General features: G+C 61.6%; 119 protein-coding genes (2 of these 119 running past the window's edge). 60 read left to right on the top strand and 59 right to left on the bottom strand.

The window, feature by feature from the left end; genetic code table 11:
• Window positions 1-359 carry the 5' end (the start) of a GntP family permease gene (locus ACKAMS_RS04010; RefSeq protein WP_019745529.1) on the bottom strand. It extends 1,030 nt beyond the left edge of the window, so the window shows 359 of its 1,389 coding nt (coding positions 1-359); its start codon is at window positions 357-359; the stop codon falls past the left edge of the window.
• Between the two features lie 133 nt (window positions 360-492).
• Here ACKAMS_RS04010 and ACKAMS_RS04005 point away from each other — a divergent pair, with 133 nt between their 5' ends.
• Complete coding sequence (locus tag ACKAMS_RS04005; protein ID WP_019745530.1) at window positions 493-1,221, top strand: FadR/GntR family transcriptional regulator; 729 nt, start codon at window positions 493-495, stop codon at window positions 1,219-1,221.
• 97 nt (window positions 1,222-1,318) lie between these two features.
• Complete coding sequence (locus ACKAMS_RS04000; protein ID WP_019745531.1) at window positions 1,319-2,326, top strand: NAD(P)H-dependent glycerol-3-phosphate dehydrogenase; 1,008 nt, start codon at window positions 1,319-1,321, stop codon at window positions 2,324-2,326.
• Window positions 2,327-2,380: 54 nt separating this feature from the next.
• Here the strand turns inward: ACKAMS_RS04000 and ACKAMS_RS03995 are convergent, their stop codons facing one another.
• The 4 genes from ACKAMS_RS03995 to ACKAMS_RS03980 form a co-directional block, all read right to left on the bottom strand.
• Window positions 2,381-3,217 (bottom strand): NAD(P)-dependent oxidoreductase, encoded by an 837-nt coding sequence (locus ACKAMS_RS03995; RefSeq protein ID WP_355330290.1) that lies wholly within the window; start codon window positions 3,215-3,217, stop codon window positions 2,381-2,383.
• A gap of 173 nt (window positions 3,218-3,390) precedes the next feature.
• Window positions 3,391-4,110 (bottom strand): M50 family metallopeptidase, encoded by a 720-nt coding sequence (locus ACKAMS_RS03990; protein WP_003940327.1) that lies wholly within the window; start codon window positions 4,108-4,110, stop codon window positions 3,391-3,393.
• The gene (locus tag ACKAMS_RS03985) at window positions 4,107-5,294 is read right to left on the bottom strand and encodes an ATP-binding protein (RefSeq protein WP_021331853.1); all 1,188 of its coding nucleotides are present in this window, start codon (window positions 5,292-5,294) and stop codon (window positions 4,107-4,109) included. The genes ACKAMS_RS03990 and ACKAMS_RS03985 overlap by 4 nt, the downstream gene beginning before the upstream one ends.
• 118 nt (window positions 5,295-5,412) lie before the next feature.
• Window positions 5,413-6,474: an NAD(P)/FAD-dependent oxidoreductase gene (locus ACKAMS_RS03980; RefSeq protein WP_408988634.1), complete on the bottom strand. Its 1,062-nt coding sequence runs from the start codon at window positions 6,472-6,474 to the stop codon at window positions 5,413-5,415.
• Window positions 6,475-6,597: 123 nt separating this feature from the next.
• On the opposite strand from ACKAMS_RS03980, the gene ACKAMS_RS03975 reads away from it, so the two are divergent.
• The gene (locus tag ACKAMS_RS03975) at window positions 6,598-7,452 is read left to right on the top strand and encodes a hypothetical protein (RefSeq protein ID WP_408988633.1); all 855 of its coding nucleotides are present in this window, start codon (window positions 6,598-6,600) and stop codon (window positions 7,450-7,452) included.
• A gap of 76 nt (window positions 7,453-7,528) precedes the next feature.
• Here the strand turns inward: ACKAMS_RS03975 and ACKAMS_RS03970 are convergent, their stop codons facing one another.
• Genes ACKAMS_RS03970 through ACKAMS_RS03960 form a run of 3 tightly spaced genes read right to left on the bottom strand, consistent with a single transcriptional unit; the run spans window position 7,529 to window position 9,069 of the window.
• A complete protein-coding gene (locus ACKAMS_RS03970) occupies window positions 7,529-7,969 on the bottom strand; it encodes a MaoC/PaaZ C-terminal domain-containing protein (RefSeq protein WP_021331850.1) in 441 nt (146 codons plus the stop codon).
• Window positions 7,966-8,415, bottom strand: a complete 450-nt coding sequence (locus ACKAMS_RS03965) for a MaoC family dehydratase N-terminal domain-containing protein (RefSeq protein ID WP_019745537.1) — start codon at window positions 8,413-8,415, stop codon at window positions 7,966-7,968. Before ACKAMS_RS03965 ends, ACKAMS_RS03970 begins: the two co-directional genes overlap by 4 nt.
• Before the next feature lie 9 nt (window positions 8,416-8,424).
• Window positions 8,425-9,069, bottom strand: coding sequence for a TetR/AcrR family transcriptional regulator (locus tag ACKAMS_RS03960; RefSeq protein ID WP_020970969.1), 645 nt, complete (start codon window positions 9,067-9,069; stop codon window positions 8,425-8,427).
• A gap of 112 nt (window positions 9,070-9,181) precedes the next feature.
• Here ACKAMS_RS03960 and ACKAMS_RS03955 point away from each other — a divergent pair, with 112 nt between their 5' ends.
• The gene (locus ACKAMS_RS03955; protein ID WP_021331848.1) at window positions 9,182-10,063 is read left to right on the top strand and encodes an alpha/beta fold hydrolase; all 882 of its coding nucleotides are present in this window, start codon (window positions 9,182-9,184) and stop codon (window positions 10,061-10,063) included.
• Between the two features lie 73 nt (window positions 10,064-10,136).
• Window positions 10,137-10,583 (top strand): hypothetical protein, encoded by a 447-nt coding sequence (locus tag ACKAMS_RS03950; RefSeq protein WP_134771703.1) that lies wholly within the window; start codon window positions 10,137-10,139, stop codon window positions 10,581-10,583.
• Between the two features lie 34 nt (window positions 10,584-10,617).
• On the opposite strand, the gene ACKAMS_RS03945 is transcribed toward ACKAMS_RS03950, so the two are convergent.
• Both ACKAMS_RS03945 and ACKAMS_RS03940 read right to left on the bottom strand, forming a co-directional pair.
• Window positions 10,618-11,070, bottom strand: a complete 453-nt coding sequence (locus ACKAMS_RS03945; protein ID WP_408988632.1) for a DUF4259 domain-containing protein — start codon at window positions 11,068-11,070, stop codon at window positions 10,618-10,620.
• A 148-nt stretch (window positions 11,071-11,218) separates the two neighbouring features.
• Entirely contained in the window at window positions 11,219-11,794 is a 576-nt protein-coding gene (locus tag ACKAMS_RS03940) for a TetR/AcrR family transcriptional regulator (RefSeq protein WP_020909315.1), read from the bottom strand.
• A 123-nt stretch (window positions 11,795-11,917) separates the two neighbouring features.
• On the opposite strand from ACKAMS_RS03940, the gene ACKAMS_RS03935 reads away from it, so the two are divergent.
• The 4 genes from ACKAMS_RS03935 to ACKAMS_RS03920 all read left to right on the top strand — a co-directional run bounded on the left by ACKAMS_RS03935 (window position 11,918) and on the right by ACKAMS_RS03920 (window position 16,965).
• Window positions 11,918-12,835 (top strand): alpha/beta fold hydrolase, encoded by a 918-nt coding sequence (locus ACKAMS_RS03935; RefSeq protein ID WP_205906937.1) that lies wholly within the window; start codon window positions 11,918-11,920, stop codon window positions 12,833-12,835.
• Complete coding sequence (locus tag ACKAMS_RS03930; protein WP_020909317.1) at window positions 12,832-13,833, top strand: NADP-dependent oxidoreductase; 1,002 nt, start codon at window positions 12,832-12,834, stop codon at window positions 13,831-13,833. Before ACKAMS_RS03935 ends, ACKAMS_RS03930 begins: the two co-directional genes overlap by 4 nt.
• 22 nt (window positions 13,834-13,855) lie before the next feature.
• The gene (locus tag ACKAMS_RS03925) at window positions 13,856-14,713 is read left to right on the top strand and encodes an alpha/beta fold hydrolase (RefSeq protein ID WP_408988631.1); all 858 of its coding nucleotides are present in this window, start codon (window positions 13,856-13,858) and stop codon (window positions 14,711-14,713) included.
• 296 nt (window positions 14,714-15,009) lie between these two features.
• A complete protein-coding gene (locus ACKAMS_RS03920; protein WP_257207903.1) occupies window positions 15,010-16,965 on the top strand; it encodes an AarF/ABC1/UbiB kinase family protein in 1,956 nt (651 codons plus the stop codon).
• A 14-nt stretch (window positions 16,966-16,979) separates the two neighbouring features.
• Here ACKAMS_RS03920 and ACKAMS_RS03915 read toward each other — a convergent pair whose 3' ends face one another.
• The 4 genes from ACKAMS_RS03915 to ACKAMS_RS03900 form a co-directional block, all read right to left on the bottom strand.
• Window positions 16,980-17,711, bottom strand: a complete 732-nt coding sequence (locus tag ACKAMS_RS03915; protein ID WP_020909320.1) for a hypothetical protein — start codon at window positions 17,709-17,711, stop codon at window positions 16,980-16,982.
• A 38-nt stretch (window positions 17,712-17,749) separates the two neighbouring features.
• Window positions 17,750-18,034 carry a hypothetical protein gene (locus ACKAMS_RS03910; protein WP_003939785.1) on the bottom strand — a complete coding sequence of 95 codons (285 nt, stop codon included), beginning with the start codon at window positions 18,032-18,034 and terminating at the stop codon, window positions 17,750-17,752.
• Window positions 18,035-18,162: 128 nt separating this feature from the next.
• Window positions 18,163-19,770 (bottom strand): AMP-binding protein, encoded by a 1,608-nt coding sequence (locus ACKAMS_RS03905; RefSeq protein WP_355330313.1) that lies wholly within the window; start codon window positions 19,768-19,770, stop codon window positions 18,163-18,165.
• 103 nt (window positions 19,771-19,873) lie between these two features.
• Window positions 19,874-20,065, bottom strand: coding sequence for a hypothetical protein (locus ACKAMS_RS03900; RefSeq protein ID WP_021331840.1), 192 nt, complete (start codon window positions 20,063-20,065; stop codon window positions 19,874-19,876).
• A gap of 25 nt (window positions 20,066-20,090) precedes the next feature.
• Here ACKAMS_RS03900 and ACKAMS_RS03895 point away from each other — a divergent pair, with 25 nt between their 5' ends.
• On the top strand, window positions 20,091-20,606 hold the full coding sequence (locus ACKAMS_RS03895; protein WP_003940315.1) for a CGNR zinc finger domain-containing protein: 516 nt from the start codon (window positions 20,091-20,093) through the stop codon (window positions 20,604-20,606).
• A 10-nt stretch (window positions 20,607-20,616) separates the two neighbouring features.
• Here the strand turns inward: ACKAMS_RS03895 and ACKAMS_RS03890 are convergent, their stop codons facing one another.
• The 3 genes from ACKAMS_RS03890 to ACKAMS_RS03880 form a co-directional block, all read right to left on the bottom strand.
• Window positions 20,617-21,249: a hypothetical protein gene (locus ACKAMS_RS03890; protein ID WP_133727190.1), complete on the bottom strand. Its 633-nt coding sequence runs from the start codon at window positions 21,247-21,249 to the stop codon at window positions 20,617-20,619.
• Window positions 21,250-21,336: 87 nt separating this feature from the next.
• Window positions 21,337-21,873, bottom strand: a complete 537-nt coding sequence (locus ACKAMS_RS03885) for a hypothetical protein (RefSeq protein WP_408988630.1) — start codon at window positions 21,871-21,873, stop codon at window positions 21,337-21,339.
• 150 nt (window positions 21,874-22,023) lie between these two features.
• Window positions 22,024-23,187 carry an LLM class flavin-dependent oxidoreductase gene (locus tag ACKAMS_RS03880; protein WP_003940457.1) on the bottom strand — a complete coding sequence of 388 codons (1,164 nt, stop codon included), beginning with the start codon at window positions 23,185-23,187 and terminating at the stop codon, window positions 22,024-22,026.
• 157 nt (window positions 23,188-23,344) lie between these two features.
• Here ACKAMS_RS03880 and ACKAMS_RS03875 point away from each other — a divergent pair, with 157 nt between their 5' ends.
• From ACKAMS_RS03875 to ACKAMS_RS03865, 3 genes are all read left to right on the top strand, one after another.
• Window positions 23,345-24,676: an MFS transporter gene (locus ACKAMS_RS03875; protein ID WP_408988629.1), complete on the top strand. Its 1,332-nt coding sequence runs from the start codon at window positions 23,345-23,347 to the stop codon at window positions 24,674-24,676.
• A gap of 141 nt (window positions 24,677-24,817) precedes the next feature.
• Window positions 24,818-25,483: a TetR/AcrR family transcriptional regulator gene (locus ACKAMS_RS03870; RefSeq protein WP_317559422.1), complete on the top strand. Its 666-nt coding sequence runs from the start codon at window positions 24,818-24,820 to the stop codon at window positions 25,481-25,483.
• Window positions 25,480-27,135: an FAD-binding dehydrogenase gene (locus ACKAMS_RS03865; RefSeq protein ID WP_408988628.1), complete on the top strand. Its 1,656-nt coding sequence runs from the start codon at window positions 25,480-25,482 to the stop codon at window positions 27,133-27,135. The genes ACKAMS_RS03870 and ACKAMS_RS03865 overlap by 4 nt, the downstream gene beginning before the upstream one ends.
• Window positions 27,136-27,143: 8 nt before the next feature.
• On the opposite strand, the gene ACKAMS_RS03860 is transcribed toward ACKAMS_RS03865, so the two are convergent.
• Together ACKAMS_RS03860 and ACKAMS_RS03855 are read right to left on the bottom strand one after the other, a co-directional pair.
• On the bottom strand, window positions 27,144-27,281 hold the full coding sequence (locus ACKAMS_RS03860) for a hypothetical protein (protein ID WP_153211511.1): 138 nt from the start codon (window positions 27,279-27,281) through the stop codon (window positions 27,144-27,146).
• Between the two features lie 47 nt (window positions 27,282-27,328).
• On the bottom strand, window positions 27,329-29,695 hold the full coding sequence (locus ACKAMS_RS03855) for an arylsulfatase (protein ID WP_283384186.1): 2,367 nt from the start codon (window positions 29,693-29,695) through the stop codon (window positions 27,329-27,331).
• Window positions 29,696-29,812: 117 nt separating this feature from the next.
• On the opposite strand from ACKAMS_RS03855, the gene ACKAMS_RS03850 reads away from it, so the two are divergent.
• Window positions 29,813-31,024 (top strand): DUF2254 family protein, encoded by a 1,212-nt coding sequence (locus ACKAMS_RS03850; protein ID WP_408988627.1) that lies wholly within the window; start codon window positions 29,813-29,815, stop codon window positions 31,022-31,024.
• 94 nt (window positions 31,025-31,118) lie between these two features.
• Complete coding sequence (locus ACKAMS_RS03845; RefSeq protein WP_408988669.1) at window positions 31,119-32,951, top strand: APC family permease; 1,833 nt, start codon at window positions 31,119-31,121, stop codon at window positions 32,949-32,951.
• A 365-nt stretch (window positions 32,952-33,316) separates the two neighbouring features.
• Here the strand turns inward: ACKAMS_RS03845 and ACKAMS_RS03840 are convergent, their stop codons facing one another.
• On the bottom strand, window positions 33,317-34,960 hold the full coding sequence (locus ACKAMS_RS03840; protein ID WP_408988626.1) for an ABC-F family ATP-binding cassette domain-containing protein: 1,644 nt from the start codon (window positions 34,958-34,960) through the stop codon (window positions 33,317-33,319).
• A gap of 333 nt (window positions 34,961-35,293) precedes the next feature.
• Window positions 35,294-35,596 carry a hypothetical protein gene (locus tag ACKAMS_RS03835; protein WP_070385206.1) on the bottom strand — a complete coding sequence of 101 codons (303 nt, stop codon included), beginning with the start codon at window positions 35,594-35,596 and terminating at the stop codon, window positions 35,294-35,296.
• 436 nt (window positions 35,597-36,032) lie between these two features.
• On the opposite strand from ACKAMS_RS03835, the gene ACKAMS_RS03830 reads away from it, so the two are divergent.
• Complete coding sequence (locus ACKAMS_RS03830; protein ID WP_019745562.1) at window positions 36,033-36,266, top strand: hypothetical protein; 234 nt, start codon at window positions 36,033-36,035, stop codon at window positions 36,264-36,266.
• An 870-nt stretch (window positions 36,267-37,136) separates the two neighbouring features.
• Here the strand turns inward: ACKAMS_RS03830 and ACKAMS_RS03825 are convergent.
• Both ACKAMS_RS03825 and ACKAMS_RS03820 read right to left on the bottom strand, forming a co-directional pair.
• Entirely contained in the window at window positions 37,137-38,210 is a 1,074-nt protein-coding gene (locus ACKAMS_RS03825) for a VIT1/CCC1 transporter family protein (RefSeq protein ID WP_408988625.1), read from the bottom strand.
• Window positions 38,211-38,234: 24 nt separating this feature from the next.
• Window positions 38,235-39,080: an alpha/beta hydrolase gene (locus tag ACKAMS_RS03820; protein ID WP_003939910.1), complete on the bottom strand. Its 846-nt coding sequence runs from the start codon at window positions 39,078-39,080 to the stop codon at window positions 38,235-38,237.
• Between the two features lie 191 nt (window positions 39,081-39,271).
• On the opposite strand from ACKAMS_RS03820, the gene ACKAMS_RS03815 reads away from it, so the two are divergent.
• A complete protein-coding gene (locus ACKAMS_RS03815; protein ID WP_047889050.1) occupies window positions 39,272-39,913 on the top strand; it encodes a DUF4232 domain-containing protein in 642 nt (213 codons plus the stop codon).
• A gap of 1 nt (window position 39,914) precedes the next feature.
• Here ACKAMS_RS03815 and ACKAMS_RS03810 read toward each other — a convergent pair whose 3' ends face one another.
• The 3 genes from ACKAMS_RS03810 to ACKAMS_RS03800 are packed head-to-tail and all read right to left on the bottom strand — an operon-like array spanning window position 39,915 to window position 42,264.
• The gene (locus ACKAMS_RS03810; protein WP_408988624.1) at window positions 39,915-40,985 is read right to left on the bottom strand and encodes an ABC transporter permease; all 1,071 of its coding nucleotides are present in this window, start codon (window positions 40,983-40,985) and stop codon (window positions 39,915-39,917) included.
• Complete coding sequence (locus ACKAMS_RS03805) at window positions 40,982-41,851, bottom strand: ABC transporter ATP-binding protein (RefSeq protein WP_408988623.1); 870 nt, start codon at window positions 41,849-41,851, stop codon at window positions 40,982-40,984. Before ACKAMS_RS03805 ends, ACKAMS_RS03810 begins: the two co-directional genes overlap by 4 nt.
• The gene (locus ACKAMS_RS03800) at window positions 41,848-42,264 is read right to left on the bottom strand and encodes a GntR family transcriptional regulator (protein ID WP_007729675.1); all 417 of its coding nucleotides are present in this window, start codon (window positions 42,262-42,264) and stop codon (window positions 41,848-41,850) included. The genes ACKAMS_RS03805 and ACKAMS_RS03800 overlap by 4 nt, the downstream gene beginning before the upstream one ends.
• A 308-nt stretch (window positions 42,265-42,572) precedes the next feature.
• Here ACKAMS_RS03800 and ACKAMS_RS03795 point away from each other — a divergent pair, with 308 nt between their 5' ends.
• Genes ACKAMS_RS03795 through cobU form a run of 4 tightly spaced genes read left to right on the top strand, consistent with a single transcriptional unit; the run spans window position 42,573 to window position 46,681 of the window.
• On the top strand, window positions 42,573-43,532 hold the full coding sequence (locus ACKAMS_RS03795; RefSeq protein ID WP_020970983.1) for an ABC transporter substrate-binding protein: 960 nt from the start codon (window positions 42,573-42,575) through the stop codon (window positions 43,530-43,532).
• A 7-nt stretch (window positions 43,533-43,539) separates the two neighbouring features.
• Window positions 43,540-44,574, top strand: a complete 1,035-nt coding sequence (locus ACKAMS_RS03790; protein WP_408988622.1) for a FecCD family ABC transporter permease — start codon at window positions 43,540-43,542, stop codon at window positions 44,572-44,574.
• A complete protein-coding gene (locus tag ACKAMS_RS03785; protein ID WP_020970985.1) occupies window positions 44,571-45,359 on the top strand; it encodes an ABC transporter ATP-binding protein in 789 nt (262 codons plus the stop codon). The genes ACKAMS_RS03790 and ACKAMS_RS03785 overlap by 4 nt, the downstream gene beginning before the upstream one ends.
• Window positions 45,359-46,681, top strand: coding sequence for a bifunctional adenosylcobinamide kinase/adenosylcobinamide-phosphate guanylyltransferase (cobU, locus tag ACKAMS_RS03780; protein WP_408988621.1), 1,323 nt, complete (start codon window positions 45,359-45,361; stop codon window positions 46,679-46,681). The genes ACKAMS_RS03785 and cobU overlap by 1 nt, the downstream gene beginning before the upstream one ends.
• A 2-nt stretch (window positions 46,682-46,683) precedes the next feature.
• Here the strand turns inward: cobU and ACKAMS_RS03775 are convergent, their stop codons facing one another.
• The gene (locus ACKAMS_RS03775) at window positions 46,684-47,469 is read right to left on the bottom strand and encodes an IclR family transcriptional regulator (RefSeq protein ID WP_020909339.1); all 786 of its coding nucleotides are present in this window, start codon (window positions 47,467-47,469) and stop codon (window positions 46,684-46,686) included.
• A complete protein-coding gene (locus ACKAMS_RS03770; RefSeq protein WP_020909340.1) occupies window positions 47,466-49,004 on the bottom strand; it encodes an APC family permease in 1,539 nt (512 codons plus the stop codon). The genes ACKAMS_RS03775 and ACKAMS_RS03770 overlap by 4 nt, the downstream gene beginning before the upstream one ends.
• A 348-nt stretch (window positions 49,005-49,352) precedes the next feature.
• Between ACKAMS_RS03770 and ACKAMS_RS03765 the strand changes: the two genes are divergently transcribed.
• The 8 genes from ACKAMS_RS03765 (at window position 49,353) to ACKAMS_RS03730 (ending at window position 55,853) form a co-directional block, all read left to right on the top strand.
• Entirely contained in the window at window positions 49,353-49,943 is a 591-nt protein-coding gene (locus tag ACKAMS_RS03765; RefSeq protein ID WP_029537106.1) for a MauE/DoxX family redox-associated membrane protein, read from the top strand.
• 43 nt (window positions 49,944-49,986) lie between these two features.
• Window positions 49,987-50,595 (top strand): redoxin domain-containing protein, encoded by a 609-nt coding sequence (locus tag ACKAMS_RS03760; protein ID WP_408988620.1) that lies wholly within the window; start codon window positions 49,987-49,989, stop codon window positions 50,593-50,595.
• A gap of 75 nt (window positions 50,596-50,670) precedes the next feature.
• The gene (locus ACKAMS_RS03755; protein WP_408988668.1) at window positions 50,671-51,342 is read left to right on the top strand and encodes a methylamine dehydrogenase light chain; all 672 of its coding nucleotides are present in this window, start codon (window positions 50,671-50,673) and stop codon (window positions 51,340-51,342) included.
• Window positions 51,339-52,658 carry a hypothetical protein gene (locus tag ACKAMS_RS03750; protein WP_408988619.1) on the top strand — a complete coding sequence of 440 codons (1,320 nt, stop codon included), beginning with the start codon at window positions 51,339-51,341 and terminating at the stop codon, window positions 52,656-52,658. The genes ACKAMS_RS03755 and ACKAMS_RS03750 overlap by 4 nt, the downstream gene beginning before the upstream one ends.
• Window positions 52,655-54,244, top strand: a complete 1,590-nt coding sequence (locus ACKAMS_RS03745; RefSeq protein ID WP_020970990.1) for a multicopper oxidase family protein — start codon at window positions 52,655-52,657, stop codon at window positions 54,242-54,244. Before ACKAMS_RS03750 ends, ACKAMS_RS03745 begins: the two co-directional genes overlap by 4 nt.
• 27 nt (window positions 54,245-54,271) lie before the next feature.
• Window positions 54,272-54,619 carry a plastocyanin/azurin family copper-binding protein gene (locus ACKAMS_RS03740; protein ID WP_003940240.1) on the top strand — a complete coding sequence of 116 codons (348 nt, stop codon included), beginning with the start codon at window positions 54,272-54,274 and terminating at the stop codon, window positions 54,617-54,619.
• Window positions 54,619-54,942: a biphenyl 2,3-dioxygenase gene (locus tag ACKAMS_RS03735; protein WP_408988618.1), complete on the top strand. Its 324-nt coding sequence runs from the start codon at window positions 54,619-54,621 to the stop codon at window positions 54,940-54,942. The genes ACKAMS_RS03740 and ACKAMS_RS03735 overlap by 1 nt, the downstream gene beginning before the upstream one ends.
• 74 nt (window positions 54,943-55,016) lie before the next feature.
• Window positions 55,017-55,853 (top strand): methylamine utilization protein, encoded by an 837-nt coding sequence (locus tag ACKAMS_RS03730; RefSeq protein ID WP_084325414.1) that lies wholly within the window; start codon window positions 55,017-55,019, stop codon window positions 55,851-55,853.
• A gap of 95 nt (window positions 55,854-55,948) precedes the next feature.
• On the opposite strand, the gene ACKAMS_RS03725 is transcribed toward ACKAMS_RS03730, so the two are convergent.
• From ACKAMS_RS03725 to ACKAMS_RS03700, 6 genes are read right to left on the bottom strand one after another with little or no spacing between them, the layout of a single operon-like run.
• Window positions 55,949-56,638, bottom strand: coding sequence for a vancomycin high temperature exclusion protein (locus ACKAMS_RS03725; RefSeq protein WP_019745580.1), 690 nt, complete (start codon window positions 56,636-56,638; stop codon window positions 55,949-55,951).
• Between the two features lie 25 nt (window positions 56,639-56,663).
• Window positions 56,664-58,397 (bottom strand): ABC transporter ATP-binding protein, encoded by a 1,734-nt coding sequence (locus ACKAMS_RS03720; protein ID WP_408988617.1) that lies wholly within the window; start codon window positions 58,395-58,397, stop codon window positions 56,664-56,666.
• Complete coding sequence (locus ACKAMS_RS03715) at window positions 58,394-60,208, bottom strand: ABC transporter ATP-binding protein (protein WP_259116586.1); 1,815 nt, start codon at window positions 60,206-60,208, stop codon at window positions 58,394-58,396. Before ACKAMS_RS03715 ends, ACKAMS_RS03720 begins: the two co-directional genes overlap by 4 nt.
• Complete coding sequence (locus tag ACKAMS_RS03710) at window positions 60,205-60,552, bottom strand: plastocyanin/azurin family copper-binding protein (RefSeq protein WP_021331818.1); 348 nt, start codon at window positions 60,550-60,552, stop codon at window positions 60,205-60,207. The genes ACKAMS_RS03715 and ACKAMS_RS03710 overlap by 4 nt, the downstream gene beginning before the upstream one ends.
• 10 nt (window positions 60,553-60,562) lie before the next feature.
• Window positions 60,563-62,125, bottom strand: a complete 1,563-nt coding sequence (locus ACKAMS_RS03705; RefSeq protein ID WP_408988616.1) for a multicopper oxidase family protein — start codon at window positions 62,123-62,125, stop codon at window positions 60,563-60,565.
• Window positions 62,122-63,006 (bottom strand): ABC transporter substrate-binding protein, encoded by an 885-nt coding sequence (locus ACKAMS_RS03700; RefSeq protein WP_225989551.1) that lies wholly within the window; start codon window positions 63,004-63,006, stop codon window positions 62,122-62,124. The genes ACKAMS_RS03705 and ACKAMS_RS03700 overlap by 4 nt, the downstream gene beginning before the upstream one ends.
• A 284-nt stretch (window positions 63,007-63,290) precedes the next feature.
• Here ACKAMS_RS03700 and ACKAMS_RS03695 point away from each other — a divergent pair, with 284 nt between their 5' ends.
• Entirely contained in the window at window positions 63,291-64,022 is a 732-nt protein-coding gene (locus ACKAMS_RS03695; protein ID WP_019745586.1) for a TetR/AcrR family transcriptional regulator, read from the top strand.
• Between the two features lie 64 nt (window positions 64,023-64,086).
• On the opposite strand, the gene ACKAMS_RS03690 is transcribed toward ACKAMS_RS03695, so the two are convergent.
• The gene (locus tag ACKAMS_RS03690; RefSeq protein WP_283567737.1) at window positions 64,087-65,250 is read right to left on the bottom strand and encodes a S9 family peptidase; all 1,164 of its coding nucleotides are present in this window, start codon (window positions 65,248-65,250) and stop codon (window positions 64,087-64,089) included.
• Window positions 65,251-65,425: 175 nt separating this feature from the next.
• On the opposite strand from ACKAMS_RS03690, the gene ACKAMS_RS03685 reads away from it, so the two are divergent.
• Complete coding sequence (locus ACKAMS_RS03685) at window positions 65,426-65,866, top strand: VOC family protein (RefSeq protein WP_019745587.1); 441 nt, start codon at window positions 65,426-65,428, stop codon at window positions 65,864-65,866.
• Window positions 65,867-65,887: 21 nt separating this feature from the next.
• Here ACKAMS_RS03685 and ACKAMS_RS03680 read toward each other — a convergent pair whose 3' ends face one another.
• The gene (locus tag ACKAMS_RS03680) at window positions 65,888-66,487 is read right to left on the bottom strand and encodes a TetR/AcrR family transcriptional regulator (RefSeq protein WP_031333823.1); all 600 of its coding nucleotides are present in this window, start codon (window positions 66,485-66,487) and stop codon (window positions 65,888-65,890) included.
• 75 nt (window positions 66,488-66,562) lie between these two features.
• The gene (locus ACKAMS_RS03675; RefSeq protein ID WP_051636510.1) at window positions 66,563-67,996 is read right to left on the bottom strand and encodes an FUSC family protein; all 1,434 of its coding nucleotides are present in this window, start codon (window positions 67,994-67,996) and stop codon (window positions 66,563-66,565) included.
• Between the two features lie 58 nt (window positions 67,997-68,054).
• On the opposite strand from ACKAMS_RS03675, the gene ACKAMS_RS03670 reads away from it, so the two are divergent.
• Complete coding sequence (locus ACKAMS_RS03670) at window positions 68,055-68,570, top strand: MarR family winged helix-turn-helix transcriptional regulator (RefSeq protein WP_019745590.1); 516 nt, start codon at window positions 68,055-68,057, stop codon at window positions 68,568-68,570.
• 1 nt (window position 68,571) lies between these two features.
• Here the strand turns inward: ACKAMS_RS03670 and ACKAMS_RS03665 are convergent, their stop codons facing one another.
• Window positions 68,572-68,976, bottom strand: a complete 405-nt coding sequence (locus tag ACKAMS_RS03665) for a PaaI family thioesterase (protein WP_019745591.1) — start codon at window positions 68,974-68,976, stop codon at window positions 68,572-68,574.
• A 118-nt stretch (window positions 68,977-69,094) separates the two neighbouring features.
• Here ACKAMS_RS03665 and ACKAMS_RS03660 point away from each other — a divergent pair, with 118 nt between their 5' ends.
• Window positions 69,095-69,538, top strand: coding sequence for a helix-turn-helix domain-containing protein (locus ACKAMS_RS03660; RefSeq protein WP_019745592.1), 444 nt, complete (start codon window positions 69,095-69,097; stop codon window positions 69,536-69,538).
• Window positions 69,539-69,540: 2 nt separating this feature from the next.
• Here ACKAMS_RS03660 and ACKAMS_RS03655 read toward each other — a convergent pair whose 3' ends face one another.
• From ACKAMS_RS03655 to ACKAMS_RS03640, 4 genes are all read right to left on the bottom strand, one after another.
• Complete coding sequence (locus tag ACKAMS_RS03655; protein ID WP_007729721.1) at window positions 69,541-69,996, bottom strand: PPOX class F420-dependent oxidoreductase; 456 nt, start codon at window positions 69,994-69,996, stop codon at window positions 69,541-69,543.
• 33 nt (window positions 69,997-70,029) lie between these two features.
• Window positions 70,030-70,554, bottom strand: coding sequence for a hypothetical protein (locus tag ACKAMS_RS03650; RefSeq protein WP_408988615.1), 525 nt, complete (start codon window positions 70,552-70,554; stop codon window positions 70,030-70,032).
• Window positions 70,555-70,624: 70 nt separating this feature from the next.
• On the bottom strand, window positions 70,625-71,440 hold the full coding sequence (locus tag ACKAMS_RS03645) for a DUF72 domain-containing protein (protein WP_019745594.1): 816 nt from the start codon (window positions 71,438-71,440) through the stop codon (window positions 70,625-70,627).
• 44 nt (window positions 71,441-71,484) lie between these two features.
• A complete protein-coding gene (locus ACKAMS_RS03640) occupies window positions 71,485-71,667 on the bottom strand; it encodes a hypothetical protein (RefSeq protein WP_007729726.1) in 183 nt (60 codons plus the stop codon).
• 81 nt (window positions 71,668-71,748) lie between these two features.
• Here ACKAMS_RS03640 and ACKAMS_RS03635 point away from each other — a divergent pair, with 81 nt between their 5' ends.
• The 5 genes from ACKAMS_RS03635 to ACKAMS_RS03615 all read left to right on the top strand — a co-directional run bounded on the left by ACKAMS_RS03635 (window position 71,749) and on the right by ACKAMS_RS03615 (window position 75,575).
• Window positions 71,749-72,069 (top strand): GYD domain-containing protein, encoded by a 321-nt coding sequence (locus ACKAMS_RS03635; RefSeq protein WP_007729728.1) that lies wholly within the window; start codon window positions 71,749-71,751, stop codon window positions 72,067-72,069.
• 44 nt (window positions 72,070-72,113) lie between these two features.
• Window positions 72,114-72,962 (top strand): LLM class F420-dependent oxidoreductase, encoded by an 849-nt coding sequence (locus ACKAMS_RS03630; RefSeq protein WP_031333826.1) that lies wholly within the window; start codon window positions 72,114-72,116, stop codon window positions 72,960-72,962.
• 75 nt (window positions 72,963-73,037) lie between these two features.
• Window positions 73,038-73,787 (top strand): SDR family oxidoreductase, encoded by a 750-nt coding sequence (locus ACKAMS_RS03625; protein ID WP_408988614.1) that lies wholly within the window; start codon window positions 73,038-73,040, stop codon window positions 73,785-73,787.
• A gap of 62 nt (window positions 73,788-73,849) precedes the next feature.
• Window positions 73,850-74,314 (top strand): Rrf2 family transcriptional regulator, encoded by a 465-nt coding sequence (locus ACKAMS_RS03620; protein WP_020909359.1) that lies wholly within the window; start codon window positions 73,850-73,852, stop codon window positions 74,312-74,314.
• Between the two features lie 118 nt (window positions 74,315-74,432).
• A complete protein-coding gene (locus tag ACKAMS_RS03615) occupies window positions 74,433-75,575 on the top strand; it encodes a diguanylate cyclase (protein WP_408988613.1) in 1,143 nt (380 codons plus the stop codon).
• Between the two features lie 26 nt (window positions 75,576-75,601).
• On the opposite strand, the gene ACKAMS_RS03610 is transcribed toward ACKAMS_RS03615, so the two are convergent.
• Window positions 75,602-76,486, bottom strand: coding sequence for a helix-turn-helix domain-containing protein (locus ACKAMS_RS03610; protein WP_408988612.1), 885 nt, complete (start codon window positions 76,484-76,486; stop codon window positions 75,602-75,604).
• Between the two features lie 167 nt (window positions 76,487-76,653).
• Between ACKAMS_RS03610 and ACKAMS_RS03605 the strand changes: the two genes are divergently transcribed.
• The 4 genes from ACKAMS_RS03605 to ACKAMS_RS03590 are packed head-to-tail and all read left to right on the top strand — an operon-like array spanning window position 76,654 to window position 80,010.
• Window positions 76,654-77,691, top strand: coding sequence for a zinc-dependent alcohol dehydrogenase family protein (locus ACKAMS_RS03605; RefSeq protein ID WP_046379407.1), 1,038 nt, complete (start codon window positions 76,654-76,656; stop codon window positions 77,689-77,691).
• Between the two features lie 42 nt (window positions 77,692-77,733).
• On the top strand, window positions 77,734-79,206 hold the full coding sequence (locus ACKAMS_RS03600; RefSeq protein WP_084325425.1) for an MFS transporter: 1,473 nt from the start codon (window positions 77,734-77,736) through the stop codon (window positions 79,204-79,206).
• The gene (locus ACKAMS_RS03595; RefSeq protein WP_408988611.1) at window positions 79,181-79,567 is read left to right on the top strand and encodes a DUF2255 family protein; all 387 of its coding nucleotides are present in this window, start codon (window positions 79,181-79,183) and stop codon (window positions 79,565-79,567) included. The genes ACKAMS_RS03600 and ACKAMS_RS03595 overlap by 26 nt, the downstream gene beginning before the upstream one ends.
• 29 nt (window positions 79,568-79,596) lie before the next feature.
• Window positions 79,597-80,010 carry a cupin domain-containing protein gene (locus tag ACKAMS_RS03590; protein WP_020971009.1) on the top strand — a complete coding sequence of 138 codons (414 nt, stop codon included), beginning with the start codon at window positions 79,597-79,599 and terminating at the stop codon, window positions 80,008-80,010.
• A 13-nt stretch (window positions 80,011-80,023) separates the two neighbouring features.
• Here ACKAMS_RS03590 and lexA read toward each other — a convergent pair whose 3' ends face one another.
• Complete coding sequence (gene lexA, locus ACKAMS_RS03585; RefSeq protein WP_020909365.1) at window positions 80,024-80,713, bottom strand: transcriptional repressor LexA; 690 nt, start codon at window positions 80,711-80,713, stop codon at window positions 80,024-80,026.
• A 77-nt stretch (window positions 80,714-80,790) separates the two neighbouring features.
• On the opposite strand from lexA, the gene ACKAMS_RS03580 reads away from it, so the two are divergent.
• Window positions 80,791-81,261: a hypothetical protein gene (locus ACKAMS_RS03580; protein WP_408988610.1), complete on the top strand. Its 471-nt coding sequence runs from the start codon at window positions 80,791-80,793 to the stop codon at window positions 81,259-81,261.
• Window positions 81,262-81,344: 83 nt separating this feature from the next.
• On the opposite strand, the gene ACKAMS_RS03575 is transcribed toward ACKAMS_RS03580, so the two are convergent.
• Window positions 81,345-82,844 (bottom strand): NAD(P)/FAD-dependent oxidoreductase, encoded by a 1,500-nt coding sequence (locus ACKAMS_RS03575; protein ID WP_182262919.1) that lies wholly within the window; start codon window positions 82,842-82,844, stop codon window positions 81,345-81,347.
• Between the two features lie 633 nt (window positions 82,845-83,477).
• Between ACKAMS_RS03575 and ACKAMS_RS03570 the strand changes: the two genes are divergently transcribed.
• Window positions 83,478-84,023 (top strand): LuxR C-terminal-related transcriptional regulator, encoded by a 546-nt coding sequence (locus ACKAMS_RS03570; protein WP_259349350.1) that lies wholly within the window; start codon window positions 83,478-83,480, stop codon window positions 84,021-84,023.
• A 167-nt stretch (window positions 84,024-84,190) separates the two neighbouring features.
• On the top strand, window positions 84,191-85,078 hold the full coding sequence (locus tag ACKAMS_RS03565; protein WP_021345753.1) for a ScbA/BarX family gamma-butyrolactone biosynthesis protein: 888 nt from the start codon (window positions 84,191-84,193) through the stop codon (window positions 85,076-85,078).
• A gap of 38 nt (window positions 85,079-85,116) precedes the next feature.
• Here ACKAMS_RS03565 and ACKAMS_RS03560 read toward each other — a convergent pair whose 3' ends face one another.
• The gene (locus ACKAMS_RS03560) at window positions 85,117-85,761 is read right to left on the bottom strand and encodes a ScbR family autoregulator-binding transcription factor (protein WP_003940238.1); all 645 of its coding nucleotides are present in this window, start codon (window positions 85,759-85,761) and stop codon (window positions 85,117-85,119) included.
• An 86-nt stretch (window positions 85,762-85,847) separates the two neighbouring features.
• On the opposite strand from ACKAMS_RS03560, the gene ACKAMS_RS03555 reads away from it, so the two are divergent.
• Window positions 85,848-86,690, top strand: coding sequence for an NAD-dependent epimerase/dehydratase family protein (locus ACKAMS_RS03555; protein ID WP_408988609.1), 843 nt, complete (start codon window positions 85,848-85,850; stop codon window positions 86,688-86,690).
• A 218-nt stretch (window positions 86,691-86,908) separates the two neighbouring features.
• On the opposite strand, the gene ACKAMS_RS03550 is transcribed toward ACKAMS_RS03555, so the two are convergent.
• Window positions 86,909-87,415 carry a hypothetical protein gene (locus ACKAMS_RS03550; RefSeq protein WP_021331800.1) on the bottom strand — a complete coding sequence of 169 codons (507 nt, stop codon included), beginning with the start codon at window positions 87,413-87,415 and terminating at the stop codon, window positions 86,909-86,911.
• A gap of 218 nt (window positions 87,416-87,633) precedes the next feature.
• Window positions 87,634-88,290: an alpha-ketoglutarate-dependent dioxygenase AlkB gene (locus tag ACKAMS_RS03545; protein WP_141488279.1), complete on the bottom strand. Its 657-nt coding sequence runs from the start codon at window positions 88,288-88,290 to the stop codon at window positions 87,634-87,636.
• 94 nt (window positions 88,291-88,384) lie between these two features.
• Between ACKAMS_RS03545 and ACKAMS_RS03540 the strand changes: the two genes are divergently transcribed.
• From ACKAMS_RS03540 to ACKAMS_RS03530, 3 genes are read left to right on the top strand one after another with little or no spacing between them, the layout of a single operon-like run.
• The gene (locus tag ACKAMS_RS03540) at window positions 88,385-88,729 is read left to right on the top strand and encodes a helix-turn-helix transcriptional regulator (RefSeq protein ID WP_141488278.1); all 345 of its coding nucleotides are present in this window, start codon (window positions 88,385-88,387) and stop codon (window positions 88,727-88,729) included.
• A 2-nt stretch (window positions 88,730-88,731) separates the two neighbouring features.
• Window positions 88,732-89,214, top strand: coding sequence for an SRPBCC family protein (locus tag ACKAMS_RS03535; RefSeq protein WP_029256428.1), 483 nt, complete (start codon window positions 88,732-88,734; stop codon window positions 89,212-89,214).
• Between the two features lie 40 nt (window positions 89,215-89,254).
• Complete coding sequence (locus ACKAMS_RS03530) at window positions 89,255-89,683, top strand: VOC family protein (protein WP_019745616.1); 429 nt, start codon at window positions 89,255-89,257, stop codon at window positions 89,681-89,683.
• Here the strand turns inward: ACKAMS_RS03530 and ACKAMS_RS03525 are convergent.
• From ACKAMS_RS03525 to ACKAMS_RS03505, 5 genes are read right to left on the bottom strand one after another with little or no spacing between them, the layout of a single operon-like run.
• Window positions 89,646-89,939: an Ada metal-binding domain-containing protein gene (locus ACKAMS_RS03525; RefSeq protein WP_020971022.1), complete on the bottom strand. Its 294-nt coding sequence runs from the start codon at window positions 89,937-89,939 to the stop codon at window positions 89,646-89,648. The two genes, ACKAMS_RS03530 and ACKAMS_RS03525, sit on opposite strands and share 38 nt — an antisense overlap.
• Window positions 89,929-90,648 carry a 2OG-Fe(II) oxygenase gene (locus tag ACKAMS_RS03520; protein ID WP_141488277.1) on the bottom strand — a complete coding sequence of 240 codons (720 nt, stop codon included), beginning with the start codon at window positions 90,646-90,648 and terminating at the stop codon, window positions 89,929-89,931. The genes ACKAMS_RS03525 and ACKAMS_RS03520 overlap by 11 nt, the downstream gene beginning before the upstream one ends.
• Window positions 90,649-90,669: 21 nt before the next feature.
• On the bottom strand, window positions 90,670-91,689 hold the full coding sequence (locus ACKAMS_RS03515; protein ID WP_408988608.1) for an ABC transporter substrate-binding protein: 1,020 nt from the start codon (window positions 91,687-91,689) through the stop codon (window positions 90,670-90,672).
• The gene (locus tag ACKAMS_RS03510) at window positions 91,686-93,074 is read right to left on the bottom strand and encodes an MFS transporter (protein ID WP_408988607.1); all 1,389 of its coding nucleotides are present in this window, start codon (window positions 93,072-93,074) and stop codon (window positions 91,686-91,688) included. The genes ACKAMS_RS03515 and ACKAMS_RS03510 overlap by 4 nt, the downstream gene beginning before the upstream one ends.
• 46 nt (window positions 93,075-93,120) lie before the next feature.
• Window positions 93,121-93,540, bottom strand: coding sequence for a MerR family transcriptional regulator (locus tag ACKAMS_RS03505; protein WP_007729752.1), 420 nt, complete (start codon window positions 93,538-93,540; stop codon window positions 93,121-93,123).
• A gap of 132 nt (window positions 93,541-93,672) precedes the next feature.
• Here ACKAMS_RS03505 and ACKAMS_RS03500 point away from each other — a divergent pair, with 132 nt between their 5' ends.
• The 3 genes from ACKAMS_RS03500 (at window position 93,673) to ACKAMS_RS03490 (ending at window position 98,082) form a co-directional block, all read left to right on the top strand.
• Entirely contained in the window at window positions 93,673-95,082 is a 1,410-nt protein-coding gene (locus tag ACKAMS_RS03500; protein WP_408988606.1) for an ABC1 kinase family protein, read from the top strand.
• Between the two features lie 77 nt (window positions 95,083-95,159).
• Entirely contained in the window at window positions 95,160-96,887 is a 1,728-nt protein-coding gene (locus tag ACKAMS_RS03495; RefSeq protein WP_408988605.1) for a PucR family transcriptional regulator, read from the top strand.
• Window positions 96,888-96,966: 79 nt separating this feature from the next.
• On the top strand, window positions 96,967-98,082 hold the full coding sequence (locus ACKAMS_RS03490; RefSeq protein ID WP_408988604.1) for an NDMA-dependent alcohol dehydrogenase: 1,116 nt from the start codon (window positions 96,967-96,969) through the stop codon (window positions 98,080-98,082).
• Between the two features lie 57 nt (window positions 98,083-98,139).
• On the opposite strand, the gene ACKAMS_RS03485 is transcribed toward ACKAMS_RS03490, so the two are convergent.
• Both ACKAMS_RS03485 and ACKAMS_RS03480 read right to left on the bottom strand, forming a co-directional pair.
• Window positions 98,140-99,135, bottom strand: coding sequence for an alpha/beta hydrolase family protein (locus ACKAMS_RS03485; RefSeq protein ID WP_020971029.1), 996 nt, complete (start codon window positions 99,133-99,135; stop codon window positions 98,140-98,142).
• Between the two features lie 201 nt (window positions 99,136-99,336).
• A complete protein-coding gene (locus ACKAMS_RS03480) occupies window positions 99,337-99,927 on the bottom strand; it encodes a heme-binding protein (RefSeq protein WP_042953101.1) in 591 nt (196 codons plus the stop codon).
• Window positions 99,928-100,111: 184 nt separating this feature from the next.
• Between ACKAMS_RS03480 and ACKAMS_RS03475 the strand changes: the two genes are divergently transcribed.
• Window positions 100,112-101,281: a sensor histidine kinase gene (locus tag ACKAMS_RS03475; RefSeq protein WP_020971031.1), complete on the top strand. Its 1,170-nt coding sequence runs from the start codon at window positions 100,112-100,114 to the stop codon at window positions 101,279-101,281.
• Complete coding sequence (locus tag ACKAMS_RS03470; RefSeq protein WP_019745626.1) at window positions 101,278-101,907, top strand: response regulator transcription factor; 630 nt, start codon at window positions 101,278-101,280, stop codon at window positions 101,905-101,907. The genes ACKAMS_RS03475 and ACKAMS_RS03470 overlap by 4 nt, the downstream gene beginning before the upstream one ends.
• A gap of 20 nt (window positions 101,908-101,927) precedes the next feature.
• Here the strand turns inward: ACKAMS_RS03470 and catC are convergent, their stop codons facing one another.
• Genes catC through catA form a run of 3 tightly spaced genes read right to left on the bottom strand, consistent with a single transcriptional unit; the run spans window position 101,928 to window position 104,211 of the window.
• A complete protein-coding gene (gene catC / locus ACKAMS_RS03465) occupies window positions 101,928-102,209 on the bottom strand; it encodes a muconolactone Delta-isomerase (protein ID WP_021331788.1) in 282 nt (93 codons plus the stop codon).
• Between the two features lie 11 nt (window positions 102,210-102,220).
• Window positions 102,221-103,342, bottom strand: coding sequence for a muconate/chloromuconate family cycloisomerase (locus ACKAMS_RS03460; RefSeq protein ID WP_408988603.1), 1,122 nt, complete (start codon window positions 103,340-103,342; stop codon window positions 102,221-102,223).
• Between the two features lie 29 nt (window positions 103,343-103,371).
• Window positions 103,372-104,211 carry a catechol 1,2-dioxygenase gene (gene catA, locus ACKAMS_RS03455; protein WP_019745628.1) on the bottom strand — a complete coding sequence of 280 codons (840 nt, stop codon included), beginning with the start codon at window positions 104,209-104,211 and terminating at the stop codon, window positions 103,372-103,374.
• A gap of 198 nt (window positions 104,212-104,409) precedes the next feature.
• Between catA and ACKAMS_RS03450 the strand changes: the two genes are divergently transcribed.
• The gene (locus ACKAMS_RS03450; protein ID WP_020909385.1) at window positions 104,410-105,180 is read left to right on the top strand and encodes an IclR family transcriptional regulator; all 771 of its coding nucleotides are present in this window, start codon (window positions 104,410-104,412) and stop codon (window positions 105,178-105,180) included.
• On the opposite strand, the gene ACKAMS_RS03445 is transcribed toward ACKAMS_RS03450, so the two are convergent.
• Entirely contained in the window at window positions 105,177-106,115 is a 939-nt protein-coding gene (locus tag ACKAMS_RS03445) for an AraC family transcriptional regulator (RefSeq protein ID WP_020909386.1), read from the bottom strand. The two genes, ACKAMS_RS03450 and ACKAMS_RS03445, sit on opposite strands and share 4 nt — an antisense overlap.
• 275 nt (window positions 106,116-106,390) lie before the next feature.
• Between ACKAMS_RS03445 and ACKAMS_RS03440 the strand changes: the two genes are divergently transcribed.
• The 5 genes from ACKAMS_RS03440 to benC form a co-directional block, all read left to right on the top strand.
• Window positions 106,391-106,960 carry a flavin reductase family protein gene (locus ACKAMS_RS03440; protein WP_019745631.1) on the top strand — a complete coding sequence of 190 codons (570 nt, stop codon included), beginning with the start codon at window positions 106,391-106,393 and terminating at the stop codon, window positions 106,958-106,960.
• Between the two features lie 11 nt (window positions 106,961-106,971).
• The gene (locus tag ACKAMS_RS03435; protein ID WP_020909387.1) at window positions 106,972-108,600 is read left to right on the top strand and encodes a 4-hydroxyphenylacetate 3-hydroxylase family protein; all 1,629 of its coding nucleotides are present in this window, start codon (window positions 106,972-106,974) and stop codon (window positions 108,598-108,600) included.
• Window positions 108,601-108,861: 261 nt separating this feature from the next.
• Window positions 108,862-110,259, top strand: a complete 1,398-nt coding sequence (gene benA, locus ACKAMS_RS03430) for a benzoate 1,2-dioxygenase large subunit (RefSeq protein WP_003940124.1) — start codon at window positions 108,862-108,864, stop codon at window positions 110,257-110,259.
• Window positions 110,260-110,270: 11 nt separating this feature from the next.
• Entirely contained in the window at window positions 110,271-110,780 is a 510-nt protein-coding gene (gene benB, locus ACKAMS_RS03425; RefSeq protein ID WP_080909839.1) for a benzoate 1,2-dioxygenase small subunit, read from the top strand.
• 30 nt (window positions 110,781-110,810) lie between these two features.
• Window positions 110,811-111,713, top strand: partial view of a benzoate 1,2-dioxygenase electron transfer component BenC gene (gene benC / locus ACKAMS_RS03420; protein WP_408988602.1) — the 5' portion only. The gene runs 651 nt beyond the window's last position; the window shows 903 of its 1,554 coding nt (coding positions 1-903); its start codon is at window positions 110,811-110,813; its stop codon lies off the right edge, out of view.

Genomic DNA, 111,713 nt, shown 5'->3' with positions numbered 1-111,713 from the left:
GCCATGGTCCACGGGAGTGCCTTGGTGCTGGAGCGGCCGACCAGTGTGTCGACGATTCGGTCGGCACCACCGGAATCGGCGAGGAGTTTGCCGAACATCGCGCCGAAACCGATCAGGATTCCGACGCTTCCCATGGTCGATCCGAAACCGGTGGCGAATGCTGCAACCGACTCTGCCGAACCGAGGCCGGCCGCCAGACCGACACCTACCGCGCCGATGGACAGCGCGAGGAAGGGATGCAGGTCGAGCCAGGTGATCAGCGCGATGATGACCGCGACGCCGGCGACTGCAGCGATGATCAATCGTGCGTCGCTACCAGCGGGGACGACCTCGGCCGCCAGCAATGCTGTGGTGTTCATAGGGACTCCCAGTCCGATGAGTGATTGAGGTCACTGTTCCTTAATTAACCTACAATTTCAAGAGCAGACACTAATTTGTAGTATTTATTCGCCTTGCACCGGGCTTACTCCATACGCATGGGACGATCTACGTATGCCTTCTGTCCCGTTTCAGCAGTTACACGACTCGATGCTGGAACAGCTCGGCCAAGACATAGTCGGTGGTGTGCTCCCCCCGGGAACCACGATCTCCGCCGACGAGGTGGCAACGCGCTACGACGTGTCGCGAACCGTCATCCGCGAAGTTGTCCGCGTTCTCGAATCTCTCGGATTGGCTTCGGTTCGTCGACGCGTCGGAATCACCATCCTGGGCTCCGAACACTGGAACTCGCTCGACCCCAATGTCATCCGCTGGCAACTGGCCGGTCCTGATCGGTTCGAGCAGCTTTCGATCCTGAGTGAACTCCGTTCCGGTATCGAGCCCCTGGCGGCGCGACTGGCCGCAACTCGCGCAACACCCGAGCAGTGCGGCGCTCTGACCGCAGCCGTCATCGGCATGTCAGCTACCTCTCGCGCTGCCGATACCGGTGCCTATCTCGGCCATGACTCCGACTTCCACCGCACCCTGCTCGCCGCCTCCGGTAACCCGATGCTGCGGGCGATGTCGCAGATCGTCGTCGAGATACTCGAAGGCCGCACACGCCACTCCTTGATGCCCCACGAAGCCGACCCCGAAGCGATTCACCTGCACGGAGTGGTCGCATCAGCCATTCAGTCCGGCGACGCCGACGCTGCAGAAACCGCGATGCGCTCGATCGTCGCGGAATCCGCAGAAGCGGTCGAAACAATGCGCGAAAGCCCCGAACCGCCGCCTCATCTGTAAGTCGAGCCACAGACTCGCCGGAATTGGCCCGCAACTGCTCCGCAAGTGGAACGCTTGGCGCCATGACAGCACTCGCTACCCAGAACAGCGCACTCTGATGGCCCGCCCGGTACGCGTCGTCGTCCTCGGTGCCGGATCGTGGGGAACCACGGTGGCCGGCCTCGCTGCCCGCAACACTCCCACCCTGCTGTGGGCACGAAATTCCGAAGCGGCCGACGAGATCAATTCGCAACGGACCAACTCCAAATACCTTGGTGAGCGCAAACTTCCCAAGGGACTCAAGGCAACCTCGGATCTGGTCGAAGCCGCTCGTGAAGCGGACGTACTCGTATGTGGGGTGCCTTCGCACGCCGTTCGCGCCACCCTCGCCGAGATCGCCAACGAGGTTCGGGCGTGGGTCCCGGTGTTGTCACTGTCCAAGGGCCTCGAGCCCGGCACCCGGCAGCGCCCCACCGAAGTGATCGCCGAGTGCCTGCCCGGCCATCCCGTCGGACTGCTCGCGGGCCCCAACATCGCCAAAGAGATCGTCGACGGCATGGCCGCGGCATCGGTCGTGGCCACCCAGGACGATCGCGTCGCCGCCGCGCTGCAACCCCTGTTCGCGTCGTCGGTCTTCCGTGTCTACCGCAACACCGACGTGCTCGGCTGTGAACTCGGCGGCATCCTCAAGAACATCGTTGCCATCGCCTCGGGCATGGCCGACGGCCTGGGAGTCGGGGACAACACTCGTGCGATGGTGCTCGCGCGCGGTCTCGCCGAAATGACCCGACTCGGTGAAGCGATGGGCGCCAACCCGCGCACCTTTGCCGGCTTGACGGGCGTCGGCGATTTGATCGCCACCTGCATGGCTCCGACTTCTCGCAACCGTCGCGTCGGCGAAGCTCTGGCGCAGGGATTGACCGTCGAGGAGGCGGTCGCCAAGCTCGGCCAGGTCGCCGAGGGAGTAAAAACTGCCCCTACCGTCATGGATCTGGCTCGCGAATACGGAGTCGACATGCCGATTGCCGCGGAGGTCGAGGCCGTCATCGGTGGTCGCCAAAGTGCCAGCGACGCATATCGCGGACTTCAGAAGGTTGCCCCGGGCGGCGAGCACGAGGTGGCGTGAGGAAGATCTACAGGTATCTAGCGATTTGGCTAGATACCTGTAGATCGCCCGAGATCACGGAATTGGAGCGTCGACGAAAATGTCGATAGCCAACGGTGACTGACCGCCGTACTGCGAGAAGTCCGAAATCCCCGCCTCGCGCAGGACATCGACGTCGAGCACCGTCCGACCGGTATCCGTGCCGGCGGGACGTCCGAGAATCTCGACAGCCGCATCAGCCATGATCTCGGGTGAACGCGAGTGATCGATACTTTCGTCTCCCCCGAGCAGGTTTCCGACGGCCGCCGTGGCGATCATGGTCTCCGGCCACAGACAATTACTCGAAATCGGTGCACCTGAATACTCCGCGGCGATACCCAAGGCCGCCAATGTCATTCCGTATTTGGCCAGCATGTAGCCCGGATGAGCACCCAACCAGTGCGGCGAAAAGTTGAGCGGTGGCGACAGCGTCAATACGTGCGCGTTGGCCGAAACCCGAAGGTACGGAAGGCACGCTCGGGTGAGCGCGAAAGTGCCACGGACGTTGACCTGCTGCATCAGATCGAATCGCTTCATCGCGAGGTCTTCGGTTTTCGAAATGTCGAGGACGCTCGCGTTGTTGACCACGATGTCGATACCACCGAAGTGCTCTACCGCTGCATCGACGGCGTGCGCGATGTCGTCGTCGTTCCTCACGTCACCGACGACGGGAACGGCATGACCCCCAAGCTCGTTCAACTCGTCCACAGCCGTGTGGATTGTTCCGGGCAACCGGGGGTCAGGCGTATCGGTCTTGGCGAGCAACACGACGTTTCCGCCGCGGCGCGCTATCGCACGGGCGATGGCAAGTCCGATGCCACGGCTTCCCCCGGACATGATCGCGGTTCGTCCGCGGAAGTTCTTGTCGTCCAAAACGAATCCTTGTCATCGTCGACGGTCTTCGTCGCTGCGGTTGTGGCCGCGGGAAGTCCCGGCACGACCACTCGTCGACTTCCACGATATGAGCGCCTTCACGCGATGACTACGGCCGCGGAGCATCAATAATCCTTGATCAGTTGTCCCGTCAGGACAACTGATCAATGCGGTCAGCCACCCACCGGGCGCAGGATCCACCATCCGCCGAGCACGAGCACCGCGACGTTCACGAGCAGAAACAAACCGACCCAGACGATCGCGGGTATCGGTGAGAGCCTGGCCAATTGGTCGGCGTCCGAGTCCGGTGCCCCGCCTCGTCGCATTCGCTGCCGTTGAAGCTCCACGACCGGGCGTGGTCCGGCGAAAAGCAGGAAGAGCGTCAAGAAGTAGGCAGCAGCCACCTGCTGCTCCTGGGTCCCCCACCAGACGAGTCCGAACAACACGGCTCCCACCACGGCAAGTGAGAAGACTCCGTAGAGGTTTCGGATCAGAACCATCATCACCGCGATCACGAATACGCCGATCCACAACACCGAGACCGCACGCTGCGCGCCCAACAACCCGGCCGCGCCGAGTCCGAGAATCGACGGTCCGACGTACCCCGCGAACGTCATCAGAATGACGCCGAAGCCGGTCGGTTTGCCCGACGAAATAGCGACACCCGACGTATCCGAATGCAGGCGAAGACCTTTCAACCGTCGACCGACCAGGACGGCGACAATCAGATGAGCGCCCTCGTGTGCGATGGTGACGACGTTACGGGCGATCCGCCACAGGTGTGGTTCGAGAACAATGATCACGGCGATCAACGCGGCCAGTTGAACTACCCACGCCGGTGGGTTGGGACTGAGCGCCGCCACCCGATCCCACGCGGTTTCGAGCGCGTTCACTCCGCTTGTCCGCGCAGGTATCGGCCGAAGTGAGGGACCGTGAATCCGATGGACCCACGTTCTGCCGAATAGATCAGTCCCTTCTTGATCAGTCCATCGCGTGCCGGCGAAAGGGAAGCCGGCTTGCGCCCCAACTCGACGGCGATCTTCGCGGTTGCGACGGGTCCGTCGTCACCGGCGAGATCGGCCATGGCGCGCATGTACTCACGCTCCGCGGGCGTTGCTCGCTCGTACCGTGATCCGAAGAAGCCGACAGCGAGTTCTTCCTCAGCCGTCGGCGCGCCGACGCGCACGTCTTCCGACGTGATCGGACTCGACGCCGCCACATCCCACGTGGCCTTTCCGTAGGCCTGAACGAAGTACGGGTACCCGTCAGCCGCTTCGTACAGAGCGTCGAGCGCAGATTCGGTGAACTCGACGTCCTCACGCTCAGCAGGCGCAATCAGTGCCTGATCTGCAGCTTCCCGCTCGAGCCGATCGATCCGGTGGTAGCTGAACAGGCGCTCCGAGTAGCTTTTCGACGCCGACAGCACAGCAGGCAGATGCGGAAGCCCCGCCCCGACGACGATCAACGGTGCCGCGTCCTGACTCAACTCGTGGCAGGCCCCGCAGATCGCCGAGACATCCGCGGCACCGAGGTCCTGCATCTCGTCGATGAAGATGGCGATCCCGACGCCGACATCCCTGGCCAGCGACGACGCGTCGAGCAGCAACTCGACGAGGTCGATCTCGATGTCGCCGCTGTCTGCCCGACCCTTGATCGCGGGTGCATCGATGCCTGGCTGCCAGCGCTCGCGCATTCCCTTGTCCGCAGTGGCGCGTAGGGCAAACGATTTGAGGACTCCGAGGAACTGCTCGACCCGCTCGGGATCGCGATGGGAGACCGCGATCTCTCGGACTGCCATGTGCAGCGCCGACGAGAGTGGGCGTCGTAAATCCTGATCGGGGCGCGCCTCGATCTTGCCGGTCCCCCAACTTCGGGAGATCGCGGCCGAACGCAACTGATTGAGCAGGACGGTCTTGCCGACGCCACGCAAGCCGGTGAGGACAACACTTCGTTCCGGGCGGCCACGCGCAATTCGCTCGAGAACGACGTCGAAGGCGTCGATCTGCTTGTCGCGCCCGGCGAGTTCCGGCGGGCGTTGACCGGCACCGGGGGCATACGGATTGCGCACGGGGTCCATGCCCATCGACGGTACAAGCCGAGTAGACGAATATCCCGCTCTCTAGCGCGTGTCCTAGAGAGAACTAGGAACCGCAATATCGGCTCGACCTTGTCGAACCGGGCTCCGGCATCGTCGTCTAACCGTCCAGGCTCGACGCTCGGGCGAAGTCCCCGGCCACGTGGGCTCCAATTGCTCCGGCCAGAATGATCGCCGGATGCGTCGCGGCCAGATAGAGCCCCGACACGCCTTCGGCGAAGCCCAGCAGCGGGCGGCCACCACGCGGGATGGGACGGTCAGCGACTACCGCCTCGATCAGTTCCACTTGGTCACCGTCCACGAGCTGACTGCGGATCGCGTGCAGCGTCGGCCCCGCAAGCTCACGAGCATCTCCGGAGAACCCGGCCGGAACATCTTCAGCCGCAATCAGTGTCGTGTCGTCCAATTGCCGGATCTCGAAATCCGGAGAGGACAGTATTCCGTTCACCAATGGGTGGGGCGTCGAGAATCTGATGAGGCAACACGGGGAGGCGTCGACCTCGACGTCGACTCCCGCCGACGCCGCGAGTCCAGGGATCGCGGTACCCGCAGCGAGCACGGTGGCCGATCCGTAGACGGGACCGTCGGCAGTCATTACTCCGTACACTCTCATGCCCTCCGTGAGCACCCCGCGCGCACTGACATCGGAATACACTGTGGCACCGCACTCTTCGGCACCTCGCAGGAGCGATCGAGCGAACGCAACCGGGTCAACGCCACCGTCATCAGGCGCGTACGCTGCGACCGAGGGGGCCGTCCGCAATCCCGGCTCACGAGCAAGGATTTCCTCTTTACCGATGAGGTCGACGGGATGGCCGAGTGCTCGATGAGCATCTACGAACGCTCGAGTCTCCGCTTCCGTCTCTTCCCAGGTGATCGCGCCTCTGCGGCGCAAACCGATTGGCTCGACGAGTTCGCGCTCCAGGCGGTCGAATTCGACTGCAGCGCCTTGCCGGAACGGATCTGAGTAAGTTTCTGCGGCACTCTTCGAGAGGCCGACCCAGGCAAAGGAGTTGCCGGTCACCCCTCCTGCCACCGAGCCGTGGTCCAGCACCGTGACTCGGAGACCAATGCGCGCCAGGTGATACGCGATCGACGCGCCGACGACACCGGCACCAATCACCAGGATCGGACTGTCGTTTCGGCCATTCGGATGCGTCACCAGTGGACCATATCTGCGAGCCGCAACCTGGATCCACTCAATTTGGATGCGAGGACTTCGGCGGTTAACGGAGGACTAGGCCTGTTCCCGCTCGGCGTACATCGGGAACGATACGGTGTGCTCATGCTCTGGCGTTGGTTCGCAGTCGTGATCGTCATCCTCGCTGTTGCCGGCATTTGGCACGTGACCATCCCCGATCGACCAGTTGCCGTAATAGTCGACGCCGAGACGCTGGGGTGCGCGACCCCGTATCCGATCGGCCCGCTCCAGACGACATCAACGGCGACGGTTCCAGACGATTTCGTACCCGTCGCCGCAGTCACGTGCGACCCGTTTGTCAGCGACAACGTGGCAGCCGACCGAACCGTCAGCTTCTCTGCTCATCGTTGGGAGGGCGATTTCAGTCGGGCGGTGGAAATGCTGAACCGCTCGTCCGCGCACAAGACTTGGTTCCCCGAAGGCTGCGGTGACAACTACAGCCTGGCTGTCCTGGACCAATTCTGGTTGGTCGACGATCGAGGCCGAGCAACTCGGCCGGGGTATCCCTCCGATTCGTGTGGACTGCCGAAACCCGGTGGCCTGGCCGCCATCAAGGAACTGACACCGGTCGGCAGTACCGAACATCGAATAGCGTTGTCCGACGACCAGATCTACGAACTGTCGCATTGTCGGCCGGCCTACCGACCAGCCACAACAGGTACCACGGCGCTGACGTCGCTGTCGGCGGGCAGCGTTTTCTGCCGATTCTCCGCCACCGAATTCGTAGGCACATCGTCTACGACGAAAACCTTCGACGGACTTTCACCCGCTCCCGACTGTGACGCGGTGGCCACCGAGGTGGCGTCGACGATCTACGTGGACCGTCCTACGAACGAGGAACGATTACTCACCGTCGAACTCGACGGCTGTCGGCGCGTCATCGCCGACGGATACGCACCGATGCAAGCGTCGGACGAGCTGTTGGTGTCTTTCCGGTAGTGCTGCGCCACAATGCAGTTGATCTCCCGCCCGGATGCGTAGGTCCCGATGTGACCAGTGACAGCCCGCAATCCTGTCAGGCGCCCGGGAACTGAAGGTGCGCCTGGGTCTTTCCCAGAACCGTCTGGCCCTTATGCATGACGGTGACATCGATACGCACAGTCCGCGTTGTGGAGTCGATCCGCGCGATCTTCGCAGCGATGGAGAGATCAGCACCATCGACGGCATCGACTACGACGGGCCGAGTAAAGCGAGTTTCATACGAGATCACACCGCTCGGGTCACCAACCCAGTCGACGATGGCCTGCAAAGCAATTCCGGCAGTGAGCATTCCGTGCGCCAGAACTCCCGGTAGCCCAGCCGCAGTAGCGATTGCGTCGTTGAAATGGATCGGGTTCATGTCGCCGGAGGCACCGGCGTAGCGAACTAGGTCATCACGAGTGAGGACCAGATCAACCTTCGCGACGATGTCACCAAGGACGAGGTTTTCGAAAACCGGCACGACGGGTACGGTCATGCGCCTTCTCCTCGCGCCAGCAGGGTCGAGGTGACCGTTGCGACCAAAGCGTCGGTCACGTCGTGGATCTCGGAAACTGTCGACAGGATCGCACTGCCTGCTCGCACTGTCACCCCTGTAATCGTCAGTGTCGTAGACAGGTCATCGCCGGCGACTATCGGACGCTGATGCTCGATCTTCTCGGAAGTATGGACCACACGAGTCGGATCGAGCCCAGTATCCGGCGTGCGCAGCAGTGCCATGATCGCTCGCTGCTGGACAACGGTTGTGAATGTTGTCGGCGCGATGACATCGACGAACCCGGCCTCCCTGGCGACACCGACATCATGGTGCAAGGGATTGCTCGAACGCACCGCCAGAGCGAACTCGCGAATCTTTTCGCGCCCGACAAGGTACGAAGACGAGGGAAACACCCGGCCGGCGAGCGCTGGGTTCACAGGAGACATCCCGGAATACTAACGGCGGCCGACTTCGGGTTCATTCGTGGCCTGAGGTCTCGTCGGCCCGAGAATGCGATCGAGGAGACGCTCAACCAACTGGGCCGCCAATTCTGCTGTGGCGTAGCCGGGAAGCATCCCCTGGGCGAGCCCGGCGACAGCCGCCAGAATGAGCTCGGCGTCGAGGTCGGGATCCATTGACGGCGCAACCGCGTCCCGATTGGTCACTCGTTGAAGCTGGCCGGAAATGAGCGCTGTCAACTCTCTTGGGGCAGTGAGGGTTTCCTCGGCGGCGATTCCTTGTCCGGTCAGTGCGGCAGCGTGGAAGGCACCGAGAACAATCGCTTCCTCCCGACGTTGTCGATCGAGTGGCAGCATGCCGACAAGGAACGCTGAAATAACCTCGCGGGGTGTCGCTTCCGCGCCAAGAACAGACAACTCCTGCATCAAGCGAGCACCCGCATCCTGACGCACAGCTTGATGCGTCGCGAGAAGGAATTCCCGCTTCGTGCCGAAGTAGTACTGCACAAGTCGCACCGAAATCCCAGCCTCGGCAGCAACGGACTGAAATGTCACCGCCGCGAGCCCACCGTCGACAATCACTCGCCGCACCGCATCGGTGATCTCCCGTTGCCTCACTTCATGGTCGACCAGTCGCGGCATGAGGCTGTCCTTCCCCTTTCGAATGGATGACTTTGACTCGTTAATGATACGCACGTACCGCATTAGTGATACGGTCATACCATCAAAATTGAATGCAGCGAGAGGGAGGCTCATGCCGAAGATCGGACGATTCAAGAACGAAGCATCAAAGCAGGCGTACGAGAGCATCTACCGAGAACTGGAGGGCACCTGGCCGGTTCCGTCGACACAACTCGACGTGCCGACATCGTTCGGAACCACCCATGTCCGTAGGTCGGGGACCGGCACGGAGACGCCGATCGTCCTGCTGCACGCAGTCGGCGCCAATTGTCTGCAATGGCACATCGTCATCGAGGACCTGTGCCGGGACCGAGTCGTTTATGCGCTGGACACGATCGGTACTGCAGGCCGCAGTGTGCAGACCGCTCCATTGACCGGGGAATCCGACTTCGCCACCTGGGTGGGCGAGGTATTGAACGAACTCGGGGTCGATCGCGTCCACCTGGTCGGCTACTCGCATGGTGCGTGGCACGCCGTTCTCGTAGCACTTCACGCCCCTGAACGACTGGCGAGTGTGACCCTAATCGAACCGGGCGGAGTCTTCGACAAGCCCTCGTGGCGTGTGCTGCTGAAGATGGTCCGCGCCGGTATGCGCCGCACCGACAAAAATATTCGCAAGCTCAACGATTGGCTGTCCCCCGGGTACGTCATCGGCGATCGCGAGTTCGCTTTGGTTACAGAGGCATTGAACTACCGGCCCGGTGTCGGGTGGGCACGAATGCTCAAAGATGCAGAAGTGCAGTCGATCTCGGTTCCAATGCTCGTAATCTCCGGCGCTGAGACGGTGGTCTCCAGCCCCGAGCGGGTGGCCGCGAGGTTAGCTGATCTTGTACCTGAAGCCGAAGTGGAGATTTATGCCGGAACCGGCCACGGAATCCTGGGACACATACCTGATCGGGTAATTCCCCGACTCATGAAGTTCGTCCGCAATCATGACGACGCGAAGCGGACGTGATCTCGCGGACCAGCCGCCGACAAGGTAGTGATGAAGCCGGTCAATCAGCCGGCCAAGGCGGTACAACTGACAGATGAGAACATTCCTCTCCGACCGCCGCGGTCAGGTAATGGTGGCCGTTGCCGCCGCCATTTTGGTCGTAGCGGGAGGTCTGTGGTGGACGAAGACCATCTCCTTCACCGAAACTGCAGTAGTTCAGTTCAGTAGTAATCGAACCGGACTCTACGACGGGTCCCCGCGCGATGCGTACATCGGTGATCGGGAAGCCTCCAACGGCATGTCTGTTCCTGCTGAAAAACTCGCGCAGATACTCGGTGGCAGTGCTTCCGACTACGAGTCCGATCTGACGATCACAGATGCGGACGTACCTGGGCTCGCGGTGACTGCCCGAGGTCGAACCCCTAGCGCTGCCCGAGCATTGGCGACCGACGCCGCCGAAGCTCTCTGTTCGATGTTCGAAGAAGCCAACGCAATGACTTCCGGAGGGTTCACGTTCACCGTCGTTCCACCGGGGAACTGACGGATCTATGGTCAGTAGCGCGGCCGCACCAGGTTTATGCCTGTTCGCGCTCGGCTGCGAGGGCGACCGCCTGTTCAAAGGTATGGACGAGCACTGCACGTCGAGCGACCTTGTGATCCTCGTCCGGTTCGAGTTCGTCAATGTAGCCATCCCACACGCGCAGATATCGATCGCGCCAGTCGATCAGCACTTGCGTCGATGGAAAGGTCACACCGACTCGTTTCGTCTGGGCAATATCGGTGAGGATCTCGAGCCACGCCGGCACCATCTCCCCGCCCCATTCATCCGGCTCCAGACTCGAATCGTCTTCGAACTCGGCAGTGATGTCGTCCACGATTCGACCGGTCAGGGCCCCCAGCCCATCCGCGACGGTGTCACTGTCAAAGTTTCCCGGACCCCAGACTCCCACAAGCCCTCCCATATCGATTGCGGATAAATTCAGGTCGACAGTCGCGTTCCCGTCGCAGCAGGCCGTGAGCGTGCTCACAGGGCACGGCCTGTCTGCGAACTGATGCTCGCGAGACAAAAACAGGGTTGACCACCGTCATGTCCCCTGTGAGTATTCTCCGGACCGGCTCTGCAGACCGACCGACGCGACTTACGCCCGACTGAACGGTGCGAAGTCTCGCCACACGTCATGCCTGGAGCAAGAGGCTGGCATTCACGAGACCAGAAGAGAGAATTTCGTCGGAGAGTCCCGGATCCGACACTGACCGCGACAGTTGAAGTGCCCCAATAAGTATGGACATCACCCCGATAGCAACTGATCGCGCAGCAACGCGCCCCTTGATTCGAGTTCGATCGGCGACGACACTGATCATTGCCTCCAAACCATCTGTATATGATTGCTGCACAATGCTATTCGAGCGACTGATCTCACCGAGTAGCGCAGCCGATGGGCATCCGACTTCTGGTTGATCACGATGACTCGCCGACAGATAGCTCTCGATGAAAGTCCGCAATGCCTGACCGTCGTCGGGTAGTCCCCGAAGAGTGTCGAGTTGCGTCGCCAACTGATCAGCCAGCACCACCGCGACGAGTTCGTCCTTGGACGAGAAGTGCGCATAGAACGCACCGTTGGTCAGTCCGGCATCGGACATCAAGGCGCTCACGCCAGACCCGTCGATCCCATCCTTTTTGAGGCGTCGCCCCGCCGCGTCCACCACGCGAGCGCGGGTCTGCGCTTTGTGTTCAGTGTCGTATCTCGCCATGTCAGGATCCCTCCATGCCCTTGCCTCACCCGATTGTATCCGATAGCCTTATGATCATAATAGTATGATCATAATATAAAGGCTTCTCTCGCGGGCCACGCTCACCACTTCGGAAGGACAGACATGGCGACACACCACGACGCACCGTCCAACACGCCCACCTGGAAAACCGTCCGGACGAAAACCGTGCACGCGAACGGCGTGAACTATGCATACCGCGAACTCGGCACCCCGGGAGGCGTGCCCGTGGTGTTCCTGCACCACTTCGCCGCCGTCCTCGACGACTGGGATCCGCGCATCATCGACGGAATCGCCGAGAATCACCACGTCATCGCGTTCGACAACCGAGGCGTAGGAGCAACCGACACCGCGGTACCTGCAGACCTCGAAAAGATGGGCCAGGATGCGGCTGCGTTCATTCGCGCCCTCGGCCATGGCACCGTCGACCTGATCGGGTTCTCCCTCGGCGGTGCAGTCGCCCAGATGATCGCCCTGCACGACCCGACTCTGGTCCGGCGAATGGTGCTGGCCGGCACCGGACCTCGCGGTGCCGGCGGGGTCGACCAGATGGGCAAGATCGTCGGGTTCGCCTACCTCAAAGCCGCCCTCGCTCGTAAAGACGCCCGACACTTCTTGTTCTTCCCACGCACCGACGAGGGAAAAAGCGCCGCCGATGACTATTTCGCGCGACTCGCCGAACGAACAGTCGATCGTGACACGCGCATTTCGATGCAGGCACGAGTCGCCCAACTCAAAGCAATCGTGGGCGGTGGCAAGGCGGCACCCGACGACCTGGCTCGCATTACCCAACCCGTCTTCGTAGCGAACGGCGACAACGATCTGATGGTCGCGAGTGATCACTCCGCTGACCTCGCGCGGCGCATCCCGAATTCGAAGCTGACGATTTATCCGCGTTCAGGGCACGGCGGGATATTCCAACACCACCAGGATTTCGTCCCGGCAGTTCTCGACTTCCTTGCCGCCGGAGGCAGTACTCCCGTCCCGACACCATCTACAAGCGCTACAGGAGATCAGCCATGAGAGCACTCACATTCACCGGATACAAACGACCTCTGCAGGAAACGACGGCGCCGGAACCCGCTGTCGGCGATCATGACGTGCTTGTGAAGGTGCAGGCGGCCGGCTTGAACCAGCTCGACGAGAAGATTCGCACGGGTGAGTTCAAACAGTTGCTGCACTATTCGTTTCCGCTCACGCTCGGACACGACATGGCAGGCACAGTCATTCAGATCGGTGCCCTCGTTCGTCAATTCTCAATCGGCGACGAGGTCTACGCCCGTCCCCGGGACGGGCGCATCGGAACCTTCGCCGAGCGCATCTCGGTGCACGAGGACGACGTGGCGTTGCGGCCGACATCGATCAACATTGTCGAAGCTGGTTCGCTACCGCTCGTCGCACTCACTGCATGGCAGGCACTCGTCGAGAGAGCCAATGTTCAACCGGGACAGAAGGTTCTCATCCACGCCGGTGCCGGCGGGGTCGGGTCGATCGCCATTCAGCTCGCAAAACACCTCGGGGCGACGGTCGCCACGACCGCGAGCAGTTCGAACTCGGACTTCGTTCGTGGACTCGGCGCCGATGTCGTCATCGACTACCGCAACCAGGATTTCGAGCAACTGCTCGACGGTTACGACGTGGTTCTCGACAGCCTGGGTGGCGACAACCTCGAGAAGTCTCTTCGCGTGCTCAGGCGGGGTGGACTGGCAATCGGCATTGCAGGCCCCCCGGACTCAGCCTTCGCCCGCTCCGCCGGCTTGAATCCCATCATGCGTCTTGCGATAGCGGCGCTGAGTCGCAAGATCCGCAAACAGGCCGCAAAGGCAGGGGTGAGCTACGAATTTCTGTTCATGCGCGCAAGCGGTGACCAACTTCGCCGCATCGCCACACTCGTCGACGACGGCGTCATCCGGCCGATCGTCGGGAGAATTCACCCATTCGACGAAGCACCGGAAGCGCTTGCAGCACTAGCCAAGGGCGGTATCCGCGGCAAAGCCGTCATCACCCTGCCCGCACACTGACCCACCCCCGGAGATCATTCGAATGAGCACCTCGAACCACCCCGTCGGCGCCACCTACGCGTCAGCGCCGACGAAGACCGTCACGTCAGGCGGAACGACGTACGCCTACCGCGAACTTGGACCAAAAGGGGGCATCCCCGTCGTCTTCCTCGTTCACCTCGCCGCCAACCTCGACAACTGGGACCCCCGCATCATCGACGCGATCGCCCGGAACCGTCACGTCATCACGTTCGACAATGTCGGCGTCGGCGCATCATCCGGGAAGGTTCCCGACACGATCGAAGCGATGGCAGCGGACGCCTACACCTTCATTTCGGCATTCGATTTCGACACCGTCGATCTCTTCACGTTCTCGATGGGGGGCTTCATCGCCCAGGATCTAGTTCTCGCGCACCCCGGCCTGGTCCGCAAGCTCGTGCTTACCGGCACCGGCCCACGTGGAGGCAAAGACATCGACAAGGTTGCCGGACTGACATATCGGGATATTCTGCGCGCGACGTTGGTCAGAGCGGACCCGAAGGAATTTCTGTTCTTCAACCGCAACGCCGCGGGTAAGACCGCCGCGAAAGAATTCATACAGCGCTTGCACGAACGCACCGTCGACCGCGACAAGACCGTCGGAATCGGGATATTGCGAACACAACTCGACGCCATCAAGAAATACGGCCGTTCCGCCCCTTCCGATCTGTCACGAATCACCGCCACGACGCTCATCGTCAACGGCGACCACGATCGAATGGTCCCCACCCCACTTTCGGAAGATATACGACGACGCATCCCCGGCTCCGAACTGATCATCTACCCCGACTCCGGGCACGGCGGAATCTTCCAGTACCACAACATATTCACCCCGATAGTAGGCGACTTCCTCGGACACTGACCGCCGAGATTCGTACGTCGGTTCTCGAGAGCCCGGACACCCCGCCACACGGGAGGCACCGTCGCGGTCATGAATGAGACAAGGCATGCACAAGTACCTGTGATTGTTTCCTCACGGCGGCCTCGATATCTTCTTCTGGACAGCCGATCAGGACGAGTCGCCATCGGAGCGAATGAACACCGAAGTGCCCAAGCATGTTCGACGCTTGGACACTGTCGGGCTTGTTACCCGTCAGTCGGGGTGGGCTCGGGGTTTTCCTGGATGTATCGCAGATTGCGAACCCGTACGCTATCGCAATGGACTTGATGGTCTGGATCGTCACGACGCCATTTCTTGCAGCAGCACTGGCGGGCGTGATGCGACGAACGCTGGGGACGAGAGTCGGATGGCCGCGAACCCTTGCGGTCGCGGTGATAGCACTCTCGGTGGGGGTTCCACTGTCGGGATACGTTGCAACACTTGCAGGAATTGCCGGCCCGGACGATCAACTTCTGGTGAGCGTGGGAACAGCACTCATCTTCTTCGGAGTTGTCGCGCTATGGGTGTTCGCAGCATGCCTGGCCGCATTGGTTTTCCTCGAAGTCGTCGTTCCTACAGGATCCCTACCAGGTCCGTCGGAAGCATTGCGGCGCAGCCGAAAATCGTGGCGCCGAACGAAGCGGTACGTCCAGATCACGGGCATCGTCGTGCGAGCGGGAGGCGGGTCAGCTCTCCGTGCTGGGCCGTCAGCGCCTCAGTTCGGGGACGCACTGGTGGAAGTAATCAACCGGTGCGGTGTCACTTTCGTCAAGTTGGGACAGATCCTCGGCACGCGAGACGACCTCATACCACCCGAGTTGGCTCGCACCCTTTCTTCTCTGCAAAGTTCGGCACGCCCGGCTGATCCCGACCGTATCGCGGAGCTACTGGCATCGGAACTCGGCGACGCACCAGAGTCGGTGTTCGCGCGGTTCGATGTGGAGCCGTTCGCCGCCGCCTCTGTCGCACAGGTACATTCCGCGCGCACCGTTGAAGGCGTCGACGTTGTGGTGAAGGTTCAACGCCCCGAGGCGAGCACACAAGTGAGCGTGGATTGCGATATCTTCCTTCGCGTGTCATCCCGCGCGGAGACCCGTTTTCCCTGGGCACGCGATATCGGCGTTCACCGACTCGCCGGCGGTCTCGTCACGTCACTGCTCGAGGAACTCGACTATCGCACCGAAGCAGCGAATACCGGCGCGATTGCTTCCACCATGTCGAACCGCCCGGATATCGTCGTTCCGCATATCTACCCCAACCTCAGTAGCGGACGGGTGCTCGTGATGGAACGTCTTCACGGCACACCGCTCTCCGACGGTGATTCGGCGCTCACCGGCATCGACCGCCACACCCGCAGCAGCGTCGCCAACGAACTTCTTGCGTCGTTGCTCGACGGGATCTTTGTCCACGGGGTGTTTCACGCGGACCTGCACCCCGGCAACATCATGATCCTCGATGACGGCCGGGTCGGGCTCCTCGACTTCGGCGCAGTAGGGGTTCTGGACGGCGAGACACGGGTCTTGTTCGCCGTGCTCCTCAACGCTGCCCTCGCAGGTGATCCGGTGGCGACAGTCGACGCGATGCTGATGGCATTCGACGTACCGCCCGAAGTTGATCGCGGAGCGCTACGTCACCAGGTGGGCCGAGAGATCACCCTGCTCAGTGTCCAACCCAATGTTTCCATGGCATCGTTCGCGCGAATGTTCACCGTGCTTCGAGAACACCGAATCGGAGTGCCGGGAGACGTCGCCGCCGCTTTCCGTTCGCTCGCGTCTTTGGAGCGCGCCCTCCGGCTCCTGGATCCGCAGATCGACCTCGTCGCTGCTGTTCGGGCCGAAGTACCCCGACTGTTGACCCAGGTTGCCAGCCCGACTGCAGCCGCGCAGGCAATCCTGTCGACGACGGCGGTCACAACCGCGGTGGTCAGGCGCCTGCCTGGTCAGCTCGACCAGATCGCGACCTCGATCGCGTCGGGAAGCTTCACACTTCGCACTCGCTCGGTCGCACACCCCGACGACAGGCTATGGCTACGACGGTCGGCGAACAACGCCCTGGGTATGGCGGCGGGAGTGACCGCGCTGATTGTCGCGGCGATCCTGCTGTTCGTACCTGGCGGACCACAACTCACACCTCAGCTGTCGGGCTATGCACTCGTGAGTGCGGTACTGGGCTTCGTCGGCGTCGTTCTGTGCATGCGGACCGTATTCCGTTTGTTCACACTCGACAACAGGTAACCGAGAACCGATTTTCATCGCTTGATCTCGATGTCGTCGAAGTCGAGCGCCAGGAGCGTCGGCCGCGAGAGAACGCGGCCGCCTGGGCCCCTCGGGAGCACCCGTCGTCGAGTGGGAAAGGTGAGACCGTCGAACTCGCGATGCTGGTCGCAGTAGAGAGCAGCTTTCGCCCAGCTGCCTACCGGTTCGGCGACGAAGTCGTGACGGCGGATGAGGCCACCGTTGTCGACATAGAAGGTCTGCTGCCGGCAATGGGTATCGATCGCCGGCGCGAACGTTGCCTGAAGTCGTCGCCATTGCTGCCCGGATTCCTGCCAAGGTTCGGCTTCGGTGACAGTGATGTCGTCGCGGGCGAGCAGCAGCGGTGCCGTCAGATAGTTCCAAAAGGCGTAGCCGGCGAAGTAAGCGGTGTCGAGTGCGTCCCAGTGGAGGTTGCGCCGGACTCCACTCAACCCGAAAAACGCTGAACGTGGGTCGGTTCGACTCCCGAGTTCTTCGCCGTCACGAGTTTCGATCCGCACGACGCCCTTGTCGAACACAGCGCACTCGCCGACACGCGGAAAGTCTTGGAGGACAGTGCGTTGCTCGGCGACTTCAACCTCGACCGTGAACTTCGCCAGCTTGTTGCCTGGGAAGCGCTGGGGCAGCAGACCGCCCAAACGTCCCCGTGCCGTGATCGCTGAAACGGACTGCCAATGTTCGACTCCGCCATGTGCGGTGAGGACTTCATCGAGTAGTTCGTTCATATGTCGACGCTCTCCGTCCCCTGACTGAACTGTGGAAATCAGCGATCAGACGGACGCGTAGTTGTAGTTGCGTTCCTGCCGCGGTACCACTGCCACCCCGCGGTGATGATGACAGCGCCGGCAAGGGACCCGAGGATGCCGCTCGGGCGCAATGATAATCCGTCGCCTGCAATCAAACTCACGAGCAATCCGCCGACCAGCGAACCACCGATTCCCGCGATGAACGCGAAGGTCCAGTCCACTCGTGCGGTCGTTTTCCCCAGAATCAGCTGGGCTCCCGCTCCGATGACGATCCCGAACAGGAGTATTCCGATGATGAGCATGAGACAAGGCCCTTTCGTGGACGTGACGACGCAAGGCGCGAACGACTTACTCTGCACCATCTTTCCGGTATGTCTCTTATGTCGTGGTGAAATCCGTGTGAAAGATCGTCGTCGCCCACTCCACGCCGCTAGGACGACGCCAGTGTCGTCGCCCAGCGGTAGTCCGCCTTACCGGCCGGGGTTCGCTTGACTTCATCGACAAGCACGATCGTGCGCGGCACCTTGTATCCGGCCAACGTCTTGCGGCAATGTTCCTGTACCGCTTCGAGAGTCAGCTCGTCGGATCCGGGGTAGGTCGCGATCACCGCTGCGACCTGCTGCCCCATGCGCGCATCGGGTGCGGGAACAACGAGCGCGTCGGAGATCGCCGGATGTGCGTGAAGGGCAGCCTCGACCTCTTCGGCGAAGACCTTCTCGCCACCGGTGTTGATGCACTGCGAGCCACGCCCCAGGAAGACAATGGTGCCGTCTGCTTCCACCTTGCCCATGTCGCCGAGCACCGAAAGGCGGGTGCCGTCGGCGCGGGTCGGGAACGTGCGGGCGGTCTTCTCTTCGTCCTTGTAGTACCCGAGCGGGACGTTTCCGATGCGCGCGATGTAGCCCACGTCGTCGGAGCCCGCTGGAATCTCTTCGAGGCGCTCGTCGACCAGAATCATGTTCGGCGAGGGCGGCATTCGCAGATTGCCCGCCTCGTCGATGGAGAAGGCGCCGTCGTTACCGGACTCGGAGGCTCCGAAGTTGTCCCGCAGCAGCAGGTCCGGCTTCACCGCCAGCATGCGATCCCGCACACTGGTGGACCAGATCGCGCCACCCGAGGTGATCGAGAACAGGGTGCTGAAATCGACCTCGTCTTTGCGTCGTTCCATCTCGTCGACCAACGGCAGTCCCATGCCGTCGCCGACGATCAAGATCACCTGTACCGAATCCTTCTCGATCGCTTCGACGACCTTCTCCGCGTCGAACTCGCGTCGTAAAACAACTCGCGCACCGAGGGTGAGGAAGGTGAACAGCGAGTACAACGCGGCGCCATGCATCAGCGGGGCAGCAATGAGGAACGAGAGTTCCGGAAATTCCTTTGCAGCACTGGCAATCTCGGCGAGGTCCTGTCGCGCTCCCTCACCGTACGGATTACCGCCGGAGAGCGGCTTACGGAAGAAGTCGTCATGACGCCACATGACGCCCTTCGGGTATCCGGTGGTCCCGCCGGTGTAGAGGAGGTACACGTCGTCGCCAGAACGAGCGTCGAACTCCCCCACTGGCGACTGTTCACGAGCGTCGTCGAACGAAACCACAGAAACTTCATGCGCTTTTGCTGCTGCGACCAGTTCGGCGTCGATCTCGCCGATCACGATCACCGTCTTCACCTTCGGGCATGCACCGAAGAGGGAAGCAAGGACACGCTGATGCTCGGGGAGTTCCACGACCACTGCGACCGAGTCGGAGTTGGTGAAGATGTACTCGAGCTCGGCGGGTGTGTACCGGTAATTCACATTGATCGGGACCGCACGGATCTTGATCAACCCGAGGATCGACGTGACATGTTCGACGCTGTTCTTCAGGAACAGGGCTACATGATCGCCGCGCGAGATGCCGGCTTGCGCGAACAGGTTGGCCGTTCGGTTAGCCTCCGCATCCAACTGAGAGTAGGAGAAATTCTCTCCCTCGTAAGTCAATGCAACGCGATCAGGGACTGAGCCGGCAACGGTCTCGAATATGTCAGCAAGATTGAACTGCATTGTCTTTCCTTTCAGAGTCCGCGCCGCGACATCGAGGCAGATAACCCTGAATCTAGAACACGTTCCATGTCGCCGGAGGTAAAACGGAACGATTAGCTGATCATTACCTGGACCTGACCTTTATCGGTGCGGCGACGGCCGAGGCTGCCCCACCCGACATCCACTCGGCGAGCAAGGTCTGCCACGACCCGCAATGGCAGCGCAGGTAGGTGACCGTCCCCTCGCTGGTTCGGTGCCGGGATTCGACCTCCCAGCGATGGATGCAACCGATCGGCGTGATCTCTGTTTTCTTCATGCAATGAGCATGATGTAATGGCATTGTGCATCTCAACCCTTACGGCGAATATGCGGTGACGCTGGCCGCCGACCTGGCCAATCGAAACCCCGAGACCTTGGCCGAACTCGTCGAACGCTGCGTCGATGCAGGCATCATTCTCGATTTCCCCATCGCCGAGAAGGACCTCGACGAGACCCTCGACCTTCTGATCGAGTGGTCGAAAATCGTCGACGTCACGGAGGAGGCAGCCCGCGCCGAACTGGTGAACGTCATGCTCGAGCAAGCGTCGGCGTATCCGCGCATGACCAACCACGCGAACGACGGCTGGCATCTGCACTACCGCGATCCCCAACAGTCGCTCGCCGAGGTCCTCAAGGCACTCTTCTCGGTAGGCACGGCGCTACACCTCGTCGGCCGCGGCATGCACCGATTAGGTCGATGCACCCTGGACGAGTGCACCAACATCTACGCGGACACCTCCCGCAACGGCAATCAGCGGTACTGCTCCCCCACGTGCGCGAATCGCGACGCGGTGCGGCGTCATCGTGCACGCAAGTGAGTTGCACCTACTACGACGTGGGACCCACTACCTCGAAATCCGAGCCACCTTGGTACTCGAACTGAAAGCTACCGGCGCTGCTTCCCGAGCTGATCCGATTCCACGCGTCGATCAAGTCCTGAACCGTGTTGTATCCCAGATCCTCCAAAGATCCTGAGAGACTTCCGGTTCCCGCGCCCTCGAACCAGCCGCCGACCACGACTGCCTGCGGAATCGCAATAGTGGGGTTGGTCGGATCGAGCAGTCGAACGCACGCTCCCGCAACGGCGTAAACCCCGGCCGGCAGATTACCGACGGTCCGCGTGATCGTCTGCCCAGGCGAAACGGCAAACAGATCGAGGATGTTACTGACGGTCGGGTACACCAACACGCCAGGCTGGAGCAGCTTTGCCGGATCACGAATCACGTCGGGGACATCCCTGGCATTGAGGATCGCCACCGTGCAGTTGATGAAGCTGAACCGCGGGTTCGGGTTGGTGATGGTGAAGGTGATCGCATTGTCCGCTGCGCTCACCGATACCGGAGGCGGAAGAATCGCCGGTGCTGCCGACGCCGTCGCCGGAGTCATGACAACCAGTCCCACGACGGCGGCCGACGCCGCGACAATGCTTCCGAGAGCGCGTTTGAATCCACGACTTCGCATTTCCGAACCTCCAGGCAAGTCGGTCAGATCACCAGATGCATGAAGAATAGACCGCTCAGTCGGAAAATTGGGGAGACAGACAGTGAGCTACCCGAAAAGTCCTTCGAGGCTGCCGCTACCGAACAGGTCGCTCAGGCTTCCGGTATTGATGCCGCTGAACGGTCCACCGATGACAACGAGGCTCGGCACGCCAGGAACGGGCTTACCCAACGTCTCGAGATCGAGAAGATCGGAGCAGGCACCGAGCACGGCGTAGGTTCCGTCCGGAACATCGGTCACGGTATCGGTGACCGTCTGCCCCTTGCCCACGTCGAACAGCGAGGCCGGATCGGTGATCTTGGGGTACACCACAAGGTTCGGATCAAGCAGTTTCAGCGGATCATCAAGCACAGCAGTAGAATCCGCGGCATTGACGACAAACGCCTGGCACAACGGGGCAATTCCCGTGTTGTTGTTCGTGATCGTCAGCGCCAGATCGTTTCCGGTCACCTTGTACGAGACGACCGGCGGGACCACCTCGGCCGACGCAGTCGCAGGATTGACCATCGCGACGCCTGCCGCGGTTGCAGCGGCGACTGCCACGGTTCCCACTACGCGACGTACTCCACTCGTGCCCAGCTTCATCGAGGATCCTTTCGTACTGCGCCTTGAGTTCGGCAACAGTGCGCAGCCTAGATCGGATCTAGCGCCCGAAATGGCCCAATTGCCCCGCCGGGAGGGCATGCCCGAAAGATCGGGACAAACGTCCCCTTCTCGAAGAGCTAGCTTTTCGACTCAGTTCCCACTGGAGACGAAGGGCGTTCGCACCGGTCCGCCGACCGAACCGTGCGGTGCTACCAATCCACGCTTTTCGAGGATCGGACGCACACCCTCACCGAACTGATACGCCTCTTCGAGATGCGGATAGCCCGACAATACGAAGTGATCCAGTCCGATCGCCGCGTACTCGGCAATCCGATCAGCCACTTCTTGGTGCGAACCGACCAATGCAGTACCTGCTCCCCCTCGCACCAATCCGACGCCGGTCCACAGGTTCGGCGCAATCTCCAGCGACCGCGCTCCGACGCCCTCCTTGTAAGCCGAACCGCCGCCGTGCAATTCGAGCATCCGACGCTGACCTTCGGAGCCGGATCGCGCAAGACTCGCCTGAGCCTGCTCGACGGTCGCCGGGTCGAGCGCACTGAGCAGTCGATCCGCTTCTGCCCATGCCTGTTCCGAGGTGTCCCGACTGATGACGTGCAAACGGATTCCGTAGTCGAGGTGACGACCTTGGACTTCCGCGAGGTCGCGGATCCAGGCGATCTTGGCGGCAACAGCGGACGGCGTCTCACCCCAGGTGAGGTAGGTATCCGCGTAGCGCGATGCGACGGTGCCGGCCGCCGGGGAGGATCCGCCGAAGAAGATGGGCGGTACCGGATCCGGAATACGCTGCAGCGTAGCTTTTTCCACGTTGACGTACTCGCCGGAGAAATCAACCGGACCGTTACCGGACCACAACTGGCGGATCACGTCGAGGAACTCGCCGCATCGTGCGTACCGTTGGTTCTTGTCGAGGAAGTCACCGAACGTGCGCTGCTCGTGGTCCTCCCCGCCGGTCACGACGTTGAGCAGCAGACGACCGCCAGACTGCCATTGGAAGGTTGCGGCCATCTGGGCGGCCAGCGTGGGGCTGAGCAATCCCGGTCGCAGAGCAACCAGAAACTTGAGTGTCTCGGTGGTCTCGAGCATCATCGCCGTCGTCAGCCATGCGTCTTCGCACCACGCGCCGGTGGGCGTGAGGACGGCCTCGAAGCCGTTCGTCTCGGCGGCCGCGCCGATCTGATTGAGGTATTTCAGCGTCGCCGGACGATCACCGGACATCGAGCTGCCGTGCCCACCCGCCATCAGATTCCGGGAATCACCGTAAGTAGGCAAGAACCAGTGGAAGCGCAGTGACACGGTGATTCCTTTCGTCGACGAACAGGCAGAACTCTTCTGTCATTACAACCACAGTCCACCTCGAAGAACAGGGTTGAAATCACCCTGATCGCTAGGGGTGCCCACTTTCGGCGCCGGCGATACCTTCGTGAATTTGCACCGCGACCCGGGGGCTCCGATGACCACGTTTGCCGAAGTCGAGCACAATTCACCGTTCTCGAACGAGACCGACGACGAGCGGCGATCCAGATTGAGAACCGTCGTCGCCGCGAGCCTGCTCGGCACGACGGTCGAGTGGTACGACTTCTTCCTCTACGCAACGGCAGCGAGTCTGGTCTTCAACCAACTGTTCTTCCCGAACCAGAGTTCGTTCGTCGGGACCATGCTCTCTTTTGCGACCTTCGCAGTCGGCTTTCTCGTTCGCCCCATCGGTGGAGTGGTGTTCGGTCACATCGGCGATCGCATCGGGCGCAAGAAGACGCTAGCTCTCACGATGTTCATCATGGGTATCGCGACGGCGCTCATGGGTGTTCTTCCGACCGCCGCTCAGATCGGAGTCGTTGCGCCGATTCTGCTTCTGCTGCTTCGCATCCTGCAGGGATTTGCTCTCGGTGGCGAGTGGGCCGGAGCTGTTCTCTTGGCGGTCGAACACAGTCCGGAGAAGAAGCGTGGACTGTTCGGCAGCATCCCGCAGATCGGATTGGCTCTCGGGTTGGCATTGGGCACAGGAATGTTCGCGCTGCTTCAAACAGTCTTCGACGACGACCAGTTTCTCCGTTTCGGCTGGCGCATCGCCTTCGTCCTCAGCTTGGTGCTCGTGATCGTGGGGTTGGTGGTCCGCTTGAAGGTCGACGAGACGCCCGCCTTTCAGGCCGTTCGTGACCTCGAACAGCGCTCGTCCGCCCCGCTCAGGGAAGTCTTTCAAGGAAAAGCCGCGCGAAACACCGTACTGGGCATGTTGTCTCGCTGGGGCGAGGGCGCCGCGTTCAACACCTGGGGCGTCTTCGCAATCACGTATGCAACCAAGACTCTGCATTTCGAAAAGGTTCCCGTACTTCTTGTGGTCACCGTGGCCGCAGTAGTGATGGCGATCTTGCTGCCGTTTTCCGGTTTACTCACTGATCGGTTCGGCCCGCAACGGGTCTACATCGTGGGCATCGCCGCGTACGGCCTCGCGATCTTCCCCGCCTTCGCACTGTTCGGTACCGAGAATCTCCTGCTCTTCGGAGTCGCGATGGTCGTGGTCTTCGGAGTGATTCATGCCTTGTTCTACGGCGCCCAGGGAACGCTGTATGCGAGCCTCTACCCCACAGAAATCCGGTACACCGGGTTGTCGGTCGTCTACCAGTTCTCGGGTATCTACGCCTCCGGCGTCACACCTCTGATTCTGACGGCACTGATCGGCGCCAGCGGCGGTTCACCGCGGCTGGCTTGTGGATATCTGGTGGCCACCTCGGCGATCAGCGTCGTCGCCACTGCGGCGATCAGGAAGCGTGATCTGCACTTGTAGCTGTCGTCATACAAATATCTCCCCATCTTGCATATTTGCTAGATATTGATAGAAATACCTGCCAAGAAGATCTAATCGAGATACGTCTTCGCATCGGATACATCGGTGTATCGTTTGGGTTCCACCCCGACGGAGGCGCCGATGACGACTGGAACGGACAACTCGCCGGCCAAACGTGTCACCAAACGCCGTGGTCAAACCAGGCAGCGCCTGCTCGACGCGGCTGCGGACGCCTTCTCGGAATCAGGGTTCGGGCACGCCACGGTCGAGCAGATCTGCGAACGCGGCGGATACTCCCGAGGCGCGTTCTACTCCAACTTCGATTCACTCGACGAACTGTTCTTCGCGATGTGGGAGCAGCGATCTGCAGCAATGCTCGCTGATCTGCGGTTGGCGACGGAGTCGATCACCGCCGGTAACGCCGTCGACATCCATGCCGCTGTCGCTCGGATCGTGGCGGTGGTTCCGGTCGACCCGCAGTGGTACCGGATCAACGCGGAATTCACAGCCCACGCGCTCCGCAACCCGGCACTTCGCAAAGCCCTTGCCGACCGTGAAGACGCGATCCTTCGCACCCTGTTGCCCATTGTGGAGTCCGCACTCAGCGACGTCGGGCGAACAATCGTCGGCGACCCGACTGCGTTGGGACGGGCATTGGTCGCAGTGCACGACGGCACCAGCGTGCAGTGTCTCGTCGACACCGACACCAACGCCGCCTTCGCACTGCGCCGCGATATCTTCACTCGAATCCTGCTGTCCTACAGCGAAATAATCCAGAACAACCAATCGAAAGAGGAGCTGTCGTGAGCGAACAAGCTGACGTCATCGTTGTCGGGGCAGGGCTGGCGGGACTGGTCGCCACCTACGAACTGACACGCGCCGGCCGCAAAGTCCTTGTCGTGGAACAGGAGAACGCAGCCAACCTCGGCGCGCAGGCATTCTGGTCGCTCGGCGGACTCTTCCTCGTGAACAGCCCCGAGCAACGCCGACTCGGTATCAAGGACTCTCTCGAGTTGGCAATGCAGGACTGGATGGGCACTGCCGGATTCGACCGTGAGCGCGAAGATCACTGGCCTCGCCAGTGGGCCAAGGCGTACGTCGAGTTCGCGGCCGGCGACAAGCGTCAGTACCTGCACGACCTGGGGCTTCGTCTGATGCCGAATGTCGGTTGGGCCGAACGCGGCCGCGGAATGGCTCTTGGACACGGCAATTCGGTACCGCGATTCCACCTCACCTGGGGAACCGGCCCCGGCGTGGTCGATGTCTTCCTGACCAAGGTGATCGCCGCCCAGAAGCGCGGACTGGTCACGTTCAAGCACCGCCACCAAGTCGATCAACTCGTCGTCACCGATGGTGCGGTCACCGGTGTACGCGGAACCGTCCTCGAACCTTCCAGTGATCTACGCGGCGTGAAGAGTTCGCGCACCCCCATCGGCGAATTCGAGTTCGCCGCACAGGCAGTCGTGGTCACCTCCGGTGGAATCGGCGGCAACTACGAACTGGTGAAGAAGAACTGGCCCGAGCGACTCGGCAAGGCACCGAAGCACATGCTGACGGGAGTACCTGCACACGTCGACGGACGGATGCTCGAAATCACCGAATCCGCGGGCGGAAACATCGTGAACCGCGACCGCATGTGGCACTACACCGAAGGCATCCAGAACTGGAATCCCATCTGGCCCAACCACGGAATCCGAATCATCCCCGGACCCTCCTCGATGTGGTTCGACGCCACCGGCAAGCGTCTGCCGGTCCCCAACTTCCCCGGCTTCGACACGATGGGAACCTTCAAGTACATCCTCGACAGCGGCCACGAGTACACGTGGTTCATCCTCGATCAGAAGATCATCGAGAAGGAGTTCGCACTCTCGGGATCGGAACAGAACCCGGACTTCACCAACCGCGACTTCAAGCTCCTCCTCGAACGAATCAAGAAGGGCGCGCCGGGACCGGTCGAGGCATTCAAGCAGAAGGGCGCAGACTTCGTGGTGCGCAACAACCTTCGTGATCTGGTCGACGGCATGAACGCCCTCACCGACGAACCGCTCCTCGAGTACGAGGACATCGAGCGCGAGATGATCGCCCGCGACCGCGAAGTCGACAACAAGTACAGCAAGGACTTCCAGGTCACCGCCATCCACGGTGCTCGTAATCTGTTGGCAGACAAGATCGTGCGCGTCGTTGCACCGCACAAGATCCTGGACCCCAAGAACGGCCCAATGATCGCGGTCCGGTTGCACCTGCTCACCCGCAAGACCCTCGGCGGCTTGGAAACCAACCTGGATTCACAGGTCATCAAGGCCGACGGCAGTGTCTTCGACGGCCTGTACGCAGCCGGTGAGGTCGCGGGCTTCGGCGGCGGCGGAGTCCACGGTTACAGCGCGCTCGAAGGGACCTTCCTCGGTGGCTGCATCTTCTCCGGCCGCGCAGCCGGACGAGCACTGGCGCGCGACCTGTAGCCCCGAAATCAGGCGAGCGAATGCGTGACCAGTATGTGGTGGGCGCGCATTCGCCGTGCCTCGTGCACGGATTGATGGTGGTGATGGTGCGTCGGCCCGCGCGCGTGGCGGACCAGATCGTGAACAGTACGGATGACGGTCGGCATTGCGACCCTCCCTCAGGAGATTGTGACTGCTGCTCTTGTCAGTGGAATCACTGCCTGGACAACGCCACTCGCGCCACCTCCTCCGGGTCGATCAGGTGGGTATGGTCATCGTCGCCGACGTCGATCTGCACTACCTCGATACGGCCGTTGAATGTGGTTGCGCCACTGTAGTCGACACTGACAGGCATGCCGTAATCGTCACCGATGTCGGTGGTCTCGTCCGCCGAGAAGACCATCGGTTGGGTCTGCTCGACGCGACCCGAACCCACTTCGTGACCGTCGTGATAGATCGTGACACCGCCGCCCCTCGCGAGACCACCGCCGTCGTAGGCGAACTCAACTCTGATCTGATGTGATCCTGCCGGAATGTCAACGTCGGACCCGACGACGAACTCGGTCATGCCGAGCAGGTTGTAGACGAATTTGGCGCGACCTTCCCGCGCGTAAAGTGCCCAGCCGCCGAACCTGCCGCCCTGCGCGATCATCACACCGTTGGCAGTAATGCCATCCGCGATGTCGACTGCTGCTGTGACACTGAACGATCGATTCTTGATACTCAGCACGCTGTGCTCGCTCAGCCGTTTCATTCCGGGAAACAGAACCTGTCGGTTCCCGGACACCAACTGCGGACGCCCCGCGATGTGAGGGTTGAACCTCTCGAATCTTCGGTCGTCGATCGGAAGCACGTTGTACTTGACTGCTTCGATCAACCACAAGCGTTGCAGTGCAGCAAGTTTCTCCGGCAACTCGGCCGCCAAATCCTTGGACTGCGTCCAATCCTGCGACCCGTCGTAGAGCTCCCACACGTCGTCGTCGAGAGCGGGGAGTGCCTCCGCGAACAGCCACGGAGTGCTGTGTCTGGTGACCGCACTCCAACCCTTGTAATAGATACCGCGATTGCCGGCCATCTCGAAGTACTGCAGATCGTGACGTTCGGCGGCTTCGGCGTCGTCGAAGGTGTAGACCATGCTGGTCCCCTCGATCGGTGATTGTTGGACGCCGTTGACGAAGGTCGGTTCCGGCAGTTTCGCGACCTCGAGGATCGTTGGTGCGACGTCGATGACGTGGGTGAATTGCGACCGCGTCTCACCCTTGGTCCGAATCCCCGCCGGCCAGTGCACGATCGTTCCGTTGCGAGTGCCACCCCAATGCGAGGCAACCTGTTTCGTCCACTGGTACGGCGTGCACATTGCCCATGCCCACCCCACGGAGTAGTGGTTGTACGCGTCCTTGGTACCGAACTTGTCTTTCACTTCCGCCATGAACTCGGGTGTTTCGATGGCGGCGAGTCCGTTGAAGTTGGCCATCTCGTTGAAGGCTCCGTTGATCGTCCCCTCTGCGGACGCTCCGTTGTCGCCGATGATGTAGTACACGAGGGTGTTGTCGAGAGCTCCGAGTTCCTCGATCGCATCGACAAGCCGGCCGACATGGAAATCGGTGTGTTCGAGAAACCCTGCATAGACTTCCATTTGGCGTTCGAGGACAGGCTTCATCTCCTCACTCATGTCCTCCCACGCCGGAATGGCCTCGGGGCGCGGGGTGAGGACCGCATCCGCGGGGACGACTCCCCGCTGCTTCTGCTGCTCGAGAATCGATTCGCGTTGCGCGTCCCAACCTCCTGCGAACCGGCCCTCGTACTTGTCTGCCCACTCCTTCGGAACATGGTGCGGTGCATGTGTGGCGCCGGGTGCAAAGTAGACGAAGAACGGCTTGTCCGGAGCCAATGACTTCTGCATCCGAACCCAGTCGATGGCGTGATCGGCCAGGTCCTCGGTGAGGTGGTAACCCTCCTCCGGTGTCTTGTCCGCCTCCACGGGCGCGACACCCTCGTACAGCGCCGGGTAGTACTGGTTGTTCTCCCCGCCGATGAATCCGTAGAAGTGCTCGAATCCGCCTTCTCCCGTCGGCCACGATGTGAACGGCCCCACCGGGGATGTCTGCCACGGCGGTACCTCGTGGCACTTGCCGAACTGCGCCGTCGAGTATCCGTTCAGTTTCAACGTCATCGGCAGTGCGGCTTTGGTATTCGGGCGCAGACCGGAAAGTCCAGGAGCCGAGGTCGCGGTTTCGGTGACCGAGCCCATTCCGACCGAATGGTGGTTGCGCCCACTCAGCAGTGCGGCGCGGGTCGGTGCGCACAGCGCAGTCGTGTGAAACCGCGTGTACGTGAGCCCATTACTTTGCAATCGCTCAGCAGTCGGTGTGTCCGCTGGTCCGCCGAAGGCACTGCTCGCGCCATATCCCACGTCGTCCAACAGGACCACCAGAACGTTGGGTGCCCCGGCCGGCGGCAGTAGCGGAGTGATCGGCGGAAACTCCGTGTCCGGATCCTTCGCGTCGTACGTCACCAGACCAAGATGTTGTCGATCCGGAATCGGTAGTACAGCGCGGCTCTGGCCTGTCGGATCCGTCATGACGTCTCGCCTTCTGTCTCTCACATGGCTCTTTCAAGCGTTTCAGGATCACGACGGCGTCGACATCATCCGTTTCGGGTGAAGGCGCACCATTGCCGCAGCGTGGAGGCTTGAAGGGTGGATCAGCCCGGACGTTTCGCTCCCACCCCGATCGGGCATGCCTTCCTCGTCCCCCGGCGCCGTGTGCGTGCCGGCCTGACCCAGATCCTGTGCGTCGTCGTAGGACTGGCTGCCGGACTGGCGATGCCATATTTACGTAGCGGCCCAATGATTCCCGCCCGTCAGGTCAGCGAGATGCTCGTTGCACTCGGGCTGGGGTTACTGGGTGTAGTCGCAGTGATCTTCTCGCTACTGTTCCTTGTCGTCCAGTGGGCCGCGACCACCTTCACTCCTCGCTTGTTGTTGTTCCGCGACGACCCCATCGTGTGGCGGACGTTTGCCTTCGCCATAGGCCAGTCGGTTTTCGACATCACGGCAGCGCTCGCCATCAGCAACGAAACGGATGTGTCCGTGGTTGTGCCAAGTCTCGCAGTGCTGGCGCTCTTGGCCACGCTGACGCTGATCAGGCTGCTCCAGCTGCGCGCATTCTCGGCCATCCAGTTGGCTCCTGTACTGACCTCGATCTCGAGTCGTGGCCGAGCAGTCTTCGCCGCCGTGTACCCCACCACCGATCGGGAGTTGCCTCCTCTACCAACACTTCCGGTGATCACGACTATCGAGTGGCATCGACCGCCGGCCGTTCTGCAACAGATCCTCGTCGAAGATCTCCTGCAGAGCACTCGGAACTGCCGATCCATGGTGGTCCTCCGAGTGTCGCCGGGTAGCACGCTGCGAGACGGATTGCCGCTCGCCGACGTCTACGGCGGACCCATGCCCGCCAACACGATCCTTGACGCCTTGGTCAGTGGGAGTGAGCGGACCTTCACCCAGGACCCCCTACTCGCGATTCGGTTGTTGGCTGACATCGCGCTCAGAGCGCTCTCACCCGCTATCAACGATCCTGCGACGGCCGTGCAGGCTCTGGACGAGATCGAAGACCTCCTCACTCTGGTGGCCTCCGTGCGCGCAGATTCGATCCGGGTCGTCGACGAGCGTGGTGATCTGCGTGTGGTGATTCCGCTACCCGACTTCACGACCTTCGTCAGAACCGGACTGGACGACGTCATAGCCTCGGCATCGAACTCACCACTCGTTCTGGGCCGACTTCGCGACCTACTTTCGCACGTCGCCGCCCAATCGGAGTCTCGGAACCGCGATATTCTCGCCATGCGCGCCCGCTGGATTGATCAGCTGTCACAAGGCTTCCCGCGACTCGAACCGCCGTTGTGAACCCGTACAGATTTGTTGGTGATCGCGTCAAGGCATCGTCAAGATCGGTCTCAGCTCAACGGGAAGTATCGATACTGACTCGGTGAGACATGCAGTGATACTCGGACACCGTGGAGTCATATCGTCGACCACCCGCGCCGGCGGCGCACCTGAGAAGCAAAAGCTCTCCGTCGCAACCGGACTGGCGGGTCTGTCGCTCGACGCGATGGCCTCGGTGTCGTACGGTCCAGAGGCCATCGTGTTGGTGTTGGCCCTCGCCGGCGGCGCGGGGATCGGCTTCACCGTGCCGGTGACGATCGCCATCGCCGTGCTGCTTGTGGTCCTGGTGGCGTCGTATCGCCAGGTGATCGCCGCATTTCCCGAAGGCGGTGGCGCGTACGCCGTCGCAAAGAAGCATCTGAGTCCTCGCGCAAGCCTGACTGCCGCCGCATCGTTGATCGTCGACTACACCCTCAACGTCGCGGTGTCGATCGCAGCCGGTGTCGCGGCTCTGACCTCCGCCTTCCCTGCGCTTCTTCCCTATACGGTCTGGATCGCACTGGCGATACTCGGCGGCATCACGGCACTGAATCTGCGGGGCATCGCAGATTCCGCGCGGGTATTCATGTTGCCCACCGTGGTTTTTGTCGTCAGCATCTTCACGGTGATCGGTGCCGGACTGCTTCGGGAAAACCCTGCCGCCGCCACGGCTCCCTTCCTCGCCGACAACGCACACACGATCGGCATTCTCCTTCTGCTCAAGGCATTTTCGAGTGGTTGCGCCGCATTGACCGGTGTCGAAGCCATCGCCAACGCGGTACCCAGTTTCAAGAAGCCTCGCGTGCGTAGCGCTCAGCGTGCCGAAGTAGCTCTGGGAATCCTGTTGGGCACCATGCTGATCGGCCTTGCCGTGTTGATCGAGAAGTTCTCACTGGCCCCGGTCCCTGGAACAACGGTCCTGTCGCAACTCACTTCCGCTGCCCTCGGAAATGGTGTGGGCTACTACGTCGTCCAATTCTCCACCGTGATTCTGTTGGCGTTGGCCGCGAACACCTCGTACGGCGGACTTCCCAACCTGATGCGGATCCTCGCCGACGACAACGTGCTCCCGCACCGCTTCAGCCGGAAGTCGACGCGCGACGTCTTCACGTACGGCGTCTTGTCGCTCGGTGGCGTCGGTGCTCTCCTGCTCATCGGATCCGGCGGAAACATGAACACCTTGGTGCCGCTGTTCGCCATCGGTGTGTTCATCGGATTCACGCTCGCGCAGTTCGGCATGGTGCGCCACTGGCTCGCCGAACGGACACCGGGCTGGAAGTGGCGATCGGCGCTCAACGGTTTCGGGGCTGCGTTGACTTCGATCGCAGCAGTGGTGACTACCGCCATGAAGTTCACCGAGGGCGCCTGGCTGATCGCTCTCGCGCTCCCTGCGCTCGTCCTCGGCATGGAACGCATCCGCGGTGCGTACACACATATCGGTACGCGGTTAACCGTTCAGGGTGAGAACGATTCTCTGTCTATCGGATACAAACCAGCGGTCTTAGTACCCGTGTCCGAAATTACGTCGCTCTCCACCCGCGCGATGGCCGCGGCAACGGCAATGTCTTCGCAGCCCATCGCAATTCGAGTCTGCCTTGCCCACGAATCGACGACGGACTTCACCCGCCGATGGCAAGCCCGACACCCGAATTCGCGTTTGATCGTCATCGAGGACACCGAGAATTCCGTGGGGAATACCCTCGCTCGATACATCCGCACACACTTCCCCCACCGAGAAACCTTTGTTGTCGTCGCCACCATCGACCCGGCGACCAGATGGCATCGGATACTCCCGAGCCAACGGACCGATGAGATCGCTCATGCACTGCGCAAACACACCGAGGCCGTGGTGTGCCAAATTCCGGTCCGGATCGATCCGGCTCACCGCGATCCCGCCCTACGCGCATGAGCCGACGCTCACAGCGAGGTCCCGAACAACATGCCAGTGCCACCAGGACTAGCCCATATGCCGAGATCCCGATCAACGCCATGGTCGACCGACCACCAGTCGCCTGATCGGACCGCGTGTGCTTTGACCTTCATCTCTTGCCCTTTCCCTGACGTGGCTCGGCCATTCCGAGCTGGTTGCGGATCGCCTTGGCGGTCAACTCGGGAATTTCCGAGTCCCGGACAACGACTGTTCGTCGTGATCAGAAAAGCGTCAGTACTGAGAGCTCGAGCGGGCTCTCGTCGATCTGGACAGAAGTATCCGGTAGTCACGATTGTGAAGCGGCCGTAGCGTTCGCCATCGCATGAGTCGCTCCACCCTCATGCCTACACCTCGCACTCGACGCCCGACAGCCTCAGGTTCGGCCACCCGTCCGTATCCCGCAGGATCTGTCGATCGTGAGTGGAAACCACCACGGCTGCCTCAGTAGCGCTGAGCGCCTCGGTCAACTCATCTACGAGAGCAATGGACAGGTGATTGGTCGGCTCGTCCAAGAGCAGCACGTGCGGGCGGCACGCGAGCGCAAGGGCGAGATCGAGTCGGCGTTGCTGGCCCATCGACAGCTCGCCGATCCGCTTGCTCATCTCATATGCGCGCAGGAGCCCCAACGATGACAGCGAGACTGCAGAACCCGTCTGAATCGTCCCAACCGCCACGAGTTCGTCGACCCGTGAAGAGTAAAACTCGCCCACCCGCTGTTCTGGAGGCAGCGACGATTCCTGTTGGAGCAGTACCACCCGCGCACAGTGCGCTGTATGAGAGCGCCCTGCCGTCGGATCCAATTTGCCTGCCAGCACCGATAGGAGTGTGGATTTTCCGGAACCGTTCGGTCCCGTCACCACATGCTTGGACCGCCCGTCGACGCGCAGCGATGTCGGTACGACTAGGCGACCAGCTACGGTTACCCCGCTTGCAACCAGCAGGGAAACTCCAGACCGAGTCGGCAAGTCGGGAAACCTCAGCCTTTGAGGAGGCTCGGGAACGGGAAGGCGCTGCGATTCCAGGGTCTCGCGGCGACGGTGCACGCTTTGCACGAGGCCGGCGGCCCGAGTTGCGCGCTGATGTTTCCCTGCCCCTTTGCCTGGACGCCATCCACTGACGAGACGATTCTGTGCAGTAGTGAGATCCTCACGCAGTCGTGCCGTCTCCACCTTTTGCCGCTCGTAGTCTTGCTCCCATCGCGCGCGCTCACCTTCGCGGCCCGCCCGGTAGCCCGCGTATCCGTCGCCGTACACGCGGGGGCGGCCATCCGGTGTCGGGTCGAGCGCGAAGACGTTCTGCGCGACGTCGGCGAGAAATGCGCGGTCGTGGCTGACCACAACCACCCCTCCGGCTCGGGCACGGAGCCTCTCGGTGAGGTAGTCGAGTCCTACGCAGTCGAGGTGGTTGGTGGGCTCATCGAGCAGCAGGAAGTCATCGCTCGCCCCGAGCAGGCATGCCAGACGCACCCGATAGCGTTGTCCGACAGAGAGTTCGGTCAAGCGACGGGAGTGGTCGGTTTCGGCGCTGAGGGCGGCGAGTGCGATGCGCACCCGCCGCTCGGCGTTCCAAGCATCCAGTCTCTCCGCTTGTTCGAGCGCGGTAGCGAACCGCTCATCGGCCTTGATCTCCCCTGAGGCAAGACCGAGAGATGCGGCATCGAGTTCCGCCAGAGCGCACAGCGAATCGGCTATCGCATCTGCTACGACCCGGCCGACGGTGCGTGTGTCGGTTGTGAGCATCTCCTGCTGCGCGAGACCAAGTGTGCCGACACGTGTAACTGTGCCGCTATCCGGTTGAAGTGTTCCGGCGAGGACGTGTAGAAAAGTTGACTTTCCGCGGCCGTTCTCGCCCACAACCGCCCAGCGCGAGGAACACGTTACCGCGAGGTCGACCCCGCTCAGGACAGGTACGCCGCCGAATGAAACGGCGACGTTGGACACGACAAGTTGCGCATGCGAGCGCGCAGGAGTGATCGTTGAATCAGGCATTTGAATCCCTAAAAAGGGCGCGCTACAGAGACATTCCGATGCTCGACCGAGCGCGCAGAAGTTGACGGAGACCCACAAGGGTCAGAGGTTCACGATCGACTGCCCGGCTCGGATTGCTCGACGAGCTCGGGGAACCAAATGAAATCCGTCACTCAAAGATCAAATGCATGTCGTCACGATAGCAGGAACCGGATGGACCATGCCCGGCAATAACCCACTGGCGGCACGTCGACCAATCGATCAAATCCAGCCATTGCCAACGTGGCATTCCCGCTGTGGGGCTTTGGATCAGGTCTCGTGTGTGTGCAGGCGTCACCATTTACTCACCTGCCGTTATTGTGAATGTTCTCGGATCATCCCGCGCAAGCTGTTGTGTGCCCCCATCAGTTCATCGTCGGTTTCCCGAACTTGATTGACACGCTCCGCGACTTGGTTTGTGAGCCTGGCGTTTTCATCCTGGCATCGCACATTCGCTGCTGCCAGCTCGTCTACCCGTTGACGCAAAGTTTCGTTCGATTCGAATTCCAGTTGTTTGCCGAGGTTTTCGCGCAGGATCGTCTTCAATCGGTCGATTGATGGACACGCTTCGCTCCCCTCCTCAAATTGCTCGAGGCAATAGTCGCGCAGATCGAGCACTTGGTAATCAGACGTTCGAAACCGACCGCGAACGCTCTACTCAGATTGCTGCATCGACTGCGGGCAGTCTTCTGCAACACTGTGGAGATGACGTAGCTCAATGGACGATGGCGGCACCCAGCGAATGAGGACAATTGGGTTTCCGGAATACTCTCAGCAGGGTCCGACGAAGCGCCTTGTTAGAGCTGATAGGCACACTCGCCGACAGCGCCGGCACGCAAGAATGGCCAAATAATACAGGTGGGTTTCTCTCAAAGAGAATTACAACAAAAAGCTGCACGGTCTGGCGCCTTCGAATCTGCTGCGAAAATCTATCTAGACGCGGCGCGGGAGCATCGTTGAGTACGCTGACAACTTTCGACACAGGGTGTTGCGAAGTATCAAACGGGTCATAACTCGAATTGCCGGTCAATGGCAGGGACGTTAAAGGGGTGCGATGTCGAGATTCGTGCAGTTCATCGACAGTGAAGTCGTTCAGCGTTGGGCGTCTACGATCGCCACCATCTTGTTTCCTGTGCTTGTTTTACCTTCTGCAGTCGACGCCGCAGTCGAGGACGCCTCCGCATTGAACTGGACACTCCTCCTGATCGTGATCGGTGGATCTGTCGCCTTCCTTGCGACCGCCATTACGAAGTGGCGCAAGCACTATTCCCGACGGAAAGATGCCTGACCTCCGGCAGTCGCCGTTCCTACTTGATTCCAGCTGTATCAAGGACCGATCGATGAACACCGACTTCGTCTAACTGTCCGATGATCGAAACACCACTTCGGCTCTAATCACATGCTCAGAGTTGAGCGGGTCAAAACAGGATCTAGTCAAAGCCGATCGTGTGTTCTCGCCGTACGAGATTCCACCCTGTCGTCAAAACGAGCGCCCCGACGGCAGTTCCAAAAAGGGGTCCGCCAATGAGCAGTCCAGTTATGAATCGGTAAACCGAGACCTTCTCGATCTGGGTCGATTCGAGGTCGTGCGGCTGGTAGCTGAATGTGTAGATCGTGAAGGGTTGGGAGGCGTACCACCACAACACGGCAGCACTTACGAGTCCGCACACTAAGCCGAAACCGGCGAAGGCCAGCACAGTAACGGTCGCCGAGCGGCGTTGCCCCTTCAAAACTTCTCTTCCATCGCCACAAACGCACGCTACCCAATCAGAAACCGCACACGAACGGCGGAAGGGTGTGAGCAGAACACCGCCACCTAGTGGGCCCCACCTCACCGGGATCAGGCAGGTGGCCGATGCAGTTTCACCGAATACCCATTCGGGCAGCGGATGGAAATGTCGACGCCAACGAGTACCCAAAGCGCATCTAGTGGTTACATTGATGCGATTCGCCTACATGTTGTGATCGAGGCCTTCAGGTTTCCGAGATGCGCGTCTACAGCAAAGCCCCGACCGGAGGGGTGAGCCGACAGACGGGGCCTGTGCAAGATTGGAGCCGTGGTGGATGGCTTCGCACTGGCACACAACGCAGCGGGCAAAATTCCGGTCCGGATCGATCCGGCTCACCGCGATCCCGCCCTACGCGCGTGAGCAGACGCTCAGAGCGAGGTCCCGAACAACATGCCGAGCAGATACGTCGCGCCGGCAGCGCCATAGCCGATCGCAAGTTGGCGTAGGGCCCTCTTGAACGGCGGCCCGCCCGACAGCAACCCGACCACAACGCCGGTGGTCAGCAACGCGATCCCCACGAGAACAGATGCGACGATCAGGGCCGTCATGCCTTCCAGGCCGAACAGATACGGCAACACCGGAATGATTGCGCCCGAGGCGAAGAAGCAGAAACTTGCCGCCGCTGCGCCCAATCCGGTTCCGACGGCTTCATGGTCGTCGACAACGTCAGCGGCGCCGAAGGTGCTGTTCGCGAGGACCTCGGCGGCGCGCTGGTCCGCTTCCTCGGCGGACATGCCGCGGGCCCGGTAGACCAGGGACAATTCGTTGGCGTCGACGTCGAGCAGTCCGACGGCTTCGCTGGCCGCGGGACCAGGATTGGACGCTTCCAACAACTCTCGCTGCGAGCGGACGGAAACGTACTCGCCGGCTCCCATCGACAGGGCGCCGGCCAGAAGCCCGGCCATGCCGGTGATCAGAACGATCTGGTTGGAGACGCCGCTACCGCTGATGCCGAGCACGAGAGCGAGATTGCTGACGAGGCCGTCGTTGGCTCCGAAGACGGCGGCACGAAACGTCCCCGAAAGTCTGTTCCGACCCCGAGTGGCCAAGGCCCGCACCACTTCTTCGTGGATCTTCTCGTCCGCGCCCATCGATGCGGTCGCGTCGGCATCGTTCGGATAGGGGGATCGTGTTTCCGCGCGCTGGGCAAGAGCGAGCAGGAAGACGGAGCCGAAGCGTCTGGCCAGAAAGCCCAGTATCCGAGTGCGGATATCACCGCGAAGTGGTTTGCCGACGTGATCGCCGAGTAGCGCTCGCCAGTGCGCCTCGTGTCGACCCTCCGCGTCGGCCAGTGCGAGAAGGATTTCGCGCTCCTCGCCGCTGCGCCTACCCGCGAGGTCGCGGTAGACGGCGGCCTCGGCTTGTTCGTCGGCGAGGTATCGTCTCCAGCGCTTGACATCTCGCGGGTCTGGATCGGGTCGTGCGGCCGGAACTGTGGACATCGTGTTCCCCTTCCGGTGAGGCGGTCACGCTTCGAGTACGCGGTCCATCCACGTCGTCAGATCATTGATGACGTCGTCGCGGTTGGTCTCGTTGAAGATCTCGTGCCTGGCGCCCGGATAGGTGTAATAGGTGACGTCTTCGATCCCCGCCGAGTTGTACCGTTCGACTGCGACGTCGGTACGGCTCAGCGCGGCGTTGAGAGGATCCGAGGTGCCGACGAAGACCAGGATCGGAAGGTCTTGTCGCACACCCTCGACGTCGACGAACCTCGGTCCCGCTGCGATAAGTCCGCCCATGCCTGCGTCGTCCAGGCTGAAACCGCACAGCGGATCGTTGATGTACAAATCCACCTGCGCTTCGTCACGGCTGAGCCAGTCGTGCGGAGTGCGGGCCGGTTCGAATTCGGCGTTGAACTGGGCGAGGACGTCCGGGCCGTCGTTGACGAGGCTCTCGATCAGTTGATCGACCGCGGTAGTCCCCGACAGTGCGACGGCGTCGATCAGGTGCGAATGATCGAGGATGTACTGCTGCGAAGCGAACGAACCGAGGCTGTGGCTGAGCAGTACGACGGGCAGGCCGGGGTGTTTGTCGCGGATGATGCCCGTGAGGGTCACCATGTCTGCCACCAAGCGGTTCCAGCCGTCGTCGCCGATGTTGCCTGGGCCGGCGTGCATGCTCTCACCGTGGCCGCGATGGTCCGCCGCGTAGACGTGGAAACCGCGAGCATTCAGGGCTTCGGCAACGTGTGCGTAGCGTTTTGCGTGCTCACCCATACCGTGCGCGAGTTGAACAACCCCTCGAGGTTCCTGCTCGGTGGGCCATTCGTGGACATGAATGACCACTCCGTCGTCGCTGGTGAAGGTGAACATGCGCTACTCCCGGTGGTCGCGATCCGGACAGGTCATTTCTCATGCTAGATCCGCAGCGGCAATCCATCCGGGAAGTAGGTCCTGATCACCGGCGAGCCTGATTCGTTTCTGCACATCCGGCCTCGGATTCGGATATACCGGACACGGATGTTCCGGAGCCAGTTGTCGACCAGCTTGAGGAGTACAGAGCGATGAATCCCAACCGCATGCGCAACGTCGGCTTGTTGGCGGCTCCTCTTGCTGCTCTCGCCCTTCTCAGCGGTTGCGGCTCGGATGAAACGGGAACGGCCGAGAGTTCACCAGCACCCGCCTCAACCACGACCGCCTCTGCGCCGACGACCCAGACCGGTACTGCCGCACCTTCGACGACCCATACCGATCACACCCAAACCACAACCTCGACGGCACCCAATCCCGAAGGCTGCGCGATCGGGGAACTGAACGTCACCCTCGGCGAGTCGAGTGGCGCCGCCGGTTCTGTGGAGCTTCCGGTGGTCTTCACCAACACGGGCGGCCGCACGTGCACGCTCGACGGTTTCCCCGGCGTCTCCTATGTCACGGGAGCGTCCGGAAGCGAAGTGGGTGCTGCAGCCGGCCGCTCCGGATCCGGTTCACTCGTCTCCCTTGCCCCTGGCTCTGCCGCAACGTCTTTGGTGCGCGCCACGAACGTCGAGAACTACCCGGCAGATCAGTGCGGCGTGACCGACGTTGCGGGACTGAGGGTTTACCCGCCCAACAGCTACGACTCGGTCTTCCTTGCCTACCCCACCAAGGGTTGCTCGATGACCGGCGCGAACATCAACCAGCTGACGGTCGCGCCGGTCGCCCGCTGAATCACGGTTTGAGGCGTCGTAGGCCCCAGAGCGCCGGCAGGAGGAACAATCCCGAAAGGATCAGGACGAGTGCAGCTTCCGTGAACTGGAAACGCCAGAACCGATCAGCTGAGTGGTAGCGAACTTCGTAGTGGTCGACGCCGTGTTCCCGCAAACAGATCTCCATCTCTCTGTTCTGCTGCGCTGAGAGCACATCCATGCGGAGGCTGTACTCGGCGCCGGTCTCCTCCGGGCGCTGGTCGTACGGGTTCTCGCCGCCTGATCCACCCCACGTGCACTCGTCGTATTTGATGTCGACCCAGTTACCTCGGAGGTCGACATATCCCTGCGCGAGTTCCCAATTGACCGCGGGAATACTGGTATCGCTCGAATAGTAGGAACTGAATCCGGCGACGGGTGACGTTCGGACACTCGGCTCGGCGTAATCGGGTCGTGCAACCAACTGAAATGCTGCCAGGATCGCAACAACACCGACCATCGTGATCGCCATTGCGCCGATCGAACTACGCACCAGCAAAGCCAGAGCTGCTCCGAGCATGAGTGCCATGAATGTGTATGCACCCAAGACCAGTCCGCTGGATTGAAAGAGCGGATACGACAGGTTCGATATCTCGACGAAAGTCGAACGCCCGGCAACAAATGCATACCGGGAGTTGTCCGGGAGAGATCGAGCCCATTGTAGTGCAAATCCGAGCAATGCCGAAGCCACAGAAATCGGCAGGACGACGATCAACACCCGGGTCCAGAACCAACGAGTCCGACTGACCGATTGAGTAAGCCCCAATACGTGCGTTCCCTGTTCGATATCCCGCGAAAACACGGTGACACCGATCAACACGCCGAGGAACACCGGCAGAGCCGTCGCAACCACTGTCGTCAGGGTGAGAGCAGTCTCTGCCGTGCAGATAGCGGTGATGTCATCCATGCAACTGAGAGGCGATCCGAAGAGTTGGGCTTGTCCACCGCTCTTGATGATCGCACCACTCGACAAGACAATGACTGCTAATGCCGCGAGGAATCCCAACGACACAACGAGCGATGTCCGGTGGTGCCGCCACGTAACCCAGATCATGCCGCCACCATCGTTTCTGCGCTCAGGTGCCCGAGCACCACGTCGTCGAGAGTTGCGTCGTCGATCACCCAGCCGGCCCGAGGGCTCGGACGAACTCCCTCCACCACATGAGAATTCGACCGCATCCCCTTGTCGGTATGAATGACCGCACCGGCACCGACCACGCCCGAAGGATCGCCGTCCCCGATCAATACGTAATGGGCAGCGATCAATTCATCCAACGAACCGGACAATCTCGCGTTTCCACCGCCCAGTAGAAGTAGTCGATCCGAGACATCCGCCAATTCGGAGACGATGTGTGACGACAACAGAACCGTGGTGCCGTACTCGGCAACGTCTTCGAGCAGAGTGGTCGCGACGGACCGCCGCGCCACGGGATCAAGATCCGCCAAGGGTTCGTCGAGTAGAAGCAACTGCGGTCTGCGCCCGAGCGCCAAAGCCAGTGCAACCCTGGTTCGTTGACCTGGTGACAGAGTCTTCGCCTTTGCATCGAGAGCAATCCCAGCGCGCTCCACCAGATCCAGAGCGTACTTCGCATCCCACTTGTCGTTGGTATACGCACCGAATCGAAGAAGTTCCGCAACAGTGAATTTGGGGTACAGCGGCTTGTGCTGAGCGAGGTACGACAGGCCTGGGCAGATGCCGTCCTGATCCGGCGTGCTGCCCAGTACCGAGATCGAACCGTGGTCAGGCATCGTCAACCCGACAGCCAAGGACATCAGTGTGGACTTACCGGCGCCGTTCACCCCGACCAGGGCAGTGATGCTTCCCGTTGCGACCTCGAAAGTGCAGGCGTCGAGCACCTTCTTCTTGCCGAAGCGCTTGTCCACGTCCTGCATCGTCAGTGCCGATTCTTGCGCAGTCATGATGTCTCCCCCTGCTTTCCGGACGGATCCGATTCGATGAACGTCTTCTCGAGCTCCAAACTCACCAATGCTTCGATGTCCGTGCGCTCGAGTCCGGCGGCCACGGCATCTGCAACCCAACGCGCCAACTCACGACGTAGCGCAGAGCTTTCCGCCATACCGGGCTTGGCCAGGGACTTCACGACGAACGTGCCCAATCCGGGCCTCGGGGCGACAAGTCCGTCGCGCTCGAGTTCCTTGTAGGCCTTCAGGACTGTGTTCGGGTTGATCGCGAGCGCTCCCACGACGTCCTTGGCTGTGGGCAGCCGATCCCCGACTTGGAGATCACCGAGCCTGAGCGCCTGCTTCACCTGAAGGACCAATTGCACGTAAGTGGGAATGCCGGATCGGCGGTCGATACGGAAGTCGATCATCCGAACCCTTTCACTAGTTCATTAGTGGAATAGATATTTACCCTGCCTTGACCTCCCGGGTCAAGCCAGACGACCCCTGTAAAGTGCAGATGCCCCGGTTCACCGGGGTGCCACGCTGCTCGTGTGAAGTTCGGTGAAACCCCGGCACTGTCGACGCAACTGTGAATTCGCCCGTCACTACTCGAGGCGAACGAGTCAGGTCACCGGCCTCGTGGCGACACGATGGTTCTCGGACGAAGGACCGCTCGTGGCGCTTCGCCTCGCGGCCGCGCTGCTCGCGACCCTTCACCACTAGCGGAGGGGTGGCTGTGAGTACTCGGCCGACACGTAGATTCAGATCTGTACTTGCAGCACTGACGGTGAGCACCGCACTGCTTGCCGGTGCCTGCAGTAGCTCGACGTCCGATGCACCCGCAACCACAGCCGCCTCGGACGGCTCGTTCCCGGTGACTGTTGTTTCCGGTCCCACGGATTCCGGCACGGACATCACCATCGAGTCACGTCCGCAGTCGATCGTGTCACTCAGTCCCAGCGCCACCGAGACCCTGTGGGCCGTCGGCGCGGGCGATCAGGTGAAGGCCGTCGACAATCAGTCCGACTACCCGGCCGGTATCCCGGTCACCGATCTCTCGGGCTTTCAACCGAACGTCGAAGCCATCCTCGGCTACGCACCGGATCTGGTGATCGCATCGGATGACATGAACGATCTTGTCTCCGGACTGCAAAAGGCGAAGGTGCCGACACTCCTGCTACCGGCAGCCACAAGCATCGACGACGTCTACGCCCAGATCGAGCGCGTCGCGAAGGCCACCGGCCACGAGGACAAGGGCACCGAAGTTGTCGACACCATGCGCTCGGACATCGACGCCGCTGTCGCCAGTGTTCCTGCGCGCCAACAACCGCTGACGTACTTCCACGAACTCGACTCCTCGCTCTACACCGTCACGAGTTCGAGCTTCGTCGGGCAGATCTACTCGCTGTTCGGAATGAAGAGCATCGCCGACGCCGCGGGGCAGGGCGACTATCCGCAGCTGTCCGCCGAATTCGTGGTGCAGGCCAATCCCGATCTCATCTTTCTCGCAGACTCCCAATGCTGTGGAGTGACAGCAGAATCCGTCGCCGCTCGGCCCGGGTGGAGCGGCATGAAAGCGGTTACCGGCAACCAGATCCATGTGCTCGACGAAGACCTCTCCAGCCGCTGGGGACCTCGTGTCGCCGATCAGGTGAAGGCCGTCGCGGCCATCGTTGCCCAAGTTCCCGCGGCCTGAGCACTCGATGATCAAAGCCGGTATCTCCCATCATCGGACGGCCGTTCTGCTCGGCGCCGCGCTGATTCTGTGCGCTGCCTTGCTGATCGGTGTTCTGGTGGGGCCCGCCGGTTTGACGCCTGATCGGACCATTCTCGAACTTCTGGACGGAATACCCGGCATCCACCTCGATTCCGGTCTCACCGCGACACAGCAGGCGATTCTCTGGCAGATCCGGCTTCCGCGAGTAGTACTGGGCGCGTTGGTCGGAGCAATGTTGGCCGTTGCCGGTGCCGCCTACCAGGGCGTGTTTCGAAATCCCTTGGCAGATCCGTATCTCCTCGGCGTTTCCAGCGGAGCCGGACTGGGCGCAACCCTCGCCATCGTTTCGGGTGGAGCGCTGGGCATGTTCGGAATTCCCATGGCCGCCTTCGTCGGTGGTGTGCTGGCCGTGTTCGCAACTTATTCGCTCGGCCGAAGCATAGGCGGGCCGCAGAACGCGGTAGTCATCATCCTCGCCGGTGTCGCAGTCGCGGCGTTCACGAATGCAGCGCAGACTTTTGTCCAGCAGCGGTTCGACGATTCACTTCGCGAGGTCTATTCCTGGCTGCTCGGCGGATTGTCCACCGAAGGTTGGTCGGAAGTTCTGGTTGTCCTGCCGTACGTTGCGCTGGCATCTGCCGTCATCCTGGTACACCGACGCGTACTCGACGTGATGGCCGTAGGTGACGTCGAAGCCGCCAGCCTCGGCGTCGACCCGGCCAGATCACGCCTGGTACTGGTGCTCGCCGCAACTCTGGGAACGGCGGCGGTCGTGAGTGCAAGTGGACTCATCGGCTTTGTCGGAATCGTTGTTCCCCATGCGGTTCGACTGGTCGTCGGCCCGTCGCATCGACTGCTTCTCCCCCTGTCACTCATGCTCGGAGCGGCGTTTCTCGTCCTCACCGACGTTGCCGCCCGCACGGTCATGGCACCGGCCGAACTCCCCATCGGGGTTGTAACCGCGATGATCGGCGCTCCGTTCTTCCTTCTGGTTCTGCGCCGCAGCCGGGTCTCGGCATGACCGACAGCGCAGTGCGGTGCCGCGACCTCCGAGTCAACCTCGGCGGCAAAGACGTCGTCGACGGCATCGATCTCGATGTGACACCCGGCGATTGGGTTGCCGTGGTCGGGCCGAACGGCGCCGGCAAGACAACCTTGATGCATGCCCTCGCTGGATTGATTCCGTCTACCGGTGAGCTCTCGGTCGGGGGACTGAGTCCTCGCAATTCCAGCCGCAAGGCGATGTCCGCCGTCGTCGCGTTGATGCCTCAGCGTCCGGTAGTACCCGAGGGCTCAACGGTTAAGGAACTGGTTGCGCTCGGCCGCACTCCCTATCTACGACGCTTCGGAACCGAAACCGCCACTGACCGTTCGGTGATCTCTTCGGTGATCGAGAGGCTCGACCTCACCGAGTTCGCAGATCGACGAGCCACCGAACTTTCCGGTGGCGAATTGCAACGCGTGGTCCTGGCTCGGGCACTGGCCCAAGAACCGCAGGTACTGCTCTTGGACGAACCCACCAGCGCCCTCGACATCGGTCACCAGCAGCAGGTTCTCGACTTGGTGGAGGAACTGCGTGAAGCCGACAACATCACGGTCATCGCCGCGATGCACGACCTCACTCTCGCGGGTCAGTACGGTCGACGAATCGTGCTGCTGGACAAGGGCAGCGTGGTTGCCGACGGCACACCCTCAGCGGTGCTGGAGGCAGACCTCCTCGGCCGCGTGTACGGCGCCCGGGTCGAAATCCTGGACCGGCCCAGCGGTCCCATAGTTGTTCCGATTCGGCAGGAAGGCACCCGCTGATGGAATTGGTGATGCTCGGCACCGGCGCTGCCGACGGTTGGCCGAACCCGTTCTGCACTTGCCCTTCCTGCCTGGCCGCCCTGTCGAGTGAAACCATTCGCGGGCACACTGCTGCCCTGGTGGACAACAGAATCCTGTTGGACTGTGGACCCGAAATACCGCGTGCCGCGTCGCGATTCGGTTGTACGCTGGCACACGTCGAACACATCCTGCTGACGCATTCTCATCCCGATCACCTCGGCCCGATGGCATTGCTGTTCCGGTCCTGGGCATCGCGCAGCGAACCACTCGAGGTTCTCGGACCACCCGACGCGCTCGCTCTCTGCCGAGACTGGGTGGGCCCGGATGACCCGGTGACCTTCACACCGCTCGAGACCGGCCAGTCGATCATGTTGGGCACCTATCGTGTTCGCGCACTCGAAGCCGCGCACGAAGTATCCACCCTTCTCTACGACATCACCGACGCATCCGGAACCCGAATCTTCTGGGCCACCGACACCGGGCCTCTGCCCGAATCCACTGTCGACGCACTTGCCGACGCCCGTTTCGACGCCGTCTTTCTCGAAGAGACCTTCGGCTACAAAACTGACCACGGCACCGGGCACCATGATCTGCCGAGTTTCGCGGAGACGGTGACCCGACTACGCAATTGCACCGCGATCACCGATCGAACCGATGTGGTCGCCGTACACCTCGGACACCACAACCCAGTCGAAAACGAACTCTCGGAAGCACTTCGCGTGTCCGGGGCGCGAGCGGTTCCGGATGGAGCTGTGCTCGAGATCGGGGTAGGACAGAGCCATCGAACTCTGGTCACCGGTGGCGCCCGCTCGGGCAAGTCCACTTACGCGGAGGGCCTGCTTGCCGGCTACCGGAACGTCACGTACATCGCCACGGGGGATCCGCAGGACGACGATCCCGACTGGATCGAACGAATTGCGTCGCATCGCGCGCGGAGGCCGTCGACGTGGACGACGGTAGAGACCTCCGAAGTGACCGAAATTCTCGCGGCCGCAACAACACCGATCCTGCTCGATTGCCTCGGCACGTGGTTGACCGCACGTCTGGACCGACATCAGGCGTGGGCGACAAAAGATCTCAGCGCCGTCCACGCAGATATCGACCGGTTGGCCGACGCCTGGACCGCCTGTCCGGTTCCGATTGTCGCCGTCACGAACGAAGTGGGAAGCGGCGTCGTCCCGGACACGAAGTCCGGGAGGCTGTTCCGCGATCTACTCGGTCTGGTGAACAGCCGAATCGCCAGTGAATCGGAGTCCGTGGTCCTGATGACCGCCGGGCTCCCACTGAGCCTGCGCGTGTGACGTCAGAGCAATCCGGTGAGCTGACGCGCACAATCGAGTAGAAAACCGACCAACTCTCGATCCTCATCCGTCACTCGCCCGCTCGCTCCTTGAACACACAACCCGCCTGCCACCTGGTCTGCGTGATCTCGAACCGGTACTGCCACCGCGGATCGACCCAGGCGGCATTCCTGGTTCTCGAATGCAAAACCCTGCAGGCGAACAGACCTCAGCTGCTCATACAACGCATCGAAATCACCGAGGGTGAACTCCGTGACCCGGCGAAGTTCCAAACCCGAAAGCAACCGCTCGTCGTGCGCCAACAGAACCTTCCCCAGCGCATTCGCGTGAAGGTTCTTGGCCAGTGCCGCTATTCCGATGATCTCGTGATCCGGATCCTTGTCGACGAACCGCAAGCGCCCACCGGCGAATGACGCGACGTGCAATCCGAACCTCGTGTGTGTCCGCATGTCCTCGACGCGCTCGTGCAGCGTCGGCGCCGGACCACTCGACGACGCCGCATGCGAGAGCTCGGCAGTCCGACGCCCCAACGCGAACCCTGACAGGTCCGGCACCCGCACGAGAAAGCCCTCCGCCACCAGCAGATTCAGCATCCGGTACGCCGTGGCCGATGGAACGCCTGCAAAAGTGGCAATCTCCTTCGCGGTTGTTCCCGGTCCCAGATGAGCCACCGCCTCGAGCATCCCCAGCGCCTTCTGAACCGCACGCGGTTGTTGTCCACTGAAGTGGGTCTCGTCGCCGATCTGTTTGCCTGATCGTGGACCAGCGGTTGCACGGTCCGCGGTCACCGCCCATGCTCCGGCGAGTCACCCTCGGCGGTCCCACGATCCGGAACGAGTCGCCTTCGCCCGTCACCGTCGATCAGCAGAGTGCCAGCACCGGGCAACAGGTCCGCCGTCTCGACGCTGTCGAAAGCGCCGACCATCAGAAGGCTTTCCGGTCTGGCTCTTCGAAGCAATGAACTCCACACTGTCCCCGACACCGCAACAGCAAGAGCAGCGATCGGCAGTGCCCACATCCCGTGAACCGCACCATCGAGAACGATGTAGACCAGTAGACCAGCACCGGCGGTACTCACGGACAGGGTGCATATCCGGGTCAGCGACGTATGTTCCCCGATTCGGCGCAAGAACTTCCACGAAGCAAAGGCCACCAGCGTGTAAGCGCAGACCAACGCGGTCTCCACCACGCCGTCGAAGGATCCCGAATCGTCGCGAACCGTATCCGAATAGATGAATACGCCTGCCGCACTTACCGCGACGAACGCAAGTACCGCAACGTACGGGGTGCGGAACCGTCTGTGCACGCGAGCGAGCGGCGCAGGCAGTACCCGTTCGATCCCCATCGAGTACAACAACCGCGAACCCGCCTGCGCACAACCGAGAGTGGATGCGAACCAGGAACACGTCATTCCGATCTTGACTGCCAGAACCACCTCCGCGCTGGCCCCCGATGCCGTTCCCTCGAAGTACGCTCCGACGATCGTCGCGCCGTGGCCGGTCATCGCCGCCCAGGCCGCAAAAACGAAGAGGACCCCGCAGATGATCGGCGAAATGAGAACCGTGCGTGTGACGCTGATGAGTGGTCGCTTCGCTTCCGGACCGAAGAAGGCCGAACTTTCGAAGCCCGCCATGCTGAGCACCGTCAGCATCGCGAGAAACGGAACTGCACTCAGCGACGGATTCGGCAGGGCAACAGCAGTTGTCGTGTCACTGTGCGTCGCCAGCATGACCACGACGATGAGAATCAACGAGCACGCTTCGACGACCAGGATCGCTCGGGTGGCGAACCGGACGCCGCGCACTGCAATCCACGCTACGGCCAGGGCAATCGCCACCGTCGTGATCACTGTCGCGGCAGTTCCTCGCACGTCGGGGCCGACAATGGCGATGGTATCGAGCAGACTCGGAACCGCCTGCGAGAAAACCGAAACCGAGATTCCGAGATACCCGAGTACCAGTGCGGCGCCCGCCGTCAGTGTCGCCCGGATACCGGAGCCTTGGAAGACGAAGCTGTACAACGATCCTGCTGCGGCCAGTCTCCGCGTGAATTGAGTGATGCAGAACGCAACGAGAAACACCGCCGAAGTTGTCGCAGCAATCGCAGCCAACCCGACGTAGCCGGGACTGTAGGTGATCATCCACAGGGCGATGAACACCATTCCCGTTGCCGGAGCGATCGTGGAGAGTGATTGCCCCAACAGGTCGATCGGGGTCAAACGTCCTCGTCCGAGACCACGGAGCGGGGAGAACACGGGCTCACTGTGTTGATCCGCATTCTGCGCTCGCGTGATCGCTGCACGCAGTGCCGCACTCACGGCCATGTGTCACCGTCCGTCGCGTCCAGGCCCGAACCTACGAGCGAATTGTCAGAATTCGGTCAAGTTAGTCCGCTTATGTTTCCGCGCAGTTTCCACGATGGCGCGCACAGAACTTTCAAGTGAGAATCCGACTCTGTTTCCCACCCAGCGTCATGCCGGATCAAGGGCAGCCGACGGTATCCGTCCCCTCCGGGAGCACCTTGACCTGCTAGTTCTCCGATTCTCACACGACAACTGCTCTCTCAGTTGCACCTCGTCCAGGCGTAGCGCGGTCGACGCGGGTTCGCAGCATCGCCCGTACAGGATGTGTCCCACACACCACCGGCACTACCCGAGAGGAACGGAGGAAGCATGGACTTGGTCAGCGCCACCACTTCGGCGATCATCGGATTTGTTCTCCTGCTCGCCGGCATTCCCAAGCTGAACGACCACGACGGGGTCCTTCGTTCGGTGCGCGGATACAAAGTGTTGCCGGTGCGACTCGAAGTACCGATCGCTCGCATCCTTCCCGTCGCGGAAACCGTCGTAGGCATCCTTCTGGTTCTCGGCGTGGCCCATCGCCTCGCCGCCTTGGTTGCTGCCATCATGTTCGCGTCGTTCTTCACGGGCCTCACGATCAACCTCCTGCGTGGGCGACGCGATCTGGACTGCGGATGTTTTGCATTCGGAGTCGGCGAGATTCCGCGTATCGGATGGTTCCACGCCGTTCGCGCCGGAACACTCGCGGTGATCGCTGTGGCACTGTCGGTCACCGCCGGACAGGCTGAGATCGGCGTCCAGGTCGTGGCGGCGACCTTCGGATTCCTCCTCGTTCTGGCGGGAGTTGCTCTCGCACAGATTCGTTCGGTGGTCCACCTCGGACGACGCCCGGTCGACGACTACCTGTCGAGCGCCTCCATCCGCCTCCGAACCGCCGAAACCGCGTCCCGGTACGGCTCGTGACTCACATCCCCACCACTGAAAACTCGAAGGCAGGACTACCACGATGACCACTTTCCTCCTTGTCGCGACAGTGATCCTGGTGATCGCCGTAGCCGTACTGTTCTTGATGGTTCTTGCTCTGGCTCGTGAAATCGGCCGCGTACAAGTACGTCTCGGACCTCTCGGTGCCCGGATGATGGATACCGGCCCCAAGGTCGAACAGGCCGGCCCGTCGTTTGCCGGTCTCATCGATCAGGAAGGACGGACCGTCGGAGTCGGTGGTCACCGCGACAAACCTCAACTCCTGCTGTTCACAGCACCGAGTTGCTCGACGTGCAAGAGCCTTCTTCCCGGCGTAAGGGCAATGGCCCGAGCCGAATCGGATCTCGACGTGTCCATCATCTCCGACGGAACACCCGAAGAGCATCGCGAGTTCCTGGCCGGCAGCGGGATCGGTTCCGAGCTCAGTTACATCGACGCTCGAGACGTCGGTATCGCATACCAGGTGGGCACCACTCCGTACGGCGTGATTCTCGACGAGCACGGCAAGATCCGAGGAAAGGGCCTGTGCAATCACATGGCTCAGGTGGAAAGCCTGCTCAATGCGCTCGAATCCGGCACCCCCTCACTCCAGCACCTTCATGCCCAGGCGAAATCCGGCAGCGCGGCCTGATCTTCCTGCACAGTTCGATCCTCTTCACGAATCAGGAGAAAATCGTTGGACGACAATGAATTCCCGCAGCACAACATGACGGAGAATCGATATCCCGTCGACGAGGCGACAGTTCAGGCCCAGGCCGAATGGATGGCGGGCCAGGGCGGTTCGCTCACCAGTCGAACCGGACGTAAACTCTCCGAACGAGTTTCGCGGCGATCCATGATCAGTCGGATCGGCAAGTGGACCATGGGTGTGTCAGGAGTGGCGCTGATCAGCACACTTCCTGTGACACGTAGTGCCTTCGCCCAAGAGCCCGAGGTTCCTGCGCCGGCACCTGGCCCCGAACCTCTTGTCCCTGTCTACGACGGTAAAGATCCGGCCGAGTGCGAGTACTGGCGCTGGTGCAACATGGACGGAACGTCCTGTGCCGCATGCAACGGCGGCGGTGTCACCACCTGCGCCCCCGGCAGCAAGCCCGGCGCAGAGTTCTGGGTCGGATGCTGCACCAACCCTGATACCGGCAAGACCTATCTGATCGCCTACTACGACTGCTGCGGTGCACCTTCGTGTTCCAACGCATTCTGCGGCGAACCGGACATACAGGCCGTGATGTACAACCCGGTCTCCGGAAGCTACGACCAGGAAATCATCTGGTGTGTCTCCGACGAGTCTCAGGCATACACCTGCACGATGGCGCCCATCATCGGTGAGGACTGCCAGACTCGACCGGCCGAGCGCCCCAAGGTCGGTGCCGGATCATGAGCAGTTCGCGAACCCGAAAACTGGCGCGCCCCGCCGTTGCCGTCATCCCACTCACCGTCGTACTCGCGCTGGCCGGTTGCAGTTCGTCCGACAACGACGAACCTTCCAGCGCAGGCGATGTCACCTATCCGACAGTTCCGTTCACTGCTCCGGGCGAGGGGATCTCCCTCGGTCACGACGACCAGGAAATCGGCGATACCATTCCCGAGCCATTGCACGTCGGTTCGATCACCCCGATCGCAGCTGACCGCTTGCTGGGCGTCGAAGGTGGATTCGGCCAGCTCGAGCTCAGCGTCAACGTCATCGATCCGAAAACCGGTGTGGCCGAGAGCCGAATCACCGTCGGCCCGGGTATCTGGGATCCGGTCATTCACGGATTCGTCGGGGATTCCGCCGAGGATCCTGCGGTGCTCGCTGCCGAGGTATGGCGCCCCCGAGGTTCCCGCGGCGCAGCAGATTTCACGGTCAGCACCTACTCCGGAAACCTGCTGGAACCAGCCGAGGTCGTGCTTCCGGACGTCGCACGCGTACATTCCCGTCCCGGCTCGAACGCCGTGACGTCCGACGGCAAGTTCTTCGTCACGTGGGACGACGGTTTGTACGGAATCAGAGTGGTCGACCTCGAGAAGAAGGAAGCGACCGGTGCACTCCAGATAGTCGGCTGCGGTCCGTTCACGTGGATGGTCGATCACGAGCTGTACAGCGTCTGCGAGGACACCCGGGAACTGCTGCACGTCACGATCGGTGACGACGGTGTTCCGAAGGAAACCGCCCGAAGCAAGGTCCTACCCGAGGATTTTGTCTCCACCCGCAAGGTCACGTGGGCATCGAAAGCACAAAAAGCCTTGCTGGTCAGTGAGAACGGCGATGTGTACGTCTTCGACTTCTCCAACGGACTGCCTCAGGAAGGTGTCAAGCCGATCGGAAACGCCGGGCAGGACTCCGGTCGATTCTCGGAGAACGTCATCAATGCCGACGCAACCCGGCTCGCAATCGCGTACACGGACACGGCTATTCATCCGGACTCTGCTCGGGGAGGCTCACTGGTCAAGATCGACTTGTCCGACGCAACGACCTTCGCCCCGGTGAAGAGCTTGACGCTGGCAGACCTCGGCTTGACAGACATCAAGAGCATGACCTTTTCCGTCGACGGCGCCACGTTCTACGTGCTCGGTTCGGGACCTGAGGTCGAAGGCTCCGCTCCGCAGAAGATCTTGGGTTACAACGCGAGCACCGGCGAGCAGGTCAGTTCCGTCGATGTCTCGGGCAACGTCGGTGATGTCAGCGGGTTGATCACACCAGAAGTACTCCGATGAGTCGTCCCGGATCCGGTGTGGTGATGGGCCGGCGCCGCTTCCTGAGTTTGGGAGCACTCGGCGCCGGAGCACTCGGGCTCGGCGCAATGGGGACGATTGCCGGATGCAGTTCCACTGCAGCATCTCCGACGCCCACGACCGATCTCGACTACATCCTGCCCACCGACCCCGAAGTTGCCGCCGCAGAATCGGCGCGAGCCTGGAACGGGACCACCGCTGCGTTTGCCCTTGCCGCCGGATTCTCGACGGTAGATCTTGGCGGACGCCTCGTGGACACGTGGACGTACGGAGGCGCTGCGGTGGCTCCGGAACTTCGACTGAAGTCCGGTGACCGGGTGAACGTCAGCGTCCAGAACGGCCTCGATGCCGAAACAACACTGCACTGGCACGGAATTCGAATCCGCAACGACATGGACGGCGCGGCACCCACCACGCAGGCCCCCATCGGCGCCGGTTCGAGTTTCGAGTACAACTTCATCGCACCGGATCCGGGAACGTACTGGTACCACTCGCACAGCGGATTACAAGCCGATCGGGGGCTCTTCGGCGCCATGATCGTCGAGGATCCGAACGACATCACCGGGGCCGACGCCGATGCCGTTCTGGTGCTCGACGACTGGCTCGACGGATTGGGTACCACACCGGATTCCGTCCTGATGGCCCTGAACCCGGCAATTTCGGGCGGGCACGGCGGACACGGCGGTGGGGCAACGACTCCGGCGGAACACTCGGAAGCCGACATGTCCGTCGCGCAACAGTTGGTGAGCGGTGGACACGGTTCTTCCGAACCACTCGGCGGGATGACTCAACACATCGCGTATCCACTGCACTTGATCAACGGGCGGCCACCCAACGATCCTGCTGTCGTCACTGCAGCGCCCGGTTCGACCCTTCGACTGCGAATCATCAACGCAGCCGCCGAAACTCCGTACCGGTTTGCTGTGGCCGGTCACGAGATGACAATCGTCGCTACCGATGGCTACGACGTGGAACCAACTCCCGCCGACACCATCATCGTCGGAATGGCCCAACGCTACGACGTACTGGTGACGGTGAAGTCGGGAACATGGCCGGTGGTGGCGAAGGTCGAGGGCCGAGATGGTTATGCGTCGACCGTCCTACGCAGCACCGACGCGTTGGCGCTGGCGAATCCGGATGTGGGCGGAAACCTCTCGGAACTGGCCGGCCGACTGGTCATCGAAAGCGAACTCCGGCCCACGGAATCCGCACGGCTCGAGACGAAGTCGCCTGATCGCGACTACCACATCGAATTGATCCAGGCCGGCGATCGGTACGTCTGGGGAATGGCGGGAGCCGATGCGGGCAAGCTCGTCATGAAACAGGGCGAACGGGTCCGGATCACGATGAAGAACACGTCCACGATGTGGCACCCCATGCACACCCACGGCCACACGTTTGCGGTACCGGATTACGGCGGACTTCGCCGCGACACCGTCAACGTCCTACCCGGCACCGAGCTTGCCATCGAGTTCGACGCCGACAATCCCGGCGAGTGGATGTTCCACTGCCACAACGCCTACCACTTCGAGGCCGGCATGACGGCAAATCTGCGTTACGTCCGCTGACAAGTCGAAGAATGGAGAGAACACCTCATGAAGAAACTCGTTCCCGCTTTCCTGGCCGCGTGCGCTGCCCTGAGCCTCACCGCCTGCAGTAGTGATGCCGGTGCGTCGTCGGACGAACCTGCAGTCGTGATCGAGGTGAAGAACATGGCGTACACACCGGCATCGGTCACCATCGAGAAGGGACAGACCGTCGAATGGAAGTTCGACGACAGCGGACTCCCCCACGACGTGGTCGGCAACGGTGATCTCGACGGGAAACTGAAGAGCGAGTTGCTCACCGAGGGAACCTTCTCGTACACGTTCGACGACGCCGGAACCTTCACCTACCACTGCACGCCCCACCCGATGATGGTGGGCACCGTGATCGTTCAATAGTGAGGAGGTGGATCGTCGGCTTCGGCCTCGCTGTCGCGGCGACGTGTGTCGCAGCTTGCGGCACAGAAGATCCCGTCCCCGACGTGGTGGTCGAGATCAGCAATGTTCAGTTCAGCCCGATGGACGTCACCGTGGAACACGGCGGCACCGTCGAGTGGCGCTTCGACGACGGTGGACTCCTGCATCACGTGGAATCACCCGGCCTGTTCGACAGCGGTATCACCAGAGACGGAACGTTCCGGCACACGTTCGAAAGTGTCGGAGTCTACGAATATTCGTGCTCCGTCCACCCGTACATGATCGGCGTCATCACAGTGCTGTGAACTCTGGCTCATCACTTTTCGCTGCGACTTCGGCTCAACACTTTTCCTGAACCACAAACACTTCGGAGGATCTGATGACTACTGTTCTCTCACACGGCCCACTGCAGACCGATGTCCCTGACATCCGGCCGACCCTTCAAGGCTCGGTCGGCACCGCGACCCGTGTCAGCCTCGTCGCGGCGGGCGCTGCTGCGGGTGCCGGCCTCGCACTCGTGGCCACGCCATCTGCGACAACAGCTTTGACCACAGCTGTTATCGGCGCCGGACTGGTTACGTCGCTGGCTGCGAACTGGTCGACCTGCGGAATGTCCGTCGCCGGAGTTGTTGCCGCGCCGAAGCAGGTAGATCGGAAGGGATCCTCGACCCCCGTCCGCCGACTCGGCTGGCACGCTCTGGGTTCAGTCACGACGGGAGCCGTCACTGGGGCATTGATCGGCGCTCTCGGTGCGGCGATGTCCGGGTACGTCCCGATCAGCTGGGCACTGGGTATCTGGGCCGTCGTCGCGGTTGCGTACGGGCTGCACGAGTTGGGTGCAGTGAGGATGCCGACTCCGATGCGGCGCCAACAGCTTCCGCGCCATCTGCGCCGCACAATGGCGCCCTGGAAGGTCTCGCTGATCTTCGGCGCGATCATCGGTCCGGGATTTCTGATCTTCATCCGCTCGAGTGCGTACTACCTCCTGGCACTCGGCGTCATGGCTTCGGGTTCACCGGCTCTCGGGGCGGCGCTGTTCACGGTCGTATCCCTTGGCCGCTGCATGCCCAGCCTCGCGGCAATCGTGCACACCAAGCGTGGTGGCTCGATGCCGGGATTCCTCTCGATCATGTGCGTCGTGGACCGTCGCGTGCAGAGCGTCACCGGCGCGGCATTGATCGCGCTGGGTGCATTTGCCGCCGCAGCACTGATCTGACTGTCGAGCTAGCACCCTTCACCTCGAGTGAACACACGCTCCGACTCTCCGGAGCGTGTGTTCACTCGACAGAAACCGTGCGCACTCACCCCGCGTCAGGGAATCGACAGCGCCACCTGGACCGAGTCCTCCGACGGCGACGTCACCTTTGCGTCCCGACTCCAGAGCATGTCCAGCGCTGCCTTGGGCTTGGCAAGAACCCACTCCCGCGCGGCGTTCTTGATCAGCGTCGGAGTTGCGCACCCGCAATCGCTGTTCACACCGTCTGCGTCGATGCCGACGTCTCGGCACAACGCAACAGCGCGGGGCACGTGATACCCCTGAGTGACGATCAACGCCTTGGTTACCCCATACGTATGTATGGCCCGAAAGCAGGTGTCATAGGTGTCGAGGCCGTACGGATCCCCAACGATGCGACGCTCATCTATTCCCTGCTCCACCAGGTAGTTCGTCATCGCCGCGATCTCGTCACCCGAGCCGCCGTTCGCGTCGCCGGAGACCAGGACCGCTTTAGCCTTTCCCGCTTCCACCAGTTCGACTGCTGCGTCCAGCCGCCCTTTCAGGAAAGCCATCGGCTTACCGTCCTTGATCTGCGCGCCCAGCACGATCACAACCGGAGCGTCGGGAGCATCGGCGGCGTCTGACGTATGTCCGGCCGACGCCACGGAGATCCACACGATCGAGCCCGCGTAGACAACTGCTCCGAGCACCGCAATGCCTGCGACCCAACGAGGCCACCTGCGCTTGCGCGGCGGTTTCACTGGATCTGCAGCAGCTTCGTCCATTCGTCGATCAAACCACACGGTTTGCTCATGGCTCGAGTGCTCGGTCGATCCTCCATCCCTCCGCGCCACTGCGCTCGGCCCACAGACCCGAGTACTTTCCACCTCGCGCGATCAGGTCTTCGTGGGAACCGACCTCCTCCACCCCTCCGGCTTCGAGGTAGACGATGCGATCTGCTCCCTGAATAGTCGACAGGCGATGAGCGATGATCACCACCGTTCGACCACGGGCCAATCGGTGAATTGCCTCGGTGATGGCGACTTCGTTCTCTCCGTCGAGGGCGGAGGTCGCTTCATCGAGAAGAACAATCGGAGTGTCCTTGAGGAATGCCCGCGCAATCGAGACCCGCTGACGTTCACCGCCGGACAGCAGTGATCCGCCTTCACCTACCCTGGTCTCCTCACCGCTCGGCAAACGGTCGATCACTTCGCCTAGCCTGGAATCCACCACTGCTTGACGGACCTCCGACTCGGTGGCATCCGGTCTCGCCAACCGAACGTTCTCCAGGATGGTTCCGTCGAACAGGTAAACCTGCTGTGAGACAGTCGATATCCGAGACATCAATGCTCTCGTTCCGATGTCGCGAACATCGGCGCCCCCGATGGATACCGCACCTTCGTCGACGTCCCAGAATCTGGAGATCAGCCGAACGAGAGTTGTCTTTCCGGAACCGGAAGGACCGACCAGAGCAGTGACCGAGCAGTCCGGGAATTCGAGGCTCACGTTACGAATCACGCGATCCGGGCCGTAGCCGAAGGAAACCGAATCGAACCGAATATCATACGAGGTAGGCTCTTTCGGCACCTCGGGCTCCGCCAGCACCGGTACATCGATCATCTCTCGGACAGATCCGAGCGACACCCGGGCCAGTGAGATACCTTCACCGAATCCTGCAAGCATTTGCATCGGCTCCACGAACCTCACGGCCAACACGAGAACAACGATCACGCCTGCTGTGTCGATGGACCCGGTGGTGACCAGCAGTGCCGCCAGAACCAGCACGGCGAGAAAGGCAACCTGAACGACGATCATGAACCGCAGCAGATACTTGTCGACCGATCCGATTTCCCGCAGGTGTGCGTCCCGGTTGGACACAAGAGCTTCGTCCAACCGAGCCCAGCCTTCGCCACTCTTACCGGCCGAACGTAGAACTTGCTGCGCCTGTGCATATTCGACGACGCGCGATGCCAACTCGGATTCGCTCTTGCCGATCGCCTCGTATTCGGGAACAACCGCCCGTTGCACGTTGCGGTAAGCCCGAATCCCCAGTGGAACGAAGACGACCATCGCGAGAGACAGTCGCCAGTCCACAAACAAGACAGCGATCGCCACTGTCGCTGGAGTCACCGTGACGGTGACGAGTTGCGCGATGATCATTCCCGGGATGCTCATCAAGATAGCCGTGCCCTCGGTGACCAGGCGAGTGAACGCTCCACGGTTTGCCTTGCTGAACCACCCGAGCGGAACCTGCACCAAGTGCTCACCGAGGCGATGCATGATTCCACCGGCAAAACCCTCGATTCCGATGCGGTACGCCCGATTCTCGGCGATCCACCGTACGGCGCCACAGGCCACTGCCACGAGAGCAGCCGTGACAACCCACGGAACTGCGGCGTCGTAATCGCCGCGAACCACCGCTTTCAGGATCGGAATCATCAGTGCAAAGACGACACCCTCGAGTATCCCGGCGAGCGTGAAACCTGCTATCTGACCTCGCATCCCATTGTCGCGCCCGAGGATTTCGTCCAGGTCTCGAATCATTGCAGCGCCTTTCGCGGAGATATGTCTTCGACGAGAGGGTTCTGGAGCGCCCACATCCGCGCGTAGGTTCCGCCGAGCGCCGACAACTGTTCGTGCGTACCCTTTTCCACGATCCGTCCGGCGTCGAGAACGAGTATCTGATCTGCATATCGGACGGTGTGCAGTCGATGAGCGATCACCATCAGGGTGCCGCCGTCTGCACTGATCTCGCCCAGTGCGCGTTGAACGGCCGATTCACTGTGGGGATCGGCCTGCGAAGTCGCCTCGTCCAGGATGACGATCGGCGGGTTCTGAAGGATGGCGCGGGCGATCGTCAGGCGTTGCTTCTCCCCACCCGACAGCTCACCGCCCGAACCACCACCGATCTCGGTGTCATACCCGTCCGGCAGTCGCATGATCACGTCGTGAATCTGCGCCCGCCTCGCCGCTGTCTCCACTTCCAGATCTGTTGCATCCGGTCGACCGAGCCGAATATTCTCGCGCACGCTGTCCCACAGGAGCACAACATCTTGGAAGACGATGGCCATCGATCTCAAGACTTCACGGCTGGACTGATCTCGTAAATCGCTTCCGCCCAGCCGAATAGACCCGTCCGTCACGTCCCAGAACCGCGGAAGTAGACGCGCCAAAGTGGTCTTTCCGGAGCCGGAAGGGCCAACGATCGCGGTCACGGTGCCCGGTTGCATCTCGAAGGAGATGTTCTCGAGGACGCGCTGCCCAGTGGTGTATTCGAAGCCGACGCTGTCGAATTCGACCAAAGTGCTGCGAGCAGGCACTGCATCCTGAGGTTCGGCCAGCTCTGGTTCGCCGAGGATGCTCTCGACGTGAGTCGCTCCCAGTTGGCCTTCGCGGTAGAGGTTGGCCATCGTTCCCATGTGCAGAACCGACGACGGAACACCGATTCCGACGACCAGAAAGGCAACAAGAGCTACCGGGGTAATCCAACCCCCGGACAACATTGCAGTTCCCGTCGCCGTGATGACCACGATGAGTACCGCCGGTGAGAGGAGGATCGACATAGCGACCACCGGCCTTCCCATCCCCGACATCCATCGCACGCACACCGCAACCATCGAATCGACAGCGCTCGAGTAGCGCGCGAATGCGCGACTCCCACTCCCGTACGTCTTGACAACCTCGATACCGTCGCCCAGTTCTACTGTCGCAGAGGTCAATGTCGACATTGCAAGATTCCAGGAGTCGACGTTCGTTCGATAGGCTCTGCGCATCGACGGCGCGGCAAGAGCGAGACACACTCCGATGTAGCCGACCAGGACCAGGCTGAACTTCCAGTCCATCGCCACCAGATAGATCAGGGCCACTATCGGCGACAGGATCGCGGGTACCACGTCGGCGGGAAGGTGAGCGACGAGAAGATGCATCCGCTTCACATCGTCGGTCATCGCCTGCTTCACTTCACCGGTGCCACCATTTGCAAACCACCCCAGAGGAACTCGGGACAGATGCCGAGCGATACGCGAGCGGATCGAGTATTTGAAATGCGCGTCGGCGGTGTGGCACACGGTCAGGGCTGCGTTGTAGACGACAAAACCGAGAATTGTGCCCGCTGCACCGATTGCGGCCCACAGCCAGACCAGGTTCAACGACGAGTCGGTCAGGAGCACCCGCGCGATCTCGACCACCGAAACGTAGGGCAGGAATCGTAGCGGCACCGACAGCGCCGACAAACCCGCACCCAGGAGCAGGCGATTTCTCACGGGAGCGATCATGCGACCCAAAGCGTCTCGGTCGACCAGACCAGGCGAGTCTTCGAAGGCCACAGTCTCCTTCACTGTCATCGAGTTACTCACTCTTCGACGATGATCGTGCCGGTCATGTTCGGATGTGGTGTGCACGTGTAGGTGAACGTTCCGGCTTTGTCGAAGGTCTGACTGTAGGTTCCGCTTCCTTGGAGATCGCTCTTGATCCCCAGCTCGGCGAACACGACATCGTGCGGCATTCCCTGGTCCTCGAAAATCCACGTGACCGTCTGTCCTGTGTGCACAGTGACGGAGTTCGGTGAGTACGCAAGGTTCTTCACCGAGATCTCGACCGGCGCTTGCTCGGTGGAACCCTGTGATTCACCTCCGCACGACGTCAGCGTGAACACCGCTGCAACAGCGATCAATGTGGTCAACCCGGTGCGAACTGACATTCTGCTCTCCTCATCGAACGTAGTGGAGGTCGGCAGTCATCCCGGCCTCGAAGTGGTACGCGTTGTGACAGTGGAACATCCACCGTCCTGGATTGTCGGCGTCGAAGTCGATCGCCAATTGTGCACGCGGAAGTACGATCACGGTGTCTCGGCGAAGCCCGCCGTACGAGGGAACCGAGAAGGTGTGCCCGTGGGTGTGCATCGGATGCCACATATCGGTGTTGTTGTTCATGACGATTCGTATTCGCTCGCCCTGCTTCATGATCAACCGACCCACATCGGTGCCCGCCATTCCCCAGACGTATCGATCCCCGGCCTGGATGAGATCAACCGAATACTCACGATCCGGTACCCGCTGTTCCCACGCGCCCGACGGTCGAAGCGTCGGTTCCAGAACGAGTCGGCCGCCGGACCCTGACAGCACTGCAGGAGAAGTCAGGTCGACGCTCGCAACCGAATCCGGTGTCCGAAGCAGGCACGCGGCGCCACCTGGCTTTCCTTCCACCTTCGCGGCGACAGGCCACGAACCGGACTGCACCGTCACCAATACGTCGTATCGCTGCGCGGGTGCGATCAGAATCTCGTCTCCGGCTGTGTAGGCGATGTCCTGCCCGTCAGCACTGACAACGGTCAACTCGTGCCCGGCGACCGAGAAACGGTACGGAGTCTCCGCCCCGGCATTGATCACCCGCAATCGAAGCCGTGTTCCGGCCGCTGCACTGACGACGAAGGGATCTTCCACAGGCCGTCCGTTGATCAGGTGCAGTGGATACGTGATGTGCGTTGCCATTCCACCGAGCGCCTCGGAATTTCCGTGACCGCTGGCGAGAAGTTCTGCGGCAGAATCAATCTCTGCATCATCGACTTCCGGTGGAGCTCCGCCGTGCCCGTGGTGTCCTCCCTGCACGTCCGGTGACAATGCGCGAAGCACTGCATCCGGGGTTGTTCCCAGCCCGTCGAGCCAGTCGTCGATCACGATGACGACGTCCTCGTCGGCTCCGGTCCGGTCGTTCGGGTCCTCGACCACGAGTGCACCGAATAGCCCTCGATCGGCCTGCAATCCTGAATGGGAGTGGTACCAATATGTTCCGTGATCCGGGGCCACGAAGTCGTAGGTGAACTCTGCACCTGGTCGGATTCGTTCCTGGGTGACCGGTGGGACACCGTCCATGTCGTTGCGGATCGCAATGCCGTGCCAGTGCACCGAGGTCTCCGTCGGAAGGTCGTTCTGCAACCGAACGTTGAGCCGGTCTCCCTTGGAGATTCGAATCTCCGGACCCACCGCTTCTGCACCGTACGACCATGTGTCCACCCCTCTGGCGCCCAGACTCACCCGAGCGGGTGCAGCTGTCAGATTCCGTTGGACTGTGTGCCCGCTACGAAATCTCGCCTGTTCGGCAGCACGTACTTCGTCGTCGAACGGTGAAATCTCAGAACTGGTTTCGTTCGCCGAGCCACGGCTGCACGCACTCAGTGCCACAGAACCCAAAGCCGCAGAACCCACAGCCGCAGAGCCGAGAGTCACCGCTCCCCATCGCAGAGCCAGGCGCCGACTCAACGCACTCGAACTCATGCCGTCAGCGCCGTGAATTCCTGATAGCGCGTCGCGGCAACAGCTTCGGTTCCGGTGCCGGTCAGATTGCCGGCAGCCATGGCATCCATGTCCTCGATCATCCAGAAAGTGGCGAAGGGATGAGTGGCGAGCCACATGTCTCCGTTGACCTTGGCCACTCGGTTCTCCTGCACCGCTGAAAGACTCGAGAACCCGGGAACACCGGCAACCTTGCCGAACTCGTACACGCCCTCGTCGAACACGGCTACGATCCGAGCATCCTGCGCCGGGATCGCCTCGTCGGACAGGGGCGCATACGGCAGTCCTCCAGCGGCATTCGCTCGCTGGGATTCCGGACGCCCGAAGCCGCTCTCCGCCAACAGCAACGACGGCGGCGCCTGCTCGGTGGTGGTGGCAAGGATTCCAGAACTGCTCATCAACACCGACACGGTGTTCGCTTCACCACCGGACCGAGCAGAGACGTCAGCGATCTTGCCTTCCAAAGCGACAGTCAACTTGTCGGCGACCGACTGACGATCAAAAGCGCGTCCGAAGAAGGCAAGATTCTCACGCCACGGAGTTGTGACGGCCGGGACCGGCACTGTGGGGACGGTCGACGCGAGGGAGTCGTAGTAGCTCCGATCGCCCATCGACGTGAAGATGACCAGTCCAGGATCCTGGGCGAGGACCTGCTCGATCGGGGGTGCACCGAGCGGCGGCACCGTGACCACCTCGGTACCCGCTGACGCCAAGATGTCCTGGCCGATCTCCGATCCCCACGACGTGAAGACCACGTCAGGGGTGATGCCGACGGCAAGGAGACCGAGTGCGGCGTATTCGTCGAGGGAAACAATTCGCCCGAGGTCGCCTGGAACCGACGTCTCACCGAATTCGTGGGACACAACACGCGTTCCCTCGGCAGGTTCCGTCGTCGGTCCCGCCTCACTCGAGCTACAGGCGGCCGCAGTCAGGGCAACGACACTGACCAGCAGCGAAGCTCCCAGCCTCGATAGGTAACCGGGTCGCGTTTTCAACTTCATAATGTCCTTCAGCTTCGAAAAATCGGGGGTTCGATACAAATCGGAGCACTGCTCGGATTTGGCAAGTAAACCTCACCTAAGTTCATCCGTCAATCGGTTGCGTCGACTACGCGACCCGATCCGACGCCGCTAAGCTCGGTCGGACCATGACTGCGCCATCACCTGACAAGAAGTCCGCCGCGAAATCACAGCGCCGCCGGAGTTACAACACCGGGATAACTGCGGACGCCGTGCTGACCGTGGCGCTCGGGCTCAGTCGCGAGCACGGAGTCGAGGGCTGGTCGCTGCGGCAGCTGCTCAGCGAACTCGATACGTCGTTCTCCGTCGTCTATCGACTCGTCGGAGATCGGGACGCACTCTCGGCTGCGGTGGTCGACAGTGCGGTGTCGGCCGTGAACGTGCCATCCGCACAAGAAGATTGGCGTCAATGGCTGACGCATCTGCTCTTGCAGATGCGAGAGGCCTTGATCGAGTGTCCAGGCGCGGCACAGTGGCTGCTGATGAACGGAGTTGCCACCCAGCGCAGCCGGGAACTCATGGAGGCCGGATTGGCTTCACTGACCGCCGCCGGGTTCGGGGAAGAAGCCGCTCAGGCTTACACCGTCGCCTTCACTTCGACAACCACACTGATTGCCATGAACGACGCCAGGCGCATTCCCAGCGGACAGCCTTCACCCGATCACAGCGCGATGCTGGAACGCCTGAGCAACGACGGACCCTCAGATCCCCGTTCATCGATGGAGACACTGATCGGGAAATTTGCCGGTCCACCGGATGCTGCGGAAGCAACACGGGCAGAACACTATCGCTACACACTCGACCGTGTCCTCGACGGTCTAGAGGCGAGGCTGGACGCAATCAAAGAGTCACAGAAATGACCGCGGGGTCGCTGTCGCACTTGTGCGACAGCGACCCCGCGGATGATCTGGATTCTCGGTATGCCTAGCGGAACAGGTTCGCGACGAACGGAATCGTGTCGGCCTGCGATTCGACCAAAGCGCCGCTGTGATCGGTGTTGTAGGTCTTGAACGTGACCGGTTCACCGTTGGCGACCAACGCTGCAACCAGCGAAAGTGCAGACGGTGCAGGGACATCCACGTCAAGCAGGCCCTGGCCGATAAAGATAGGGCGGTCGTATCCACTGGTCGGCACACCCATGTAATCGTTCAGCAGACCCTGGAAGTTCGGGATCTGACTGAGCGGGCGGGAGAAGATGTCACCGAGGACCAGATCCTTGGATGCCTCGTCCAGGTCTGCGGCGCAGAGCTTTTCGGCCGAGTCGACCTTTTCCCTTCCCAAGTCGTTCAGGTAGGAATTCAAGTCGATCTCGGGGTGCGCTTCCCGCAAGCCCGCGAGGATGTAGAGCGCGTACGACGTCAACCCGCCGCCGAGGGCGATGGGAGGGAAGCCCGGACCGGCAGGCAGGAGGGTCAACTCGATGTTGGCCGGCACTCCGGTACCCACGCCACCGCGGTAGTCGAGCGAATCCCCTCCGTACTCGGTTGCGTAGCGGGCCGTCGTGATGGCCGCACCGCCGCCCTGCGACTGTCCGACCACTGCCCAACGATTCGAGATGGAGGAGTCGATGACCCGGGCCGCCTTGACCGAGTCGACTACGCTGTGCGCCTCCACCTTTCCGTCGAGGTACGGCATCAGCCCTGGTGTACCCAGACCGACGTAGTCGGTGGCGACGACGGCGTAGCCCTCCGAGAGCCAGCGCCCCAGGTACGGGTAGTCACGTTCGGGCAGGCCGGGACCGACCAGCGAAGGGGCACAGGAATCGTCGAGTCCGGTGGTGCCGTGCGCCCAGGCGATGACGGGCCAACCACCTTCCGGTGCCGGGCCGGCCGGGACGTAGTACGCGCCACTGCTCAGCGCGGGCCCGGCGTTGGAACCGATGGTCCAGTACGTGAATCGCTTGGCGTCGGCGGTACCCGGAATCCACAGATCCTTCGGTAGCGGCTCACTCGACACCACAGTGCCGGTGGCTTGCGACGCGCTCGGCGCCTGCGCGGACGCGATGGGCGCAGCAACGGCGGAGCCAATCGTTGCAGCACAGAGGGCTGCGATGGATATGCGGGCAAACGACTTCGACTGGAATTTCACGTCTGACGACTCCGGTTCGTGCGGTGGGCGACCTCGTTGGACGTTATCGTAGATTTTGTTTAACCGATCGGTCAAGCAAAATCTTGCAGCTTTGCGACACGTACATGTCGAGATCCCGGCCCCGACTCCGACCCAGTATCGAACCGGCACGAAGAAACAGTAGGAGGATGTGTCCATGGCACACGTACAGCGTTTCGACCACATCGGCATCACCGTCGCGGACCTCGAATCAGCGACGGCGTTCTTCGTCGTTCTGGGTCTCGAGGTGGAGGGCACCGGATCCGTGGAGGGCGAGTTCGTGGAAACCGTCTGCGGTATCCCTGGAGCCAAGTGTGAAATCGCCATGCTGCGCCCTCCGGGCGAAGGGTCACGGCTCGAGCTCTCGTCCTTCGTCACGCCCGACCACGTACCCGGATCGCCTGCTCCGATGGCCAACGAGATCGGTCTGCGCAACGTGTCTTTCGAGGTGGGCGATCTCCAGGCGGCGGTCGACGCGGTGGCAGCGGACGGTTACGGGCTCATCGGCGGGATCGGCGAGTACGAGAACAGCGTGCGCATGGCCTACGTGCGTGGGCCGGAAGGGATCATCGTGTCCCTGTTCGAGCAGATCGCCTGAAGCGTCACGGCAATCGGACCGTCAGATCGCCTTCCACGAGCTGACCAGAGCGCCCATCGCGGCCGCGAATTCGGCAAACGCCGCGTCGATTCTGACGCGGTCACCGGTCGTCACGAGATCGAGCGTCAACCCCCGAATCTGCGCCAACACGATCGTCGCGTAGCGATCAGCGCGATCGGGCGGACATCCATGCGCGAGCGCAGCTTCCGTCAAACCACCCAACCAGTCCCCCACCACATGATCGAGAAACTCGCGATACCGCTCCGGATGCAACAACGCCTGTCCGTAGATCTCGAACATCAAGCGAAAGTTCGGCAACGATTCCGCTGATGTGCGCCTATTCCAGTAACTCGTCAACATCTCGACGATGTCGGTCCCGGAAGAGATGTCGAGAGAAGAGCTGTCTCGCAGGGTTGCGACTACTTCAGTGAGTAGTTGTTCCTTCGAACCGAAATGGTGGATGAGTGTCGCATGGCTGATCCCCAGGTCCTTGGCCAACGGCCGCATGGACAGTTCACCGACGCCGTTCGCCGTGACATACGCGGTTACCTGCTCGAGCAATTCGGCACGGCGATGCTGGTAACGCAGTTTTCGGCCGTCGATCGGCGTGCTGTCCTCCACCTGCAGGAGCCTACGCAGTACCGGAAACACAGCAGTACCGGAAACACAGCAGTACCGGAAACACAGCAGTACCGGTTACACGGTGACGTGGTGGCGATCCGATCGACTGATCGTGACAGCGGCGACGACGATACCGATCACCACGCCGATGAGAGTGTCCGCGACGCGAGCCACTGCCGCTTCGGTCCCGATCGGAGCACTGAAACCGATGAGAAGCAGTGCCATCGGAGTGACGGCCAGTGACGTCAGCGCATAGTTCTTGATCACGAGCAGCTCCGCAGCAGTCTGCAGAATCACGATCACGGCAACGGCTTGCCAGTAGCCCAGTGTCAATGCGATGAGCCCAGCGGCCACGACGGCGCCGCCGACATTTCCCACCAACCGCTGGATCCCGCGCTGGACGGTCTGCTTGTAGTTCAGTCCCTGCATCGCGGCGATGGCACCCATCGACGCCCACAGCGGATGCTCCAACCCGGCTCCTGCCGCGAGCCAACCGGCCAGAGCCGAGGCCGCCACGATGCGGAGAGCATTCATCCGCACCGGGCGTGAATACAGTCGGCGCAATCCTTCGAGAAAATAGCCCTCGGGGGCGGCAAGCGTGGGCGCCGGCGCGAGGTCGTGTTCGATCATGCTGGAGCGCTTGAGCTTCCGAAGCTCCTTCTCGTGCTGAGCAATACTCCGGATCAAAGTCGCATCGCCGTGCAACTGCCATTGCTGTACTGCCGCTTCTGCTTCGTCGAGCACCGCGACCAGTTCGCGTCCGTGATCGACGGTCGACTTGATCCGACCGCTCGACGCAATGACCAAGCGGGCGTTGGCAATCGATCCGAGCGCCGGTTCCACTGCGTCTGTGCCGGACTGTTCGAGACGCCCCACCGCGGAGACTGCACGAGCAACTGCCAGACGGGCAGGCCCCATCGGCAGTACGAGCGCTGGGAGCATCGCGGCCACCCAACCGACCACAACTCCGAGCGCACCGGCAGTCACCAGCCTCGCCAGATCATCGACACTGGAGGCATATCCGGCTGCACCGGTCGCCGCGAAGACGAGGATGACGGGCCCTGGTCCGGTGATCCGGAAGCCCGACATGAAGCAGTACGACGCACCGGCCAGCAACGACAGGATGCCGATCTGCAACCACATCGGAACGCCCACAACACCCATTGCGCTGCCGAAAGCGATGGAAACCACCAATGCGGCACCGACCATCGCCAGCTTGCCCGCCAACCGGGGATACGGCTCGTACCTACCGAACGCGGCGCACAGCGCACCCAAGGCCGCGAAGCCGGCCAACTCCCGATGCCCGAGCAGTCCGCCGACCACGAGGACTACGGCGGTGGCGAGCCCGACCCTGATCGCGGGGGCGATGGTCGCGTCGGCGGATCCGACGCGAAAAGCCGCTCGCCACGTCGCCCCGGAGACCGTATGTGCAATGGCCTCACTCGAATGAGTGAGACGGCTGGGCGTCCTGGCTGCGGTTTCGGTTCGGGTCACGGACTCAGCATACATTTATTTCACCAGTAAATTACTTGTGAAGTAATGTGAATTCTGTCGCTAAGATGGGGCCATGGGTGCGACTGACAGATCCGAAGACGACTTCATCGACAAAGTCCGTCGCGAATGGAAGCGCGCCTACCCGGAGTTCGACACCGCCCCCGTCGAAGTGATGGGCCGGATCGCCCGCATCAACGCTCAGTCTCTTCACCAGCTCGACCGCGCCCTGGCGTCCAGCGGGGTCTCTCGCGCCGAATTCGACGTGATGAGTGCACTCGCTCGCAGTGACCGTCCCCTGCGAGCGAGCGAAGTCACCGCCGTCACGATGGTCAGCGGCGCCGCCACCACAAAACACGCGGACCGTCTGGCCAAGCTGGGCTTTGTCGAGCGTCAGCGTTTCGAACACGACGGACGGGTGGTTCTGCTTCAACTCACCGATGCCGGTCGCGCATTGGTCGAGGCAGAGTTTCCCCGACGCGTCGAGCGAGACCGTCAAGTACTGACCGGACTCGACGAGGACGAACGTGCCCAGTTGACGGCACTGCTCAAACGAATCTCACGCAACATCGACTCTGGAATCTGGGACTGATCTACTTCGGCAGCGGTACGTTCTGCAATCGCACCTGACCGCGCGCCACCTCTTTGCCCGATTCCGGATCGGTGATGACCACCGACCACAACTGCTGAACGCGTCCCTGCTGAATCGGCACAGCCACGACGTCCACCCGCCCACCCGTACGCGCCCGCAGGAAATCCGTTCCGTTGTGGACGCCGACGGCGAATTCGCCACGATCCGCCACTGCAGTGCTGGCTCCGATGCTCGCGGCCGACTCGACGGCGGTCGTGTAGACACCGCCGTGGACTACACCCCACGGAGTGTGATGCGCCTCGGACAGATCGATGTGCCCGACGACCTTCGTGCCGGACACCTCGTCCAGTTGCAATCCGGCAGCGCTGACAAATCCGCTTGCTGCCTCGAGATTCAATTCCGTCATGACGACCCCTCATCTGCTCCGTTGGATTTCTCGACCTACCTTCCGCCCTCGAATACATACCGTCAAGTGCTAAGTTGGAATTCCCAACTAACTTTTCCAACTAACAGGGGCCCCAGAGATGACGGCGACAAAAGGACGCAACTGCTCCATCGCCAACGCCTTGGAGGTCGTCGGCGAGAAGTGGTCACTGTTGGTGCTCCGAGAAATCGTCCTCGGGCAACGACGGTTCGACGAGATCGCCGCGGGCACGGGTGCGAGCCGCGACATCCTCGCCGCGCGTCTGCGCACCCTCGTCGAGGCCGACGTCCTCACGAAGCGTCGCTACGAAGACCATCCACCGCGCTACGAATACGTCGCCACCGAATCAGGGAAGGCGCTCTACCCGATCCTGATGGCACTCATGGAATGGGGAGATACCTTTGCGACGACGGGTCCGCCGCCTACCGTCGTCGAGCATCGTTGCGGTGAGATCCTGCACGCCCAAGTTGTCTGCGCACACTGCAAAGAACCGCTGGCCGCCAGAGATGCGCACGTAGTCGAACTCTCGCCACCCGCTCGATAGCGTCAGCGTCCGGGCGGAAACCCACCTGTTGCGATCGGACCCCAGGAGTCGACGGTGACGCGGATCAGGCTCTTGCCCTGCTTGCGCATGGCTTCGCGGTACTCGTCCCAGTCGGGATGATCACCGGCGATGGATCGGTAGTAGTCGACCAACGGTTCCACCGAGTCCGGGAGGTCGATCAACTCCGCGGTTCCGTTCACCTGGACGTACGGGCCGTTCCACTCGTCGGAGTGGATACACAGAGACACCGCCGGGGTGCGGCGAACATTCGCGGCCTTGGCCCGTTCCGGGTACGTGGAGATGACGATCCGGCCCTCGTCGTCGACCCCGCACGTCACCGGAGAGATCTGCAACTCGCCGGATTTCTTCACCGTGACGAACGTGGCCCGATGACGCGGCCTGATGAACTCGAGGAGTTCGGCAAACGAAACACGATCTGCGCTGGCGATCTTGGACATGACCTCAGCCTAATTCGATTTACGAGCTGACGCTCAGGGCATCTCGATGGTCTGAGCACGTGCGATTTCGTCGATTGCACGAATGACGTACGCGCTCTGAGCTTTCTTCACTCCGGTCGACAGACTTCCGATGACCAGAACCGCCGAACGCAGGTACGCGCCGTGCCCGATGCGGAACGAATCGTCCTCCAAATCCGAAATCCCGAGCGCCCCGGTGTAGACCGCAGCGAGCGCCTGCACGTCCAGATCCGGCAGCCACACGATTGTGGACTTGGCGCAGGCAGTCAGCGCATCCTGCACGTCCTCGCTGGACAAGCCGTCCGGATGCGTGTCCTCGAGCAATTCGCGCACGATCGCCGCGTGAACCGAGCTGACCTGCTCGAACGAGAGCCCGCGCAGTTCCTCGACAGCCACGAGCAGTCCGTCACGATTTGCCGCCCGCACCGCCGCGAGTGCGTCGGCCGTGGCATCGGCGATGTCACGGGCGACCTTCGGCCAATGCGTCGGCCAGCTCTGTTCTGGCGTCCGCTGTTCCGGCGTCCGCTGGTCTGGCGTCATCGTGGTATCTCCTCGGTCCTCGCGTTCATGCGGAAGCCTTCCACATCCCACCGACAGGCCAGGCGATCCGTCAGCGCAGCCGCTCCAACAAGGACATTGCGTTGTGCGGCGCAAAGCCTTTCATGTCGTTGTCGAAGTAGACGTACACGTCGAGGCCTTCGTCCATCCAATCCCGAAAGCGCTTGGACCACTTGTCCAGAGCTTCGTCGGTGTACCCACTCGCATACAGTTCCTTGTCCCCGTGCATCCGCACGTAGACAAAATCGGTAGTCGGAGTGGTGATGCGGGGATATCTGCCGGCGGTGTCTGCGACGACAAAACCGATGGAGTGCTCGCGCATCAGGTCCACGGCTTCGTCGGTCTCGAAGCTGGCGTGCCGCGCTTCCACCGCGTAGCGAATCGGCACGTCCCTCTCGGTCTGGGCGAACACTCGGTCTTCGGTGAGTTTGTCGTCGTGCTGTGCTGCCAGATCGGCTGCAGCCTGCGTGGTGCGGGGAAGACCGTCGAAGAAGTCGGTCAACCGCTGCGGTTCGAACTGCAGCGTCGGAGGTAGTTGCCACAGGATCGGTCCGAGTTTGGGGCCGAGGGCGAGTGTTCCGGCGGCGAAGAAGTTGGCGAGTCCGTCACGGGCGTCGAGCAGTCGTTTCATGTGCGTGATGTACCGGCCGCCCTTGATCGCGAACACAAAATCTTCGGGAGTTTCACTGCGCCATTTGGTGTAGCTTTCCGGCTTCTGCAGGGCATAGAACGAGCCATTGATCTCGATCGACGTCAATCTCTCTGCGGCATAAGATAATTCTTTGCGGTGAGCAAGACCTTTCGGATAGAAATCTCCGCGCCACGCGGGATACGTCCACCCGGAGATACCTACCCGAATATCTGCCATCGATTCAGACTAAGCGGCACTCGAGCGTTTTGACACTCCGTGTTTCAAACTCCGGCACTGAGCGCGACGGATACCGGTACGACGGTCAGGCACACCACCGCGCCGACGAACAACGCGATCACGAGGCGACGGTCCCACTTTCCGCGTGCACCACTGGCAGCCAGCATGAAGATCACAAAACCCACACACACGGACACGATAGTCACGATCACCGGAGTTCCAACCATGCCGTGATTGTCCCCTACCCATTGCCACCGAGCGCCCTACGGGTACACGATCGAAGTACCCATCCCGAGCAAGGAGTGGAAATGCCGAAATACCTCTGGCAAGTGACGTACTCACCTTCCGGCGCCGCCGGCCTACAGCAGGAGGGAGGCACTGCGCGGCGCGACGCGATAACCCGAATGGTCGAAAGCATCGGCGGCACAGTCGAATCCTGCCACTTCGCACTGGGCGGTCACGACATGTTCGTCATCGGCAACCTACCGGACGACGTCGCGGCAGCCGCATTGAGCATTCGCACGGCTGCGGCAGGTGCAGCACGCTCGGAGTCGATCACGCTGCTCACGCCGGAGCAGATCGACGAGGCAGTCAAGCGACCGACCGACTACCGCGCGCCGGGCAAATGACGACGGAAGGAATAGATCCCGGCAGCAGCCGAGTTGCACCCGCTGTGACGGAGACTACGAAAACACCTGACCTGGGCACCTACGGAATCTGGCGAGGAGCGGCTGGTTTGCCGCCGGGACTGGGAACAGCGATCGAGAAACTCGGTTTCGGCACCATCTGGATCGGCGGCTCACCACGCGCCGATCTACGGATCGCCGAGAAACTTCTCGACGCGACCGAGCACATCACCGTGGCAACCGGAATCGTCAACATCTGGTCCTCACCTGCGGCCGAGGTGGCGGAGTCCTATCACCGACTCGAAGCCGCACATCCGGGGCGATTCCTGCTCGGCGTAGGCGTCGGACATCCGGAGGCGACCGGCGACTACACCAAGCCGTACGCCTCGCTCGTGTCGTACCTCGACGAACTCGACGAGGCCCAGGTCCCGGAATCGCGGCGCGTCCTCGCCGCACTGGGACCGAAAGTGTTGAAACTGTCCGCAGATCGCGCTGCCGGCGCGCATCCGTACCTGACCATCCCCGAACACACCGCCGAAGCTCGTGAAATCCTCGGCCCTTCGAAGATTCTTGCCCCCGAGCACAAGGTTGTTCTGGAAACCGATCCGGAGAAGGCCAGAGCAATCGGTCGCCCCGCCGTCGCCAACCCGTATCTGTATCTGCGCAACTACACGAGCAATCTCGAGCGCCTCGGTTTTGCGCCCGAAGAGTTGGCGAACGAAGGAAACGATCGTGTCATCGACGCTCTGGTTGCGCGCGGTACCGCGAAGTCCATCGCGGATCGACTTCGGGAGCATGTCGCGGCAGGTGCCGATCACGTTGCGATCCAAGCACTTCCCGCCGAGGGTGATCCGCTCGCGACCTACGAAGCACTGGCAGCCGAACTCTTCGACTGATCAGACAACCCTTGACTTGGATAAGTTGTGTCCGAGTATACTTGGACACGACTTATCCGAGTAAAGGAGAAAATCGTGAAGATCGTCATTTTCGGAAGCGGACTGATCGGAAGCCAGGTCGCCGCCAAGCTCGCTGACGCCGGGCACGACGTGAAGGCGCTCGGCCGGGCAGACGGGATCGACATCACCACCGGCGCAGGAATCGCCGAAGCAGTCGATGGTGCCGACGTCGTCGTGGATCTGACCAATTCCCCGTCGTGGTCGGACGAAGACGTCTTGGCCTTCTTCCATGACGGAACCAGCCATATCCTCGCCGCAGAAGAGAAGGCGGGCGTCGGTCACCACGTCATCCTGTCCATCGTCGGCGCCGATCGACTGCCCGATTCCGGGTACATGCGAGCCAAAATCGCCCAGGAAGACCTGGTCAAAGCCGGCCCGACCCCATACACGATCGTCCGATCGACCCAGTTCTTCGAGTTCGTCGCCGGAATCGCCGACGCCGGAACCACCGACGGCACGGTCCATGCAACACAGGCACATCTGCAGCCCATCGCATCACGGGACGTCGTTTCTCACGTCGCCGAGGTAGTGACCGGTGCGCCGCGTGACGGCACGGTCGAAATCGCCGGGCCCGAACCACTGGGCATCGACGAACTGGTCCGGCGCCTGTTCGTCGTCACCGGCGACAAGCGCTCGGTGATCTCCGACCCCGAGGCCGGGTACTTCGGTGCGAAACTCGACAACTCGGCACTCACCCCGACACCCGGCGCCGACGCATGGATCGCGCGGACAACGTACGACGCGTGGCTTGCCGAGAAGGCCTGACGTCGACCACTCGAGCGACGTCCGGCCCGCATCACGTTCCACCACGTCGATAGAGTTCAACCATGAAGCTTTCCGGAGGCGTGGAGTGGTCACTCCACTGCTGTGTGGTTCTCAGCCAGGCCGAGGGGCCGGTACCCACAGCCAGACTCGCCGAACTTCACGGGGTGTCGAAGACATACCTGGCGAAGCATCTGCGAGCGCTCGCGCACGCCGGTCTGGTCAATCCGACCGAGGGCCGAGACGGTGGGTACGTCCTCACCCGGGCTCCCGAGAAAATCACCGTTCTCGACGTCGTCCAGGCGGTTGACGGCACTGAACCTGCGTTCCGGTGCACGGAGATTCGACAGCAAGGAATCCTCGCCGCTCCACCGGAGCAATGCCGTTCCGCCTGCGGAATTGCCAAAGTCATGGCCGACGCCGAAAAAGCCTGGCGCGCATCGCTGTCGGGAGTCACGATTGCAGATCTTGCTGCAACCCTGGATCTTCCGGCACTCAGAAAGATCCTGACCACACCGATCGCACCTTAGAGCGGCCCACACCTCACGAGGCATCAATCCATCGTTCAACTATCGGGTACCTTGTTCGGGGATCAAATCTTGACGAAGAATCTTCCGGGAATTTTCGCAAGATCTCGGAGGGGGTTTCATGGGAGTCAGTGGCGCTGCGGGGTTGGGGCAGAACATTCGTCAAACAACTGGACTGTTGCGTCGCTGGTGGTCTCTTGCCTACGACGGTGAATGGTTCCCTCGGTTTCTGGCTGCTCGATCGATGTTGGGGACAGCCAGAGTGGTCGTCACCTTTTGGTGCGCCGTGTTCGTGGCACTCGCCGTACTGGCTCAATTCGTGAAGGGTGGCGCAACCGACCTCCCTGAACGGCTCGCGGCGGGCGCAGCATGCATGATCGCGCTCTACTGCATGATTCGCTGGTCACTCGGACGGTCCTGGCCGAGCCACCACCAATCCGTTCGTTTCATTTCGCTCACCAATATCTGCTTGTCCTTGATACTTCTCGCCGGAATCCATTCGAGCTTCCTGGCGTTGACCGGCGCCGTTCTGTTCGTGGTCGTCGCGAACTATTCGTCGGTATTCCACAGCCCTCGAATAGTCACGGCACAGATCGTCGGCGCGCTGTTCGTCGTTGCCCTACTGACAATTCGCGCTGTAACCGATCCGGATACCGATTCTTCGCTGTCGGTGTCCACTGGATTCGTCATCGGGTGTGTTATCGCGTCCGCCGCGATGACCGTGCATTTCCTCGTCTTGTACCTGACCGACGATGCACGACACTCTTGGCGCGATCCACTCACCGCTGCTCTGAACCGACGTGGGCTGCACAACGTCTGGCAACAGCTGTTCGGTGTCGGCGAACTCCAAGGACACGTTGTCCTCGCGGTGGTGATCGATGTCGATTCGTTCAAGAGCGTGAACGACAAACTGGGTCACGCAGAAGGTGATCGGATGCTGGTGACAGTCGGTCGGCGTCTGAACTCAGCGGTCGGAGAGGTCGGGTTGGTTGCCCGGACAGGCGGCGACGAGTTCGTGATTCTCATGCCCGTGGAGCCACGTCGCATCGAACAAACCGTGGTCGACATTCACAATTCGATATCGCGGCCCGCCGGTCGGCAGTCGATTTCCGTGAGCGTAGGAGCCAGCGTGTGGCTGTCCTCGACAATCCCGGACGCTTCAGGAACCATCGATCGGATACTTGCCGACGCCGACAACGCGATGTATCGAGCCAAGCGACGGAGTGGAGACCAGGTGGCCTGGGCGGTAACGCATCTGAGCTGATCGACAGGTCTACTTGCCGACCGAACTCAGAGCGCCGCTTCGCTGTCGTTCGCCGGATCCAACTGATCCTGGGTTGCCGCCCAACTCGCCAAGAGTTTGAGTGCGTCAGCCGTGGGCGTCCCCGGCGCCGCTGTGTAGACCAGCAGCGTCAGCCCGGGATTGGACGGCAGTTCCATCGCCTCGAAGTTCAGCTCCAGGTCGCCGACGACGGGGTGACGAACCTTCTTGAATCCCGTCCGATGAAAGCGCACATTGTGCTTCGCCCACCGGGTGCGGAATACCTCACTGCGAGTGGCAAGTTCACCGATGAGCTCGGTCAGCGCCTTGTCATGGGGATTGCGTCCCGCTTCCGAGCGGAGCATCGCGGCGATGTCGTCTGCCGCGCGCTCCCAATCTACGAAGAAGTCCTGCGACGCCGGGTCCAGGTACACGAAGCGGGCGTTGTTCGCCGGCCTACGCGGATCAGCCAAGACTGGCGAATACAACGCGCGCGCCATGCGATTGGCCGCCAGCATGTCGTGCCTGGCATTGCGTACCCACGCCGGCGCGTCGGTGATGGCGTCGAGTATCTGCTGAATCGCCGGGCTCACGCCCTTGGGGGCGGGCCGCTTTCTACTCGGTGCGCCTGCACTGGCGGCCTTCGCGAGGTCGTACAAATGGGTAGTTTCGGCTTCGTCGAGTTGCAGTGCTCGGGAAAGACTTTCGAGCACCGAGTCCGACGCTCCCGCCAAATTTCCGCGTTCCATGCGCACGTAGTAGTCGATGCTCACACCGGCGAGCAGAGCGACTTCCTCACGGCGCAACCCCTTGACGCGACGGTTTCCGCCGTAAGCCGGGAGCCCTGCCTGCTCGGGTGTGATGCGAGCACGACGGGAGCTGAGGAATTCGCGGATCTCGGCTCGGTTGTCCATGCAGTTCACGTTACTCGAGCGGCGAAGACCGAGGGAGGTACTGCCGTTACCTGGAACAACAGACACTCCCGCGCTCGCGAGGCGCCGCGTTGACTGATTGCAGTCGACCGGTTCACGCAGAAACGTCGACTTCCAAGCACGCGACACCAGAAGCAAGAGGGGACACCATGCGAGCAACCATCATGTACGGCGCCGGAGACGTTCGGGTCGAGACCGTGCCCGATCCGGTACTGCAGCAGCCGACGGACGCGATCGTGCGGGTCGTCAGGGCCTGCGTTTGCGGCTCTGACCTGCACCCTTACCACAACATGCCGGCAACACCCGGTGGTTCCCCGATGGGCCACGAATTTGTCGGAGTAGTTGAAGAGACCGGTCGCGAGGTGTCCACGTTGAAGAAGGGCGACTTCGTCATCGCCCCCTTCGCCTGGTCCGACGGGACCTGCGACTTCTGCCGCGAAGGCTTGCAGACGTCCTGCCGACACGGCGGCTTCTGGGCCGGAAACGGGATCGGAGGCGGGCAGGCGGAGGCCATCCGAGTGCCGTTGGCAGACGGCACCCTGGTCAAGGCGCCGGTCGGTCAGGACTCCGAACTCCTGCCGTCACTGCTCACGCTCTCCGACGTCTTCGGCACCGGCTATCACGCGGCGGTCAAGGGTGGCGTCAACCAACGCACGACGGTCACGGTCATCGGCGATGGAGCCGTGGGGCTGATGGCAGTGCTCTCCGCCAAACGCCTCGGCGCCGAGCGCATCATCCTCATGGGGCGCCACAAGACCCGCACGGATCTCGGTCTCGAGTTCGGAGCCACCGATGTAGTTGCCGAACGTGGGGACGAGGGCATCGAGAAAGTCCGCGAACTGACCGGAGGCGACGGCACTCATGTCGTCCTCGAAGCGGTAGGTCACATGCCTGCCTACGAGCAGTCACTCGGAGTTGTCCGACCGGGCGGCGTCATCAGTCGAGTCGGAGTACCCCAATACGAAGAAGCCCCAATCGGATTCGGGACGCTCTTCGGACCCAACATCACGCTCACCGGTGGACCGGCTCCGGTGCGCGCGTACATCGAAGAGCTGATGCCGGATGTTCTCGACGGAAAGATCGAGCCGGGCAAGGTCTTCGACCACACCGTCGGGCTCGACGACGTAGCGGAAGGCTATCGAGCCATGGACTCCCGTGAATCGTTGAAGGTCCTCGTCCGCCCGTAATCCACCACTTGCGAACGTCCACCACTTGCGAAGAAGAAGCGCGTGACCCACACTGCCAACCGTCCCGTTGCCGGTCGCATCAATTCCACCGCGATCCTGGCGATCATTCTGATCAGCTATTTCATGATCCTGCTAGACAATTCGATCATCTTCACCGGGCTACCCAGCATCCAAAGCAGCTTGGGTTACTCGGCAACCGGGCTGTCCTGGGTCCAGGACGCCTACACCCTGGTGTTCGGCGGCCTTCTCCTGCTGGGCGCTCGTCTCGGGGATATCTTCGGCCGTCGTCGCGTATTCGTCTCCGGTCTCGCAATTTTCGCGATTGCGTCGTTTCTCGTCGGGGTCGCGCCGAACGGTTGGTGGCTCATCGCGGCGCGCGCTCTCCAAGGCGTCGGAGCCGCAGTGGTGGCCCCGGCGTCGCTGTCACTGCTGACCGCCAGTTTCCCGCCCGGGCCGGAGCGAACGCGCGCTGTTGCCTGGTACGGCGCTGCCGCAGGAATAGGCGCCAGCCTCGGACTCGTGATCGGCGGCGCCCTTGCCGACTGGGTGTCTTGGCGCGCAGGCTTTTTCATCAACGTTCCGATCGGAATCGCGATGATCGCGCTCGCGCCCCGGTTCATTCCGGAAACCGAACCCAACTCCGGACGTTTCGATGTGGCGGGCGCTGTTCTCGCCACACTCGGCATGACCGCACTCGTCTTCGGCACCGTCAACTCGGCCGAAGCGGGGTGGACCTCACGGATCACTGTTGCGACACTGGCGGCCGGGGCGATACTACTGACCTTGCTCTTCCTCAACGAAGCGAGAGCGGAGCAGCCGATCATGCCACTGCGGTTGTTCCGCAGCCGGGAGCGATCCGGGGCGTACGCCGCCCGAATGCTCTATCTGGGCGCCATGATCGGATTTTTCTACTTCACGACTCAGCTACTCCAAGGCGTCATGGGCTTCAGCGCGTTCCAAGCTGGCATCGCCTTCTTCCCGATGACGATCGTCAATTTTGCTGTGGCGATGCTGATTCCGCGACTGACACCACGATTCGGAAATTCCGCAATTCTGTCGGTTGGCATTGCCGTCACCCTCGCCGGGATGGCGTGGCTCAGTCTGGTCCATCCCGGTAGCACGTATCTCACTGCGATAGCACTTCCGATGATATTGATCGGCGCCGGGCAGGGGTTGGCTTTCGCTCCGCTGACTTCTGCCGGTATCTCCGGGGTAGAGGCCGAGGATGCCGGTGCCGCATCAGGATTGGTCAACACTGCACACCAACTGGGCAGTGCTCTCGGACTCGGCATCCTCGTCGCAGTTTCCGCGGGCGCCGGAGCCTCTGCCGACGACGCTACAACGGCACTCACCGATCACGTATCAACGGCTCTCACCGCAGGCACCGCCCTGCTGGCCGCTTGTCTCGTCATCGTCCTCGCACTGATCGTCCCGGCTACGAGAACGCGAAGTACCACAAAGCAATTCGAACAGGAGAAAGGAAGCCGAGATGTCGCACTCGTGGACCGAGGCTGAACTGACCAAGATCGGTGGTGCCGAGGAATTGCAGATCTCCTCTAACCGCCGCGACGGCACCGCAAGGCCGTGCGTCACGATTTGGGTCGTCCGTGCCGACAACCAACTGCACGTGCGCTCGGCATACGGAACCGACAACCCGTGGTTCGTCCGAGCAACGGCAAGTGGAAGGGGCCGAATCCGCGCAGGAGGAATTGAGCGGGACGTGGTGTTCGAGTCCGCCGCACCGGATGCGCACTCGGCGATCGACTCCGCCTACCACACCAAGTACGACCGCTACGGCCCGCAGATCGTCGGCTCCGTCACCGGCCGCGCCGCCGCACCCAACACCATTCGACTTGTTCCGCTGACGCAGAACTGAACCGCCCCTTTCGATTCCGAGGAGACCTCATGGAACTCTTGAAGCCCCAGCCCACCAGCAAAGCACCCAGCGACTGGTTCACCGGCGACGTCTGGTGGGACGTCATCTACGCCGGCCAGGAGCCGTCGAGGATGCGCGCCAACATGGTTCGCTTTGCACCTTGTGCGCGAACCGACTGGCATTCCCATGTCCTCGGGCAGACCCTCCACATCGTCTCCGGGACCGCGCTGGTTCAAGCTCGCGGCGGCGAGATCGTCGAAGTTCACCCGGGCGAGACCATCTATACCCCGGCAGGAGAGGAACACTGGCACGGCGCGGCACCCGACCGTTTCATGACCCACCTTGCGCTGTGGGAAGGACCCGGCGACGGAAGCACCGAAACGACATGGGGCGACAAAGTCACCGATGAGGAATACAACGGTCCCCGCGCCAACCATCGCTGAGACCGGACACCACTCAGATACGTCGCATCACCGAAACAACCTTGCCCAAGATGGCCGCGCGATCGCCGTCGATGACGCTGTATGCGGGATTACGAGGCTCGAGGTACACGTGACCGTCGCGGCGTCGGAGCACCTTCACGGTGGCCTCGCCGTCGATCATCGCGGCGACGATCTCGCCGGAATGCGCCTCGTCCTGGCGCCGCACCACGACGACGTCGCCGTCGCAGATTGCTGCGTCGACCATCGACTCACCGCGCACCCGAAGTCCGAACACCGTGCCGGAGCCGACGAGCTCGCGGGGAAGCGCCAGCACCTCGTCGGCGTGCTCCTCCGCGAGGATCGGCGCGCCGGCCGCAATGTCACCGACGACCGGAACCGTCACGGTGTTCGACGACGACTGTTCCTTCGCTCCCACGAGGAACGGCCGCACGTCCAACTGCCGAGCCATGGCCGCTCCCCTACGGAGGAAGCCCTTCTCTTCGAGGCTCTTGAGGTGCTTGGATACCGTCGACGTCGAGCGCAGACCAACCGCGTCTCCAATCTGCCGTGTGCTCGGCGTGCACCCGTTGGCAGCCACGAGATCCCGGATGGTCATCAGAATCTGCTGCTGGCGGAGCGGCAGGGAGGAGGCGTCGAGGCCACCGAACATGTCGAGATCGTCGTAATCGGTCACGACGAGAATCGTAGTGAGGGGTCCCGACATCCAATCCAGGCAGCCGCAGCCTGCCAGAAACGGCACAGGCAGTTTGTTTCCCGAGTGGCGCATGGCACGCTGAGCTCATGGAGCCTCTCGAACCGATGCGCTCGGTGAGCGTTCCCGCCGACACTTATGCGTCGACGCCGATCTGGAAGTCGGCGCCGGTCACCTTGGCAACGGTGGGCGTGTTTGCCTACGCATTGATGTCCACGAGAACCGGCGTCGTCGAAGTTGCACTTGGTGCGGTGATCGCGATCGCCGGCGCCGCCCTCTACTGCATGTCAGTGATGCGCACGATCAGAGAAAACTCGGGCAGCCGCGTACCTCTGCTCGGAACCCCACCCGTCTCGCCCCGTGACGTCGACCTGCTCGCCGCGGCCGGGATGCCCTTGATCATGGGCGGATCGTTGCTGGTCATTCGATCAGCGGGCTGGACCTGGCCCTATCTCTACCTCGGACTGCTTGCCGTGATCATGGTTGCTGTCTATGTTCTTCCCGTGGTTGTGCACAACCGACGAACGCGGAAGCGAACTCACCGATCACAAACCCCGTGACGCTTGGGGACGTCGACGCAACATCACTAGCCCATTCACCGACGTCTGGGTGGTGCGACCGGTTCACCCCCCGGTGGAGTCGACTATGCGCTGGCGACCTTGCTATCAGGCACGACAGGAATGTCTACCTTGCTGAACTGCAGCACACCGTCTTCGATCTCGGCGTCGTGCATCAGCTTGCGGTCGCGGTAGTAATTGTTGACCACTTTCCACGCGCCGCGGGCACCCTGACGCGGCATTTCTCCGTCGCCGCGCTGGATGTAGCCCGAGGTCAGGGCTCCGCCCATGAGAGATTCTTCGGCGAAGTCCTCGGGTTCGGCGTGAACCTCGAAAGTCGTGTAGCTGCGATCGCGCATGATCTTGAGCACGCGACACAGATAGGACGCGGCCAGGTCAGCCTTGAGCGTCCACGACGCGTTGGTGTAGCCGAGAATCATCAGAAAGTTGGGAATGTCGGAGTAGAGCACGCTCTTGTAGGCCACAGTCTCGTTGAGCTTGACCGGCTCGCCGTCGATGCTCATGGTCGCGCCGCCCAGAATCTGTACGTTCAAGCCGGTCGCCGTGACGATGACGTCGGCCTCGATTTCGCGGCCCGACTCGGTCACGATGCCCTTCTCGGTGAACGTGGCGATACGGTCGGTGACGATGTCGGCCTTGCCGCTCTTGAGCACCTTGAACAGGTCCCCGTTGGGAACCACGCACAGGCGCTGATCCCACGGGTTGTAACTGGGTGTGAAGTGACGCAGGTCCACGTTCTTGCCGAGCTGCAGGCGGATCTGGGCGAGGAACAGCTTCTTGGCCAGCTTCGGGTTGGTGCGAGAAAGCTGAAAGCTGGCGCGTTGCAGTGCGATATTGCGGGCTCGACCAATCTTGTAAGCAATCTGGTCGGGAACGCGTGCGAGCTTGAGCCCCTTGGCAACAGGGTCCTCGGACGGAAGCGCCTGGATCCACGTGGGCGAGCGCTGCAGCATGGTGACGTGACCGGCGGTGGGGGCCATCGACGGGATCAGCGTGATCGCGGTGGCACCGGAACCGATGACCACTACCTTCTTTCCGGTGTAATCGAGATCCTCCGGCCAGTGCTGCGGGTGCACGATCTGACCGCGGAAGTCGTCCTCACCGGGGAAGGCGGGGCGGTAGCCCTTGTCGTAGTTGTAGTAACCACAGGCGCCGACGAGGACGTTCGCGGTCCACGTCTCGGTCTCCCCCGTCGACTCGACCAGGACGGTCACGGACCACTGCGCGGCGGTACGGTCGAAGTCCATAGACACGACCTTGCGGCCGAAGTTGATGTGGTCGGTGACGCCGTATTCCTTGGCGGTTTCCTCGACGTAGTCACGGATACTGGCGCCGTCTGCGAGCACTTTGGTGCCGATCCAAGGACGGAAACCGAATCCGAAGGTGAGCATGTCGGAGTCCGAACGGATGCCCGGGTACTTGAACAGGTCCCAGGTGCCACCGATGTTCTCGCGACGCTCGAGGATCGCGTAAGTGCTTCCGGTCTTCTCACGAATGAGGTGGCAAGCCGCGCCGATTCCGGACAAGCCAGCGCCGATGATCAGTACGTCGACATGCTTTGTCATGGAGGAAACTCGTTTCGTAGGTCGTCGCGAAGCTACATCTGGCGTCGGCAGTGGCCGAGAACGATCGGCCGGTTCAGGCCGGGTTCCCTAAGGTCAGCGCCAATGTACAGGGTATGTGCAACTGACGGTAACAGTCAATATCTCGACCCGACTGGGTACAGAACATTGAGAGTGCGACGCACCGCCTCGCGGAAACTCGATCGAGACGACTGAATGCCGCCAGCCACTGGAGAGTCGTTCACGTCGTCGACGGAACGTCCAATGGCTCGTCTACGCGGGATACTCATCGCCCAAATATTCAGCGCCCTAGCATAATTCGAAGGTCCACGATCAGGTGTCGGACGCGCGAGTCTCCATGGGCGGACGGACAACTGCGCTATCGCTGTCACCCTTCGTGCGCATCAGTGAAGAGGTCACTCCGATAACGAGCCCGCTGACGAAACCACGCTGAAACCAACGGTTTTGGATTCGCAACGCGGAAAACGGGCGGACTGGACCTCCGCCGGTGATGTAGTCGCTATGACACACTCCAGCACAGTCACGGTGTACACCACTCATAGCGATCGAGGGTTCGCCAATGCAATCGCTGCCGGAATAAGCGCCGGGGCTTATTCCGCGCCACAAACCGCAGACATGAGCCTGTTAAGGCACCACACCAGCGATCACGGTAGAGCGCTTGTTCTCCTACCCAGCGGGGGCGTCGATTGGCAGGTGAAGGAGCTTTCCGCACTCGAGGGATCGGTCCTGGTCGGCGATCTCAGTAGCGGCCGCTCCATGATTCGGGGGCTTGCTGCGGGCGCCCACTCCGCGCTCAACTCTCAACTCCCGTTCGCATCGCTGCTCGATGAGCTGCAGGCCGCACTCAACCCCAATTCCGCTCAACCTGCACACGAGAAGTCCTCGCTCGTACAACGCATCCGGTTGCGCACCGAAGAATCCGCACGAATCGGCAGTCTCACCGATCGCGAATTCGAGATCGTGGGTCTTCTCTACGGCGGTTCGAATGTCGACTCGATTGCTCGAACCGCCCACATCGCACCGACCACGGTTCGCGCCCACGTCCGAAGCATCCTGCAGAAACTGGGGGTGCACTCCCAACTGGAGGCATGCGCGATGCTCCGCCGCTCTGGTCACGACGCACGCAGACACCCGCTGGAACTTCGGATCGGACGCTTCTAGCAGGAAGTGCCCCAGACACACTCGTTGAGATGGGTGCTACCTCTGATCGAACTCGACCTTCGCAAAGATCGTCAATTTTGACGATTCGACGACGTGTCCGGACGTCGAAAATTGGTTCCTACACGACACCGAAGACACGAGCGAACATCGAAAGGTGCATTCAATCAATGGAATACACACGCACAGTGCCGCGGCATCTCGTCCACAGACATGCTGTTGCCGAGGTTTTCTTGACGGACTACCGGATCGAATCGGACTCGGCGTACCAGGTTGCTGTGCAACTCCCGCTCTCGCACCGGATATTCGACGTATCGAGCGAGCAACACGATCCACTCGGGGTGGCAGAAGCATTTCGACAGGCAGTGGTGCTTCTCTGCCACACCCGATACGAGATTCCACTGCACTACAAGTTCCTCATGGAAACATTCAGCTTCGAGATGTTGGATGCGCTCGACGTGCAACCAGTCGCGGAGCCGTTGAGTTTCTCGATGACAGCGGACAACCTCACTCATCGCGACGGAGCGGTCTCGGGTGTCGAAGTGTCGGGGATCCTCAGAGAGGGCAACCGGCACGTCGCCAGATGCAAAGCTGTTGCGCGAGGAGTCAGCCCCGAGGGATATCGTCGAATTCGGCAAGGACGAGAAGACCACCGCCCGAGCCGGCGCATCCTTCCTTCCGGAACCGCGGTGGTCGGATCGGAGCGAGTCGGACGCCTAACCGATGGAGATGTGCTCATCAGCACTGATCCTGCTCGGCACACGATGTTCTGCACTCCCGATCCGCGCAACCACTCCCTTTTCGACCACCCCGTCGACCACATCCCAGGAATGATTCTTTTCGAGGCCGCCCGACAAGCGGTCCGATTCCACATCGGCAACCCAGCAACCAAGATCGCCTCACTCTCGGCGGTCTTTCCGAGGTTCACTGAATGGGAAACGCCGTGCGAGGTGTCAACGACCCCCCTTGACGCGTCAGGCCATGTGCACCGAGTTCGGTTCACTCAAGAACTGGAAACCACCGCGGAACTTGAACTTACAGTTGCGGACCAATCATGAGAGGGAACGAACACGTTCTTCTCGTCGCGTCTTCCACGTCAAGCGCTCGGTGCTTCCCACTCTCTCGGTGCAAGCGCCGCCAGTTGCATGACGTGCGCCAACTTGTCCTCGCGGACGATCGTTGGCAGCACCAAGTTCCACATCTGACTCAACCGCTCGTACAGATCGGTTCTGCCCGTAAGCATTTCCGAGAGAATTTGCACTCCGGTGAACGACCCCACCACAAATCGAGCCAACGCGTCGATATCGGTGCCCGGGACGATATCGCCGGCTTCGGCGGCTTGGGTTGCCACCTGCTTGATAGCCTCGATCCAATCGAGATACGGCTGTTCGATGGGACCTTGAATACTGCCGATCTCCATCGTCAACCGCATGCCACCTCGCGCGATGGGCTCGGTCACAAGCTGCCGAGCCATCTCCTGCGAAACAAGCACCAGGGTTTCGACCGCGATGTCGGAATGCGCAGCAACCCTCCGGGTACCCTCCATCGCCATACCGTGCTGCGCTGCGATGACCGCGTGCGCAAGCTCCTCCTTCGACGCGAAATGAAAATACATCGCACCCTTGGACACGCCCCCGTGTTGCAAGATCGTGCCCAGACTGGCGGAGTACCCGAACTTCTCGAAGCTCTTCGCAGCACCCAAAATGACGGCCTGGCGCGTGAGGACCGCACGCTCCTGCATGATCTACCCAGCTCTCGTTGCCGACGGAATGAATCTCAACGATACGTCGAAAGACCCGGCAGCAACGCCCTCGACACGGACACACCATGACGACTCTGGTACTCGGAGCCACTGGTTTCATCGGCTCAGCAGTGATGAACCAGCTGGTTTCCCGGGACGGAAACGCTGCAATCGGTTTCGTTCGCACGGACAGCGCAGCCAAACAACTCAGCCGCAACGGAATTGCCGCCATTATCGGCGACATTGACGAAAGCGCCTCTCTACGAGTTGCAATGAGCCAGGCGTCGACCGTCATCTGCTGCGTGTCGTACGTGGGCGACGACGAACAACAGTGCGTTCACGTCAACGAACACGGCATACGAAACGTTGCGTCGTTCGCCGCCGCCGTAGGCGTCGAACGGCTGCTCTACGTCAGCACCGCCGCGGTGTACGGGCCAGGCCCGTTTCGAGACCTGCCCGTCAACGGCGCACCTCTCAAACCCCTCTCACCTGCCAGCCGCACGCGCGCCCTCGCCGAGGAGTTCGTGCGCGACGCCGGAGGCCTCGTCGTCCGGCCCCATCTCGTGTACGGACCCGGCGACAGATGGTTTCTGCCGACACTGACGCGAATCGTCTCTCGACTCGGCTCGATCATCGACAATGGTAGCGCGATCCTGTCAGTAGTCGACGTAAACCTACTCGCCCGATCTATCTACAAACTGTCGACAGAACAGCAATTTCGCTACGGCTCAACACTTCACGTCAACGAACCTGTCCCGCGGACAGTCATCGACCTTCTCGAGCATCATGCGCGGGAGACCAATTGGACTCTGCCCCAAAGCTCTATCCCCCGCGCCGACGCAGTGAAAGCTGCTGCCCAGCTGGGTCTCGACATGCACAAGATAGACATGATCAGTCTCGATCACTGGTTTCGGTCGAGACTGTACTGATGACACAAAGGTTGCTCTCGCCAAAACAACTGCCTCCCAAACTCTTCAGTTCTCATTCGGGATCATCCTGCGCAATGAACAGGACCTATTGCGCTGTCACTACAGACGAACAGTGCGAGCACTGATGGACGAAAACAATGGCTGCACAATGACGGCAGTGGTCGCGCCCGACACCGATTCTCTCAGGCAGATGGCGATCCACAGTTCCACTACCGGTGTCAGCTCCCGAAGTTCATGCCAGGGGTTGATGTGGGCGCACCAGCGCTGGGCAATGAGACCACCCAGGATGCTTGTTGCACCGCGTATGTGGTGTAAGGGAACATCGCCAGGTAGGGCTCGAGTCCTGGGTAGTCCGATACCCACATACTCGTCGGTTCATCGACGCTGCCGCAGGATGCCAGGACGACGTAGGAGCCGTCCGGGATATCGTTGATCGTCTGAACTGTTGTACCGGTGGGGATCACGCCGCTCTCGTAGATCGCCTGTCCTGGACCGATCGTGGCTTCGATTGGTGGCAGCACTCCGCCGGGCGCGTTCGCGAGCGAGGTGCTGCATTGCAGAGCTCCACCCGAATTGTTGGTGATGGTGTTGCTCACGGTCGAGCCGGAAGCACTGTAAGCGAAGGTGACGTCGGCAGCTGTGGAAGCTGAGGCCAGCGAGGGAGCAGCCATTGCCAACGGAAGAGCGGCAGCACCGATGAGGGCCGCTCGTGTGATCGAATGCATCGAATCTCCATCTCGTTCAGCCTGAAAGGTCGTCAGTTGATCTTGACATGAAACGAGACCAATTGGACGGATTCAACGTAGATTGATGTCTTCGCTAAAGACCACAGTTGGTGGCTATTTCAGAATGACCTGGGATGTCGATAAATTGAATGCCCGTTTCTTCTTCGAGTGCTGCCCACCGATCCCCTCGATTCGCGAGGCCGAAATCAGCCTGAGACTCACGACATTCCGGTATCCCGCAGGGTGATGTTCAGCCGCCCGGACGGCAGACCGATGTCGGGACTTGCACTTCCCGCAATAACTTTCGGCACTCCGTGATACGCGAACCGAGACTCCCCACCGAAGACGAAGAGATCACCCGAATGGAGTTCGACGTCGGTGTACGGCTTGTTCCGATTCTCGGAATTCCCGAACCGAAAGACACAACTCTGCCCGACGCTCAGTGAGACGACGGGAGCGTCGCAGCGCTCGTCCTTGTCCTGATGCATGCCCATCCGAGCGCCCTCGTCGTAGAAATTGATCAGCGCAGTGTCCGGCGTGTACCGCTCCCCCACAGTCGGACCATCATAGGCCGCGGCAACTGCGCTACGGCCGAGGCCAACGAGCCAGTCGGGCACAGCGGCAACCGGTTCACCGTTCACGTCGTCGGCGGTGCGCGTGTATTTGTACGGCTGCCAGTGCCAACCGAGACAGACTGTTTGCACCGACATCTTGTGCCCACCAGGGACGACGGCCGAGCGCATCGGTACGGGTGCGGTCGCCCACCGTCGGCACTCGGCCACCAAGGTGCGCTGTTGTTCGATGCTGAGCCAATCCGGAACGAGAATCGCCCCTGGCGCCACTTCCATTCGTGGCCGAGGAATCAAAGCGTTCATGAATTCCACGCTAATCGGTTTCGCAGCATTGACACCCTCCGCATGGACCCGTAGCGTAATCAACAGATTGGTTGATAAAGGAGATGGTTGACAAGTGATCGTGGATCCAGGGGCAGACGAGCGTCTCGACAAAGCGTTCATGGCGCTCGCCGACCCGGTACGACGGCGGATCATCGCCCGCCTGAGCACCGGCCCCCAAACGGTCAACGATTTGGCCGAGCCGTTCGAGATCACGAAACAGGCCGTCTCCAAACATATTCAGGTACTCGAAGCCGCGGGTTTGGTCACCCGCAGCCGCGAAGCCCAGAGGCGGCCGGTGCATCTCAACGCCGCAACTCTCGAGGCTTTGACCGCCTGGATCGACCACTATCGACTGATCCACGAACAACAGTTCCGCAAGCTCGATCACCTACTCAGCACCACACAGAAGGAGACTTAGCCATGGCTACCACCAATCCCGTCAGCATCACGGCTCCTGAGGGCGTGCCGTACATCGACATCACCCGCGAATTCGACGCACCCGTCAGTGCCGTCTTCGCAGCTCATTCGAATCCCGAACTGGTCAAGCAGTGGCTCGGCCCCAACGGATACGAGATGGAAATCGACGAATACGAGTTCGTGAGCGGCGGTCGATACAAGTACGTCCATCGCAACCCCGAGGGCGAAGAGTTCCGGTTCAACGGTGTATTTCACGTTGTTCGCGAGAACGACTTTGCCATCCAGACTTTCGAATACGAGGGATTTCCCGACGTCGTCAGCATCGAATCGATCACGTTCGAGGACCTGGGCAACGGACGCACCCGTCTCTCCGGCCATTCCGTATATCCGAGCCTCGAAGCGCGAGACGGAATGATCGAGAGCAATATGGAGCTCGGCGTCACCGAAGGTTACGAACGCCTGGACAAGATCGTCGCGCAACTCTGACCACCTGTTTACCCGAACCTCTTCAGCGAAAGGCAGTTTCATGGACTGGACCCTCGAAGTAGTCATCGTTCCCGTCAGTGACCTCGGCCGCTCCATCGAGTTCTACCGTGACAAGGTCGGTTTCGATCTCGACCACCACACCGTCAACGAACACATGACGGTCGCCCAGCTCACTCCGCGTGGTTCGGGCTGCTCGATCGTCATCGGCAACCTGCCGTCGCAAACCGAGATGGCCCCTGGTTCGTTGAAGGGATTGCAGTTGGTCGTGGCAGACGCTGCAACGGCTCGCCAAGAGCTCATCGACCGCGGCGTCGATGCCAGTGAGGTCACCGTCTTCGACGAGCGTGACGGGGGCACCTTCTTCGGATTCGCCGACCCGGACGGCAATACCTGGGCTGTCCAGCAGCTGAAGGTCCGCGGCGACAAGCCGCTCATTCCGAAGGAGTACCGCGACCGCTTCGGCGCGTAGCAACTGCCTTCCAGGCTGCGTAACCTTCGGGCATGCAGACGGCACAGGGGCGATAGCCGGCCGCAATCGCGGTCGGCTCGTCCGCGAAGAACACCCGACTGGCGACATACCCACCACGCGCGATTGCCTGCGCAGCCCCTCGACAGTCGAGTCGACCGTAGATCTTCGTTTTCCGATGTCCACCAAGCACACCGGGCGTCGAACTCTCGTAGGGTTTGTTGCGAGCGTCGCGGAGAATGTACGTCTTACTCAGCATCATGAAGCACCAATCCCAATGTTCGACGCGTGCCGGATTGCACCACACTGACACCATGTCGCACAGGGGCTCTCGACCACCCCCGCGAACTCTGCACCGGTCGATCCCGCGTGGTGAAGATCAACGCGTGACCTTGCTCGAGAACTGTCACCGTCCCTTTCGACTGGGCGCGCGGCCGCTGTTCCACGAGCAAGAACTCGCCGCCGGCGTGGTCGATGCGAGGTCTGTCGAGCCCGATCACGACTTGCAAGGGAAACACCAACTCTCCGTACAAGTCCCGATGCAATGCATTCCAGTCACCAGGTCCGTAGGACAGAAGGATCGGGGTAGGGCGATTCTGACCGGCGTCGTGACACTGATCGATCCATTCTTCGAAAGAATCCGGCCACGGTGCACCCTCGCCCAGCTTGAACGCCCACTCCCGCGCCACGGGCAGCAGGTGTCGGTAGAAGGCGGATCGCATAGCCGTGATCGGCTCCGGTACGGGATCGCCGAAGTACCGGTACTCCCCCTGGCCGAAGCGGTATCGAGCCATGTCGATGGTGCTCCGGAACCGGTCGACGTCCGAGTACCAGGAAGCAATTTCGCGGCACTCCGACTCGTCGAGTATCGGCGCCGTCTGGGCACACCCACTGGAGTTGATTCCCTCGATCAGCGCAGGCCAATCGAGGGAATCAACTCGAGCAGACAGATCGGTGAAGAGGTCCATACGTCGTAGACGACGCGGCGGTCAGGAATGTGAGAATGCCAGCAGCTGGTCAGCCAGATTGTTGTACGTACGGGCGATCCCGGCATAACTGAGCACGGGTTCCGGATTCCAGGTCCCGATCTTTCCCGCCTTCACCGCGGGCAAGTTGGACCACGCAGGATTGGTTCCGAGCGTATCCAGTTGCAAACTGGACGGGCGATCGTCGAGGAAGATCATGTCGGCCGGATAGTGGTCCGCCATCTCCCAAGCCAGTTTCTCGACGTAGACCGACGATCCCTCGGCCGGATCGACGACGGCAAGTCCCAATCCCGCCAGGTCTGCGAGGATCGGGAATCCCGAAAGACTGACACGAATCGTGTCCGCATCTGCGGACGCGAACAAAACCTGTGAATTATTCAGCGAAGAAGCAACTTTGGAGATCCGCGCACGCGCAGCGTCGTAGCCTTTTCGCTGAGCCTCCATATCCTGGTCCGCTCCGAGTTCCACGGCCAGTTCCACGATCTCTTGCACGGTTCGGTCGATGGTTCCTGCTGCCGTTTCCACGAACAGTACTGTCGACAAGCCTTTCACCGCATCCAAGTTCGCCTCGTCTAGTAGTGCCGAACCACGCAACTGAGGGACGATGACGACGTCCGACTCCAGCGCAGCGATCTTCTCGAGTTCCACTTGTCCCCAGAGCTGCCCGACCATGTCGGTCTTCGAGAAATCCAAGTTGCCGGAGATGCTGGTGTCCGTTGATCCCGGTGATCGTGTCAGCGCCCCGAAAACACCGACAGGCACCAGTCCGTAATCCCAGAGAGCGCCCGCGATACCGGTGTAGGTGACAAATGTCCTCGGCGGTGAATCTAATTCGATCAGGTTGCCGCGATCATCGGTGAAGGACCAGCCTGCATCGCCTTCACCCCCGGCGTCTGCGCCCGAACGCGAGCAACCGGCCGCTGCCAGCGCAGCAGCCAATCCTGCTGCAGCGCCGAGGAACCTGCGGCGACTCCAGTCCATCTCGAGATGCCGGTGCGGTCGTGGAGTGAACAGCGTGGTCATGTGTGTGCCCTTTCGGCGATTGGCTGAACTGTTGCAGGAGTTGACGAACGAGAAAAGAGAAGGATCGATACCAAACCCGTGAGCATTCCGACGCCGGCGCAGAAGACCAACGGCCACAGCAAGGCGAACTCGTCCGGACCGGCGAAGAGAGAGCCGCACAACGCAATTCCGACGGCAAGCCCGAATTGACGCGACGAGTTGGCTGTCGCCGAAGCCGTCCCGGCGCGCTCTGCCGGGGCGTCCGACATCGCGGCACCCGGCAGCACCGGCGACACCATCGCGGAACCGACACCGGTCAGAATCAGCCCGGCGATCAGCGCGGCGATCAGCGCGGGCCAGACCGGCTCGGCGAGAACGTACAGCATGGCCACGCAACCGATTCCGCAGAGAACCGTCCCGAATCCGAGCGACAGTCGAAGGTCGACTCGCTGAAGCCGTGATCCACACAGCGCCGACACGAAGACAAAAGCGAGCGGTTGAATCGAGAGCACGAGTGCGGCCGCCGATGCCGACAGTTCCAGCCCGTTCTGCAGCCACAATGAAAGGACTACGAGCGGGCCGTAGGCCGCGAGGTAGTACCCGAACGCAGCGACGAGGACGCCGTCGAATTTCAGGGATCGGAACAATGCCGGATCGAGCATCGGACTGCTGCCTCGACGCTGCCAGGACACAAACGCCGTCAGCGCACCGATTGCGATCAGGAAGGCAAGAACTGTCGACGACGAAGCCCACCCGATGTCGCCGCCCCACGTCACGCCGAGAACCGCGGCAACGGCAGCGAGGGTGAACAAAACGATTCCGGCCCAGTCGATGTTGCCGTCGCCGCGCTCACTGTCGGCGAAACAGAACACAGCCATTGCGAGCGCTACTGCGGCCACGGGGATTCCGAAATAGAAGACCGCACGCCAGTCGAAGGACTGCGTCAGCAGCCCTCCTGCAACGTTCCCGATTCCCGCCGCCAATCCAGCGACGGCGCCCCACGCAGCAAAGGCGACGTGACGATCGCGGCCCGAATATGCGTCGCCGAGCAGAGGCAGGAGCGTCGCGAACATCGCCGCACCGGCAATTCCTTGCGCGCCGCGAGCAACGACCAGAACCGTGACGTCCGGGGCAATCGCGCACACGGCCGTTGCAACCAGGAACACGACCAGTCCGCATATGTAGAGGCGTTTACGTCCCCACGCATCGCCGAGCGCGCCCATGCCCACCAGAAGCGCGGCAAGAGCCAGCGTGTAGGCGTCGACGACCCAGGACATCGCGCCCGTACTGCCGTCCAAACCGACTGCGATGGCCGGCACCGCGATTGTCGTGATGGTGGCGTACGTCAGTAACAGGAAAGTTCCGATGCATGCGGCGATGAGCGGCAGCCATCGTCGTGCCGACATGGTCAACCTCCGGATAGGGCGGTAAGTGCGCCCTAACTATGAAGGTTCAAGTCAACTTGAAGTCAAGCGCCGCTTCGACGCGTATGTCGAGCTGCTCGAGCAACCACGGGCACTGCATCGGACGCTCTTGCCGACACGTCAGGTGATGCTCGAGGATCAGTTTCGCTCGCGTAGCAGCGGCGATCTGCGCCTCGAGTGTCGACACTTGATCTGCGAGAACCGTCGAGAACTGGTCGGACGTGGTGTCGGTTTCGATGAAGGACCGCACCTGTTCCAAGGACATTCCCGTCTCGGTGTACATCCGGATCAATGCCAGCCGGCGCAGCTCACGCTGCCCGTACCAGCGTTTGCCGCCAGTTCGCGACCGCGCGGACAGCAGTCCTTCGTCCTCGTAGTAGCGCAAGGTCGACGCCGCAATTCCGAACGATTTTGCAACCTCGCCGATCGGGATCAAGTGCTCACGCATTCACCGATCGTAGGCTGAACGCGTAGGCGGTTCCGGCAGTTATGTGTGACTTGGCATACTGACTAACGGAAGGGGTCGCGTAAGTGATCTCACGGCAAAATGCTGGATGCGCTCGTAGAACGAGGGAGAGCTGTGCTGGATCCAACGCGACCTGTCGGGCCGTACTCGTCAGGAGTGCCCGCCACTGCCCTCGAAGTCCACATGCCGGACCTCGAACGCTTCGGCCTCGCCCAGTTGTGGCGTTCCGCGATCATCGCCGTCGTGTTGTCGACGTCGATCATGCTGGCACTGATCGTGTGGCCTTTCCGCAAGCGTGGACGCACGTGGGCTGACGCTGCCTCCGACGGGATGGTCGACGGCTTCATCGCGCTGGGTCCCACCTTCGTCAAGCTCGGTCAACTGGTCGCGTCGTCGTCCGGCCTGTTCCCCGGCCCCGTCGCCAATGCATGCCTACGTTGCCTCGACGACGTTCCGTCATTTCCTGCCGAGCAGGCCAGAAGCGTCGTGCACGAAGACCTCGGATACTCCGTAGACGACCTGTTCGCGAAATTCGACGACGTACCTCTCGCGGCCGCGTCGGTAGCGCAGGTACACGCGTGCGTTCTGCACGATGGCCGCGAGGCCGTCATCAAGATCCAGCGTCCGGACATCTATGCGCGGATGCTGATCGACCTGAGGGCGGCGTACTGGGGCGCGAACATCCTCGAGAAGTTTGTCGAGTTCCTTCGAATTGCCAATGCCACCGCCATCATTCGCGATCTGCACAACGCAACGATGACGGAGTTGAACAGCGCGGTCGAGGCCGACCGGCAGACCACATTCCGGAACAACATCAGCGCATTCGGTGACAACAAAGGAGTCACGACACCGGAGGTGTACTGGGACTACTGTGGTCCCCGCGTCATCTGTATGGAACGCATGCGCGGCGTTCCACTGGATCGGTTCGTCGCCGGTCCGGACGGCATCGACGAAGCCCGCATGCTGATCCGGCGCGGAGTGAAGGTCTGGCTCGAATCAGTCATCGTTCACGGTCCGTTCCACGGAGATGTCCATGCGGGAAATTTGTGGGTCCTCGACGACGGCCGGATAGCGATGCTCGACTTCGGCATCGTCGGCGTCCTTCCCGAGACATGGAGATCCATCCTTTCCGACATGTTCCGAGCCACCCTCATCGACGGTGATTTCGCCCGTGTCGCCCGCGGAATTCGATCCTTGGGATATGCAACCGACTACGAAGTCGACGACGATCAGCTCGGCATGCAGGTCGCAACGGCCCTGGCCCCGATTCTCGGCCGTGACCTCGGTGAACTCAAGCTCAGTGAATTGATCATGGCACTGATTCAGTTGGGCAAGCAGTGGGGTGTTGCGAGTCCCGAGGAATTGGTTCTTTTCGGTAAACAACTCGGATACTTCGAGCGATATGCGACGGCGTTGGCACCTGGTTGGGTGATCGGACAAGACCTTTATCTGTTCAAGAACGTTTTTCCAGAGGCAGTCGCCGAAAAGGTGCAGGAACTCGGCATCACCATGCCTGACGAATAAATTTGTCCCCTATTTCCTTATTCTGCATTTCGTCTGTCGGGGTTAGCCTGTAATGACCCACCGGCCGAGGAGCAAATGTGCAGCCACTTTCTGTAGCCCTCCCGCAAGCGTCGACAGGTCCGAGGAATAACGGGCCGAGTGTCGGCACCACCCTCGGCGCCCTCATGCATTCCACGGACAAGTCCGTGATCGAACTTCTGGAAAGCCCGGAAGGACTCGATGTCGAAATCCGTTCGATCGCCCTCGTCGAGTCCTCCGATATCGACGGCACCGACAGCCGTGGTGCGATCTCCGACATCTACCTCCCCGTAGGGGTGCCCGAATCGACGTTGACGCAGTGGCTGCGAAAGTTCGAAGGCAGGCAGGCGAGGCGTCGCCCGAAGCTTCTGCTCGTCAAGAATGCGCGCGAGGCGACGACGGTTCTCACCGCCGCACGTAACATCGGGATCGCAGTGGCCGCGGTACATCCGCAGGCTAGTTCCGGGCACGTCTATTCGCTCGTACTACGGCTTCTGACACAGAGCATGTACCGTTCGCGGGCCGTCGCAGGAGTTGTGGCCGGTGGTGATTCGGATCTGTTCGCGCTCTCGGAAACGATCGCCGAATTGACTGGCGGACTCGTGACGATCGACGACACGGCACTCCACGTCATCGCATATTCCTCTGCTCACGAAGGCGAAGACGAACTCCGTCAGCTCTCCATACTCGGCCGGGAGTGGCCGATCGAATACACCGAATGGATAGAGAGCAGAGGCGTGTTCGAGCATCTCAGGCGATCGGACGAGGTCATCAGTCTGCCCTCCGAGCCGAGCATCGGAGCCGCGCAGAGGCTGGCTGTGAGCATCACCCGCCCGGACCTGTCAGCGCCGACGGGCTCTGTTGCACACCAACACAATCTCGGCAGCATCTGGGTGCAGCGCGCCTCTGAACCTCTTTCCCACGACGCCCAAGCGGTATTGCGGGGTGCAGCGGCGGTCGCCGCACGCATTCTCATGCGTACCTTGGACGCCTCCAGCCGCGAGAATGCCCAAGTGCAAAGGCTGTTCGGCGTTCGCTCCGGTGGGGTCGACATGCACTCGCTGGCCGGTTCTTTCGGCATCAACACCGACGGACCGTCTGCGGTCGTCGGATTTGCGACATCACTCTCGCCCGGATCGAATCTCGATCGAATCACCAACGCCTTGCGCCTGCGCGCCAGCGCATTCCGCAGCGACGCGGTCACGACGATCATCGACAACCGGATCTACGTATTGTTCCCTCAGGCCGACCACGAGGTCGCTGTCAGCGACTGGGCTTACGACACCGTGCGAGTAGTCGAGGACCGTGCGGGCATCAGCGTGCGCGCCGCAGTCGCGGTCCCGATCGCGCGGTTGCACGGCGTACCCGAAGCGCGTCGAGAGGTGGACCGCGTGCTCGATACCACCGATGATCACGAAACCTCGAAGGTCACCACACTCGCGGCGTCACGCACCGCGGTGTTGCTGGGCGAGATACTCGACCTCGTTGCCGATCACGAGCGATTGCGAGACCCTCGTATCGACAGACTCGTCTCCTACGACGACAAGAACACCTCTGACATGCAGTTCACGCTCACGGCCTACCTGACAGCTTTCGGGGATGTGAAGAAGGCCGCCTCGTCTCTGAAAGTACATCCGAACACGCTGCGCTACCGCATTCGGCGCGCTGAACAGATCATGGGCATTTCGTTGGACGAGCCGGACACGCGACTGCTCACCGAACTGCAACTCGCCATCTTGGGACGAACCCCGGACGAATCCGAAAAATACGAAACGTCCGATCAGTGAGATGGGCCTCGAGCCCGTCCTGAACTCTCGAGTAGACAACTGAGGTAGCCGAAGAACAACTCTCACCTCAGGAGACAACTTGCGCACTCGTGGAGCCGTCATTCGCCAAGCACCAGGCACATACGAGGTGGTCGACCTCGAACTCGATTCACCCCGCAGCGGCGAACTCACTGTCAAGATGGTCGCCTCCGGCCTGTGCCACTCGGACGATCACATCGCCAGCGGCGACCACGGAGTCGGCCGCTATCCCATCTGCGGTGGACACGAAGGCGCCGGAATCGTCGTCGAGGTCGGGTCGAACACCGAAGGATGGTCCGAGGGCGATCATGTCGTGTTCTCGTTCCTCGCCGCCTGCGGCCGCTGCCGTTGGTGCGCAAGCGGAATCCAGAACCTCTGCGACAACGGTGCTGCCATCATGACCGGCAGCAGGCCCGGCGAAACCTCCAGTTACAGAATGTCTTTCGACGGTCAGCCAGTCGCACAAACCTGCGGCCTGTCCACCTTCAGTGAATACACCACGGTCAGCACTCTCTCGGCCGTGAAAGTCGACAAGCACCTGCCGCTCGACGCTTTGTGTCTGCTCGGCTGCGGCGTCGGAACCGGTTGGGGCGCCGCGGTCAACTCCGCTCAGGTGTACCCCGGGCAGACCGTCATCGTCATGGGAGTCGGCGGAATCGGAATCAACGCGGTACAGGGCGCCTCGCATGCCGGCGCCGCCCACGTGATCGCGGTGGACCCGGTTGCGTTCAAGCGCGACAGTGCATTGAAATTGGGGGCGACCCATGCCGTGGCCACCATGGAGGAAGCCACGGACATCGCGCGCTCGTTCACCAACGGCCAGGGCGCGGATTCCGCCATCGTCACCGTCGGCGTCACCACCGGAGAACATGTCGCGCAGGCGTTCTCGTCAATCCGCAAGGCAGGAACTTGCGTCGTCACCGGTCTCGGGAAGATGACGGACATCGGCATTCCCGTGAGCCTGATGGAACTCACCTTGTACCAGAAGAGAATTCAAGGATCCTTGTTCGGCGCATCCAATCCCACTGCCGACATTCCCTGGATGATCGATCTCTATACCAGCGGCAAGCTCGAACTCGACGGACTCATCACCAACCGGTACAGCCTCGACCAGATCAACGACGGTTTCGCCGACATGCATGCCGGTCGCAACCTGCGCGGAATCATCACCTTCTGAGCGAGTTCTCTCCGGACTTGACGCATACGCCAGTCCGGAGAGATCCTCACATCTGCGTCACCAGGCGTTCATGGTGTCGAGAATTTGTCCTCTGGCCATCCACAATTCAGCAGACCAATACGGCCAGGAGTGAATCCCGGCGGGCGGAAAGCTGTACGTCGCTGGGATTCCCATGGATTTCAGACGAATCTCGAATGCACGCGCATGCACCCACGAGAGCGCCTCCAGCCCCATACCCGTCGCCGTGTGGAAGTAATCGATCGGCGCAGACGGATGATCGTACGGTCCCGGGATGCCGTTGGACGACGAAATGTACATCGACAGTCCGCGAAGCGATTCCGCGTTGACGAACGGGTCGTTGCGAAGCCACCCGGATGACCACGGCGGGCCCCACATCGAATCGACGTTGTACCGGCCGGCGTCGAACATGGCTACGCGGATCGCCTCACGCATACCCGGGCCCGAGATATTGATGTAGCCGGACAGCGAGCCCGCGAACTTGAACTGATCCCGATGATGCCCCGCCAGGTTCAACGCGGCACTGCCGCCCATCGACAACCCGATGATCGCATTGTTGGTTGGCGAAACACCATACCCTGCAAGGAAGTCCGGAAGCTCGCGTGTGAGAAACGTTTCCCACCTGTACGTTATGGGCTGAGCATTGAAATTGGACGGCGCGTACCAGTCCGTGTAGAAACTCGACTCACCGCCGACCGGCATCACCAACGTGATGTTGTCGTTGCGGTACTGATCGAGTGCGTTGGTTTCGAAACTCCAAGCATTCCTGTCGTTTTGCGCGCGAAGACCGTCAAGTAGGTACAACGCGGCGTTGCCGCCCCGCGCGGCCCACTGCACCTGAACCTTGATGTTTCCCATCGAAGACGGGACCCACAACTCGTCGTAACCACCCCATGGCGCCGTGTGCGCCGGAGTAGCGCTCGCGGCGGTCGGACCGAACATGCCGCCGAGGAGGAAGATCGACAACAACGCCGCTACGAGCACCCGCGCCCGCCGTGTATTGCGTTCGGGCAACCTGAATCTGATTCTCTGCAAGGTTGTGTCTTTCCCCGAAACTGCGCATCAAGAAACTCGCTTCGGTAAGTGCATCGTCGGTTCCACTGTCGACGTGTTTGTCCATTTCCGGGGGCTCCGGTGTTACAAAGTCGAGGTCATCGCAACAATCGGACAACTGTCGTGCCGAGCGAATCCAGGTGGCGAAAAGCACAATTCACGAAGCACGCTGAATGCGCTCACTCAGCCGAGTGACGAAGCGATCGCATCACGACCTGCTGCAGCACACGCTTGGTCCTGCATTCCGTCCGGTGCACCACCGACACCGATGCCGGCGATCGACGCGGATCCAGCCTTCACAGTGACTCCACCTGCAAGGAAGAGAGTGCCGGGGAGGTCGGCGATGGTCGATCCCTCGCCTTTGGTACGCTGCGAGAGGTCACTGGTGTCGGCTCCGAAAGCTGCAGAGGTGTACGCCTTCTCACGTGAGGCCTCCACCGTGTGCTGGGCTGCGTTGTCGCCGCGCACCATGGCGATGACATTTCCCGCACGGTCGACGACGGAGACGGTGACAAATCCGAGCCCGTCCGCCCGGCATTTTGCCAGGGCCGCACCAGCAGCCTTCACTGCTGCGTCGGCGCTGAGTCGATTCTGAGTGACAATCGCCGAATCGCCGGTCGCAGCAGGCTGCTGCGTGGCAGAAATCGACGTCGTGCTCGATGCGTTCGCCACCGGTGTGTCGGTGGTCGAGCACGCGGCGCTGGCAAGGATTGCGACAACCGGAACGGCGACAGCGAGCGTACGGGGAAGTCGTGTGTAAATGCGGTGGTTCATGTCGGGCACACTTTCAGTCGAATGGTTCGAAACCGTCCACTACAGCGTCGCGTCCGAATGCGGGTGCGCACATCGGGCGCTCGGGTGACGAACCGTGCCCCGTCTGGTTGTGCAGATATCATCCGAATGGTTGATACGACGGCCTGGCACCCTCCGTAATATTCGAGGGATGAGTAACGGAGCCATGAACGCCGACGCCGAACTCGGCCTGCGCGGCCCGTTGGCATATGCGATCCACGCGTCGTTCTTCGTACTGCTGTCCACGTCAGGAGTCCGGTACGTCACAGTCCACGGGACCAGCGGTCGGTTCGGGGTGGTACTCGTCCTGGCCGTGGTCCTCGCCTTGCTCTACGCCGTGATGGCTACGGTGTCTTCGCGAGATGTGGTTCGCCAACGACTGTGGATGTGGCCGGTACTGAGCACCTGGGCAGCGCTGGTCTGGCTTGCGCCGAGTTTCGCGTGGTGTGCGTTCCCCGTTCTCTTCCTCTGTATTCGTCTGTACCCGAGCAAGATCGCCTACCCCCTCGTCGGGATCCTGGGCGTCCTCGCCGGAATCGCGTTCTACCGAGTCACCGGTCGTGCCGAATTGGTGACACTGCTCGGACCTCTGTGCACCGCGGCACTGGTCGCGGCAGCGTACGGGCAGATGGAACGAGATGCCCGAGAACGCCTTCGGCTTCTACGTCAGGTAGCAGAAGCGCAATCTGCATTGGCAGATACCGAACGTGCTGCCGGCGTTGCCGCTGAGCGAGAGCGCCTCGCGCGCGAAATCCACGACACCGTTACTCAGGGACTGGCGAGCGCTCTTCTACGACTCGAGGCAGCCGAACAAACTTGGAATACAACGGGTTCGCCGTCTCGAGCCGATGTCGATGCCGCAGCAGAGAACATCCGAACGAGCTTGATGCAGAGTCGCGACCTCGTCCACGATCTGGCACCGGCCAAGGGCGGTACGGGCGACTTCGACGCCTTGGTCGTGGCCGCCGCCCGCCAGTTCGTCCCGACCGTTCGGATCCGCACCGTCGGTGAAGCCGTCATCTTGCCCTCGGACGTAGCTCATGCCATCGTGCGAGTGGTCTCGAGCGCGTCCTCCAACATCGCCCGCCACGCTCGCGCCGAAACGGCGGGCGTGACGATCACGTATCTCGACGACTCCGTCTCCGTGGACATCTTCGACGACGGCGTCGGCTTCGATCCGGGAAAGCTCGCCGACCATTCTCGGTACGGTGGATACGGCCTACGTGCGATGCGAAGTCGCATCGCACAGCTCGGCGGATCGTTCACCGTGGAAAGTGCACCGGGAGACGGCACCGTCGTCGCGGCCCAGTTCCCTCTCGAACGGAGGATCCGGTGACCACCACCATTCGCGTGTTCCTCGTCGACGATCATCTGGTCGTGCGAGCCGGGCTGAGAGCGCTGCTGAACACTCAGCCGGACGTCGAAGTAGTCGGCGAAGCATCGTCCGGTGAGGGGGCGGCCACGGCGATACCGTCGGCCTCACCGGATCTGGTGATGATGGATCTGGACATGGGCACCGGCATGCACGGTGCAGAAGCGATCAAACGCTTGCGAAGCGACGGTGTCGATGTTCCCGTACTGGTTTTCACGACGTATGACACCGACGCCGACGTCGTGCGGGCCGTCGACGCCGGTGCCATCGGTTACCTACTCAAGGACTCAACGCCCGACGAGATCTTCGGCGCAGTGCGCGGCGCGGTAGCCGGGCGCAGCGTTCTCTCTCCCACTGTGGCCTCTCGTCTTGTCCAGCAGATGCAGCGCCCGCAGGAAGCGCTCACCGCCCGTGAGTCCGAACTGCTCAGCCTGCTCGCCGAGGGGATGACCAACCGCGAGCTGGGTAAGGCACTCTTCATCAGCGAAGCGACGGTGAAAACACACCTCGGGCACATCTACGCCAAGCTCGGCGTCGACACCCGCTCTGCCGCAGTGTCCGTCGCATTGCGCCGCGACGGAATACGCTGACCCGCCCGCCCGCGCAGGCTCTACTTGATCGAAGATCCGTGCTGCGTCAACGGCATGACCTCGATGGTCATGTACGGGAACAGCGGGAGGTTCCAGAGAATCTCATGGAGTTCGTCAGCCGACTCGACGTCGAAGATGCTGATGTTGCTGAACTGTCCCACAATTCGCCACAGATGCACCCACTTTCCCTGTCGCTGAAGGTCTTGCGAGTACGCCTTCTCCGTTGCGACGGTATCGGCACGAACTGCCGGATCCAGGTCGCGCGGAATATCGACGTCCATCCGAACGTGAAAGAGTGCCATGGTTTTATCCTCTAGTTCCTGGTCCAGGTTTTGACGGCGTCCATGTTCAGTTCGACTCCCAGGCCAGGCCCGGCGGGAAGGTGCAGCTGACCCTCGGAATACTTCAGGGGTTCCTGAAGCAACTCTTCGCTGAAGAGCAGTGGGCCGAAAAGCTCTGTTCCGAAGTTGATTCCGGGCTCGGCGCACGCGAAGTGCAACGAAGCCGCTGTGCCGATCGGACCTTCGATGGACGTCGCACCGTGGCACGCGATACCGGCGGCCTTGGCAATCGCGACGATGTCGCGGCTGCGCTGGAGGCCACCACACTTGGTGGTCTTGAGGGCGATGACATCGGCGGCGCTCCGGCGGGCGATTTCCAGAGCGTCATGTGGGGTCTGCACACTCTCGTCGGCCATGATCGGAATCGGCAGTAGCCTACTGAGTTCAGCGAGGACCTCGATTTGGTCTGCCGGAGTGGGCTGTTCGATCAGTTCGACTCCACCGTCTGCGAGTTGTGGCAGGTGCCGCAGCGCCGTGAAGCGATCCCACCGCGCGTTGACGTCGACGCGGACGCCGGCGTGGCCGTCGAGCGCCTGCGCGATGCTGACGATGCGCGCGACGTCGACCGCCGGGTCGAGTGCTCCCATTTTCAGTTTGAAGTTGAAATTGAGCCGGGATTCGAGCTTTTCGTGAGCTTCTTCGATGATCTCGTCCGCCGGCGCAGCACCCAGTGCCCACGTGACGTCGACACTCTCGCGGAAAGCCCCGCCGAGGAGCGTGTGCACGGGGACTCCCAGGCTACGTGCCCAGGCGTCGTGCAACGCCACGTCGACGGCGGCCTTCGCGAATCGTGCATTGGCAACAACTTTTTCGATGTCGGCCATGATCGCGGTGATCTGATCCACGCGCCTGCCGACCACCACCGGCGCGATGTACTTCTCGATGATGACCTGCATCGTCTCCACCGATTCGCCGCCCCACCACGGACCGCCCGGAACGACACCTTCGCCATATCCGATAACACCGTCGGATGTGCGAATCGCGACCAGCAACAACGGCTGCGCCGTCATCGACGTGGTGGCGAACTTGTGGGGGCGAACCAGCGGAACGTCGAGGATGGTCGTCTCGATGGAGACGATCGACAGGTCTGTCATCAAATCACTTTCTTCAGAGCAGTTGTGGATCAGGCCGGATCGAGCACGAAGTCGTACGTGACCCGGTTGATTCCATCGGCACCCGGCTTCGGATCGAGAATCAGTTCGGGCTTCGTGGCAGTTGCCACGTCGTTCTCGATCCACTCACCGTCCTTGAAATAGAGCTGCGTAGTGATCGTGCGCTTACCGGGTGCCTTCACCATTAGGTGCAGGTGAGCCGGACGCCACGGGTGCCAGCCGGCCTTCTCGATGAACCAACCGGTGGGTCCGTCGGTCGGGATCTGGTACGGCGCAGGCTGAATCGTGGTGATCTCGAACCGTCCCGCTCCGTCGGTCACGATCGTTCCGCGGAGGTTCCCGTCGGGGATGTGCGGCGCGAAATGGGAGTAGTAGCCCTCGTCGTCCGCGTGCCAGAGTTCGACGGTGGCCCCATCCAACCCGTTGCCGTCGAGATCGCGAACCTGGCCCTCGAAGACCAGCTTCGATCCAACCTCGTTGTCACGCATCGGAAGTTCACACTTGGATGGCAACGTCTTGGCGTCGGCGACGTAGTAGGGGCCCTCGATGCTTCCCTTGGTGCCATGCTGGCCGCGGTACGCAACCTCCTCGACGTTGTGCTCGAGGAAGACGTCCAGCCACAGGGGCCACTCGCCGAACTGGCCGATGTCGATGAGCCACTGCTTGAGGACGCGGTACTCGGGGTAGGTGATGCCGTGCTTGTCGATGACGCCGGCAAGTGCCTCGAGCACGTCCTTGGCGATGGCCGAGACGCGCTCGGGCGGGGTGTCCGCGCTGACTCGTTCCTGGAGGAACTTGTCGGTGGCGGCCGTGCCCGAACCTACTGCGGTGGGGCTCTCGGAAGTTGTCATGTGGTCCTCCTCGGGGCCGTATGTGGCTGTTACCGGGTGGGTGCCGTACTGCTGGGCTGAGTCGGCTTCCCAAGTCTGGTTGTACGCTCTGCGTACATCTGTTACGCTCTGCGTACGCTTGTACTGTGCGCCCAGTCACAAGGTTTGTCAACCTTCGAGGGCACTGATCAGGCATACCCGCAGATGAGAGGTCATTCCGTGAGCGAGAACGATCGCGATTACATCCAGAGCATCGAGCGTGGATTTGCTGTGCTGATGGCCTTCGACGAGAAGAACCCCAACCCGTCGCTCGCAGATCTTGCCGCCGAAACGGGGCTCTCCCGCCCCGCGGTCCGACGTATCCTCCTCACCCTGCAGAAACTCGGATACGTCACCGGCAACAACAGTCGGTGGTCGCTCACCCCGCGCGTCCTGAGCATCGGCCAGCACTTCTCGGCATCGCATGCCCTGACCGAGGCGGCGCTCCCCCGCCTGCTGGAGATCGCAGAACACACTCACGAGTCGGCGTCACTGGGCGTGCTCGACGGCGTCGACGTGGTCTACGCCGCGCGTGTACCCGTACGCCGGATCATGAGCATCAACGTCAGCGTCGGTACCAGAGTGCCTGCATATGCGACCTCCATGGGCCGCGCCCTGCTAGCTTGGGCGCCAACCGAAATCGTCGACAAAGTCATCGCGAACTCCACGTTCGACGCCCTCACACCCACCACGATCACCGACGAAGGCGCATTCCACACCGCACTTCGAGTGGTGCGCGAGCAGGGTTATGCACTCACGTCCGAGGAACTGGAAGACGGCCTGATTTCCCTCGCCGCCCCCGTCCGCGACGCCGGCGGAAGCGTCGTCGGCGTGGCAGCGTGTTCGACCTCGGCAGGCAGGACAACCCCGGAAGCTTTCCGCACCGACGTCGCGCCTTTCCTTGTCGAGAAGGCGAATCAGCTCAGCGCGGACATGGGGTACCGGAGCTAACTTCTCAATACTTCGGAAGGCAACACACCGTACTTACGCCGAAAAGACGACGCGAATCGTCCGGTGTGCGTAAAACCCCATCTCACAGCGACATCGGTGACCGTCGTCGAGTCGTCGGCATCCACCAGATCTGCGTGGACCCGCCCGAGGCGGATGTCGAGCAGGCATTCCGACGGACTCCGGCCCACGTACTGCCGAAATCCCTCCTGCAATCTCCGTACGCTGACGCCCGCCACCTCGGCCATCTCTGCTGCGGTCCACACGCGGGCCGGGTCGTCGTGCATCTCGTCGAGCACCCGCTTGACGATGCGTGGCCTGGCATGTCGCACCGCGTCCTCACTTTCGGGCATTGCAGCGAGGACGAATGCCGTGACCACGGCACCGGAGAGCTGAGCTGCCACCAGTTCGTTGTGCAGCACGCCGACCGGGCCGAGTATCTGATCCGACAGTGAGCGAACAAATTTCAGCCATCTGGCTCCGTCGTCTCCCCGAAGATCCACCTGATCAGGCAAGTGCATTCCGGGCCGGCCAAGTACCTTCTCCATCTCGCGGTCGAGGTACTGACGGTCCATCCGGACTCCGACAATTTCGCAGTCCGCGCTCCACCGCGTGATTCTTGTGGTGATGTCGGGCGGACACACCGTCGCAACGCCCTCCGTCGAGAGCACGTGCGAGCCCGCGAACACCGACTCGAGCTCGCCCGAGAGCGGGATGTTCACCCCGTAGGCACCGGGATGCTCGGATTCGACCGCGACGTCTGCTCCCCATCGAATATGAGCGATCCTCAGCGGTCCCAACTCGGCGGTGCACACCCCGACTCCGCTGGCCGCGTGCCGTGACAACGGCGTGAGCGTGTGCGGAAAATAGGCGTCCGAAACCGCATCACACGCCTCGTCCCAGTCGCGGGGAGCTGTACCGATCATGGAGTCGACCATCGCCCTTCTTCACCTTCCAAACCCGTGACCAGCCACATTGCCGAGCATGAGCGCTGAACATCATTGAACACTGTGTCCCCGGTCACTTCCAAGAGGAAACGGATACAGACTTCGATCGGGTGCGCAATCCGGATAGACACCGCGCTGTACGGATCGACCGAACGCCGCGCTCGCCGTACGTTCGTCTTCACTCCCGGCGCGAGTCGTCCAGCACCTCCGCCTCCCGCACTTCGCGGCACCCTCACTCACCAGCCATCCGACAAGGAGGTCCGGTCATGGAACAAAATCAGCTTCGAGGCATCTTCGGCCAATTCGCCAGCGGCGTCACCGTCATCACCTGCACCAACGCCGACGGTCAGCCACACGGAGCCACCGTCACCGCATTCACGGCAATCTCGCTGGAACCACGCCTGTGCCAGATCACGATGACGCGAAAGTCCAAGGCGTGCGGCTACCTCGGCAACGCGCCGTTTGCCGTCAACATCCTTGCCGCCGACCAAGTGGACACGGCCATGCATTTTGCCGGCCGACCGCAGCGCACCGAACCGAAGTGGATCGACGGACCGACCGCTCCCCTGCTCGACGGCGCCGCAGCAACTATCTCGTGCGTCCCGTGGAAGGAGTACGACGGTGGTGACCACATCATCTTCATCGGTGAGATCGTCGATGCGCAGTCGAGTGGCAAGGATCCGCTTCTGTTCTACCGAAGCACTTTTCACGACCTAGGCGCCACCTCGTCGACCACAGTCTGGAACGGCAGTCAGGACGACCCCCACAGCGGATGGTTCGACGCCACCACTTCCTTCACCCCGATTCATCTTCAGCCCGCACCCCAAACGATCTGAAAGGCTTTGCCATGACGACCACCGAAATTCCTCCCACCGGCGTCGACCCCGCAGATTCCGGAGCGCCACAGGTCAATCCGGCCGCCGACAGCGAAGCCAACCGCACGAAGAACTTCGCCACCCGGCCGATGACGGGCGACGAGTACATCTCGAGCCTGCAGGACGGTCGCGAGATCTGGCTTCACGGTGATCGCGTGAAGGACGTCACGACGCACCCCGCGTTCCGGAATCCGATCCGCATGACCGCAAGGCTGTACGACGCTCTGCACACGGGCGAGCACGTGGACGCCTTGACCGTTCCGACGGACACGGGCAACGGCGGTGTCACCATGCCATTCTTCCGCACTCCGACGTCGTCGGCTGATCTACTCAAGGAACGCGACGCCATCGCGACGTGGGCACGTATGACCTACGGCTGGATGGGCCGCTCCCCCGACTACAAGGCAAGTTTCCTGGGAACCCTCCACGCCAACAAGGAGTTGTACGCACCGTTCCAGGACAACGCCGAGCGCTGGTACCGCGAATCGCAGGAGAAGGTTCTGTACTGGAACCACGCGATCATCAATCCCCCGGTGGATCGCCAACTTCCACCGGACGAAGTCGGCGACGTCTTCATGAAGGTGGAGAAGGAAACCGACGCCGGTTTGATCGTCAGCGGCGCCAAGGTGGTCGCCACCGGATCGGCGATCACGAACTACAACTTCATCGCTCACTACGGTCTGCCGATCAAGAAGAAGCAGTTCGCCTTGATCTGCACGGTACCGATGGACGCTCCGGGTGTGAAGCTGATCTGCCGCACCTCGTACACCGAACATGCTGCGGTGATGGGCAGTCCGTTCGATTACCCGCTGTCGAGCCGCATGGACGAGAACGACACCATCTTCGTCTTCGACAAGGTGTTGGTTCCATGGGAGAACGTCTTCATGTACGGCGACGTCGACCGGATCAACGCATTCTTCCCTCAATCGGGTTTCCTGCCGCGCTTCACCTTTCAGGGCTGCACTCGCCTGGCCGTCAAGCTCGACTTCATCGCCGGACTGTTGATGAAAGCACTCGAAGCCACCGGCGCCGGCGGCTTCCGCGGAGTTCAGACCCGTGTCGGCGAGGTGATCGGGTGGCGAAACCTCTTCTGGTCGTTGACCGAATCGATGGCACGCGATCCCGAACAGTGGGTCGGCGATTCGGTGATCCCGAAGCTCGAGTACGGCCTCACCTATCGAATGTTCATGATCCAGGGGTACCCGCGGATCAAGGAGATCATCGAACAGGACGTGGCGTCAGGCCTGATCTACCTGCCTTCGAGTTCACTCGACTTCAAGAGCCCGGAAGTACGCCCGTACCTCGACAAGTACGTTCGTGGTTCGGACGGCATCACCGCCGTCGACCGGGTGAAAGTCATGAAGGCTCTGTGGGATTCGATCGGCACCGAGTTCGGCGGGCGCCACGAGCTCTACGAGCGCAACTACTCCGGCAATCACGAGAACGTCAAAGCGGAACTGCTGTTCGCAGCCCAGAATCGTGGACACGCAAGTTCCATGAAGGGACTGGCCGAGCAGTGCCTGAGTGAATACGACCTCGACGGCTGGACGGTCCCTGACCTCATCGGCAACGACGACGTCTCGTTCTTCAAGAACCGGTAACCCCCTCGGCAGGTGGGGCGGACTCGCGCTGTCGAGTCCGCCCTTGTCGTCGTCTTCAGCAGGCATGGCCCATCTAGCAGAATTCGACGAACACTGCACCCTTGGTCAGGACTAGGCAATTGCCTAGTGTGACCCGAGACACACGATGTCAAGGTGAATTCAGTACCGGACGCAGCCCCGTCCGGAAAGCGGGTCCCACCGATTTGGTCCGACAGCCCTCGGCTTTCTCGGTAGGCGCCCACTCTTATCTGGAGGACACCCATGACGGATATGTTGGATGCTGCCCGCGGCACCGACCAGTTCGCGAACATCCGCGCTGTCCTCGACGACGCGCTCGTCGAGGACCCGGAGACCGGCCGCTACCAGGTGCGGCGCAGCGTCTTCACGGACGAGCAACTGTTCGAACTCGAGATGACGCACATCTTCGAGGGCAATTGGATCTACCTCGCGCACGAGAGCCAGATCCCGAACGTCGGCGACTACTTCACCACCTACATGGGCCGTCAACCCATCGTGATCACCCGCAACAAGGACGGCGAATTGGGTGCGCTGATCAACGCATGCAGCCACCGCGGTGCGATGCTCTGTCGCCGTAAGACCGACAACCGAACCACCTTCACCTGCCCGTTCCACGGCTGGACCTTCAACAACAGCGGAAAACTCCTCAAGGCCAAGGACGCTCGCACCGGCGGCTATCCGGAGCAGTTCAACAAGGACGGCTCACACGACCTGACCAGGGTGGCGCGGTTCGAGAACTATCGCGGCTTCCTCTTCGGTAGCCTCAACCCCGACGTGCTGCCGCTCGAAGAGCACCTCGGTGACACCACGAAGGTCATAGACATGATCGTCGATCAGTCACCTGACGGACTCGAAGTTCTGCGCGGTGCTTCCACCTACACCTACGACGGCAACTGGAAGCTGCAGACCGAGAACGGTGCCGACGGCTACCACGTGTCTTCGACGCATTGGAACTACGCCGCTACCACCGCTCGCCGCACCGCCGGTGAATCGTCGAACGAGACCAAAGCCATGGATGCCGGCACCTGGGGGAAGCAGGGCGGTGGATACTTCTCCTACGACTACGGCCACCTCCTGCTCTGGATGTGGTGGGGCAATCCCGAGGACCGTCCCCTGTTCGAACGCAAGGCGGAGCTGGAAGCTCAGTTCGGTTCCAAGAAGGCCGAATTCATGGTCGGTGCGTCGAGGAACCTCTGCCTGTACCCGAACGTCTACCTCATGGATCAGTTCAGCAGCCAGATCCGGCACTTCCGTCCGATCTCCGTGGACCAGACCGAAGTCACCATCTACTGCATCGCTCCCAAGGGAGAGAGCGCCGAAGCGCGCAGCAACCGCATCCGTCAGTACGAGGACTTCTTCAATGCCAGCGGTATGGCCACCCCGGACGATCTCGAAGAGTTCCGTTCCTGCCAGAAGACCTACCAGGCAGCCGGAGCCCCGTGGAACGACCTCAGCCGTGGTGTCACACACCAGATTCCCGGTCCGAACGACGTCGCGAAGGATCTCGGCATGAATCGTGTGCTCTCGAGCGGAGCCAAGACCGAGGACGAAGGCTTGTATCCCATTCAGCACGGGTACTGGCGCGACGCCATGCTTGCGGCCGTAGATGCCGAGCAAGCCGCTTCCAACCGGACCATCTGAGGACGATCACCATGACTGTCACCACCACCAATGCCGTCGCCCTCGAAACAGTGCAGCAGTTTCTCTACCGTGAGTCTCGCTATCTGGACGATCGCGAGTTCGAGAAGTGGATCGAGTGCTACCACCCCGATTCCGAGTACTGGATGCCCGCATGGGCGGACGACGGCGAGCTGACCACGGACCCGGCCGCAGAGATCTCCCTGATCTACTACCCGAATCGCGGCGGTATCGAGGATCGCGTGTTCCGAATCAGGACTGACCGTTCCAGCGCGACAAGCCTTCCCGAGCCCCGCACCGGTCACAACATCACCAACGTGGAAGTGATCGAAGAACGCGGCTTCGTCGTCGACGTCCGCTTCAATTGGTTCACGCTGTACTTTCGCTACAACACGGTCGACACCTACTTCGGCACCTCGCACTACACGATCGACTTCTCGGGCGAGCAGCCGTTGATCATGAAGAAGAAGGTAGTCCTCAAGAACGACTACATCCATCACGTGGTCGACATCTACCACTTCTGACACGACTTCCCTTCGAATCGAGCTGTTTCCATGAGCATTCAAGCCGCGCCGACCTTTCAAGTAGCCCTGAGTTTCGAAGACGGCATCACCCGCTTCGTCGAATGCAACACCGACGAGACCGTCGCGGACGCGTCGTACCGCGCACGAATCAACATTCCGCTCGACTGCCGCGACGGAGCTTGCGGCACCTGCAAATCACTCTGTGAGTCAGGCACTTTCGACGCCGGCGACTACATCGAGGAGGCCCTGACGGATGACGAGGCCGAGCAGGGATACTGCCTTCCGTGCCAGATGGTGCCGGAATCTGATCTCGTGTTGCAGATTCCCACCACGTCGGCGGTCGCCAAGACCGCTGCCGGTTCGTACACGTCCACGATCACCGAGATCATTCGCCATTCGGATTCCACGGTGGGTTTCACCGTCGCAGTCGACAACCGCGCAGATCTGGTCTTCCTCCCCGGTCAGTACGTGAACATCCTCGTTCCCGGAACCGAAGCGACGCGGTCGTACTCGTTCAGCTCCGGCCCTGAGGTCGAGTCGGCGTCGTTCCTGGTCAAGATCACCCCGGGTGGTCTGATGTCCGAGTATCTCAGTCAACGTGCGCAGGTAGGTGACACTCTCGAATTGACCGGACCGATGGGTAGCTTCTTCCTCCGGTCAGGTCAACGGAGAGCCCTACTGCTTGGCGGCGGAACCGGCTTGGCCCCGCTGCTCTCCATACTGGGGACGATGCGTGCCGAAAGCTCCACTCGACCAGTTCATCTGGTCTACGGCGTCAGCTCCGACACCGATCTCGTCGAGCTCGACAAACTGCATGACTACGCGGAGTCTCTACCCCAGTTCACCTTCGACTACTGCGTATCCGATCCCGACAGCACAGCACCGAACAAGGGCTATGTCACGGGTTTGATCGAGCCCGATCACCTCGACGAC

Origin of the sequence: Rhodococcus sp. 5A-K4, from assembly GCF_046097995.1 — a bacterium.
Classification (GTDB): domain Bacteria; phylum Actinomycetota; class Actinomycetes; order Mycobacteriales; family Mycobacteriaceae; genus Rhodococcus_F; species Rhodococcus_F erythropolis.
This window is presented reverse-complemented; position numbering and strand designations above follow the sequence as displayed.

Coding starts and splice junctions, on each gene's coding strand:
- ACKAMS_RS03710 (WP_021331818.1), bottom strand. CDS start 60,552: ATGTCAGTTCGCACCGGGTTGACCACATTGATCGCTGTTGCAGCGGTG.
- ACKAMS_RS03790 (WP_408988622.1), top strand. CDS start 43,540: ATGATCAAAGCCGGTATCTCCCATCATCGGACGGCCGTTCTGCTCGGC.
- ACKAMS_RS03460 (WP_408988603.1), bottom strand. CDS start 103,342: ATGACAGACCTGTCGATCGTCTCCATCGAGACGACCATCCTCGACGTT.
- ACKAMS_RS03740 (WP_003940240.1), top strand. CDS start 54,272: ATGAAGAAACTCGTTCCCGCTTTCCTGGCCGCGTGCGCTGCCCTGAGC.
- ACKAMS_RS03475 (WP_020971031.1), top strand. CDS start 100,112: ATGAACGCCGACGCCGAACTCGGCCTGCGCGGCCCGTTGGCATATGCG.
- ACKAMS_RS03910 (WP_003939785.1), bottom strand. CDS start 18,034: ATGCTCATCATCGGAATACTCCTGTTCGGGATCGTCATCGGAGCGGGA.
- ACKAMS_RS03705 (WP_408988616.1), bottom strand. CDS start 62,125: ATGAGTTCGAGTGCGTTGAGTCGGCGCCTGGCTCTGCGATGGGGAGCG.
- ACKAMS_RS03890 (WP_133727190.1), bottom strand. CDS start 21,249: ATGCGAAGTCGTGGATTCAAACGCGCTCTCGGAAGCATTGTCGCGGCG.
- ACKAMS_RS03975 (WP_408988633.1), top strand. CDS start 6,598: ATGCTCTGGCGTTGGTTCGCAGTCGTGATCGTCATCCTCGCTGTTGCC.
- ACKAMS_RS03565 (WP_021345753.1), top strand. CDS start 84,191: ATGGAATACACACGCACAGTGCCGCGGCATCTCGTCCACAGACATGCT.
- ACKAMS_RS03825 (WP_408988625.1), bottom strand. CDS start 38,210: ATGTCCACAGTTCCGGCCGCACGACCCGATCCAGACCCGCGAGATGTC.
- ACKAMS_RS03785 (WP_020970985.1), top strand. CDS start 44,571: ATGACCGACAGCGCAGTGCGGTGCCGCGACCTCCGAGTCAACCTCGGC.
- ACKAMS_RS03620 (WP_020909359.1), top strand. CDS start 73,850: ATGAAGCTTTCCGGAGGCGTGGAGTGGTCACTCCACTGCTGTGTGGTT.
- ACKAMS_RS03515 (WP_408988608.1), bottom strand. CDS start 91,689: ATGACCACGCTGTTCACTCCACGACCGCACCGGCATCTCGAGATGGAC.
- ACKAMS_RS03970 (WP_021331850.1), bottom strand. CDS start 7,969: ATGACCGTACCCGTCGTGCCGGTTTTCGAAAACCTCGTCCTTGGTGAC.
- ACKAMS_RS03650 (WP_408988615.1), bottom strand. CDS start 70,554: ATGACGCCAGACCAGCGGACGCCGGAACAGCGGACGCCAGAACAGAGC.
- ACKAMS_RS03670 (WP_019745590.1), top strand. CDS start 68,055: ATGGGTGCGACTGACAGATCCGAAGACGACTTCATCGACAAAGTCCGT.
- ACKAMS_RS03605 (WP_046379407.1), top strand. CDS start 76,654: ATGCGAGCAACCATCATGTACGGCGCCGGAGACGTTCGGGTCGAGACC.
- ACKAMS_RS03675 (WP_051636510.1), bottom strand. CDS start 67,996: ATGTATGCTGAGTCCGTGACCCGAACCGAAACCGCAGCCAGGACGCCC.
- ACKAMS_RS03815 (WP_047889050.1), top strand. CDS start 39,272: ATGAATCCCAACCGCATGCGCAACGTCGGCTTGTTGGCGGCTCCTCTT.
- ACKAMS_RS03930 (WP_020909317.1), top strand. CDS start 12,832: ATGAGAGCACTCACATTCACCGGATACAAACGACCTCTGCAGGAAACG.
- ACKAMS_RS03965 (WP_019745537.1), bottom strand. CDS start 8,415: ATGTCTCCTGTGAACCCAGCGCTCGCCGGCCGGGTGTTTCCCTCGTCT.
- ACKAMS_RS03855 (WP_283384186.1), bottom strand. CDS start 29,695: ATGACGGATCCGACAGGCCAGAGCCGCGCTGTACTACCGATTCCGGAT.
- benB (WP_080909839.1), top strand. CDS start 110,271: ATGACTGTCACCACCACCAATGCCGTCGCCCTCGAAACAGTGCAGCAG.
- ACKAMS_RS03435 (WP_020909387.1), top strand. CDS start 106,972: ATGACGACCACCGAAATTCCTCCCACCGGCGTCGACCCCGCAGATTCC.
- ACKAMS_RS03765 (WP_029537106.1), top strand. CDS start 49,353: ATGGACTTGGTCAGCGCCACCACTTCGGCGATCATCGGATTTGTTCTC.
- ACKAMS_RS03660 (WP_019745592.1), top strand. CDS start 69,095: ATGACGGCGACAAAAGGACGCAACTGCTCCATCGCCAACGCCTTGGAG.
- ACKAMS_RS03830 (WP_019745562.1), top strand. CDS start 36,033: ATGTCGAGATTCGTGCAGTTCATCGACAGTGAAGTCGTTCAGCGTTGG.
- ACKAMS_RS03920 (WP_257207903.1), top strand. CDS start 15,010: ATGGACTTGATGGTCTGGATCGTCACGACGCCATTTCTTGCAGCAGCA.
- ACKAMS_RS03915 (WP_020909320.1), bottom strand. CDS start 17,711: ATGAACGAACTACTCGATGAAGTCCTCACCGCACATGGCGGAGTCGAA.
- ACKAMS_RS03545 (WP_141488279.1), bottom strand. CDS start 88,290: ATGAACGCTTTGATTCCTCGGCCACGAATGGAAGTGGCGCCAGGGGCG.
- ACKAMS_RS03530 (WP_019745616.1), top strand. CDS start 89,255: ATGGACTGGACCCTCGAAGTAGTCATCGTTCCCGTCAGTGACCTCGGC.
- ACKAMS_RS03870 (WP_317559422.1), top strand. CDS start 24,818: ATGACGACTGGAACGGACAACTCGCCGGCCAAACGTGTCACCAAACGC.
- ACKAMS_RS03695 (WP_019745586.1), top strand. CDS start 63,291: ATGACTGCGCCATCACCTGACAAGAAGTCCGCCGCGAAATCACAGCGC.
- ACKAMS_RS03480 (WP_042953101.1), bottom strand. CDS start 99,927: ATGAACCACCGCATTTACACACGACTTCCCCGTACGCTCGCTGTCGCC.
- ACKAMS_RS03985 (WP_021331853.1), bottom strand. CDS start 5,294: ATGGACCCCGTGCGCAATCCGTATGCCCCCGGTGCCGGTCAACGCCCG.
- ACKAMS_RS04005 (WP_019745530.1), top strand. CDS start 493: ATGCCTTCTGTCCCGTTTCAGCAGTTACACGACTCGATGCTGGAACAG.
- ACKAMS_RS03925 (WP_408988631.1), top strand. CDS start 13,856: ATGAGCACCTCGAACCACCCCGTCGGCGCCACCTACGCGTCAGCGCCG.
- ACKAMS_RS03950 (WP_134771703.1), top strand. CDS start 10,137: ATGAGAACATTCCTCTCCGACCGCCGCGGTCAGGTAATGGTGGCCGTT.
- ACKAMS_RS03755 (WP_408988668.1), top strand. CDS start 50,671: ATGACGGAGAATCGATATCCCGTCGACGAGGCGACAGTTCAGGCCCAG.
- ACKAMS_RS03655 (WP_007729721.1), bottom strand. CDS start 69,996: ATGTCCAAGATCGCCAGCGCAGATCGTGTTTCGTTTGCCGAACTCCTC.
- ACKAMS_RS03635 (WP_007729728.1), top strand. CDS start 71,749: ATGCCGAAATACCTCTGGCAAGTGACGTACTCACCTTCCGGCGCCGCC.
- ACKAMS_RS03535 (WP_029256428.1), top strand. CDS start 88,732: ATGGCTACCACCAATCCCGTCAGCATCACGGCTCCTGAGGGCGTGCCG.
- ACKAMS_RS03820 (WP_003939910.1), bottom strand. CDS start 39,080: ATGTTCACCTTCACCAGCGACGACGGAGTGGTCATTCATGTCCACGAA.
- ACKAMS_RS03875 (WP_408988629.1), top strand. CDS start 23,345: ATGACCACGTTTGCCGAAGTCGAGCACAATTCACCGTTCTCGAACGAG.
- ACKAMS_RS03750 (WP_408988619.1), top strand. CDS start 51,339: ATGAGCAGTTCGCGAACCCGAAAACTGGCGCGCCCCGCCGTTGCCGTC.
- ACKAMS_RS04000 (WP_019745531.1), top strand. CDS start 1,319: ATGGCCCGCCCGGTACGCGTCGTCGTCCTCGGTGCCGGATCGTGGGGA.
- ACKAMS_RS03645 (WP_019745594.1), bottom strand. CDS start 71,440: ATGGCAGATATTCGGGTAGGTATCTCCGGGTGGACGTATCCCGCGTGG.
- ACKAMS_RS03445 (WP_020909386.1), bottom strand. CDS start 106,115: ATGGTCGACTCCATGATCGGTACAGCTCCCCGCGACTGGGACGAGGCG.
- ACKAMS_RS03505 (WP_007729752.1), bottom strand. CDS start 93,540: ATGCGTGAGCACTTGATCCCGATCGGCGAGGTTGCAAAATCGTTCGGA.
- ACKAMS_RS03940 (WP_020909315.1), bottom strand. CDS start 11,794: ATGGCGAGATACGACACTGAACACAAAGCGCAGACCCGCGCTCGCGTG.
- benA (WP_003940124.1), top strand. CDS start 108,862: ATGACGGATATGTTGGATGCTGCCCGCGGCACCGACCAGTTCGCGAAC.
- ACKAMS_RS03520 (WP_141488277.1), bottom strand. CDS start 90,648: ATGGACCTCTTCACCGATCTGTCTGCTCGAGTTGATTCCCTCGATTGG.
- ACKAMS_RS03665 (WP_019745591.1), bottom strand. CDS start 68,976: ATGACGGAATTGAATCTCGAGGCAGCAAGCGGATTTGTCAGCGCTGCC.
- ACKAMS_RS03840 (WP_408988626.1), bottom strand. CDS start 34,960: ATGCCTGATTCAACGATCACTCCTGCGCGCTCGCATGCGCAACTTGTC.
- ACKAMS_RS03860 (WP_153211511.1), bottom strand. CDS start 27,281: ATGCCGACCGTCATCCGTACTGTTCACGATCTGGTCCGCCACGCGCGC.
- ACKAMS_RS03580 (WP_408988610.1), top strand. CDS start 80,791: ATGGAGCCTCTCGAACCGATGCGCTCGGTGAGCGTTCCCGCCGACACT.
- ACKAMS_RS03555 (WP_408988609.1), top strand. CDS start 85,848: ATGACGACTCTGGTACTCGGAGCCACTGGTTTCATCGGCTCAGCAGTG.
- ACKAMS_RS03760 (WP_408988620.1), top strand. CDS start 49,987: ATGACCACTTTCCTCCTTGTCGCGACAGTGATCCTGGTGATCGCCGTA.
- ACKAMS_RS03640 (WP_007729726.1), bottom strand. CDS start 71,667: ATGGTTGGAACTCCGGTGATCGTGACTATCGTGTCCGTGTGTGTGGGT.
- ACKAMS_RS03800 (WP_007729675.1), bottom strand. CDS start 42,264: ATGATCGACTTCCGTATCGACCGCCGATCCGGCATTCCCACTTACGTG.
- ACKAMS_RS03590 (WP_020971009.1), top strand. CDS start 79,597: ATGGAACTCTTGAAGCCCCAGCCCACCAGCAAAGCACCCAGCGACTGG.
- ACKAMS_RS03805 (WP_408988623.1), bottom strand. CDS start 41,851: ATGACTGCGCAAGAATCGGCACTGACGATGCAGGACGTGGACAAGCGC.
- ACKAMS_RS03550 (WP_021331800.1), bottom strand. CDS start 87,415: ATGCATTCGATCACACGAGCGGCCCTCATCGGTGCTGCCGCTCTTCCG.
- catC (WP_021331788.1), bottom strand. CDS start 102,209: ATGGCACTCTTTCACGTTCGGATGGACGTCGATATTCCGCGCGACCTG.
- lexA (WP_020909365.1), bottom strand. CDS start 80,713: ATGTCGGGACCCCTCACTACGATTCTCGTCGTGACCGATTACGACGAT.
- ACKAMS_RS03440 (WP_019745631.1), top strand. CDS start 106,391: ATGGAACAAAATCAGCTTCGAGGCATCTTCGGCCAATTCGCCAGCGGC.
- ACKAMS_RS03610 (WP_408988612.1), bottom strand. CDS start 76,486: ATGGACAACCGAGCCGAGATCCGCGAATTCCTCAGCTCCCGTCGTGCT.
- catA (WP_019745628.1), bottom strand. CDS start 104,211: ATGACAACTTCCGAGAGCCCCACCGCAGTAGGTTCGGGCACGGCCGCC.
- ACKAMS_RS03725 (WP_019745580.1), bottom strand. CDS start 56,638: ATGGACGAAGCTGCTGCAGATCCAGTGAAACCGCCGCGCAAGCGCAGG.
- ACKAMS_RS03905 (WP_355330313.1), bottom strand. CDS start 19,770: ATGCAGTTCAATCTTGCTGACATATTCGAGACCGTTGCCGGCTCAGTC.
- ACKAMS_RS03575 (WP_182262919.1), bottom strand. CDS start 82,844: ATGACAAAGCATGTCGACGTACTGATCATCGGCGCTGGCTTGTCCGGA.
- ACKAMS_RS03885 (WP_408988630.1), bottom strand. CDS start 21,873: ATGAAGCTGGGCACGAGTGGAGTACGTCGCGTAGTGGGAACCGTGGCA.
- ACKAMS_RS03960 (WP_020970969.1), bottom strand. CDS start 9,069: ATGCCGCGACTGGTCGACCATGAAGTGAGGCAACGGGAGATCACCGAT.
- ACKAMS_RS03900 (WP_021331840.1), bottom strand. CDS start 20,065: ATGAAGAAAACAGAGATCACGCCGATCGGTTGCATCCATCGCTGGGAG.
- ACKAMS_RS03525 (WP_020971022.1), bottom strand. CDS start 89,939: ATGCTGAGTAAGACGTACATTCTCCGCGACGCTCGCAACAAACCCTAC.
- ACKAMS_RS03685 (WP_019745587.1), top strand. CDS start 65,426: ATGGCACACGTACAGCGTTTCGACCACATCGGCATCACCGTCGCGGAC.
- ACKAMS_RS03770 (WP_020909340.1), bottom strand. CDS start 49,004: ATGGCCGTGAGTGCGGCACTGCGTGCAGCGATCACGCGAGCGCAGAAT.
- ACKAMS_RS03810 (WP_408988624.1), bottom strand. CDS start 40,985: ATGATCTGGGTTACGTGGCGGCACCACCGGACATCGCTCGTTGTGTCG.
- ACKAMS_RS03615 (WP_408988613.1), top strand. CDS start 74,433: ATGGGAGTCAGTGGCGCTGCGGGGTTGGGGCAGAACATTCGTCAAACA.
- ACKAMS_RS03570 (WP_259349350.1), top strand. CDS start 83,478: ATGAGCCTGTTAAGGCACCACACCAGCGATCACGGTAGAGCGCTTGTT.
- ACKAMS_RS03745 (WP_020970990.1), top strand. CDS start 52,655: ATGAGTCGTCCCGGATCCGGTGTGGTGATGGGCCGGCGCCGCTTCCTG.
- ACKAMS_RS03560 (WP_003940238.1), bottom strand. CDS start 85,761: ATGCAGGAGCGTGCGGTCCTCACGCGCCAGGCCGTCATTTTGGGTGCT.
- ACKAMS_RS03595 (WP_408988611.1), top strand. CDS start 79,181: ATGTCGCACTCGTGGACCGAGGCTGAACTGACCAAGATCGGTGGTGCC.
- ACKAMS_RS03510 (WP_408988607.1), bottom strand. CDS start 93,074: ATGTCGGCACGACGATGGCTGCCGCTCATCGCCGCATGCATCGGAACT.
- ACKAMS_RS03720 (WP_408988617.1), bottom strand. CDS start 58,397: ATGATTCGAGACCTGGACGAAATCCTCGGGCGCGACAATGGGATGCGA.
- ACKAMS_RS03935 (WP_205906937.1), top strand. CDS start 11,918: ATGGCGACACACCACGACGCACCGTCCAACACGCCCACCTGGAAAACC.
- ACKAMS_RS03730 (WP_084325414.1), top strand. CDS start 55,017: ATGACTACTGTTCTCTCACACGGCCCACTGCAGACCGATGTCCCTGAC.
- cobU (WP_408988621.1), top strand. CDS start 45,359: ATGGAATTGGTGATGCTCGGCACCGGCGCTGCCGACGGTTGGCCGAAC.
- ACKAMS_RS03955 (WP_021331848.1), top strand. CDS start 9,182: ATGCCGAAGATCGGACGATTCAAGAACGAAGCATCAAAGCAGGCGTAC.